91 protein-coding genes are annotated in these 105,328 nt (G+C 73.6%); 31 read left to right on the top strand and 60 right to left on the bottom strand.

Going from position 1 to position 105,328, the window contains the following annotated elements:
• Positions 1-612: 612 nt before the first annotated feature.
• From ACFT5B_RS06280 to ACFT5B_RS06270, 3 genes are read right to left on the bottom strand one after another with little or no spacing between them, the layout of a single operon-like run.
• Positions 613-1,500, bottom strand: a complete 888-nt coding sequence (locus ACFT5B_RS06280; protein WP_386797126.1) for a biotin-dependent carboxyltransferase family protein — start codon at positions 1,498-1,500, stop codon at positions 613-615.
• Positions 1,497-2,168 (bottom strand): allophanate hydrolase subunit 1, encoded by a 672-nt coding sequence (locus ACFT5B_RS06275; protein ID WP_386797125.1) that lies wholly within the window; start codon positions 2,166-2,168, stop codon positions 1,497-1,499. The genes ACFT5B_RS06280 and ACFT5B_RS06275 overlap by 4 nt, the downstream gene beginning before the upstream one ends.
• Before the next feature lie 2 nt (positions 2,169-2,170).
• Positions 2,171-2,935 carry a LamB/YcsF family protein gene (locus ACFT5B_RS06270; protein ID WP_386797124.1) on the bottom strand — a complete coding sequence of 255 codons (765 nt, stop codon included), beginning with the start codon at positions 2,933-2,935 and terminating at the stop codon, positions 2,171-2,173.
• 40 nt (positions 2,936-2,975) lie between these two features.
• Between ACFT5B_RS06270 and ACFT5B_RS06265 the strand changes: the two genes are divergently transcribed.
• Complete coding sequence (locus ACFT5B_RS06265; protein ID WP_386797123.1) at positions 2,976-3,584, top strand: GNAT family N-acetyltransferase; 609 nt, start codon at positions 2,976-2,978, stop codon at positions 3,582-3,584.
• A gap of 21 nt (positions 3,585-3,605) precedes the next feature.
• On the opposite strand, the gene ACFT5B_RS06260 is transcribed toward ACFT5B_RS06265, so the two are convergent.
• From ACFT5B_RS06260 to ACFT5B_RS06240, 5 genes are all read right to left on the bottom strand, one after another.
• Entirely contained in the window at positions 3,606-4,610 is a 1,005-nt protein-coding gene (locus ACFT5B_RS06260; RefSeq protein WP_386797122.1) for a sugar phosphate isomerase/epimerase family protein, read from the bottom strand.
• A gap of 26 nt (positions 4,611-4,636) precedes the next feature.
• The gene (locus tag ACFT5B_RS06255) at positions 4,637-5,842 is read right to left on the bottom strand and encodes a Gfo/Idh/MocA family protein (RefSeq protein WP_386797121.1); all 1,206 of its coding nucleotides are present in this window, start codon (positions 5,840-5,842) and stop codon (positions 4,637-4,639) included.
• A 64-nt stretch (positions 5,843-5,906) separates the two neighbouring features.
• Positions 5,907-6,953 (bottom strand): substrate-binding domain-containing protein, encoded by a 1,047-nt coding sequence (locus ACFT5B_RS06250; RefSeq protein ID WP_386797120.1) that lies wholly within the window; start codon positions 6,951-6,953, stop codon positions 5,907-5,909.
• Between the two features lie 79 nt (positions 6,954-7,032).
• Positions 7,033-8,109: an ABC transporter permease gene (locus ACFT5B_RS06245; protein WP_386797119.1), complete on the bottom strand. Its 1,077-nt coding sequence runs from the start codon at positions 8,107-8,109 to the stop codon at positions 7,033-7,035.
• Positions 8,106-9,590, bottom strand: coding sequence for a sugar ABC transporter ATP-binding protein (locus ACFT5B_RS06240; RefSeq protein WP_386797134.1), 1,485 nt, complete (start codon positions 9,588-9,590; stop codon positions 8,106-8,108). Before ACFT5B_RS06240 ends, ACFT5B_RS06245 begins: the two co-directional genes overlap by 4 nt.
• A gap of 224 nt (positions 9,591-9,814) precedes the next feature.
• Here ACFT5B_RS06240 and ACFT5B_RS06235 point away from each other — a divergent pair, with 224 nt between their 5' ends.
• The 3 genes from ACFT5B_RS06235 to ACFT5B_RS06225 are packed head-to-tail and all read left to right on the top strand — an operon-like array spanning position 9,815 to position 12,636.
• Positions 9,815-10,996 (top strand): ROK family protein, encoded by a 1,182-nt coding sequence (locus ACFT5B_RS06235; protein WP_386797118.1) that lies wholly within the window; start codon positions 9,815-9,817, stop codon positions 10,994-10,996.
• 42 nt (positions 10,997-11,038) lie between these two features.
• On the top strand, positions 11,039-11,707 hold the full coding sequence (locus tag ACFT5B_RS06230; RefSeq protein WP_386797117.1) for a ThuA domain-containing protein: 669 nt from the start codon (positions 11,039-11,041) through the stop codon (positions 11,705-11,707).
• Complete coding sequence (locus ACFT5B_RS06225) at positions 11,704-12,636, top strand: dihydrodipicolinate synthase family protein (protein WP_386797116.1); 933 nt, start codon at positions 11,704-11,706, stop codon at positions 12,634-12,636. Before ACFT5B_RS06230 ends, ACFT5B_RS06225 begins: the two co-directional genes overlap by 4 nt.
• Positions 12,637-12,679: 43 nt before the next feature.
• Here the strand turns inward: ACFT5B_RS06225 and ligA are convergent, their stop codons facing one another.
• Both ligA and ACFT5B_RS06215 read right to left on the bottom strand, forming a co-directional pair.
• Complete coding sequence (ligA, locus tag ACFT5B_RS06220) at positions 12,680-15,118, bottom strand: NAD-dependent DNA ligase LigA (RefSeq protein WP_386797115.1); 2,439 nt, start codon at positions 15,116-15,118, stop codon at positions 12,680-12,682.
• Positions 15,115-15,345, bottom strand: coding sequence for a hypothetical protein (locus ACFT5B_RS06215; protein WP_386797114.1), 231 nt, complete (start codon positions 15,343-15,345; stop codon positions 15,115-15,117). Before ACFT5B_RS06215 ends, ligA begins: the two co-directional genes overlap by 4 nt.
• Before the next feature lie 201 nt (positions 15,346-15,546).
• Between ACFT5B_RS06215 and ACFT5B_RS06210 the strand changes: the two genes are divergently transcribed.
• On the top strand, positions 15,547-17,712 hold the full coding sequence (locus ACFT5B_RS06210) for a prolyl oligopeptidase family protein (RefSeq protein ID WP_386797113.1): 2,166 nt from the start codon (positions 15,547-15,549) through the stop codon (positions 17,710-17,712).
• Positions 17,709-18,806 (top strand): S1C family serine protease, encoded by a 1,098-nt coding sequence (locus tag ACFT5B_RS06205; RefSeq protein ID WP_386797112.1) that lies wholly within the window; start codon positions 17,709-17,711, stop codon positions 18,804-18,806. Before ACFT5B_RS06210 ends, ACFT5B_RS06205 begins: the two co-directional genes overlap by 4 nt.
• A 10-nt stretch (positions 18,807-18,816) precedes the next feature.
• On the opposite strand, the gene ACFT5B_RS06200 is transcribed toward ACFT5B_RS06205, so the two are convergent.
• From ACFT5B_RS06200 to ACFT5B_RS06185, 4 genes are read right to left on the bottom strand one after another with little or no spacing between them, the layout of a single operon-like run.
• Positions 18,817-19,347, bottom strand: a complete 531-nt coding sequence (locus ACFT5B_RS06200; RefSeq protein ID WP_386797111.1) for a hypothetical protein — start codon at positions 19,345-19,347, stop codon at positions 18,817-18,819.
• 56 nt (positions 19,348-19,403) lie between these two features.
• Positions 19,404-20,423, bottom strand: coding sequence for a hypothetical protein (locus ACFT5B_RS06195; protein WP_386797109.1), 1,020 nt, complete (start codon positions 20,421-20,423; stop codon positions 19,404-19,406).
• Positions 20,420-21,538 (bottom strand): tRNA 2-thiouridine(34) synthase MnmA, encoded by a 1,119-nt coding sequence (gene mnmA, locus ACFT5B_RS06190; protein WP_386797108.1) that lies wholly within the window; start codon positions 21,536-21,538, stop codon positions 20,420-20,422. Before mnmA ends, ACFT5B_RS06195 begins: the two co-directional genes overlap by 4 nt.
• Positions 21,535-22,761, bottom strand: coding sequence for a cysteine desulfurase family protein (locus tag ACFT5B_RS06185; RefSeq protein WP_386797106.1), 1,227 nt, complete (start codon positions 22,759-22,761; stop codon positions 21,535-21,537). Before ACFT5B_RS06185 ends, mnmA begins: the two co-directional genes overlap by 4 nt.
• 99 nt (positions 22,762-22,860) lie before the next feature.
• Between ACFT5B_RS06185 and ACFT5B_RS06180 the strand changes: the two genes are divergently transcribed.
• On the top strand, positions 22,861-23,655 hold the full coding sequence (locus ACFT5B_RS06180; protein WP_386797105.1) for an LLM class flavin-dependent oxidoreductase: 795 nt from the start codon (positions 22,861-22,863) through the stop codon (positions 23,653-23,655).
• Between the two features lie 116 nt (positions 23,656-23,771).
• Here ACFT5B_RS06180 and ACFT5B_RS06175 read toward each other — a convergent pair whose 3' ends face one another.
• The 8 genes from ACFT5B_RS06175 to ACFT5B_RS06140 form a co-directional block, all read right to left on the bottom strand.
• Positions 23,772-24,803: a phosphotransferase gene (locus tag ACFT5B_RS06175; RefSeq protein WP_386797104.1), complete on the bottom strand. Its 1,032-nt coding sequence runs from the start codon at positions 24,801-24,803 to the stop codon at positions 23,772-23,774.
• 113 nt (positions 24,804-24,916) lie between these two features.
• Positions 24,917-26,452 (bottom strand): DUF222 domain-containing protein, encoded by a 1,536-nt coding sequence (locus ACFT5B_RS06170; RefSeq protein WP_386797102.1) that lies wholly within the window; start codon positions 26,450-26,452, stop codon positions 24,917-24,919.
• A gap of 561 nt (positions 26,453-27,013) precedes the next feature.
• A complete protein-coding gene (locus tag ACFT5B_RS06165) occupies positions 27,014-28,006 on the bottom strand; it encodes a molybdenum cofactor biosynthesis protein MoaE (RefSeq protein ID WP_386797101.1) in 993 nt (330 codons plus the stop codon).
• A complete protein-coding gene (gene moaC / locus ACFT5B_RS06160; protein WP_386797100.1) occupies positions 28,003-28,548 on the bottom strand; it encodes a cyclic pyranopterin monophosphate synthase MoaC in 546 nt (181 codons plus the stop codon). The genes ACFT5B_RS06165 and moaC overlap by 4 nt, the downstream gene beginning before the upstream one ends.
• Positions 28,545-30,689: a gephyrin-like molybdotransferase Glp gene (gene glp / locus ACFT5B_RS06155; RefSeq protein ID WP_386797098.1), complete on the bottom strand. Its 2,145-nt coding sequence runs from the start codon at positions 30,687-30,689 to the stop codon at positions 28,545-28,547. Before glp ends, moaC begins: the two co-directional genes overlap by 4 nt.
• On the bottom strand, positions 30,686-31,498 hold the full coding sequence (locus ACFT5B_RS06150) for an ABC transporter permease (RefSeq protein WP_386797133.1): 813 nt from the start codon (positions 31,496-31,498) through the stop codon (positions 30,686-30,688). Before ACFT5B_RS06150 ends, glp begins: the two co-directional genes overlap by 4 nt.
• 7 nt (positions 31,499-31,505) lie before the next feature.
• A complete protein-coding gene (gene modA, locus ACFT5B_RS06145; RefSeq protein ID WP_386797097.1) occupies positions 31,506-32,321 on the bottom strand; it encodes a molybdate ABC transporter substrate-binding protein in 816 nt (271 codons plus the stop codon).
• Positions 32,318-32,716 (bottom strand): molybdopterin-binding protein, encoded by a 399-nt coding sequence (locus ACFT5B_RS06140; RefSeq protein WP_386797095.1) that lies wholly within the window; start codon positions 32,714-32,716, stop codon positions 32,318-32,320. The genes modA and ACFT5B_RS06140 overlap by 4 nt, the downstream gene beginning before the upstream one ends.
• Before the next feature lie 134 nt (positions 32,717-32,850).
• On the opposite strand from ACFT5B_RS06140, the gene moaA reads away from it, so the two are divergent.
• Positions 32,851-33,978, top strand: a complete 1,128-nt coding sequence (moaA, locus tag ACFT5B_RS06135) for a GTP 3',8-cyclase MoaA (protein WP_386797094.1) — start codon at positions 32,851-32,853, stop codon at positions 33,976-33,978.
• A gap of 22 nt (positions 33,979-34,000) precedes the next feature.
• Complete coding sequence (locus ACFT5B_RS06130; RefSeq protein ID WP_386797093.1) at positions 34,001-34,300, top strand: MoaD/ThiS family protein; 300 nt, start codon at positions 34,001-34,003, stop codon at positions 34,298-34,300.
• Between the two features lie 471 nt (positions 34,301-34,771).
• On the opposite strand, the gene ACFT5B_RS06125 is transcribed toward ACFT5B_RS06130, so the two are convergent.
• The 4 genes from ACFT5B_RS06125 to ACFT5B_RS06110 form a co-directional block, all read right to left on the bottom strand.
• Positions 34,772-36,160, bottom strand: coding sequence for a phosphotransferase family protein (locus ACFT5B_RS06125; protein WP_386797092.1), 1,389 nt, complete (start codon positions 36,158-36,160; stop codon positions 34,772-34,774).
• Entirely contained in the window at positions 36,157-37,293 is a 1,137-nt protein-coding gene (locus ACFT5B_RS06120; RefSeq protein WP_386797091.1) for a winged helix DNA-binding domain-containing protein, read from the bottom strand. The genes ACFT5B_RS06125 and ACFT5B_RS06120 overlap by 4 nt, the downstream gene beginning before the upstream one ends.
• Before the next feature lie 135 nt (positions 37,294-37,428).
• Entirely contained in the window at positions 37,429-38,439 is a 1,011-nt protein-coding gene (locus ACFT5B_RS06115; RefSeq protein ID WP_386797090.1) for an electron transfer flavoprotein subunit alpha/FixB family protein, read from the bottom strand.
• Between the two features lie 11 nt (positions 38,440-38,450).
• On the bottom strand, positions 38,451-39,287 hold the full coding sequence (locus ACFT5B_RS06110; protein WP_386797132.1) for an electron transfer flavoprotein subunit beta/FixA family protein: 837 nt from the start codon (positions 39,285-39,287) through the stop codon (positions 38,451-38,453).
• A gap of 159 nt (positions 39,288-39,446) precedes the next feature.
• Between ACFT5B_RS06110 and ACFT5B_RS06105 the strand changes: the two genes are divergently transcribed.
• The 12 genes from ACFT5B_RS06105 (at position 39,447) to ACFT5B_RS06050 (ending at position 57,452) form a co-directional block, all read left to right on the top strand.
• The gene (locus tag ACFT5B_RS06105; protein WP_386797089.1) at positions 39,447-40,574 is read left to right on the top strand and encodes a sensor histidine kinase; all 1,128 of its coding nucleotides are present in this window, start codon (positions 39,447-39,449) and stop codon (positions 40,572-40,574) included.
• Entirely contained in the window at positions 40,571-41,338 is a 768-nt protein-coding gene (locus ACFT5B_RS06100; RefSeq protein ID WP_386797088.1) for a LytR/AlgR family response regulator transcription factor, read from the top strand. Before ACFT5B_RS06105 ends, ACFT5B_RS06100 begins: the two co-directional genes overlap by 4 nt.
• Complete coding sequence (locus ACFT5B_RS06095; RefSeq protein ID WP_386797087.1) at positions 41,335-41,724, top strand: hypothetical protein; 390 nt, start codon at positions 41,335-41,337, stop codon at positions 41,722-41,724. The genes ACFT5B_RS06100 and ACFT5B_RS06095 overlap by 4 nt, the downstream gene beginning before the upstream one ends.
• The gene (locus tag ACFT5B_RS06090) at positions 41,721-43,250 is read left to right on the top strand and encodes a cation acetate symporter (RefSeq protein ID WP_386797086.1); all 1,530 of its coding nucleotides are present in this window, start codon (positions 41,721-41,723) and stop codon (positions 43,248-43,250) included. Before ACFT5B_RS06095 ends, ACFT5B_RS06090 begins: the two co-directional genes overlap by 4 nt.
• Positions 43,251-43,483: 233 nt before the next feature.
• A complete protein-coding gene (locus ACFT5B_RS06085; protein WP_386797085.1) occupies positions 43,484-44,110 on the top strand; it encodes an acetate uptake transporter in 627 nt (208 codons plus the stop codon).
• A 26-nt stretch (positions 44,111-44,136) separates the two neighbouring features.
• On the top strand, positions 44,137-46,110 hold the full coding sequence (gene acs, locus ACFT5B_RS06080; RefSeq protein WP_386797084.1) for an acetate--CoA ligase: 1,974 nt from the start codon (positions 44,137-44,139) through the stop codon (positions 46,108-46,110).
• 441 nt (positions 46,111-46,551) lie between these two features.
• On the top strand, positions 46,552-48,759 hold the full coding sequence (glgX, locus tag ACFT5B_RS06075; RefSeq protein ID WP_386797083.1) for a glycogen debranching protein GlgX: 2,208 nt from the start codon (positions 46,552-46,554) through the stop codon (positions 48,757-48,759).
• A gap of 46 nt (positions 48,760-48,805) precedes the next feature.
• A complete protein-coding gene (locus tag ACFT5B_RS06070) occupies positions 48,806-50,530 on the top strand; it encodes an FAD-binding dehydrogenase (RefSeq protein ID WP_386797082.1) in 1,725 nt (574 codons plus the stop codon).
• Between the two features lie 180 nt (positions 50,531-50,710).
• Positions 50,711-51,709 (top strand): hypothetical protein, encoded by a 999-nt coding sequence (locus tag ACFT5B_RS06065; RefSeq protein ID WP_386797081.1) that lies wholly within the window; start codon positions 50,711-50,713, stop codon positions 51,707-51,709.
• A gap of 465 nt (positions 51,710-52,174) precedes the next feature.
• Positions 52,175-54,181, top strand: a complete 2,007-nt coding sequence (locus ACFT5B_RS06060) for a maltotransferase domain-containing protein (protein WP_386797131.1) — start codon at positions 52,175-52,177, stop codon at positions 54,179-54,181.
• Positions 54,178-55,974 (top strand): maltose alpha-D-glucosyltransferase, encoded by a 1,797-nt coding sequence (treS, locus tag ACFT5B_RS06055; protein WP_386797080.1) that lies wholly within the window; start codon positions 54,178-54,180, stop codon positions 55,972-55,974. Before ACFT5B_RS06060 ends, treS begins: the two co-directional genes overlap by 4 nt.
• A complete protein-coding gene (locus ACFT5B_RS06050; protein WP_386797130.1) occupies positions 55,974-57,452 on the top strand; it encodes an aminoglycoside phosphotransferase in 1,479 nt (492 codons plus the stop codon). The genes treS and ACFT5B_RS06050 overlap by 1 nt, the downstream gene beginning before the upstream one ends.
• An 18-nt stretch (positions 57,453-57,470) precedes the next feature.
• Here the strand turns inward: ACFT5B_RS06050 and ACFT5B_RS06045 are convergent, their stop codons facing one another.
• The 7 genes from ACFT5B_RS06045 to ACFT5B_RS06015 all read right to left on the bottom strand — a co-directional run bounded on the left by ACFT5B_RS06045 (position 57,471) and on the right by ACFT5B_RS06015 (position 66,751).
• On the bottom strand, positions 57,471-58,715 hold the full coding sequence (locus ACFT5B_RS06045) for an ROK family transcriptional regulator (protein ID WP_386797129.1): 1,245 nt from the start codon (positions 58,713-58,715) through the stop codon (positions 57,471-57,473).
• A 31-nt stretch (positions 58,716-58,746) separates the two neighbouring features.
• Positions 58,747-59,550, bottom strand: a complete 804-nt coding sequence (locus tag ACFT5B_RS06040; RefSeq protein WP_386797079.1) for an ABC transporter ATP-binding protein — start codon at positions 59,548-59,550, stop codon at positions 58,747-58,749.
• Complete coding sequence (locus tag ACFT5B_RS06035; RefSeq protein WP_386797078.1) at positions 59,547-60,521, bottom strand: ABC transporter ATP-binding protein; 975 nt, start codon at positions 60,519-60,521, stop codon at positions 59,547-59,549. The genes ACFT5B_RS06040 and ACFT5B_RS06035 overlap by 4 nt, the downstream gene beginning before the upstream one ends.
• Entirely contained in the window at positions 60,518-61,495 is a 978-nt protein-coding gene (locus tag ACFT5B_RS06030) for an ABC transporter permease (protein WP_386797077.1), read from the bottom strand. The genes ACFT5B_RS06035 and ACFT5B_RS06030 overlap by 4 nt, the downstream gene beginning before the upstream one ends.
• 10 nt (positions 61,496-61,505) lie before the next feature.
• A complete protein-coding gene (locus tag ACFT5B_RS06025; protein WP_386797076.1) occupies positions 61,506-62,495 on the bottom strand; it encodes an ABC transporter permease in 990 nt (329 codons plus the stop codon).
• 31 nt (positions 62,496-62,526) lie between these two features.
• Positions 62,527-64,254, bottom strand: coding sequence for an ABC transporter substrate-binding protein (locus tag ACFT5B_RS06020; RefSeq protein ID WP_386797075.1), 1,728 nt, complete (start codon positions 64,252-64,254; stop codon positions 62,527-62,529).
• A gap of 202 nt (positions 64,255-64,456) precedes the next feature.
• Complete coding sequence (locus tag ACFT5B_RS06015) at positions 64,457-66,751, bottom strand: alpha-galactosidase (protein ID WP_386797074.1); 2,295 nt, start codon at positions 66,749-66,751, stop codon at positions 64,457-64,459.
• Positions 66,752-66,908: 157 nt separating this feature from the next.
• Between ACFT5B_RS06015 and ACFT5B_RS06010 the strand changes: the two genes are divergently transcribed.
• From ACFT5B_RS06010 to ACFT5B_RS05995, 4 genes are all read left to right on the top strand, one after another.
• Positions 66,909-69,443 (top strand): glycoside hydrolase family 2 protein, encoded by a 2,535-nt coding sequence (locus ACFT5B_RS06010; RefSeq protein WP_386797073.1) that lies wholly within the window; start codon positions 66,909-66,911, stop codon positions 69,441-69,443.
• A gap of 20 nt (positions 69,444-69,463) precedes the next feature.
• The gene (locus ACFT5B_RS06005) at positions 69,464-70,303 is read left to right on the top strand and encodes a LacI family DNA-binding transcriptional regulator (protein WP_386797072.1); all 840 of its coding nucleotides are present in this window, start codon (positions 69,464-69,466) and stop codon (positions 70,301-70,303) included.
• Positions 70,304-70,371: 68 nt separating this feature from the next.
• Positions 70,372-72,609 carry a 1,4-alpha-glucan branching protein GlgB gene (gene glgB, locus ACFT5B_RS06000; RefSeq protein WP_386797071.1) on the top strand — a complete coding sequence of 746 codons (2,238 nt, stop codon included), beginning with the start codon at positions 70,372-70,374 and terminating at the stop codon, positions 72,607-72,609.
• A 226-nt stretch (positions 72,610-72,835) separates the two neighbouring features.
• Positions 72,836-73,240 (top strand): hypothetical protein, encoded by a 405-nt coding sequence (locus tag ACFT5B_RS05995; RefSeq protein ID WP_386797070.1) that lies wholly within the window; start codon positions 72,836-72,838, stop codon positions 73,238-73,240.
• A 222-nt stretch (positions 73,241-73,462) separates the two neighbouring features.
• On the opposite strand, the gene ACFT5B_RS05990 is transcribed toward ACFT5B_RS05995, so the two are convergent.
• Genes ACFT5B_RS05990 through ACFT5B_RS05980 form a run of 3 tightly spaced genes read right to left on the bottom strand, consistent with a single transcriptional unit; the run spans position 73,463 to position 76,677 of the window.
• Positions 73,463-74,401 carry a co-chaperone YbbN gene (locus ACFT5B_RS05990; protein ID WP_386797069.1) on the bottom strand — a complete coding sequence of 313 codons (939 nt, stop codon included), beginning with the start codon at positions 74,399-74,401 and terminating at the stop codon, positions 73,463-73,465.
• Positions 74,402-74,443: 42 nt separating this feature from the next.
• Positions 74,444-75,547 (bottom strand): hypothetical protein, encoded by a 1,104-nt coding sequence (locus ACFT5B_RS05985; protein WP_386797068.1) that lies wholly within the window; start codon positions 75,545-75,547, stop codon positions 74,444-74,446.
• Positions 75,544-76,677: a hypothetical protein gene (locus tag ACFT5B_RS05980; protein ID WP_386797067.1), complete on the bottom strand. Its 1,134-nt coding sequence runs from the start codon at positions 76,675-76,677 to the stop codon at positions 75,544-75,546. Before ACFT5B_RS05980 ends, ACFT5B_RS05985 begins: the two co-directional genes overlap by 4 nt.
• Before the next feature lie 314 nt (positions 76,678-76,991).
• On the opposite strand from ACFT5B_RS05980, the gene ACFT5B_RS05975 reads away from it, so the two are divergent.
• Together ACFT5B_RS05975 and ACFT5B_RS05970 are read left to right on the top strand one after the other, a co-directional pair.
• A complete protein-coding gene (locus ACFT5B_RS05975; RefSeq protein ID WP_386797066.1) occupies positions 76,992-78,374 on the top strand; it encodes a hypothetical protein in 1,383 nt (460 codons plus the stop codon).
• A 106-nt stretch (positions 78,375-78,480) separates the two neighbouring features.
• Entirely contained in the window at positions 78,481-78,816 is a 336-nt protein-coding gene (locus tag ACFT5B_RS05970; protein WP_386797065.1) for a hypothetical protein, read from the top strand.
• Between the two features lie 28 nt (positions 78,817-78,844).
• On the opposite strand, the gene ACFT5B_RS05965 is transcribed toward ACFT5B_RS05970, so the two are convergent.
• Genes ACFT5B_RS05965 through ACFT5B_RS05955 form a run of 3 tightly spaced genes read right to left on the bottom strand, consistent with a single transcriptional unit; the run spans position 78,845 to position 80,720 of the window.
• Positions 78,845-79,663 carry an alpha/beta fold hydrolase gene (locus ACFT5B_RS05965; protein ID WP_386797064.1) on the bottom strand — a complete coding sequence of 273 codons (819 nt, stop codon included), beginning with the start codon at positions 79,661-79,663 and terminating at the stop codon, positions 78,845-78,847.
• Complete coding sequence (locus ACFT5B_RS05960; protein ID WP_386797063.1) at positions 79,660-80,397, bottom strand: alpha/beta hydrolase; 738 nt, start codon at positions 80,395-80,397, stop codon at positions 79,660-79,662. The genes ACFT5B_RS05965 and ACFT5B_RS05960 overlap by 4 nt, the downstream gene beginning before the upstream one ends.
• Positions 80,398-80,426: 29 nt before the next feature.
• Entirely contained in the window at positions 80,427-80,720 is a 294-nt protein-coding gene (locus ACFT5B_RS05955) for a hypothetical protein (RefSeq protein WP_386797062.1), read from the bottom strand.
• Positions 80,721-80,845: 125 nt separating this feature from the next.
• On the opposite strand from ACFT5B_RS05955, the gene ACFT5B_RS05950 reads away from it, so the two are divergent.
• The 3 genes from ACFT5B_RS05950 to ACFT5B_RS05940 all read left to right on the top strand — a co-directional run bounded on the left by ACFT5B_RS05950 (position 80,846) and on the right by ACFT5B_RS05940 (position 83,515).
• On the top strand, positions 80,846-81,835 hold the full coding sequence (locus tag ACFT5B_RS05950; protein WP_386797061.1) for an FKBP-type peptidyl-prolyl cis-trans isomerase: 990 nt from the start codon (positions 80,846-80,848) through the stop codon (positions 81,833-81,835).
• A 174-nt stretch (positions 81,836-82,009) separates the two neighbouring features.
• Positions 82,010-82,939, top strand: coding sequence for a phosphotransferase (locus tag ACFT5B_RS05945; protein WP_386797060.1), 930 nt, complete (start codon positions 82,010-82,012; stop codon positions 82,937-82,939).
• An 81-nt stretch (positions 82,940-83,020) separates the two neighbouring features.
• Entirely contained in the window at positions 83,021-83,515 is a 495-nt protein-coding gene (locus ACFT5B_RS05940) for a phosphoribosyltransferase (protein WP_386797059.1), read from the top strand.
• A 97-nt stretch (positions 83,516-83,612) separates the two neighbouring features.
• Here ACFT5B_RS05940 and nrdF read toward each other — a convergent pair whose 3' ends face one another.
• The 21 genes from nrdF to rpmE form a co-directional block, all read right to left on the bottom strand.
• Entirely contained in the window at positions 83,613-84,593 is a 981-nt protein-coding gene (gene nrdF, locus ACFT5B_RS05935; protein ID WP_386797058.1) for a class 1b ribonucleoside-diphosphate reductase subunit beta, read from the bottom strand.
• Between the two features lie 224 nt (positions 84,594-84,817).
• Positions 84,818-86,980: a class 1b ribonucleoside-diphosphate reductase subunit alpha gene (gene nrdE / locus ACFT5B_RS05930; RefSeq protein ID WP_386797057.1), complete on the bottom strand. Its 2,163-nt coding sequence runs from the start codon at positions 86,978-86,980 to the stop codon at positions 84,818-84,820.
• Complete coding sequence (gene nrdI, locus ACFT5B_RS05925) at positions 86,977-87,408, bottom strand: class Ib ribonucleoside-diphosphate reductase assembly flavoprotein NrdI (RefSeq protein WP_386797056.1); 432 nt, start codon at positions 87,406-87,408, stop codon at positions 86,977-86,979. The genes nrdE and nrdI overlap by 4 nt, the downstream gene beginning before the upstream one ends.
• Before the next feature lie 63 nt (positions 87,409-87,471).
• Entirely contained in the window at positions 87,472-87,714 is a 243-nt protein-coding gene (gene nrdH / locus ACFT5B_RS05920; RefSeq protein ID WP_386797055.1) for a glutaredoxin-like protein NrdH, read from the bottom strand.
• A gap of 598 nt (positions 87,715-88,312) precedes the next feature.
• Positions 88,313-89,590, bottom strand: a complete 1,278-nt coding sequence (locus tag ACFT5B_RS05915; protein WP_386797054.1) for an N-acetylglucosamine-6-phosphate deacetylase — start codon at positions 89,588-89,590, stop codon at positions 88,313-88,315.
• A 402-nt stretch (positions 89,591-89,992) separates the two neighbouring features.
• Complete coding sequence (gene nucS / locus ACFT5B_RS05910) at positions 89,993-90,688, bottom strand: endonuclease NucS (protein WP_386797053.1); 696 nt, start codon at positions 90,686-90,688, stop codon at positions 89,993-89,995.
• A 69-nt stretch (positions 90,689-90,757) separates the two neighbouring features.
• Positions 90,758-91,177, bottom strand: coding sequence for a DUF2550 domain-containing protein (locus ACFT5B_RS05905; RefSeq protein WP_386797052.1), 420 nt, complete (start codon positions 91,175-91,177; stop codon positions 90,758-90,760).
• Between the two features lie 12 nt (positions 91,178-91,189).
• Positions 91,190-91,474, bottom strand: a complete 285-nt coding sequence (locus ACFT5B_RS05900) for a F0F1 ATP synthase subunit epsilon (RefSeq protein WP_036946527.1) — start codon at positions 91,472-91,474, stop codon at positions 91,190-91,192.
• Between the two features lie 36 nt (positions 91,475-91,510).
• On the bottom strand, positions 91,511-92,992 hold the full coding sequence (gene atpD / locus ACFT5B_RS05895) for a F0F1 ATP synthase subunit beta (RefSeq protein WP_386797051.1): 1,482 nt from the start codon (positions 92,990-92,992) through the stop codon (positions 91,511-91,513).
• A 13-nt stretch (positions 92,993-93,005) separates the two neighbouring features.
• Complete coding sequence (locus ACFT5B_RS05890; protein ID WP_386797050.1) at positions 93,006-93,902, bottom strand: F0F1 ATP synthase subunit gamma; 897 nt, start codon at positions 93,900-93,902, stop codon at positions 93,006-93,008.
• 3 nt (positions 93,903-93,905) lie between these two features.
• Entirely contained in the window at positions 93,906-95,534 is a 1,629-nt protein-coding gene (gene atpA / locus ACFT5B_RS05885) for a F0F1 ATP synthase subunit alpha (RefSeq protein ID WP_386797049.1), read from the bottom strand.
• Between the two features lie 79 nt (positions 95,535-95,613).
• Complete coding sequence (locus ACFT5B_RS05880; RefSeq protein WP_386797048.1) at positions 95,614-96,462, bottom strand: F0F1 ATP synthase subunit delta; 849 nt, start codon at positions 96,460-96,462, stop codon at positions 95,614-95,616.
• Positions 96,459-97,067, bottom strand: a complete 609-nt coding sequence (locus ACFT5B_RS05875) for a F0F1 ATP synthase subunit B (RefSeq protein WP_386797128.1) — start codon at positions 97,065-97,067, stop codon at positions 96,459-96,461. Before ACFT5B_RS05875 ends, ACFT5B_RS05880 begins: the two co-directional genes overlap by 4 nt.
• Positions 97,067-97,297 (bottom strand): ATP synthase F0 subunit C, encoded by a 231-nt coding sequence (atpE, locus tag ACFT5B_RS05870; protein ID WP_036946540.1) that lies wholly within the window; start codon positions 97,295-97,297, stop codon positions 97,067-97,069. Before atpE ends, ACFT5B_RS05875 begins: the two co-directional genes overlap by 1 nt.
• A 92-nt stretch (positions 97,298-97,389) precedes the next feature.
• Entirely contained in the window at positions 97,390-98,193 is an 804-nt protein-coding gene (atpB, locus tag ACFT5B_RS05865) for a F0F1 ATP synthase subunit A (protein WP_386797047.1), read from the bottom strand.
• 258 nt (positions 98,194-98,451) lie between these two features.
• Positions 98,452-98,910 carry a hypothetical protein gene (locus ACFT5B_RS05860; protein WP_386797046.1) on the bottom strand — a complete coding sequence of 153 codons (459 nt, stop codon included), beginning with the start codon at positions 98,908-98,910 and terminating at the stop codon, positions 98,452-98,454.
• Positions 98,907-100,034 (bottom strand): MraY family glycosyltransferase, encoded by a 1,128-nt coding sequence (locus ACFT5B_RS05855; protein WP_386797045.1) that lies wholly within the window; start codon positions 100,032-100,034, stop codon positions 98,907-98,909. The genes ACFT5B_RS05860 and ACFT5B_RS05855 overlap by 4 nt, the downstream gene beginning before the upstream one ends.
• Positions 100,031-100,717: an L-threonylcarbamoyladenylate synthase gene (locus tag ACFT5B_RS05850; protein WP_386797127.1), complete on the bottom strand. Its 687-nt coding sequence runs from the start codon at positions 100,715-100,717 to the stop codon at positions 100,031-100,033. The genes ACFT5B_RS05855 and ACFT5B_RS05850 overlap by 4 nt, the downstream gene beginning before the upstream one ends.
• A 23-nt stretch (positions 100,718-100,740) precedes the next feature.
• The gene (locus tag ACFT5B_RS05845) at positions 100,741-101,730 is read right to left on the bottom strand and encodes a N5-glutamine methyltransferase family protein (RefSeq protein WP_386797044.1); all 990 of its coding nucleotides are present in this window, start codon (positions 101,728-101,730) and stop codon (positions 100,741-100,743) included.
• Positions 101,723-102,832: a peptide chain release factor 1 gene (gene prfA / locus ACFT5B_RS05840; RefSeq protein WP_386797043.1), complete on the bottom strand. Its 1,110-nt coding sequence runs from the start codon at positions 102,830-102,832 to the stop codon at positions 101,723-101,725. The genes ACFT5B_RS05845 and prfA overlap by 8 nt, the downstream gene beginning before the upstream one ends.
• Before the next feature lie 143 nt (positions 102,833-102,975).
• Entirely contained in the window at positions 102,976-103,194 is a 219-nt protein-coding gene (rpmE, locus tag ACFT5B_RS05835) for a 50S ribosomal protein L31 (protein ID WP_386797042.1), read from the bottom strand.
• Between the two features lie 753 nt (positions 103,195-103,947).
• Here rpmE and ACFT5B_RS05830 point away from each other — a divergent pair.
• Positions 103,948-105,213 (top strand): glycosyltransferase family 4 protein, encoded by a 1,266-nt coding sequence (locus ACFT5B_RS05830; RefSeq protein WP_386797041.1) that lies wholly within the window; start codon positions 103,948-103,950, stop codon positions 105,211-105,213.
• The last annotated feature ends 115 nt before the right edge of the window (positions 105,214-105,328 follow it).

Here is a 105,328-nt window from a genome sequence, read left to right as displayed (position 1 = left end):
AGGATCAAACTCTCCGTAAATGTTTCAACGCCAACCAACCCCACCACCAAAGCAGCAGAACCAGTCAACAAACCATACGAAGAACACCCTCAAAAGGGTGATCAATCAAACTGGCCAGAACCGAACCAACTGGTTCGATCCTTGTCCAAAGGAATCCTCTAAGCCACCAACACCAACCGGTGCCAGCAACCACGAGGGATAAAATTTGGCATTGACTATCAAGCACACTGTTGAGTTCTCAAGAAACGGACGCTCACCCGCTCAAACCCTCCCGGGCTCTCACTGGGGCAACTTCTCCATCTTACCCGACCCCCACCCCACCGTCAAAACCCGCCCCAGTGCACCATCCGAAGACGACACACCACGACCAGACCAAGACGATCACGGTGAAAGAGACCCCCAGAACTAACCCGTGGGCGCACTGCGACCACCGGAACAACCTCAGGGGATCCACCCAGGGGACCAGCCACGCTGACCTGAGCCAGCCTGTCCGTTCCTCCCTGCCGGGCGACGTCGAGAACATTACGGGGCGTGGGCCGCTCCGTGCAACTCCCCTCGAGGTGACCGTCGTCACCCCGAGAGGATCCGGCCGTCCCGTGGGCCGGGAGCGGGTCAGCGTGGGCGCCCCGGACCTGTTCCGGCACCCCGGAATCGGAGGGCGTCGCCGGGGCGGAGCTGCGCGAGCCGGTCCACCCCTGCCGCTGTCACGACGCCGACCACCGGGTACCCGCCCGTGACCGGGTGGTCGGCGAGGAAGACCACCGGCTTGCCGGACGGCGGCACCTGCACGGCGCCGCGGACCAGGCCCTCTGACGCGAGCTCGCCGCGGTCCGCGCGGGCCACGACGACACCGTCGAGCCGCAGCGCGACCCGGTTGCTGTCGGGCGTGACCCGGTACGGCCCGCCCACGAGGGTCTCCCACGCACCGGGGGCGAACCACTCCGCGCGGACACCGGGCTCGACGTCGACCTCGACATGGCCCGGAGCTCTCGCACCGGTGCCGGCGGGGGGCCGCGAGTGCTCGGCGACCGGTCCCGGTCCCGACGGGCGCCCGACCGCAAGCATCTCGCCGCCCACGAGCGGGGCGGGGCCGAGCTCGGCGAGGACGTCCCACGACCGCGAACCCAGCACCGGCGGGACCGCGAGCCCGCCCCGGACCGCCAGGTAGGTGCGCAGTCCCGCGGTGGCGACGCCTAGCACCAGGACGTCGCCGGGCCTCGCGCGAAGCAGCGTGTCGCCGGCGACGGGGACGCCCGCCAGTGTCGCCGGCACCCGCGCGCCGGTCAGGACGACGACGTGGTCGTCGTGGAAGCGGACCTGCAGACCGCCGAGCGTCACCTCGACCGCTGCGGCGTCGTCGGGGTTGCCGAGCAGCCGGTTCGCGCGGACCAGCGCCCCGCGGTCGGCGGCGCCCGAGCGTCCCACGCCCAGAGAAGCGAGGCCGGGTCGTCCGAGATCCTCGACGTAGGCCGCCGGCCCGGGCTGCAGCACCTCGATCACGGCGCGCCCTCGGGCACGAACCGCACGCGTGCGCCCGGCTCGACGAGGCCGGGCGGGGTGCGTGCGACGTCGAACATGCGCGTCGACGTGCGGCCGATCAGCCGCCAGCCGCCCGGGCTCGCGGCGGGGTAGACCGCGGTGAACTCCCCTGCCACCGCGACGGCTCCCGCGGCGACGTGGGGCCGCGGGTCGGCGAGGCGCGGGACCTGCAACGTCGGATCGAGCCCGACGAGATAGGCGAAGCCCGGCGCGAAGCCGACGAACGCCGCCGTGTAGAGGCCCGCGGCGTGCCGCTCGGCGACCTCGGTGGTCGTCAGCCCGGCGAGCCGCGCCACGTCGTCCAGGTCCGGCCCGTCGTAGACCACGGGGATCTCGACGACTGGTCCCTCGACGTCCTCGGGTGCGACCGCGGCCAGGTGCGGCGCCAGGGAACGCACGGTGTCCGCGAGCCGCGCCTGCGCACCCGGGTGCGCTGCGCCGTCGGGCATCTCGCGAAGGAGGACGAGGACCGTCCGGGCCCCGGGGACCAGGTCCACCACCTCGGGGTCGGCGAGGCCGCGCAGGGCGCGGGTCAGCGCCACGACGGTCGGGAGCGGGTCGTCGCCGGCCACGTCGACCATGACGGCCGCGCGCCCGTACGGGCGAGCCGAGAGCGGGCTGCGCGGCACGGTCAGACCGCCGGGGACACGGCGACGCCCGCGGCGTCGAGCGCCGCGCGGACCGCGACCACCACCTCAAGGGCACCCGGGGTGTCGGAGTGGACGCACACGCTCCGTGCGGGCGACTCGACAACCGTCCCGTCCGTCGCGACGACGGTGCCGTGCTGCGCCAGCCGCACGACGCGGGCAGCGACCTCGGCAGGATCCGTGACGAGCGCACCCGGCTCACGGCGCGGGACGAGGGTCCCGTCGGCCCGGTAGCCGCGGTCGGCGAAGGCCTCGGGGACCGTCGGCACGCCTGCCTCGGCCGCGAGCGCCAGCACGACGGAACCAGGCAGCCCGACGAGCGCGAGCCCCGCCTCGGCTGTCGCGTCGACGACGGCGCGCGCCTGCTCCTCGTGGCGGACGACCGTGTTGTAGAGGGCGCCGTGGGGCTTCACGTAGGTGACGCGCGTCCCCGCGGCCCGAGCGAACGCCTGGAGGGCGCCGACCTGGTAGAGGACGTCGTCGCGGAGCTCGGAATAGCCGGCGTCGACGAACCGGCGGCCGAACCCGGCGAGGTCCCGGTACGCCACGTGGGCGCCCACCCGGACACCGCGCTCCGCGGCCGCCCGGCACGTGCGCCGCATGATCGACGGGTCGCCGGCGTGGAAGCCGCACGCCACGTTCGCGCTGCTCACGAGGTCGAGGAGCGCGTCGTCGTCGGCGAGGGCCCAGCGGCCGAAGCCCTCCCCCAGGTCGACGTTGAGGTCGATCGCCGTGGTCGTGTCCGTCACGCGTCCATCATGGCCGACGGGCGGGCGATAGGTTCGGTGCGTGTCCGAACCGACGCCCCCTGCCCCCGACCGTCTCGTCGTCCGGCTCGCGCGGCCGAGCGACGTCGAGCGGCTCGTCGCCCTCGCCGCCGAGACGTTCCCGGACGCGTGCCCACCCGGCCTGGCGCCCGAGGCGATCGCGGAGCACGTCGCCCGCGAGCTCGACGCGGCTCACTTCGCCTCGTGGGTGGCCGGACGCTACGGGGACCCGGCGGCGCCGGCGGTCGTCCTCGTCGCGGAGGTCGGGGACGGCCTCGTCGGGTACGCGCTGCTCGTCCGGGCGCGGCCCGCTGAGGCCGCGCAGCTCGACGCGCTCCTCGGGCCGGAGTACCCGCACGCGGCCGCCGTCGAGCTGTCGAAGATCTACGCCCTCGCCTCGGCGCGCGGCACGGGTGCCGCCGGCACGCTCATGACGGCGGCCCTCGAGGCCGCCGCGGAGCTGCTCGACGGCCACGCCGTCTGGCTCGGTACCAACGCCCAGAACGTCCGTGCCCAAGCCTTCTACCGCAAGCACGGGTTCGCCGAGGTCGGCCGGCGGGGCTACGTCGTCGGTGGGGAGCCGCAGGACGACGTCGTCATGGCGCGGGCGGTCGGGGCCCGCCAGGCGTAGCCCGCGGACCCCGGCCCCAGCTCACGAGCGCGTCGAGAACGCCGCGTCGAACGCCGCGTCGGGGGCGTCGAACGCGAGCGACCGCACGAACTCGAGCGCCTCGGGCGCGCCCAGCAGGCGGTCCATCCCCGCGTCCTCCCACTCGACCGAGATCGGACCGTCGTAGCCGATCTGGTTGAGCATCCGGAACGCCGACTCCCACGGCACGTCGCCGTGGCCCGTCGAGATGAAGTCCCACCCGCGGCGGCCGTCGGCCCACGGCAGGTGCGACGACAGCCGCCCGTTGCGCCCGTTCGTCATGCGCAGCTTGGTGTCCTTGCAGTCCACGTGGAAGATGCGGTCGCGGAAGTCCCAGAGGAAGGCCACCGGGTCGACGCCCTGCCACACCATGTGGCTCGGGTCCCAGTTGAGCCCGAACGACTCTCGGTGGCCGATCGCCTCGAGCGTGCGGACGGTCGTCCAGTAGTCGTACGCGATCTCGCTCGGGTGCACCTCGTGCGCGAACCGCACCCCGACCTCGTCGAACACGTCGAGGATCGGGTTCCAGCGGGCGGCGAAGTCGTCGTAGCCCGCATCCACCATCGCCTCGGACGCCGGCGGGAACATCGCGACGTACTTCCAGATCGACGAGCCCGTGAACCCGATGACCGTCTTCACGCCGAGCTTCGCGGCGAGCCGTGCGGTGTTCTTCATCTCCTCGGCCGCGCGCTGCCGGACGCCCTCCGGGTCGCCGTCGCCCCACACGACGTCCGGCAGGATGTCGCGGTGCCGCTGGTCGATGGGGTCGTCGCACACGGCCTGGCCCTTGAGGTGGTTCGAGATGGCGAAGACCTTCAGGTCGTACTTCGCGAGCAGGTCCAGCCGGCCCTGGACGTAGGCGTCGTCGTCCCAGCGCCACGGGTCGAGGTGGTCGCCCCAGCACGCGAGCTCGAGTCCGTCGTAGCCCCAGCCCGACGCGAGCCGCGCGACCTCCTCGAGCGGCAGGTCGGCCCACTGGCCGGTGAACAGGGTGATCGGTCGGGTCATGGTCGTCTCCCGGATGTCGTCGGTGGTCAGGACTGCGCGGCGGCAGCGGGCTCGGGCTCGGGGACGGACGCCCAGGCGCTCGCGGCCGCCGCGCTCCGCTCGACCGCGTCGAGGACTCGCTGGATCGCCAGCCCGTCAGCGAACGACGGCGCCGGCTGCTCGCCCGCCGCGAGCGCCTCCACGAGGTCCACGACCTGGTGCGTGAACGCGTGCTCGTACCCCAGCCCGTGACCGGCCGGCCACCAGTGGCCGCCGTAGGGGTGCTCGGGCTCGGTCACGACGATCCGCCGGAACCCCGCGGTGCGCGGGTCGTCGGTCGCGTCGTAGAAGTGCAGGAGGTTCATGTCCTCGAAGTCGAAGGCCAGCGAGCCCTTCGAGCCGTTGACCTCGAGCCGGATCGCGTTCTTGCGGCCCCAGGCGAAGCGCGTCGCCTCGAACACGCCCATCCCGCCGCCGGACAGCCGCGCCAGGAAGGCCGCGGCGTCGTCGACGGTGACCGGGCCGCGCTCCTCGCCGCCGCGGCCGCCGAGCGCCGTCGACGCGACGGCCACCGGACGCTCGCGGACGAACGTCTCGAGGAGCCCCGAGACGCCGGTGATCCGCTCGCCCGTGACGAACTGCGCCATGTCGACGACGTGGGCCGCGATGTCGCCGAGCGCGCCCGAGCCGGCGCGCTCGCGGTCGAGGCGCCAGCTCAGGGGCGCCTCGGGGTCGGCGATCCAGTCCTGGAGATACTGGGCGCGCACGTGCCGGATCTCGCCCAGCCGACCCTCGGCCACGAGCTCGCGGGCCAGCCGGATCGCCGGGACGCGGCGGTAGGTGAACCCGACGGTCGCCGTCACGCCCGACGACGCAGCCCGCCGGGCGGCCTCGACCATCCGCTCGGCCTCCTCGACCGAGTTCGCGAGCGGCTTCTCGCACAGGACGTGCTTGCCCGCGTCGAGCGCCGCGATCGCGATCTCGGCGTGCGTGTCGCCGGGGGTGCACACGTCGACCAGGTCGACGTCGTCGCGGCCGACCAGCGCGCGCCAGTCCGTCTCGGTGTGCTCCCAGCCGAGCCGCTCCCCCGCCGCCCGGACGGCGTCGGGGTCGCGGCCCGCGAGCGCCACCATGCGGGGGCGCAGGGGCAGGTCGAAGAAGCGGGGTGCGGTACGCCACGCCTGGGAGTGCGCGGCCCCCATGAACGCGTACCCCACCATGCCCACGCCCAGCGCGGGTCGGTCGTCGGCCATCGGGTCTCCTCGAGGTCTCGGCCGGCCCGCTGCGGGGCCGGGTCGGCTGGTTCGCCGGTTCCGGTCAGGACTCGAACGCGGTCGCCATGTACTGGTCGACGTTGTCCTTGGTCACCACGGGCGCGTAGAGCTGCACCTTGCGGGGCACCTCCACCTCGACCAGGTCGCTGAGCGCCTTGCCCTGGACGAGCATGCGGGCCAGGTCGACGCCGTCGGCGGCCTGCGTCGACGGGTAGACGACGGTCGCCTTGAGGACCGTGTCGTCCTTCTTGATGTCGCGCATGACGTTCGCCGAACCCGCGCCGCCGACCATGAAGAACTCGTCGCGGCCCGCGTCCTTGATCGCGGCCATGACGCCGACGCCCTGGTCGTCGTCGTGGTTCCAGATCGCGTCGATGTGCGGCGCGGCCTGGAGGAGGTTCGCGGCCGCCTGCTCGCCGCCCTGGACCGTGAAGTCCGCCGCGACGCGGTTGCTCACCTTGAGCCCGCACTTCGCGAGCGCGTCGGAGAAGCCCTTGCTGCGGTCCTGGGTGAGCGGGAGCGAGTCGATGCCCGCGATCTCCGCGACGACGGCGTCCTTCTTGCCGTCGAGCTTGCCGCAGATGTACGCGCCGGCGCTCACGCCCATGCCGTAGTTGTCGCCGAGGACGGTGACGCGCGCGGCGTTCGGGTCGGAGAACTCGCGGTCCACGTTGATCACGGGGATGCCGGCGTCCATCGCCTTGCGTGCCACTTCGGTCAGGGCGGCGCCGTCGAACGGGAGGACGACGATCGCGTCGACCTTGTCGTTGATGAAGCCTTCGATCTGGCTGATCTGCAGGTTGACGTCGTTGGTGCCCTCGGCCTGGACGAGCTTCACGTCCGAGTGCTTCTTGGCCTCGGCGACGGCGGCCTTGGTGATCGCGCCCATCCAGCCGTGGTCGGCGGCGGGGGCGGAGAACCCGATGGTGACGGTCTTGCCGGCGGCGTCGTTGTCGGACGTCGCGGCGGGGCCGGCGGCGGCCGTCTCGTCGTCGGACGGGGTGTTGGACGTGCACGCGGACAACGCGAGCGTCGCTGCGGCGGCGACGCCGAGCAGGGCGACCCCGCGGCGTCGGAGCGGTGCGGACATGGCGATCCTCCTTGATCGTGGTGCTTTCTGTGGACGCCCGGCCGCCTCGACGACACGGCGCGCGGGGCGAGACGCGGCGCTACGCGCTGCCGGAGCTGCGGGACCGGTCGGCGAAGCGCTGCTGGAGGAGCACGGCGAGGACGATGATGACGCCCTTGGCGACGGCCTGAGCCGAGCTCGAGAGGTTGTTCTGGGTGAAGACGTTGGTCAGGGTCGAGAAGATGAGGACCCCGAGGACGGTGCCCACGATGGTGCCGCGCCCGCCGACGAGCAGCGTGCCGCCGACGACGACCGCCGCGATGGCGTCGAGCTCGTAGTACTGGCCGTTGGTGGACGAGCCGGCCGTCGTGCGGGCCAGCATCATGAGGCCGCCGATCCCCGCGGCGAGGCCCGACAGCGCGTAGAGGTAGAGGGTGTGGCGGCGGATCTTGATGCCCGCGAGCCGCGCGGCCTCGGGGTTCCCGCCGACGGCGACCGTGCGCCGTCCGAAGGTGGTCCGGTTGAGCAGGAACCAGCCGACGACGGCGACCACCGCGAAGATCCACACGAGCAGCGAGACGCCCAGCGGCTCCGACTGGAAGACGTCGAGGAAGCTCTGGACGCGGACGATCTGGGTCTGCCGGTTGGCGATGATCTCCGCGAGCCCGCGCGCCGACACCATCATCGCGAGGGTCGCGATGAACGCGACGACGCGCCCGTAGGCCACCAGGACGCCGTTGAGCACGCCCGCGCCGAGACCGACGGCGAGCGCGCAGCCGACCATGACCAGCCAGCTCGTGTCCTCCGCAAGGGTCTGGGTGGCGAGCGTGGTGGCCCAGACCGACGAGAGCCCGACCACGGAGCCGACCGACAGGTCGATGCCGCCCGCCGTCACGACGAAGGTCATGCCGATACTGAGGACGCCCAGCACCGCCGCCAGGCGGAGGATCGTCATCGCGTTGTCGACGCTCGCGAAGCGGTCCCCTGCCGTCGCGACGCCCACGACGCACAGCGCGACGAGCGCGATCACGAGACCGAGGTTGCGCCCCGCCGCGCCGTGCAGGAGGGAGCGTGGGCCGCGCTGCGCGACGGTCCGGGCTGCGTCGTCCGGGGTACCGGCCGGGGCGGTGGTGCCCTGGCCGCCGGCCGGGGCGGTGGTCACGTCGTGGTCGCTCACGCGGCACTTCCTTCCATGACGAGGTCGAGCACCTGGTGCTCGTCGATCCGGTCGGCGGGCGCCTCGTGGACGACCCGCCCCTCCGACACCACGAGCACACGGTCGGCGAGACCGATGACCTCGCCGATCTCGCTCGACACGACGACGACGGCGGTGCCCTGCGCGGCGAGGCGCCCCACGAGGGCGTAGATCTCGGACCGGGCGCCCACGTCGACGCCGCGGGTCGGCTCGTCGAGGAGCAGGACGCGGCAGCCGTGGACGAGCCAGCGGGCGAGGACGAGCTTCTGCTGGTTGCCGCCCGAGAGCGTGCGGGCCGGGCGGTCGGGGGCGGACGGACGCAGCTCGAGCGCCTCGATCTGCTCGCGCGCGACCTCGCGCTCCTCGCGCTCGTCGAGCAGGCCCCCGCGCGCGGTCCGGCCGAACGTCGAGAGCGTGATGTTGCGGTAGACGGGCTGGTCGAGGATCAGTCCCTGGCTCTTGCGCTCCTCGGGGCACAGCCCGACGCCCGCCGCGACCGCGGAGGACACGGAGCCGGGACGCAGCGCGCGGCCGCCGACGCGGACGGCCCCGCGCGTGGGCCGCCGCGCGCCGAAGACGGACTCGAGGATCTCCGAGCGGCCCGAGCCGACCAGGCCCGCGAGCCCGACGACCTCGCCGGCCCGCACGCTGAACGAGACGTCGCGGAAGGATCCTGCGAGCTCGAGCCCCTCGACGTCGAGCACGACCGGGGCGTCGTCCGCGGGGGCGGGGCGACGCGGGATCGCGTACTCGACGGCCCGGCCCGTCATGAGACGGATGAGCTCGGCGCGGTCGGTCGACGCGACCGGCAGGCCCGTCGCGACGGTGCGGCCGTCCTTGAGGACCGTGAGCCGGTCGCCGACACGACGGATCTCCTCGAGGCGGTGCGAGATGTACACGACGGCGATGCCGGCGGCCGTGAGCTCCGCGACCACGCGGAACAGGTTCTCGACCTCCTCGGAGTCGAGGACCGCGGTCGGCTCGTCCATGACGATGACCCGCGCGTCGTGGGACAGCGCGCGCGCCATCGAGACGATCTGCTTGCCCGCGGCCGAGAGCGCGCCGACCTCGGTGCGCGGCCGGATCTCCGGGTGGCCCAGCCGCGCCATGAGCTCGCGCGTCCGCCGCGCTGCGACCCGCCGCTGGGTGAAGCCTGCGGTCGCGAGCTCGTGCCCGAGGAAGACGTTCTCGGCGACGGTCAGGCCGTCGACGACGTCGAGCTCCTGGTACATCGTCGCGACGCCGTGCCGCAGCGCGTCCGTGGGCCGCGCGAGGGCGACGGGCTCGCCGTCGACCAGGACGGTGCCCTCGTCCGGCTGGTGCGCGCCCGCGAGGACCTTGATGAGGGTCGACTTGCCCGCGCCGTTCTGCCCGAGCAGGCAGTGCACCTCGCCGCGGCGAACCTCGAGGTCCACGCCGTCGAGGGCTCGGGCGCCGGGGAACGTCTTGACGATGCCGCGCATCTCGAGGACCGGAGCGGCGGTCGAGCCGTCGGCGCGGACGTCTGCTCGAGGGCCGCCAGGAGGTACGCCGTCGTTGGCGTGAGGGTCGTCGCTGACCATGCGACGAAAGTAGCCAGACTTCTATCGACTGTCAATCAAAAGTTGAGACGCTCGTGTACCGTTACCGTCTTGTGACCGATGGAAGCCCCGAACGCCCGTCCGACGACGCGTGGTTCACTGTCCGCATGGAGGAGCTGCTCAAGTTCGCGCCCCGGCCGACGGGGGCCGGAGAGATGTTCCAGCTCCTCCGCGACGGGCGTCCCCGGACGCGCGCCGAGCTCGCGACCGTCACCGGCCAGGCGCGCTCGACCATCGCCGCCCGGATCGACTCCCTGGTCTCGCTCGGGCTCGTCACGCCGTCCGGGGAGGCGACCTCCACCGGCGGGCGGCCGCCGTCGACGTTCGCCTTCAACCCGGCCGCGCGCGTCGTCCTCGCCGTCGACCTCGGCGCGACGCACGCCCGGCTCGCCGTGACCGACCTCGCGTCGCGGGTGCTCGCGGAGCACGAGGAGCCGCTCGCGATCGCGGACGGGCCCGCCCAGGTCCTCGCGCGCGTCGTCGAGCTCGGCTCCGAGCTCCTCGACAAGGCCGGCGCCACGCACCGCGACCTCGCGGGCGTCGGGGTCGGGCTCCCCGGGCCCGTCGACCACGCCACGGGCCGGCCGATGAACCCACCGATCATGCCCGGCTGGGACGGCGCCGACGTGCCCGGCACCCTGCAGCGCGCGCTCGGCACGACCGTGCTCGTCGACAACGACGTCAACGTCATGGCCCTCGGCGAGCACCGGACCGCGTGGCGCGAGGCGACCGACCTCGTGTTCGTGAAGGTCGCGACGGGCATCGGCGCCGGGATCATCATGGACGGCAACCTGAGGCGCGGGGCCCAGGGCGCCGCGGGCGACCTCGGGCACATCCGCGTCCCCGGTGCGGGCGACGTCCCCTGCCGGTGCGGGAACGTCGGCTGCCTCGAGGCCGTCGCCAGCGGCCAGGCCGTCGCCAACGCGCTGCGCGCGGCAGGCGCCCCCGTGGCCTCGAGCGCCGACGTCGTGGCGCTCGTCCGGGCCGGCGACCTCGACGCGAGCCACGCGGTCCGGCAGGCCGGACGCGACATCGGCGCCGTCCTCGCCGCGACCGTGAGCCTCCTCAACCCGTCCGTGGTCGTCGTCGGCGGGATCCTCGCCGACGCCGGCGAGAACCTCCTCGCCGGGATCCGCGAGGTCGTCTACCAGCGCTCGCTCCCCCTCGCGACCCAGCACCTGCGGATCGCCACCGCGCACACCGGGGCCGAGGCGGGCGTCCTCGGGGCCAGCGCGATGGCCGTCGACGCCGTCCTGTCCGCACCGGCCGTGGAGGCCCTCGTCTCATGACCACCGAGCTCTCATGACCACCGAACGCGTCGAGGAGGACCAATGACCGCCAAGGACCGCCGGGCGCTCGTCGTGCGCGGCGGCTGGCCCGGGCACGCGCCGGTCGAGGCCAGCGACCTGTTCCTGCCCTTCCTCGAGGACCACGGCTTCACCGTGGACGTCGACGACAGCCTCGAGGTCTACGCCGAGGTCGACTACATGGCCACCGTGGACCTCGTGGTCCAGTGCTGGACGATGGGCGAGATCCTGCCCGACGAGATGCGCGGCCTGCGCCGGGCCGTCGCCTCCGGGACCGGGTTCGCCGGGTGGCACGGCGGCGTCATCGACTCCTTCCGGATGGCCACCGACTACCTCCAGATGGTGGGCGGCCAGTTCGCCGCGCACCCCCGCGACATCGTGCGCCACACGGTCAATGTCGTGCCGCAGCGAGCGGACCACCCCGTCGTCGCCGGGCTCGACGACTTCTCGCTGTCCTCCGAGCAGTACTGGATGCTGACCGACGCGCTGAGCGACGTGCTCGCCACCACGACCATCGCCCCCGGGCCGGACGTGGACTGGCGCGAGCCCGTCGTCTCCCCCGCGGTGTGGACGCGGCAGTGGGGCGACGGGCGCGTCTTCGTGTCGACCCCCGGGCACCACCTCGCCGACCTCGAGCACCCGTCGCTGCGCGCGATCATCGAGCGCGGGCTGCTGTGGGCGGCCCGCGCGTGACCGCTCCGGCGCCCGGCCGGCCCGTGCCGGGCGACCCGTTCACCGGCCTCCTCGCCTACCCGATCACCCCCCTCGACGACGACGGCCAGCCCGACCTCGCGGCCCTCGGCCGGCTCGTGGACGCAGCGGTCCGGGCCGGCGTCGACGGTGTCGTCGTGCTCGCGTCGAGCGGCGACGGGCGGGCGTTCGACGCCCCCGAGCGCGACCGCGTGGTGCGGGCGGCACGAGAGGCGAGCGGGTCCGTACCGCTGCACGTCGCGGTGAGCGCGCCGGCGACCCACCAGGTCGTGGAGCACGCCCGGGCCGCCGAGCGCGCCGGCGCCGACGGGCTGCTGCTCGCGCCCTTCTCCTACGCACCCCTCGTCGACGACGAGGTCGCCGGGCTCGTGCGAGCCGTCGGCCGGGCGAGCGCGCTGCCCCTGTGCTTCTACAACAAGCCCGTCCAGACCGGCTACCACCTCACGCCCGAGCTCCTCGTCGAGCTCGCCGGTGCCACGACCGTCCGGGCCGTCAAGGACCCCGCCGCCCTCTCCACTCGACGCGGCACGCGCGTCGAGGTGCTGCGGGACGCGCTCGGCGCAGCGGGGCCGCGGGTGGCCCAGCGCGTCTCGGTCGGGCTGAGCGGCGACGTCGCCCTCACGTCGGACGCGCCGCTCGCCGACGCGTGGCACACCGGGCTCGCCGCGCTCGCTCCCACGGAGTACGTGGCGCTGCGGCGTGCGCGGGCGTCGGGCGAGGCCGGCCCGACGCCGCAGGGCACCTGGCTGCACGACCTCGCGGCCGCCCTCGCGACCGTGCGCCCGGTCGCCGGGCTGCACGCGCTCGCGGCCCTGCTCGGTGTCCGGACCGGGCCGCCCCGCGGCCCGTGGCTGCCCGTCCCGCCCGACGGCGTCGCGCGCCTCCGGGAGGTCGTCGACCGTCGGCCCTGAGCGCGGCCCTCCGGCCGCGGGTGCCCGCGGGCGGCGGGTCGGGCTACTCCTCGTCGGCCTCGAGCTCGAGGCCAGGCGCTGCAGCGTCGACGGCGGCGTCGTCCGCATCGCCGTCGGCCTGCTCGCCGCCCGCGGACACCGCCGCCGGGCCGCCCTCGAGCAGCGCGACGAAACCTGCCTCGTCGAGGATCGGGCGGCCGAGCTCGCGCGCCTTCGTCTCCTTGGTCCCGGCGTTCTCGCCCACGACGACGAAGTCCGTCTTCTTGGAGACCGAGCCCGAGGCCTTGCCGCCGCGCGTCAGGATCGCCTCCTTGGCGCCGTCGCGCGTGAAGCCCTCGAGCGAGCCCGTGACCACGACGGTGAGCCCCTCGAGCGTCCGGGCGACCGACTCGTCGCGCTCGTCGGCGGTGCGCACGCCCGCCGCGCGCCAGCGGTCGACGATCTCGCGGCGCCAGTTGTCCGGGTCGTCCGCGTCGCCGAACCAGTCGCGGACCGCCACGGCGATGGTCGGGCCGACACCCTCGACGGCCGCGAGCTCGGCCGGCGGGACGACCGCGCCCTCGGGTGACTCCGCAGGCCCGCGCGTCGCCGCCTCCTCGATCGCGTCGAGCGAGCCGAAGTGCTGGGCGAGGGCGCGGGCCGCCGTCGGGCCGACGTGGCGGATCGAGAGCGCGACCAGGACGCGCCAGAGCGGCTGGTCCTTGGCCTTCTCGAGCTCGGCGAACAGACGGGTCGTGTTGGCGTGCGGGACGGACGGCTTGGTGGCCGTGGGCTTGGTCCAGAAGTAGAGCCGGTCCTCCCACAGGCCCGTGCCCACGCCCTTCTTCTTGATCTCGCGCCACACCCGGACCTCGCGCAGGTCCTCCGGCGTGAGGTCGAACAGGCCGGCCTCCGTCGCGAGGACCGGGCGCTGCGGCGCGGGCAGCGCGTCGGGGACGGGCCCGTCGACGTCGCCGCCCGGCCGGTACGCGGCCGGGTCGGTCGGGCGGTCGGACTCGGGGTCGACGAGGGCGATCGCGGCCTCCCAGCCGAGCGCCTCGATGTCGAACGCGCCGCGGCCCGCGGCGTGGAAGAGCCGCTCGCGCAGCTGCGACGGGCACGAGCGCTGGTTGGGGCAGCGGATGTCGACGTCACCCTCCTTGGCAGGGGCGAGCGGCGTCCCGCACGACGGGCACGCTGTCGGCATCTCGAACGCTCGCTCGGTGCCGTCGCGGAGCGCAACGACCGGCCCCACGATCTCCGGGATCACGTCGCCCGCCTTGCGCAGCACGACCGTGTCGCCGATGAGCACACCCTTGCGCTCGACCTCGCTCGCGTTGTGCAGCGTCGCCATCTCGACCGTGGAGCCCGCGACCTTCACGGGCTCCATCACGCCGTAGGGCGTGACCCGCCCGGTCCGCCCGACGTTGACCCGGATGTCGAGGAGCTTCGTGTTGACCTCCTCGGGCGGGTACTTGTACGCGATCGCCCAGCGCGGCGCGCGGCTCGTCGCGCCCAGGCGCCTCTGGAGCGTGAGCTCGTCGACCTTCACGACGAGCCCGTCGAGCTCGTGCTCGATGTCGTGCCGGTGCGTGCCGTAGTGGTCGATCATCTCGAGGACCGCCGGGATGCCGGTCACCACGCGGTTGTGGCTCGAGACGGGCACCCCCCAGGACTCGAAGAGCTCGTAGGCCTGAGACTGGCGGTCGAGCTGCGCGTGCGCGCCCTCCTCCCACTGCAGCGCCCCGACGCCGTGCGCGTACATGCGCAGCGGCCGCGACGCCGTCACGCGCGGGTCCTTCTGGCGCAGCGATCCCGCCGCCGCGTTGCGCGGGTTCGCGAACGGGGCCTTGCCCGCCTCGACCTGTGCCGCGTTGAGCGCCTCGAAGTCCGCGACCGGGAAGAAGACCTCGCCCCGGATCTCGATGAGGTGCGGGCGGGTGGCCGGGTCGCCGCCGAGCGTCTGCGGGATGGTCGTGATGGTGCGGACGTTGAGGGTGACGTCCTCGCCCGTGCGCCCGTCGCCGCGCGTCGCGGCCCGCACGAGCCGCCCGCGCTCGTAGAGCAGGGCGATCGCGAGCCCGTCGATCTTCACCTCGCACAGGTAGTGGAGGTCGCGCGCGCCGTCCTCCCCCAGCTCCTTGTGGACCCGGTCGGCCCAGGACTGGATGTCGTCCGCGTTGAACGCGTTGTCGAGGCTGAGCATGCGCTCGACGTGCTCGACCGCCGCGAACTCTGTCGAGAACGTGCCGCCGACGCGCTGGGTCGGCGAGTCGGGCGTCCGGAGCTCGGGGTACGCGTCCTCGAGCGCCTGCAGCTCGCGCATGCGCGTGTCGTAGTCCGCGTCCGAGCTGACGGGCTCGTCCTTGACGTAGTACGCGAACTGGTCCGCCTCGATGGCCTCGGCGAGCTCGGCCCAGCGGCGGTGGGCGTCCGCCAGGTCGGGGCTCGCCTGGGTGGCGGGCGCGGACGTGGTGGGGGCCTCGGGCAGCTCGTCGCTCACGCGCCCATCATGCCGTGCGGTGCCGACACGGGCCGCTCCACGACCGCGGTCGAGGTGACGCTCGTGAGGCCGTGGCCGGCGACCGCCCGGCCGACCCAGGAACCGACGAGGACCAGCGCGAGGACGAGCGCAACCAGGGCCAGCACGGCCATGGCTGCGGCGACGACGCCGTCGAGCAGGTCGCGGGCTCCGCTTCCGCGGCGGGGGTGGTGCTGGAGGAGTGCCATGGCTCGAGCGTGCCGCCGCCGGGGTGTCTGCCGCGTCGGGCCGCGGTCGCGACCTGACCCGTCCTCGGTCCTCCTCCGGGTGGGGGACGTCGGCACACGGGTACGACGAGAGTCGGATGCCGTCGCACTCGGCGAACCCCGGCGTCGCACTCGGCGTCGTGGGCCGGGCCGGGCGGGCGGGTCCGCTCTAGTGTTCTTGCTATGACGCCGCGCGACGCCGACCAGGCCGCACTCCTCCCCGCCGACTCCCCCGCGACCGATCCCTACCTCTGGCTCGAGGACGTCGAGGGCGAGCGCGCGCTCGCCTGGGTCCGCGCCCGCAACGCGGAGGCGGAGGACCGCCTGGGCACCGCGTCGCCGGTCGCGCCCTCGCTCGCCGAGCTCGAGGCGGACGTCCTCGAGGTGCTCGACAGCCACGACAAGATCCCCGACGTCTCTGCCCTGGGCGACCACCTCTACAACTTCTGGCGCGACGACGTGCACGTGCGCGGCGTCTGGCGACGCACGACGCTCGACTCCTACCGCACCGACACCCCCGTCTGGGAGACCGTCCTCGACCTCGACGCGCTCGCCGAGGAGGAGGGCGAGAGCTGGGTCTGGCACGGCGCGAGCGTCCTGCGCCCCACCGACCCGCGGGCTCCCTGGCGGCGCGCGATCGTCGACCTCTCGCGCGGCGGGTCGGACGCCGACGTCAGCCGCGAGGTTGACCTCGTCGAGAAGCGGATCGTGCCGCCCTCCGACGGCGGGTTCCACCGCGACGAGGCCAAGGGCGGGCTCGCGTGGATCGACGACGACGCGGTCTACGTCTTCACCGACTTCGGCCCGGGCGCCCACGGCGAGCCGACGACGACCACGTCGGGCTACCCGCGCGTCGTGAAACGGTGGCGGCGCGGGACACCGCTCGCCGCCGCCGAGACGGTCTACGAGGGCCGCACCGACGACCTGTACATCTCGGCGCACCGGGCCCGGGACACGGGCTACGAGCGCGACCTCGTGAGCCGCTCGATCGCGTTCTACGAGGACGAGCTCTACTGGCTCGACCCGGCGGCCGAGCTGCGGCTCGTCGACGTCCCGCGGTCGGCCGAGGCGGCACCCCGCCGGGAGTGGCTCCTCGTCGAGCTGCGCGAGCCGTGGACGGTGCAGGCCACGTCGGGCGAGGTCACGCACCCCGCCGGTGCCCTGCTCGCGGCCCGCTTCGACGACTTCATGGCCGGCTCACGCGACCTCACCGTGCTGTTCGAGCCCACCCCCACCACGTCCCTCGCGGGTGCGACGTGGACCGAGCACCACCTCGTCGTCAACGTGCTCGACGACGTCAAGAACCGGCTGCACGTCCTCACCCCGCCCGCCCCCGACGCCGCCCCGGGGACGCCGTGGACCCGCAGCCCGCTGCCGGGCGCCCCGGCGATCGGCACCACGGGAGTGCGCGCCGTCGACTCGCACACCAGCGACGACGTGTGGCTCGTGACCACCGACTACCTGACGCCCACGACGCTCTCGCTCGCCCACGTCGTCGGGCCGGAGGACCCCGCTCCCGCCGCACCCGAGCGGCTCAAGTCCATGCCGGCGTTCTTCGACGCGACCGGGCTCGCCGTCTCGCAGCACTTCGCGACGTCCGACGACGGCACGCGCGTCCCGTACTTCCAGATCGGCCCGGCCGACGCGCCGCCCGGCCCGCGGCCCACCCTCCAGTACGGGTACGGCGGCTTCGAGATCTCGCTGACGCCCGGCTACTCGGGCGGCCTCGGGCGGGCCTGGCTCGCGCGGGGCGGGACGTACGTCGTCGCGAACATCCGGGGCGGCGGCGAGTACGGCCCGGCCTGGCACCAGGCGGCGCTCAAGAAGCACCGCCACCGCGCGTACGAGGACTTCGCGGCGGTGGCACGCGACCTCGTCTCCCGCGGCGTGACGACGCCCTCCCACCTCGGCGCCCAGGGCGGCAGCAACGGCGGCCTGCTCATGGGCAACATGCTCACGCAGTACCCGGAGCTGTTCGGGGCGATCGTCTGCCAGGTGCCGCTGCTCGACATGCGCCGGTACACGAAGCTGCTCGCGGGCGCGTCGTGGGCGGCCGAGTACGGCGACCCCGACGACCCGGAGCAGTGGGAGTTCATCCGCACGTTCTCCCCGTACCACCTCGCCGACCCCGGCCGGCCCTACCCGCCGGTCCTGTTCACCACCTCGACCCGCGACGACCGCGTCCACCCCGGGCACGCCCGCAAGATGGCGGCGCTCCTGCTCGACGGCGCCCGCGACGTCACCTACTACGAGAACGTCGAGGGCGGCCACGGCGGGGCGGCCGACAACAAGCAGGCCGCGCACATGGCGGCGCTCGCGTACCGGTTCCTGTGGGAGCGGCTGGGATGAGCGACGACAGGGGGACGACGGTGGCCACGGGCGCGGGTCGGCGCTGGACGGCGTGGGCGGTCGCGGGCGGCGTCGTGGCCGCCGGCGCGCTCGGGTTCGCGGGCGGCGTCTGGGGCGGGCACGCCGGCGCGTCCGGCGACGGCGCGTGCGACGCCGTGCACGTCGCGTCCAGCACCCTGCCGACCATCGTGACGATCGCCGCGCACGGCTCCGAGGGCAGCGGCACGGGCAGCGGCGAGATCGTGCGGTCGGACGGTGTCGTCGTCACGAACGACCACGTCATCACGCCCGCGATGAAGGGCGGGCGGATCGAGGTCCTCCTCTCGGACGGGCGCGCGCACCAGGCCGAGCTCGTCGGGCGCGACCCGCAGACCGACCTCGCGGTGCTCCGGATCGACGCGGGAGAGAACCTCCCGACCATCCCCTTCTCGCAGTCCGACGACGTCGAGGTCGGCGAGCCCGTCGTCGCGCTCGGCGCCCCGCTCGGGCTCTCCGGGACGGTCACCACCGGCATCGTCAGCGCGCTCGGGCGCGAGGTCCCCGTGCCCACCGGCGCGGGCGGGACGACCGTCCTGACCGGCGTCGTGCAGACCGACGCGTCGATCAACCCCGGCAACTCGGGCGGGGCGCTCGTCGACTGCGACGGGCGGCTGGTCGGCGTCAACACGGCCATCGCGACCGTGCCCGGCGAGAACGGCCAGGCCGGCGGCGGCTCGGTCGGCATCGGCTTCGCGGTCCCCGTCGACACCGTGCGTGCCATCACCGACGAGCTCCTCGAGCACGGCACGGTCGCGCACCCGAGCTTCGGGATGACCGCGTCGACGGTCACCGAGGACACGGCGGCCGCGTTCGACGTCGCGCCCGGGCTCTACGTGGAGGCGGTCGTCCGCGGGGGCTCCGCGGACAAGGCCGGCCTGAAGCCCGGCGACCTCATCACGCGGCTCGGCGACGTGACGGCCCCGACGTCCGCGACGCTCGCCAGGCTGACGGTGACCTCGCGGACCGGGGACGACGTCGACGCCGTCTATCTGCGCGACGGCAAGGAGCACACCACGACGATCACGCTCGAGCCGCTCCCGGCGCACCGAGGCTGACGGCGGCCGCTCAGCGCCAGGGGTTGAGCGGCCGCGGCGGGGGCGCCAGGACACGCAGCGGCACGGCGAGCCAGGCGGCGAGCACGAAGCACAGCGGCAGGTCGAGGGTCACGACGGACAGCAGCAGCGCGACGAGCCCGTAGGTGAACGGCGACCCGACGCCGTGCACGAAACCGTCCCCGAACGCCATGAGCAGCACGACTGCGGCGACGAGCACGGTCACCGCGAGCGCCAGCGCCCACCGGCTGCGCTGCGGCACGAGGACGACCCACCCCGCGACGAGGGTCGCCGCCACGAACGGCAGGACGTAGGACGAGGCGATGAACCAGTCGTTCGCGTACTCGAGCCAGCGGTCGGCGTCGACGCCCGCGAACGAGCCGCCCCCGACCGGGAAGCCCTTCTGCGCCCGTGTGATCGCGGCCCACGCGCCGCCGAGCGCCCACGGCACGAACGAGCACAGCACGGCGAACAGGACCACCCGCCAGAGCCGCGGACCGTGCGCGGCGGAGGCCCCCGAGCGAGCCGGCACACTCGAGCCCATGCGAACAGGGTGACCCGGGCGAGCGTCCGGCGCGCGTCGAGGCGGCCGGGCGAGGCTCACGCGTCGGACCGCTCGGCCACGACCTCGGCGACCCGCACGAGGGTCCCGAGCACGTCGCGGGCGGCCTGGACGCCGGTCGCGAGCGGCGCCGCGGGGGTCGTCACGACGACGTCGGCGAGGCGGGCGAGCGGCAGCCCGACGCGCTTCCACGGCACCGTGAGCGCGTCGGCGACGGTCCCGACCTCCGGGCCGGCGCACTGCGAGACCCGTGCCCGCGGGAGGCCGGCCCAGAACGTCAGGCCCCGCTCGACGGCGCGCGCGACCGTCTCCCACGTGCGCTCGTCCCACGCTCCGACGTCGAGCCCGACGCCCTGGGCACCGGCGAGGACCGCGGGCGCGACCCCCACCCACGCCGGGCCGACGTGCACGGTGCTCGACGCACCCGCGCCGTGAACGGCGTCGAGCACGGGCTGGAGCCCTTCCACGAGCTCCGGTCCCGAGACCGCGGGGATGCGGGAATAGCCCGAGAAGGTGGGGAGGACGCCGGCGGCGACCTGGCCGAGCAGCGGCTCGTCGAGCTGCACGACGACGTCCCCCAGGCCCGGCACCTGCGTGCGGAGCTCGGCGAGGTGCTGCGCGAGCCCGGACGCGAGCGATGCGGCGACGTCGCGGACAGCCCCTGGGTCGGTGAGGACACGGTCCCCGCGCGCGAGGTAGAGCTGGGCGGCGAGCGACCACGGTCCCAGCACGCCGACCGTGAGGCGGCCCGTGTAGCCGTGCGCCGCGATCGACAGCGCGGTCAGGTCGTCGCGGAGCGCCACGGCGGCGCGGCGCTGGTCGGCGCCCGGCCGGTCGGCGAGCTTCCACCCGTGCGGGCCGAGCTCGGTCGCGAGCTCGTCGAGGAGGCACGCCGTGCGCCCGACCGGGTCGCTGCCCGCGCCGCGCTGCGGGAGCTGGACGAGGAACGGGAGTCCGTCGACGCCGTACGGCACGTCGACGAGGTGGTCGAGGACCGCCTGCTGGGCGGCGAGCGGCTCCACACCCGGGAACGGCCCGGGCCCCGAGACCGTCGTCACCGGACGGCCGCCGCCGGACGCGACGCCCCGGTGCGGGACGCGGACGCCACCGTCGCCTGGCCCACGACGCGCGTCCCGTCGTAGACGACGACCGACTGCCCGGGCGCGACGCCGCGCAGGCGCTCGCCGGGCAGCGTCAGCTCGAGGCCGTCGCCCGTCGCGCGGACGCGGGCGGCGACGGGCTCGCCGTGCGCGCGAACCTGGACCTCGGCGTCGAACCACGCGCCCGAGGTGTCGGCGCCGTCGAACCAGACGGGACCGGTGCCCGTGATCGTGTCGACCGTGAGGAGCTCGGCCGGGCCCACGACGACGCGGTTGCTGCCCGGCTGGACGTCGAGGACGTAGCGGGGGCGGCCGTCGTCGGCGGGGCGGTCGATGCGCAGGCCCTTGCGCTGCCCGACCGTGAACGCGTACGCGCCGTCGTGCTCGCCGAGCACCTGGCCCTCGGTGTCCACGATCTCGCCGGGGCGCGCGCCGAGGCGGTCGCGCAGGAAGCCGCGGGTGTCGCCGTCGGCGACGAAGCAGATGTCGTAGGAGTCGGGCTTGGCGCTCACCGACAGGCCGCGCCGCTCGGCCTCGGCCCGGACCTCCGCCTTGGACGCGTAGCCGCCGAGCGGGAACATGGCCCGCGCGAGCCGCTCGGGCCCCATCACGGCGAGGACGTACGACTGGTCCTTCTCGGTGTTCGGCGAGCGGTGCAGCTCGCGGCGACCACCCGCATCGGCGACGCGCGCGTAGTGACCCGTCGCGACCGCGTCGAAGCCGAGCGCCGTGGCCCGGTCGAGCAGCGCCTCGAACTTGATGTGCTCGTTGCAGCGCACGCACGGGTTCGGCGTCCGGCCGGCCTCGTACTCGGACAGGAAGTCGGCGACGACCGTCTCCTCGAACCGCTCCGACAGGTCCCACACGTAGTACGGGATGCCGAGGACGTCGGCCGCGCGCCGCGCGTCACCCGCGTCCTCGATCGAGCAGCAGCCGCGCGAGCCCGTGCGGAACTGGTCGCGCGTGCGCGACAGCGCCATGTGCACGCCCACCACCTCGTGGCCGGCCTCGACCGCGAGCGCCGCCGCCACCGCCGAGTCGACTCCCCCGGACATCGCTGCCAAGACCCTCATCGCGCACCCCCCGCACCCAACGACACGAGTCCCGCCGCCCGCGCGCGCTCGACGACGCCCGGCAGGACCTCGAGGACCCGGTCCACGTCGGCGTCGGCGCTCGTCGCGCCCAGGGAGAACCGGAGCGCGCCGCGCGCCTCGACCTCGGGGACGCCCATCGCGAGGAGCACGTGCGACGGGCGCGGGACGCCCGCCTGGCACGCCGACCCCGTCGAGACCTCGACGCCCGCCGAGTCCAGCAGGTACAGCAGCGAGTCGCCCTCGCAGCCCGGGAAGGTCAGGTGCGCGTTGGCGGGGAGGCGCGCCGCGTTGCCCGCGCCTTCGGCGGGAAGGGCGAGGTCCGCGGGGCCGCGGAGGACGGCGTCGGGCACGCGCTCGAGGACGCCGGCGACGAGCCGGTCCCGGAGCGCGGCGAGGCGCGCGGCACGCTCGGGCAGCGCGCTCACCGCCTCCGCCGCCGCGACCGCGAACGCCCGGATCCCCGCGACGTCGAGCGTCCCGGACCGGACGCCGCGCTCCTGGCCGCCGCCGTGCAGCACGGGCGTGAGGGGCAGGTCCTTGCGGGCGACGAGCGCGCCCGTGCCGACGGGCCCCCCGAGCTTGTGGGCGGTGATCGTCATGGCATCGAGGCCGCTCGCCGCGAAGTCGACGGGCACCTGCCCGAGCGCCTGGACGGCGTCGCTGTGCACCGGGACGCCGTGCTGGTGCGCGAGCTGGACGACCTCCCGCACCGGCTGCACCGTCCCGACCTCGTTGTTCGCCCACATCACCGAGACGAGCGCCGTCTGGGGACCGTTCGCGGCCAGCTCCTCGCGCAGCGCCGCCAGGTCGACCCGGCCCTCGCCGTCGACGGGCAGCAGGACGATCTCCGCGCCCGAGTGCTCCGCCATCCAGAACGCCGGGTCGAGGACCGCGTGGTGCTCGACCGCCGACACGAGGATGCGGCGCCGCTCGGGACGCCCCGTGCGACGGCCCCAGAAGATCCCCTTGATCGCGAGGTTGTCGGCCTCCGTGCCGCCGCCCGTCAGGACGACCTCGCTGGGGCGCGCACCGACCGCCGCGGCGAGCGACTCGCGCGCCTCCTCCACGGTCCGCCGGGCGGCACGGCCCGCGGTGTGCAAGGACGACGGATTGCCCGTCTTCGCGAGCTCCGCCGTCATCGCCTCGAGCGCCGCCGACGACATCGGGGTCGTCGCGGCGTGGTCGAGGTAGGCGCGGGTCACCGGTCAAGTCTACGAACGCCGGGGCCCTGACGACGCCGAGCCCGTGCACCGTGGGCGCCGAGCCGGTGCGCTGTGGGTGGCGGACGGCGAGAATGGAGCATGACCACCCTCGGCGCCGTCTTCCCGCCCAGCTGTCCCCCCGAGCTCCTCGTGACCGCCGCCCGCACCGCCGAAGGCGCGGGTCTCGACGAGCTGTGGCTCTGGGAGGACTGCTTCAAGGAGAGCGGCATCGCGTCCGCCGCGATCGCGCTCACCGCGACCGAACGGATCCGCGTCGGGGTCGGTGTCATGCCGACCCCGCTGCGGAACGTCGCCCTCACCGCGATGGAGGTCGCGACTCTCGACCGCGCCTTCCCCGGCCGCTTCCTGCCCGGCATCGGGCACGGCGTCCAGGACTGGATGGGCCAGGTCGGCAACCGCGCCGAGTCGCCGCTCACGCTGCTGCGCGAGTACGCGACCGCGCTGCGGGCCCTGCTCGCCGGGGAGCGCGTCACCACCGAGGGGCGCTACGTCCGGCTGCGTGACGTCGCGCTCGACTGGCCGCCGCTCACCGCTCCCCCGGTCCTGTCCGCGGCGACCGGGCCCCGGACCGTCCGGCTCACCGGCGAGGTCGCCGACGGCACCATCCTCGAGGCGATCTCCACGCCCGACGACGCCCGCGTGGCTCGCGCCGTCGTCGACGAGGCCAGGGTCGCGTCCGGCCGGGCCGACGGGCACCTGCTCGTCGTCAACCTCGCCACGACGGGCGACCCGCGGGCCGACGCGGACGCCGTCCGGGCCCACGCCGAGGCCGGTGCCGACACGGTGGTCGTCCAGCCCGCCGAGTACGACACCGCCCCCGACGTCGACGCGTTCCTCCGGTACGTCGGGACCCAGGTGCGCCCGCTCGTCTGACCCCCGGCGCCGCCCGGTCGCCGGACATGCCGCCCGGTCGCCGGACATGCCGTCGCTCCGCGCCCTGCGACCCGGCGGTCGTCGCCGTCGCCGTCGTTCGGGATCGCTGAGTAGCGCTACGCCTCGGCGCGGCCGATCAGCACCTCCAACCACGCGGCTGCGGCGGCACCCTGCGCTCGTTGGAAGGCGCGGAGCCGCGGGATCGCAAGGACCGGCGGCCGTCGGCCGGAGTCGAGGAAGTACGCGGTGATTCCCGCGAGGACGGGCAGCACCTGCGCATCGTCGGCGCCCGCGGCGGACGGGCTGGACCGGAAGAGCGCGTCGAGCTCGGCTCCGACGGCGTGGCGGTGCGCGAGGTCGGCCGGGCCGGTCAGTGGGTCGGTGCGGCCGCGGATGCCCTGCATCCCGACGCTCGGGAGGAACGCGGCGACGTCGAAGAACGGCGCCCCGCGGACCGCGTGCGGCCAGTCGACCACGACGACGCCGCCGTCGGTGACGAGGAGGTTGTCGGCCCGCAGATCACCGTGGACGACGGCGTCTCCCTCGCACGCGGCGGCTGCGCCCGCGGCGAGGTCGACGAGCTCGTCGATCCGCCCGACGGCCCACGGCGCGAGGTCCGCGACGATCGGGTCGGGATCCTCCCAGAGGTTCTGCCAGCCGACGAACAAGCCGGGGAGCGCCGTCGCTGCGTCGGGGAGACCGAGCCCGGCGGCGCTCGTGGTACCGATCCGGCCGACCGCCGCGAGCACGGCGGCCAGCTCGTCTGGCTCCCACGGGGTGGACGGCGTCCGTCCCTCCACCGCTTCGTAGGCGGCGACGACCCAGTCCCCGTCGTCGAGCACCCAGAGGAGGCGCGGCACGGGGAGGTGCTCAGGAAGGCGCCCGGCCACCCGAGCCTCGGTCCGGTGGAGGCGGGCGGCATCAGAGCCGTCGTCGGACGGCGCAGCCTTGACGAACGCGCACGTGCCGCCGGTGGTGACGAGGACCGACGCGAGCCCCGGGCTAAACCCCGTCTCCGCGATGTGCTCGCGCACGACCTCACCACCGAGCCGGTCCTCGACGGCGGCCTGCAGCGACGCGGGCAGGTCACGCCAACGCAGACGGCGGCCGCCCGACGGATGGGGGACCACGTGAGACCGGGACGTCATCGCCGCACCGTACGACATCGGCGTGCGCGCGCTCGCACCCTTTGTCCGACCCACGAGGCCGGGCTTAGCACGGACGACCGCCGACGTCGACGCCACCTTCCGACTTCGGGACGTCAGAAAGGAGGTGGGCCCTCCGGCGCCTCGGGGCCGCTGATCGCCGTCCCGGAACCGCGCCGCGTCACCACGCCGTGCGGCGTGAGGGCGCGCGCTCCACGGGAAGCACGGTTACCAGCGGTGGCGCGGGGCCGCGATTCCTCCTGCGCTGCCCGCCGCGACGCGCCGACGCTGATCCACGGGAGCTCGACGTCAGCAACGAGGTCCGCGTCAGCCAAAGCCGCCGCGTCACCCACCAGGTCCGCGTCAAGGAGCGAGGGCTCGACGACGTGGGCTCCGACGTCGTGCACATGCCCGGTGGGCGCCGTCCACGAGACGCGCCCGGTCACCGGTTCGCGGGTCGTCGACCAGCCGTGATGCGTCTTGAGGTTGTGATGGCGCCGGCACACGGGGTGGAGGTTGTCGGCGCGAGTCTGACCGGGCGGCGGGGACGACGCTTCGGTGCGGCGATCGGCACGTTCGGGATGGACGAAGGGTTCGACGTGGTCCAAGTCGCACCGCACCGCCGGAACTCGGCAGCCCGGGAAGGTGCAGGTGGCGTCCCGCGCGCGCACGAACTCGCCCAGCACGACGCCCGGTCGGTACGTCCGGCGCGACAGGTCCGTCGCGATGCCGGTCGCCGGGTCGGTGAGGATGCGCTGCCAGGTCACGCCCTCGCCGGCCGCCAGCTCCCGGGCGAGCGCCGCGGGGATCGGGCCGAAGCCACGCAGGTCACCAGGAGCGTCGTCCAGCCCGAGGAGCGTCGACGCCGCGATCGTTACGTGCACGACCGTCCGCACCGTCGGCGAGGTCCAGGCCATCGGCTCGGTGACCTGACCTGCGGACGATCCGCGCGCCGTCCCCGCGAGCCCGGGTCCGGTGATCGGACGTGCACCCGTGAGCAGCGCGACCAGGGTGTCGGCGCGCAGCTGGTCGAGGGTCCGGGCCTCGTCCGCCGCGCCCTGCTGCGACACGGCGAGCCGGTCGAGGTGCGCTCGAACCTTCGCTGCGTGGTCCGCGGGGATCAGCGCGGTGACGTAAGCCATCGCGTCGGGGGCAGGATCGAAGGTCACGCACCGACCGTCGCGCGCCCGGTCGCGACGGCGCTCCGCCCCCGCCGGGTCGTGGGCCGCGACGACACGTCGGACACGCTCGCGCACGTGAGGAGCGGTCAGGCGGCATGCCGGGCCCGGCTCCGCCCACGTCCCGACCAGAGGTCCGACCAGAGCGCGGCGATCCTCGCGGGGCACGTCGACGACCCCGTCGACGAGCGCCCGCGCCCGTCGTTCGTCGATCCGACCGTCGTTGAGCGCCTCGGCCACCTCCGGCAGCTCGTCCAGACCCGCCGACAGACCGAGCAGCAGATCGGCCGCACGGCTCGTGAGACAGAGCCGCGCGGCCACAACCGCGGATGCTCCGTCGAGCGCGAGGCTCGACCCACCGGCCCGGACCGCAAGCTCCGTGACCGCGCGCGACTGCACCGCGAGCGCCCACGAACGGAGCCGTTCGGCCGCGGCGGCGACCTCGACGAGCGCGTCGTCGCGCAGGTCTGCCACGTCGAGACCCTCGAGGGTGAGCGCAAGAGCGGCCCCCGGGCGCCACGTCCTCGAGCCCCGCCAAGTCGTCGAGCCGCGCCACGTCGTCGAGCCGCGCGGGCGCATCGATCGGCACGAGGACGTGGAACCGCACGGAGGTGTCCCGCCGCGCCGAGGTCTCGAGACCCCGTGGACCACCGAGCGCCGCCGGGTCGCTGCCACCATGCTGACCGGCTCCCGCGCGCTCGGCGCGCGCACCGGGAACCGCATCGGGCCGAGCATCTGGAGGCGGTTCGTAGCCCGCGACGGCGTCGAGGAAGGCCGCCAGCGGATCACTCGGGAGGTCGAGGCACGCCAGGTCGTCGAGGGCAGGCGCGCGCGACGGAACGACCTGGGTCGTCAGCGCCGCTGGCGATCTCGACTCGAACATGTGTTCGATCATGCCACGAGCCACCGACAACGTCCGGACACGTCCACAGCGGGCGCAACGGCGTCGCGCGACGCACGCTGGAGCACCCGGGCCCCGAGGAGCGCACCGCCCGACCACGACGCGTCGGGCGCGCCACCAGCGCCCGACCCGCCTCAGCCCAGGGAGCCGACCCACTCCTGCGTGCCGTCGGTGAAGCCTTGCTCCTTCCAGATCGGCACGTGCGCCTTGAGCTCGTCGACGAGCTCCGCGACCGCCGTGAACGCCTCCGCGCGGTGCGCAGACGCGACGGCCGCGACGACGGCGACGTCCCCGACCTGAAGACTCCCGAGCCGGTGGACCACCGCGACCCGCACCCCGTGCCTCTCGGCGACACCGCCCGCGACGCGTGCGAGCACCGCCGCCGCCTCCGGGTGCCCCTCGTAGTGCAGGTGCACGACCCCGCGCCCCTCGTCGTGGTTGCGCACGTACCCCGTGAAGGTCGCGACCGCCCCCGAGGTGTCGTCCCGCACGAGCGCGGAGAGCTCTCCGAGCAGAACGTTCGCCTCGTGCCCGCTGAGCTCTCCGACCTCGGCGCGCAGAACCGCCCCGGCGCCAGCTGCGCGCGAGGGAGCAGGGGCGTCCGGGGTGTCCTCGGAGCCGACCGAGGTGTCGGTTGCGACGTCGCCGTCTGCCGGGCGCACATGGTCGCCGCCCGCGAGCTGGTCGACCGCGTGCAGCAGCACGCCGTCCAGCGCGGCGAGCCCGTCACGCACCCCGCCCGGCGAGCCCGGGAGGTTGACGACGAGCGTGCGCGCTGCGACCCCCGCGATCCCCCGGCTCAGCGCGGCGGTGGGGACCCGGTCCTGCCCGGCGAGCCGCACCCGCTCCGCGATGCCGGGCAGCTCGCGGTCGAGGAGCGCAGCCGTCTGCTCGGGCGTGACGTCCGTGGGCGCGATGCCGGTGCCGCCCGTGCTCAGCACGACCGCCGCGCCCTCCGCGACCCACGCCCGCAAGGCCGAGCCCACGGCGTCGCCGTCGGGCACGACGTCGACGCGCGGGACCGCGAACCCGCGCTCCGTGAGCCAGTCGCGGATGACCGGACCGGTGGTGTCGGTCGCGGTGCCGAGCGCGCCCCGGGTCGAGGCGACGACCACGCCCGCGATCATGCCGCGTCCCCACGCTCGGTCGCCCCGTCGGCTCCGGCGTCCGCCTCACGCGCCCACGTGCCCGACGCGCCGCCCGACTTCGCGACGACCTGGACGTCCGTGAGCACGGCGGCCCGGTCGACGGCCTTGATCATGTCGTAGACGGTCAGCCCGGCCACGGTGACGGCGGTGAGCGCCTCCATCTCGACGCCCGTGCGGGACGTCGTGCGGACGGTCGCGCGCAGCTCGACGCGGTCCCCGGTGGGCACCACGTCGACGTCGACGCCGCTGATCGGCAGCGGGTGGCAGAGCGGGACGAGCTCGTGCGTGCGCTTCGCGGCCAGGATCCCGGCGACGCGCGCGACCGCGACCGCCTCGCCCTTGGGCAGGTCGCCCGACGCGATCCGCTCGACGACGTCCGGCCGGGTCAGCAGGACGCCCGTCGCGGTGGCCTCGCGTGCCGTCACGTCCTTGGCCGAGACGTCGACCATGACGGCGGCGCCGTCCTCCCGGTAGTGCGTCAGCCCGTGCCGACCCGTGCCGCCCGTCGCTGCGTCCGTCATCCGATCTCCTCGTACTCGACCTCGTCCCCCGCGTCGAGGTGCGCGACGCCGAGCGGGACGTGTACGAGAACGGTAGCCGCCGCGTAGCGGGCGAGCAGGTGCGAGCCGGGGCCGCCGACGAGCACGACCCGCCCGGCGTCGTCGAGCACGCCGCGGCGGACCTGGTGGACCGCGGGCGGGGAGTCGACGGCGTCGGCGATCGGCGCCCGGCCGGTGCCGCGCCGCGCCGGCCGCAGCCCCGTGGCCCGCGCGAGCAGGGGCCGCAGGAAGAGCTCGAACGACACGAGCGCGCTCACGGGGTTCCCGGGGAACGCGACGAGCGGGACACGACGCGCCCCGTCTGCGCCCTCCGGCCCGACGACGACCGACGCCAGTCCCTGCGGGCCACCCGGCTGCATCGCGACGTGCCCGAACCACGCGTCCGCGAGCCCGTCCTCGGCCATCGCTCCGAGCGCGAGCCGCACCACCTCGTACGCCCCCGCGGACACCCCGCCCGTGGTGACGACGACGTCGGGCGCCCAGCCGTCGTCCCCGAGCGCGGCGAGCGCGGCGCGGAACACCGCGACGTCGTCGGCGACGGTGCGCGCCCGGACCTCGGCGCCGACGGTGCGCAGGGCGGCAGCCAGGGAGGCGCCGTTCGCGTCGTGCACCTGCCCGGGGCCGAGGGCATCGCCCGCCGCCACGACCTCGCTCCCGGTGCTCACGAGCAGGACGCGCGGCGCCGCGGCGACCCGCACGGCCCCGACCCCGGACGCGACGAGCGCGCCGAGCTGAGCCGGCCCGAGCGGCGAGCCGGCGGCCAGCACGACGTCGCCCGCGGCCGAGTCGCTGCCTGCCGGACGGACGAACGTCCCCGGCTCGACGGGCGCCGTGAACGACACGCGGTCGCCCGTCGTCTGGCCGAAGCGCGGCGGCAGGGCGTCCTCGATCCGCACGACCGCGTCCGCACCCTCGGGCACGGGGGCGCCGGTCATGATGGGCGCCGCCGCCCCGGCCGCCAGAGCGCCGCCGACGTGCCCCGCGGGGATCGGCTCGGCGACCACGAGGCCCACGGGCGACGTCGCCGCCGCCCGCACGAGGTCGGCAGACCGCACGGCGTACCCGTCCATCTGCGCGTTGTCGAAGCCCGGGGTCGCGACGCTCGCGACGGCGTCGGCCGCGAGCAGGCGCGGGCGCGGGTCGGTGACGGCGTCCGCGACGGCGACCTCGGCCGCCCGGGAGGGCGTGGCGAGCACGGCCAGCGCCGGTCCGAGGGCAGCCGCCACCCACCCGGCGTGCTCCTCGACCGTGCGTCGGGCGTGCTCGGCGCCCTCGGCGTCGCGTTCGCCGGCGTGCGTCGTCGGGTCCTGGGGTCGCGGGGCGGTGCTCACGGGCCCGAGTCTGCCCGCTCCCGCGGACGGCGTCCCCGGGAGCTGGCGCAGGAACGCGCTGCGCGGGTCGTCGAGGACCTCTGCGGCGGGCCCGTGCTCGACGATGCGGCCGCGGTCGAGGACGACGACGTCGTCGGCGAGAGCGAGCGCGTCGGCGACGTCGTGGGTGACGACGAGCGCGGTCGCGTCGGCGAGCGCGCGGCGCAGGACGTCGCGCAGGTGCGGCACGGACGGCGCGTCGACGGCCGCGAGGGGCTCGTCGAGCAGGACGACGCTCGGCTCGGCGGCGAAGGCCCGCGCGATCGCGACGCGCTGCGCCTGGCCGCCCGACAAGGCGCGGGCGCGGCGCCTCGCGAGCTCGCGCGCCCCGACGGCGTCGAGCCAGCGTGCGGCCACGTTCCGCGCGTCGGCGCGCCGCAACCCGGCGGAACGCGGACCGAAGGCCACGTTCGCGCGCACGCTCAGGTGCCCGAAGAGCTCGGGGCGCTGGCCGAGCAGGACGACGCCCCGCCGCTCGGGCGGCACGCGCGTCCCGGCCGCGGTGTCCGTGAGGACCCGGTCCGGGGCGCCCGCCGGCGCGTCGGTGAGGACGACCCGCGCCGACGTCGGCACGTACAGCCCGGCGACGACGCTCAGGAGCGTGGACTTGCCGGCGCCGTTCGGTCCGACCACGGCGAGCGTGCGCCCCGGAGCGACGGCGACGTCGAGGTGGACGTCGCGGACGTCGTCGTGCACGGTGACGCGGAGCCCGCGCGGCTGCAGGGCGCTCACGCGGCCACCCCTCCCGCGAAGCCCCTCCGGAAGCTGCGCGTGCCGCCCGCCGAGTGCACGAGCGCCACGACGAGCACCGCGACCACGACCAGCAGCATCGACAGCGCGACCGCCGCGTCGGGGTCGGTCTCGCGCTGGAGGTAGATCTCGAGCGGCAGGGTCCGGGTCACGCCCTGGAGCGAGCCCGCGAACGTGAGCGTCGCGCCGAACTCGCCGAGCGAGCGCGCGAAGGCGAGGAGCGTGCCGCCCGCGAGCGCCGGCGCCACGGACGGCAGCGTGACCAGCCAGAACGTGCGGCTCGGCCCCGCGCCGAGCGACGCCGCGGTGAGCTCGGGGCCGGTGCCGCGGACCCGGAGCGCCCCCTCGAGCGTGAGGACGAGGAACGGCAGGGCGACGTAGACGTGCGAGATGACGACGGCGGTCGTCGTGAAGGCGATGGAGACGCCGGCGTCGTCGAGGAGGTGCCCGATGGGGCCGCGCCGGCCGAACGCGTACAGGAGCGCGAGCCCGCACACGACCGGCGGGAGCACGAGCGGGAGCAGCACGAGCGCGCGCACGACGGACCGCCCCGGGAAGCGGGTCCGGGCGAGGACGACGGCGACCGGGACGCCCACCACCACGCAGACCGCCGTGCTCACGGTCGACGTGACCAGGCTGAGGCGCAGGGCGTCGAGCGACTCGGCGGAGGTGACGAGCGACCAGAAGTGCGCCCAGTCGCCGCGCGTCGCCATGACGACGACGGGCGCGACGACGAACGCGACCCCCACCGCGGCCACGGCGACGAGCCACCACGGCAGGCGGGGCGACACGAGCCGCTCAGGGCGCACCGAAGCCCGCATCCTTCAGGACCTTCTGCCCCGCGGCGGAGGTGACGGCGGCCACGAACTCGCTCGCGAGCTCCGCGTGCTCGCTGTCCTTGACCGCGACGATCGGGTACGTGTTGACGGCCTTCGACGCCTCGGGGAACTCGATCTGCTTGAGGGAGCTCGAGTCCTTCGCGAGCGCGCCCTGCGCGTCGGTGACGTAGACGAGCCCGGCGTCCGCCTCGCCCGACGTCACCTTGGCGAGCACGTCGGTGACCTGGGACTCCTCGCTCACGGGCTTGATCGTGACGCCCGTGGCGGCCTCGACCTCCTTGGTCGCGTTGCCGCAGGGGACCTGCGGCGCGCACACCACGACCTTCGCGTCCGGCTTCGCGAGGTCCTGGAACGACGTGATGCCGGCCGGGTCGTCGGGCGGCGTCACGATCGTCAGAACGTTCGTCGCGAAGGGCACGGGGTCGCCCGCCGCGAGGCCCGCGTCGGTGAGCTTGGTCATGTTGGGCTCGTCCGCGGACGCGAACACGTCCGCCGGCGCGCCCTCCTGGAGCTGCGCCACGAGGTCCGACGAGCCCGCGAACGACAGCTTGACCGTCACGCCGGCGTGGTCCTGCTCGAACCGGTGGGCGATCGTCGTGAACGTGTCGGTGAGCGACGCCGCCGCGAACACGACGAGCGTCCGGTCGCCGCCGCCCGTGCCGCTCCCCTGGCCGCTCGCCCCGCCGTCGCCCGACGAGCACCCGGCGAGCGCGAGCGCCCCGACGACCGTGCAGCCCGCCACGACCGCGCCCAGCGCGGACCTCAGCCGCCTCATCGAATCCCCTTCGGCGTGTCGATCATCACGGACGTCGCCTTGACGACCGCGGTGGCCACGTCGCCGACCTTGAGGTCGAGCTCGTGGACCGCCTCGGCGCTGATCAGCGACACGACGCGGTGCGGGCCGGCCTGGACCTCGACCTGCGCCATCACCTCGTCGACCTTGAGCGCGGTCACGAGCCCGACGAAGCGGTTGCGCGCGGAGCCTCCCGCGCCGTCGTCGGGCGCGTGCGCGTGCTCGCGGACGAACCGGGCGAGGTCGACGCCGTCGACGACCCGGTGCCCGGCGTCGTCGGTGCCGGCCTCGAGGAGCCCCGCGGCGATGTGGCGGCGGACGGTGTCGGTGCTCACACCCAGGAGGCGTGCCGCGTCGCTCACTCGCAGGTGCGTCATGAGTCCGACCCTAGTGCCGCATCTGCGACTCCGCCGACCGGCACGCGTTGCGGTTGCGTCACGTCCTTCTCGCACGGTCCGGGCGGTCGGGGTGAGAACGTGAATCGTCGGCGCGGACGAGGCAGAATCGAGCGATGGCCGTCGTCTCGCTCGGGCTCCCCACCGTCGCGCTCCACGCGCGACCCGGGCTGCCCACGCTGCCCGCCGACCGCCCCGACAGCCCCGGGCTCGTCGACCGGTTCGGCCGCACGGCCACCGACCTGCGCGTCTCGCTCACCGACCGCTGCAACCTGCGCTGCACGTACTGCATGCCGGCCGAGGGCCTGCCGACCCTCCCCCGTGACGCCGTCATGACGCGTGAGGAGATCGTCCGGCTCGTCGGGATCGCGACCCGCGACCTCGGGGTCCGTCAGGTCCGGTTCACGGGCGGCGAGCCGCTGCTGCGCGGCGACCTCGTCGAGATCGTCCGGGACTGCGCCGCGCTCCCGGGTCGCCCCGAGCTCTCCCTCACCACCAACGCCGTCGGGCTCGACCACCGCGCCCGCGCCCTGCGCGACGCCGGGCTCGACCGCGTCAACGTCTCCCTCGACACGCTCGACCCCGACACGTTCGCGACCCTGGCCCGCCGGCCGTTCCTCGAGCGCACGCTCGCCGGGCTCGCCGCGGCCGCCGAGGTCTTCGACGTCGTCAAGGTCAACGCGGTCCTCGTGCACGGCCTCAACGCCGACCACGCCGCCGACCTCCTCGCCTGGTGCCTCGAACGCGGCTTCGAGCTGCGGTTCATCGAGCAGATGCCCCTCGACGCCGACCACCGCTGGTCCCGCGACGGCATGGTCACGGCCGCGGACGTCCGCGCCCTGCTCGCCGAGCGCTTCACGCTCGTGCCCGACGACGCCCCGCGCGACGGTGCACCGGCCGAGCGTTTCGCGGTGCTCAACCCGGGATCCGGTGGCGAGCCGCAGCAGGGGTCGCACCGGGGCGACGAAACCGACCGCCTCGGGACCGTCGGGATCATCGCGTCGGTCACCGAGCCGTTCTGCGCCGACTGCCGCCGCACCCGGTTGACCGCCGAGGGCGCCGTCCGCAGCTGCCTGTTCGCGCACTCCGAGACCGACCTCCTCGGGCCCCTGCGGGCCGGGGCGACCGATCACGAGCTCGCCGACGTGTGGCGCGCCGCGATGTGGGACAAGCACGCCGGGCACGGCATGAGCGGCCCCGGCTTCACGCAGCCCGAGCGCACCATGAGCGCCATCGGCGGCTAGGACCACGAGACCAGGAGCACGAGTGACCACGACCGACGAACGGGCGACCGTCCCGACCACCGCCCCCGCGACGGCAGCAACCGTGCGGGTGCGGGCGTTCGCGGCGGCCCGCGCCGCGCTCGGCTGGTCCGAGCGCGACCACGAGACCGGGCCGGCGACGACAGTCGGCACCCTGGTCGCCGACCTGCTCGCTGAGACACCGGCCGCCGCCGACGTCGTCGCACGGTGCTCGGTGCTCGTCGACGGGGTGCGGACCGACCTTGACGCGCCCGTCCCGGCGGGCGCCGTCGTCGACCTGCTCCCGCCCTTCGCGGGCGGCTGACTCGTCGACGGTGACGTCCGGTTCGCCGACGGTGACGTCCGGTTCGCCGACGGTGACGTCCGGTTCGCCGACGGTGACGTCCGGTTCGCCGACGGTGACGAGCGCAGCGCACTACCGGGCAGCCGCCCGTGCACTCGCAGCCATCGGCGCGCCGACCGTCGCCTCGGCAAACGCAGCGTCACCCTCGGCGAACACAGCGTCACCCTCGGCGAACACAGCGTCACCCTCGGCGAACACAGCGTCACCCTCGGCGAACACAGCGTCACCCTCGGCGAACGCAGCGTCGCCGTCGGCGGATCGGACGTCACCGTCGGTGATCGGGGAGGCGCGGCGACGAGCGGGTGGGCGCGGGGAGGTGGTGAAGGGCGTCAAGGAGTGGGCACGGCCCCCAGGGCCGAAGCACGACAGCCCGAACCAGCTCGCCGCGCTCACCCGACCACGCGGGCGTCGCACTCGGCGAACGAGCGTCGGTCAGGACGAGAGCGCCTCTCGCGCCGCGACGAGCAGGTCGTACCGCTCGAGGAGACGCCGCGCCCAGAACGACATGCCCCCGCCGAACCCGGGCCACTCGTCCTCCTCGAGAGCCCGCAGCAGACGCTGCGACGTCACGACCTGGTACGCCGCGCACAGGACGTCGGCGCGTAGCAGCGCGGTCTCGCCGTCGGTGACCTCGGGCCATTCCGCGAGGTAGGCGGCACGCAGCGGGCCCCGCTCGTCGTCGGCGACGTGGCTCAGCCACACGTCGACGTCCACGAACGGGTGCCCGACGGCGCCGTCGGACCAGTCGAGGATGCAGACGCTGCCGTCCTCGCGGATCCCGACGTTGCCGGGGTGGCAGTCGCCGTGCAGGAGCGTGAGCGGGAGCCCGTCGTCCTCGGCCTCGCGGCACAGCTCCGCGAACGCGGGCAGGAGGCCGCGGAGCCGGGCACGCTCGGCCTCGTCGAGCCCTCGCGTGGGCGCGAGCTGGTACGCGAGCTCGAGGTCCTCGAGGGACGCTTCGAGGTCGGCGGCGAGGGTCGCGGGGCCGCGGTCGGGGCACCCGACGGCGCGCAGCTCGTCGGTGCGTCCGACCCAGGCGCGCTGCATGCGCGCGAGAGCGCGCAGGCCGTCTGCGGCCTCGGCTCCCGCGATGGGGCGGATGCGGGCGTCGTCGAGGAGCACCCAGGCGCGGTCGGCGTCGAGCGCGAGCACGCCCGGCACCGAACCGGGGGCGTCGTCCGCGAGGAGCCGGGTGATGGCGGGCTCGGCCGCGAAGACCGCGCCGACGGCCTTGCCGAAGAGCGGGCCGCGGTCGGTCCGCTGCCGCACGACGAGCGAGATCCCCCACTGCTGGAGGACCTCGGGTTCGCCCTCCGGCGTGGCGCCCGTGGCGCGCACCGCAGCATCGACCCAGGCGAGGAACGGCGCGATCCCGCCGGGGTTCGCCCACGCGGGGCGGTTCGCGGGAGCCGGCGCGCCGTGGAGCTCGTCGACCCACCGGTCGTAGGGGCCGCTCAGCGCGTCCGGCACGGGCGGGAGCGTCACCGCGACGTCGTCGAGCCGGCACCATGCCCACCGCGCGGGGCCTGGGAGCGTCTCGAGCGGGGCGTCGAGCGCGTCGTGCACGAGGAACGCCGTGCGGGCGGTCTTGCCCGGCTCCTCGAGGGGCGCTTCGGCCCGACCCGCGGTCCGCAGGAAGACCGGAGCGGGACCGACCAGCCGAACGACGTCCGCAAGGATCTCGTCGAGCTCGCGGGCCCGCCCGCCGCGCACCGTGGGCCAGCTCTGCTCCCCCGCTTCGTCGACCTGCACGAGCAGCGCGTCGCCGCCCGGCGAGGGGATGAGGAGCAGGTGGTCGTCGTAGGAGGCAGACGCGCTCACGCGGCCGCCTCCTCGTCCGCGGGGACCGCGAGGAGCGCCTCGACGCGCGCCGCCTCGGCGTCGAGGTCCGACCGCTGCGCCCTGCTCACCCGGTCGAACAGCTCGACCTCGACCTCGCCTCCCGCCGTCGTCGACCACAGCCCTGCCATCACGCCGTCCACGAGCACCACGCTCCCGACGCCTCCGTTCGACCCCATCCAGCGACGGCGCGCGTCGGGCGGGGTGACCCGGTCGCGGCCCGCGTGGGAGAGCCACACGTTGTCATAGCGTCCCAGGAACCGGACGGGCGCGGGGACGTCGGCGTCGGTCAAGGGCGCGCCGGCGAGGTCCCATACGGTCCGGCCGTCGTCGGTGCGGAGCGGGACGAGCTCGTCGCCGAGCGCGTCGAAGACGGCCCGGACACCCGTGATCCCGGACCACGTGGTGACGTCCGCGGGCGTCGCCGGCCCGAACGCCGCCAGGTACCGCCGGACGACGCGCGCGAGCCCCTCGGCCTGGGCCTCCGTCTCGGCCGCCGGGTCCGCGCCCAGGTCGAACGCGCCGTCGGGCTCGCCGAGCCACGACTCGAGCGTCACGTACGCGACGCCGCCGGGCCGTCCCCACAGGCCGCGCGGCGGCACCTGGACGAGCGCCGCCCCCTCCCGCAGCCGGTTCACCAGCGCCGACGGCGGCGCGTCCGTGAAGCGCTCGGCGAGAGCCGCCCCCAGCGCCCTCACGGGGACCGGGCCGTCGCTCATCAGGGCGCGCCCCTCCGCGAGGAGGTCGGCGAGGGGGACGTGCGCCGCCGGGCGGCTCGCCCCGCTGTTGCGCGAGACCTTGTCGAGGAACGGCTGCACGAGGGGCCGCAGCAACCGGGCGTCGTCGGCGGTGACCGTGTGGATGGTGCCGCGCATGGGCAGGACGCGGAGCACGCTCCGCTCGGCGAGCGCCCGGGAGAGGTGCCGCGGGTCCGCGTCGGCACGGGCCGCGACCGACAGGTACGGCGGCATCGGCTCCTGAGCCTGGAGCCCGAGCAGGTGCGCGGTCAGCGCGACCGGGTCGGCGCGGGGGTCATCCGCGGGGAGCCGTTCGAGCAGGTGCTGGCGCGCGAGCAGCGTCCGGTTGAGGACCCGCGGGGTGACGTCGTCGGCCATGACCACGACCCTACGGACCGCGTGCGACACCGCCGCACGCTCGCCGCCCCCGCTCTCGCCGAGCAAGCGGGTCCGGCGTCGAGCAAGCGGTCCTCAGCCGCTTGCTGGGCGCGGAACCCGCTTGCTCGACGGACGTCAGGCCTGGGCCTTGTGCTCCCGGATCCGCTCGGCCGCCTGCGGCAGCACCTCGTGCAGGTCGCCGACGACGGCGAGGTCCGCGATCTCGAACAGAGGGCAATCCGGGTCGTTGTTCACCGCCACGATCACCTGCGACGCCTGCATGCCGCCGCGGTGGTGCGGCGCGCCGGAGATCCCGGCCCCGACGTAGACGCGCGGCGCGACGGTCACGCCCGTCTGGCCGATCTGCGCGTCGTGGCCGATCCAGCCCTCGTCCACGCAGTCGCGGGTCGCGCCGACGGCGGCGCCGAGCGCGTCGGCGAGGTCCTCGACGGGCGTGAAGTCGCCGAACGTGCCCCGGCCGCCCGCGACGACGAACGCCGCCTCGGCGAGCGCCGGACGGGCCGGGCCGTCGCCGTGCTCGGCCGCGTGCACCTCGCGCGACGTCGGGACGCCGGCCTTCGCGAGCGCCGACGGGACGACGGCGTAGCCCTCGACCGTCGTCTCCACCGCGGCCTCGGCGGGCTCCGGGACGACGGCGTTCGCGCGGACCGTGAGGACCGCGAGGTCGGTGAGGATCTCGCACGACGTGTCCCACGAGCCCGCGAGGACGCGCTTGGACCCGACGACGTGGCCTTCCTCGGAGACCGAGACGCCGGCGGCGTCGATGACGAGCCCCGCCCCGGTGAGGAACGCGAGGCGGGCCGCGGACTCCTTGTTGGGGAACGTCGACGCGAGCAGCACGACGGCCGCGCCCGACGCGTCGGCGGCGCGGGCGAGCGCCTCGGCGACGAGCGCCGTCGAGTGCGCGGCGTCGGGGCCGAGGTCGTCGCTCACCTCGGCCTGCCGGACGAGCTCGACGCCGTACGCGCCGAGCTGCGCGAGGGTCTCCAGGGACGGCGACTCGAGGGCGACGGCCTCGACCCGGCCGAGGGTGCGGCCGAGCGTGAGGAGCTCGAGCGCGGAGCTGCTGAGCTCGGTCGCGGGCGTGTCGAGGTGGACGAGGACGGTGCGGCGGGAGCTGGTCATGTCCGGGCCTCTCAGACGAGCTCGTTGCGGATGAGGAACTCGGCGAGCGCGATGCCGCCCTCGCCCTTGTCGGTCACGACCTCGGTCTCCGGGCGCGGCGGGCGCGGCTCGGCGCTCGTCGTGCGGGCGCGTGCGCCCTCTCCCCCGACGCCGGGCAGCGGGAGGCCTGCGGCCTCCGAGAGCCGCTCGAGCGGCTCCTCGAGGTCGGCGAGCGACCACGCCTCCACGGGCTTGCTGCGGGCGGCCATGATGAGCTTGAAGTTGGGGAACCGGGGGTCGTTCGCGTGGTCCGTGACGGACACGACCGCGGGGCGCGGGACGGTGACCGTCTCGGTGACGCCGTCGAGCTCGCGGGTCGCGGAGAGGTCCGCGTCGCCCAGCGTGAAAGCCGTCACCAGCCCGACCGCCGGCCAGCCGAGCCACGACGCCGCGAGCGTCGGGACGACCGAGCCCAGCCCGTCGAGCGCGGCCATGCCCGTGAGCACCAGGTCGACGGGGCGCTCGTCGTGCAGGCGCCTGATCGCGGCCGCGAGCGCCACGGCGGTGCCGTGGTAGTCGGACCCGGCCAGCGCGTCGTCGACGACGTGGACCGCGCGGTCCGCGCCGAGCTGGTACGCCTTGCGCAGCGCCGCCTCGGCGTCCGCGGGGCCGACCGTCACGACGACGACCTCGCTGCCCTCGCGCGCGTCCTCCGGGAGGGCCTCGACGAGCCGGAGCGCGGCCTCGACCGCGTTCTCGTCGAGCTCGTTGAGGGTGCCGTCGTCGCTGGTCCGCACGAGGCGACGGTCCTCGAACGCGCGGGGGGACTGGATGTCCGGGACGTACTTGACGGCGACGACGACGCGCAGCGCGGCAGCCATGCGGCAGCTCCTTCTCCGGTTCGGGAGGCGGTGGTGGCCGGGCGGCGGGTGCGCCGGCCGGTCCCGTCCGAGACTACCGGCGCAGGTCACCGGCAGGGCGGGCGCCCGAGGGTCGGACACCTCACAGCGGGTCGTACCCTGTTCCGCATGACACGGCGGTCATGGCTGCGGACACAGCCCCTCGGCAGCGACGCCGACCGTGCCACGTTCGCGACGCTGCACACCGCCTCCCTCATGGCGACGGCGTTCCGCGACGGCCTGACGCGCGAGTCGGCGGAGAAGTCGGTCCGCCACCTGCGCACGCTCGTCGGGGCGCACGCCGTCGCGCTGACCGACACGGAGAACCTGCTCGCCTGGGACGGCGACGACACCCACCGCGGTGACGCCCGACGCCTCGCGCCGGCGGGGGTCGCACACGGCCGCACGAACGTCGTCGGGCACGGGGAGCTGGGGTGCGGCGCGCCGTGCCCGGTGCGGGACGTGGTGGTCTCGCCGCTCACGGTGGACGACGTCGTCGTGGGGACCCTGCAGGTGTACGCGCCGAACGCGCAGGCCGCGCTGGTGCGCGCGACGACGGAGCTCGCGGACTGGGTGTCGACGCAGCTCGAGCGCGGCGAGCTCGAGCTGTCGCGGTCGAGGCTCATCGAGGCGGAGCTGCGGGCGCTGCGGGCGCAGATCTCGCCGCACTTCGTGTGCAACGCGCTCACGGCGATCGCGTCGTTCGTGCGCACCGACCCGGACCGCGCCCGTGAGCTGCTGCTCGACTTCGCCGACTTCACGCGCTACTCGCTGCGGCGCCTCGGCGACTTCACGACGCTCGAGGAGGAGCTCGAGTCGGTGCAGCGCTACCTCGTGCTCGAGCAGGCGCGGTTCGGCGGCCGGATCGGCGTCGACGTGCGGATCGCCCCCGAGGTCCTACCGATCGCCCTGCCCGTGCTGTGCCTGCAGCCGCTGGTGGAGAACGCCGTCCGGCACGGGCTCGCACCCAAGCCCGAGGGCGGGTCCGTGACCATCCGGGCCCGCGACCTCGACCGCGAGGCCGTCATCACCGTCGAGGACGACGGCGTCGGCGAGGACCCGGAGCGGATCCGCCGTGTCCTCGCGGGCGACACGACGCTCGACTCGCTCGGCCTGCACAACGTCGACGAGCGGCTGCGGTCGGTGTTCGGGGACGAGTACGGGGTGGTCGTCGAGACGGCGCCGGGGGCAGGCACCAAGGTGAGCGTCCGGATCCCCAAGTTCGCGCCCGGCGTGGCGCCGGGGGTCGCGGTATGACGGCGCCGCTCCGCGTGCTCGTCGTCGACGACGAGGCCCCCGCACGCGACGAGCTCGCCTACCTGCTCGGCCGCGACGCCCGGGTGGGCCCGATCCTTGCGGCCGGGTCGGTCCCCGACGCGCTGCGCGTCCTGCGGGACGCCGAGGTCGACGCCGTGTTCCTCGACGTCGCGATGCCCGGGCTCGACGGGCTCGACCTCGCCGCGACCCTGGCCCGGTTCCGCGACCCGCCCGCCGTCACGTTCGTCACCGCCCACGCCGAGCACGCGGTCACCGCGTTCGAGCTGTCGGCCGTGGACTACCTGCTCAAGCCCGTGCGCGAGTCCCGGCTCCGCGAAGCGATCCGCCGGATCCAGGCGGAGCGCGCCGCCCCGTCCTCCGCACCGGCCGACCCCGTCGTCGAGCCCACCTCACCGCCCCCGCCCGACGACGCCATCGCCGTCGAGCTCGGCGGCGTCACCCGGCTCGTTGCCCGGTCGCAGGTGCGGTACGTCGAGGCGCACGGCGACTACAGCCGCCTGCACACCGACGACGGGAGCCACCTCGTGCGGCTCACCGTCACGAGCCTCGAGGCGCGCTGGCGTCCGGCCGGGTTCGTGCGCGTGCACCGGTCGGTGCTCGTCTCGCTCGCCCACGTCGAGGAGGTGCGCGAGTCCGGGGGGCGCGTGGCCGTCGTCGTCGAGGGGCGGGAGCTGCCCGTGAGCCGCCGGCACGCCCCGGCGCTCCGCGAGGCCCTGCGCCGGACGCGGCGGGCGCCCGGGTGAGCGGCGAGCCGCCCCGCCGGGTCGTCGTCACCGCGCCGCCCGCGCGCCGCCGACGACGCACGACCATCACGTCCGAGATCGACGCCCAGACCCAGCTCGGCGAGGTGTACGTCCGCTCGCTCGTGCGCGCGCAGCTGCGGCTCGCGCTCGTCGTGTGCGGGGTCCTCGCCGTCACGGTCGGGCTGCTGCCCGTGCTGTTCGTCGTCGTGCCCGCGCTCGGGGACGTGCGCGTGCTCGGCGTGACGCTCCCCTGGGTCGTGCTGGGCGCGTGCTGCTACCCCGTGCTGATCGGGCTCGCCGCTTGGTACGTCCGACGCGCGGAGCGCAACGAGCGCGCGTTCGTCGAGCTCCTCGGCGCGCACCAGGCACCCGGACGGCAGCCATGAGCACGCGCGCCCTCGCGACCGTCGTCGCGGTCGTCCTCGTCGTCGCGCTCACGCTCGGCGCCGGCGCCTTCAGCCTGCGCCGCGCCCGCACCCCGAGCGAGTACTACGTCGCGTCGCGCGCCGTCTCCCCCGCGACCAACGCGGCGGCCGTGAGCGGCGAGTACCTGTCCGCGGCGTCGTTCCTCGGCATCGCGGGCCTCGTGCTCTCCCGCGGCGCGACGAGCCTCTGGTACCCCGTCGGCTGGACCGCCGGGTACCTCCTGCTCCTGCTGTTCGTCGCGGCGCCGCTGCGCCGCTCGCGCGCCTACACGCTGCCCGACTTCGCCGAGCTCCGCCTCGGCTCGCAGCCCGCGCGCGCCACCGCGAGCGCCATGGTCGTCGTCGTTGCCCTGCTCTACCTCGTCCCGCAGTTCCGCGAGGCCGGGCTCACGCTGCGGATCCTCACGGGTGCGCCGTCGTGGGTCGGCGCCGCCGTCGTGGCCGCGGTCGTGCTCGTCAACGTGACGGTCGGCGGGATGCGCAGCATCACGCTCGCGCAGGCGCTCCAGTACTGGCTCAAGCTCGCTGCCCTGTGCCTACCGCTCGCGTTCCTGCTGGTGCACCGGACGGGCGGCGGCGACGTCGTCCTCGCGCGGCTGCGCGACCCCGAGTGGCTCGCTCCCGTGCACGGCGGCCAAGGCCTCTACGCCACGTACTCGCTCGTCGTCGCGCTGTTCCTCGGGACCATGGGGCTGCCTCACGTCGCCGTCCGCTTCTACACCAACCGCGACGGCCGGGCCGCCCGCCGCACCACCGTCGTCGTGCTCGTGCTGCTCAGCGTGTTCTACGTGCTGCCGCCCGTCTACGGGGCGCTCGCGCGCGCCTACCTGCCCGAGATCCCCACGCCCGGGACCGGCCAGGCCGACGCCGCGATCCTCACGCTGCCCGCGCACGTCGTCGGGGCGACGCTCGGCGACGTCCTGGTCGCGGTGCTCGCCGCCGGGGCGTTCGCGGCGTTCCTGTCGACGTCGTCGGGGCTCGTGCTGTCCATCGCGGGCGTCGTCGGGCAGGACGTGCTCGGCCGACGGCTCCGCGCCGTGCCCGCGTTCCAGCTCGCGGGCGTCCTCGTGGCCGCCGGGGCGCTCGCCCTGACCCTCCTGACGAGCGGGCTCGCGGTCGCGCAGGCCGTCGAGCTCGCGTTCGCCGTCGCCGCGTCGACCCTCTGCCCGCTGCTGCTGCTCGGGATCTGGTGGCGGGGGCTGACGTCGCCCGGCGCGATCGCCGGGATGGTGGTGGGAGGCGTGCTGTCCACCGCGGCGGTGCTGACGGTCTCGACGGGCGCCGTGCCCCGCGGCGGGCTGGGGGTCGTCGTCGCGCAGCCCGCGCTCGTCACCGTGCCCGTCGCGTTCGCGACCATGGTCGTCGTCTCGCTGCTCACGCGCGGCGCACCGCCCGCCCACGTCGCCCGGATCATGGTGCGCCTGCACACCCCCGAGGCCGTCGCCCTCGACCGCGCCGGGTTCCGCGCCCGCGGCGCCGACGACTGACACGCCTCGGCGAGTTGTCAGAAGCTCACGGCAGCAGAGTGCCGCCAGGTTCTGACAGCTCGCGGGCGGTCGTTCGTCGCAGCAGAAGCACCGCTCGTCGCACGCCCGACGACGCTCGTCGCAGCGGGCGGACCGCTCACCGATCCGACGCCCGAGGTCGTACCGGACGCGCGACGGCGTCACTAGCGTCGGTGGCGCCTCGAAGCCGAGGCCACGCTCAAGGAGGAGTGTTCATGTCTGCTGCCAATCCCGCCCGCGACGTCGAGACGAACGCGGAGGCCGGACCGCTCCCCCGGGGCGCCGCCGCCTTCGCCGACCCGGCACCGCTCGGGCTCGCCGCCTTCGCCCTGACCACGTTCGTGCTGAGCTTCACGAACACCGGCCTGTTCAAGGCGGAGCCGGTCGTGTTCGGCCTGGCGCTGGCCTACGGCGGCATCGCCCAGATGCTCGCGGGCATGTGGGAGTTCGCGAAGGGCAACACGTTCGGCGCCACCGCGTTCACGTCGTACGGCGCGTTCTGGATCGCCTTCTGGTACCTGACGGGCCACACCGACCTCAGCGGCGTCGACCCCAAGGACGCGGGCCACGGCGTCGGGCTGTTCCTGCTGGCCTGGGCGATCTTCACCGCGTACATGTTCATCGCCTCGCTGCGGACCACCGGCGCGCTGGTCGGCGTCTTCGGGCTGCTGACGGTCACGTTCCTGCTGCTCGCGCTCGGCGACCTCACCGACACGTCGGGCCTCGCGAAGGCGGGCGGCTGGTTCGGCGTCGCGACCGCGCTCGTCGCCTGGTACGCCTCGTTCGCGGGGGTGCTCGCCTTCACGAACAAGCGGGCCGTCCTGCCCGTCGGCCCCCGCTGAGCCGGCCCGGACGGGAGTGATCCACCGTGACTGACGAGACCCTCTCCAACCTGCTCCACGAGAACCGGCGGTTCGCGCCGCCGCCCGAGCTCGCGGCGCACGCCAACGTCACCGCCGACGCGTACGCCGAGGCGTCCGCCGACCCCGAGGGCTTCTGGGAGCGCGCCGCCGAGCGCCTGACCTGGGAGCGCCGCTGGGACCGCGTCCTCGACTGGGACGACCCGCCGTTCGCCAAGTGGTTCCTGGGCGGGACGCTCAACGCCGCGTACAACTGCGTCGACCGGCACGTCGAGAACGGGCTCGGCGACCGGGTCGCGATCCACTGGGTCGGCGAGCCCTACGGCGACACCCGCGACCTCACCTACGCCGACCTCAAGGACGACGTCTCCCGCGCCGCGAACGCCCTGGAGGCGCTCGGGGTCGGTGACGGCGACCGGGTCGCGATCTACCTGCCGATGATCCCGGAGGCCGTCGTCGCGATGCTGGCCTGCGCGCGCATCGGCGCGATCCACACGGTCGTGTTCGGCGGGTTCTCCGCGGAGGCCCTGGCGAGCCGGATCGAGGACTGCCAGGCCAAGCTCGTGATCACGGCGGACGGCGGCTACCGGCGCGGTGCGCCGTCGTCGCTCAAACCCGCCGTCGACGACGCCGTCGAGATCGCGGCCCGCGCGGGCCACGACGTGCCGACCGTCCTCGTGGTGCGCCGAACCGGGCAGGACGTCGCCTGGCACGACCGTGACGTGTGGTGGCACGAGACCGTCGAGACGGCGTCGGCCGAGCACACGCCGCAGGCGTTCGACGCCGAGCACCCGCTGTTCGTCATGTACACGTCGGGGACGACCGGCAAGCCGAAGGGCATCCTGCACACCACGGGCGGGTACCTCACGCAGACCGCGTGGACGCACTGGGCGGTCTTCGACCTCAAGGCCGACACCGACGTGTACTGGTGCAGCGCCGACATCGGCTGGATCACCGGGCACTCGTACATCGTCTACGGGCCGCTCGCGAACGGCGTCACCCAGGTCATGTACGAGGGCACGCCCGACTTCCCCGAGCGCGGGCGGTGGTGGCAGATCATCGCCGACCACGGGGTGACGATCTTCTACACCGCGCCCACGGCCATCCGGTCGTTCATGAAGCAGGGCCGCGAGGTGCCCGACCGGCACGACCTGTCGTCCGTGCGGCTCCTCGGCTCGGTGGGCGAGCCCATCAACCCCGAGGCGTACATCTGGTACCGGGACGTCATCGGCGGCGGCAAGGTCCCCGTCGTCGACACGTGGTGGCAGACCGAGACCGGCTCGATCCTCATCAGCCCGCTCCCCGGTGTGACCGCCGGCAAGCCCGGGTCCGCGATGACCGCGCTCCCCGGGATCGGTGCGGACGTCGTCGACGACGCCGGGACGCCCGTGCCGAACGGGTCCGGCGGGTACCTGGTGCTCACCCGGCCCTGGCCGTCGATGCTCCGGACCATCTGGGGCGACGACCAGCGGTACGTCGACACGTACTGGTCGCGCTTCAAGGACCAGGGCTACTACTTCGCGGGCGACGGCGCGAAGAAGGACGAGGACGGCGACGTCTGGCTGCTGGGCCGCGTCGACGACGTCATGAACGTCTCCGGCCACCGGCTGTCCACCACGGAGATCGAGTCGGCGCTCGTCTCGCACCCCAAGGTCGCCGAGGCGGCCGTCGTCGGGGCGAGCGACGAGACCACCGGGCAGGCCGTCGTCGCGTACGTCATCCTCCGCGAGGAGGCCGGCGACGGCGGACCCGAGGTCGTGCAGGAGCTGTCGGGCCACGTCCGCACGCAGATCGGCCCGATCGCGAAACCCCGGCAGATCATGATCGTCCCCGAGCTGCCCAAGACGCGGTCCGGGAAGATCATGCGGCGCCTGCTGCGCGACGTCGCCGAGAAGCGGCCGGTCGGCGACGTCACGACCCTCGCGGACTCGTCGATCATGGAGCTCATCTCGGCCGGCAAGGCGGAGTCGACCGAGGACTGACCGCCTCCCACCCCGGCACCGAACACGCGGGGCGCAGATCCCGTCCTCGCGAAGTACCCCGGCATCCGGTCTACCTCGCGAAGTACCCCGGCATCCGGTCTACCTCGCGAAGTACCCCGGCATCCGGTCTACCTCGCGAAGTACCCCGGCATCCGGTCTACCTCGGCGTCAGGGCGCGCCCGACGGCGCAGCGCACCTTCCGGGCACGCGGACGACGGCGCAGCGAGTGTGCGGCGACGGCGCGGAGCTGAAGGCAGACGACAGCAGAGCGGGTGGGTGCGGGGAGGTGGCGAAGGGCGTCAGAGAGTGCGCACGGCCCCCAGGGCCGAAGCACGACAGCCCGAACCACCTCGCCGCACCCACCCGCGAACCCGACCGCACACGCGGTGCCGACCGCGCTCCGTTTGGTCCCACGGCACCGTCGTCGTCAGACTGAGACGCGTGCCACCGTCCCCCCGCCACGTCGCGACGCCGCCGCTCGGCGTCCACGTGACCCCTGACGGCGTGAGCGTCGCCGTCCTCGCGGCGCACGCCACCGCCGTCGACCTCTGCCTGCTCGACCCCGCGCCCGACGGGAGCCTCCACGAGCGCCGCGTGCCGCTCGAGGGTCCGAGCTTCGGCGTCTGGCACGCGTACGTGCCCGGGGTCGAGCCGGGGCAGCGCTACGGCTTCCGCACGCACGGCGCGTGGGACCCGGCTGCCGGCCTGCGCCACAACCCCGCCAAGCTGCTCGTCGACCCGTACGCGCGCGGCGTCGTCGGGCGGGTCGACCTCGACGAGGCGGTCGAGGGGTTCGCGCCGGGCGACGCCTTCGGCCCCGCCGACCCGCGCGACTCCGCGCCGCACGTGCCGCACTCGGTCGTCGTCGACGTCGAGGGGCTGCGCGCCCGCACGCCGGACCCGCACGCGAACCGGCCGTACGTGCCGTGGCGCGACACCGTCGTCTACGAGGCGCACGTGCGCGGCCTCACGATGCTCCATCCCGACCTGCCCGAGGAGCTGCGCGGCACGTACGCGGCGCTGGGGCACCCGGTCGTCGTCGAGCACCTGACCAGGCTCGGCATCACCGCGATCGAGCTCCTGCCCGTGCACGCCAAGTCGGACGAGCCGCACCTCGTCGCCAAGGGCCTCACGAACTACTGGGGCTACAACACGCTGGGCTTCTTCGCGCCCGAACCGTCGTACGCGACACGGGCCGCGCAGGACGCCGGGTCGGGCGCCGTCCTCGACGAGGTCCGCACCGCGGTGCACGCGCTCCACGAGGCGGGCATCGAGGTCCTCCTCGACGTCGTCTACAACCACACGTGCGAGGGCGGCGTCGACGGGCCGCACCTGTCGTGGCGCGGCCTCGACAACACCGGCTACTACCTGCACGACGGCAACGTCCCCGCCCAGCTCGTCGACACGACGGGCACGGGCAACACGCTCGACTTCCGTCGTCCCCGGGTCGTCCAGCTCGCTCTGGACTCGCTGCGGTACTGGGCGGACGTCGTCGGGGTGGACGGCTTCCGCTTCGACCTCGCCGTGACGCTGGGCCGGTCCTTCGCCGGGTACCAGCCCGACCACCCGTTCCTCGTCGCGCTGCAGAACGACCCGTCGTTCGCGAACCTCAAGCTCGTCGCGGAACCGTGGGACGTCGGGCCGGGCGGCTGGCGCACCGGGCAGTTCCCGCCGCCGATGGCCGAGTGGAACGACCGGTTCCGCGACGCCGCGCGCCAGTTCTGGCTGGCCGACGTCGCACGGCTGCGGCGCGGCGAACCGGGTCCCGGGCACGACGGCGTCCGCGACCTCGCGACCCGGCTCGCCGGGTCCGCGGACCTGTTCGGGATCAGCGACCCGCCGCTCGCCCGCGGACCCGTCGCGTCGGTGAACTTCGTGACCGCGCACGACGGCTTCACCCTGCGCGACCTCGTCACCTACGACCGCAAGCACAACGAGGCGAACGGCGAGGACGGGCGCGACGGCTCGGGCGACAACCGTTCCTGGAACCACGGGATCGAGGGCGCGGGCGACCCGCGCGACCCCGAGACCGCTCGGGTCGCCTCGCTGCGCGCCCGCAGCATGCGGAACCTGCTCGCCACGCTCCTGCTCTCGGCCGGAACCCCGATGCTCACGGCCGGCGACGAGCTCGGCCGCACCCAGGGCGGCAACAACAACGCGTACTGCCAGGACGACGCGACGTCGTGGGTGGACTGGGACCTCGCGCCCTGGCAGCGCGAGCTGCTCGACTCGACGCGCGCGCTCCTGGCGCTGCGACGCGAGCACCCCGCGCTGCGCGTCGACGCGTTCTACCGCGGCACCCCGCTGCCCGGCGACGCACCGTCCCAGCCCGACCTCGCCTGGTACGACGCCGCGGGCGAGCCGTTCACGCACGACGACTGGCACGACCCCGAGGCCCGGACGCTGCAGATGATGCGCCGCACCCCCGTCGTGGGGTCCTCGCACGTGCTCGTCGTGCTCAACGGTGCCCTGTCCCCGATGGAGGTCGCGCTCGCCGGGCGCGGCAACACCGACCGCCGGTGGCGGCGGGCGTGGGGATCGACGTCCGCGACGCGGGCCATGACGACCCACCCCGACCGGGAGCCCGGCGACCGGGTGCTGCTGGACGCCCTCGCCGTCGTCGTGTACCTGGCGGAGCCGCGCGGCTGAACCCCACCCGGCGGAACGCCCCGTCGGACCAGGTACGCTCCGCGCCATGGACGACACCGACGTCACCTCCGCCACCGCCTCCCCGACGACCGGCGCGACCGGCGGCGCACGCCTGAAGGCGGACGTCGTCGTCGTGGGCGCCGGGCTCTCCGGGCTCGTCACGGCGAGCGAGCTCACGGCTGCCGGGAAGCGCGTGCTGCTGCTCGACCAGGAGCCCCGTGCGAGCCTCGGCGGGCAGGCGTGGTGGTCGTTCGGCGGGCTGTTCCTCGTCGACTCCCCGGAGCAGCGACGCCTGGGCGTGCACGACAGCGCCGACCTCGCGTTCTCCGACTGGCTGGGCTCCGCGCAGTTCGAGCCCGGCGCCGAGCGAGGCGAGGGCCCCGACCGGCACGGCTACGCGTGGGCGCGAGGGTTCGTCGACTTCGCCGCCGGCGGGATGCGGCCCTGGCTGCACGGCAAGGGCGTGCGCTGGTTCCCGCTCGTCCAGTGGGCCGAGCGCGGTGGCTACCTCGCCGACGGGCACGGCAACTCCGTGCCCCGCTTCCACGTCACGTGGGGCACCGGGCCGGGGATCGTCGAGCCGTTCGTCGCCGCGGCGCTCGACGCCGCGCGCGGCGGCCTCCTCGACGTGCGGTTCCGGCACCGGGTCACCGAGCTCGTCGTGACGGACGGGCGCGTCACCGGGGTGCGGGCGGAGGTCCTCGCCGCCGACGACGGCGAGCGCGGCGTGCCGTCGTCGCGGGCCGTCGTCGGGGAGGTCGAGGTCGAGGCGGGGGCCGTGGTCGTCGCGTCGGGCGGGATCGGCGCCAACCACGACCTCGTCCGCGCACGGTGGCCCCGCGAGGCGGGGACTCTCCCGCCGCGGATGCTCCAAGGCGTGCCGGACTCGACCGACGGGCTCCTGCTCGAGGTCGCCCGCGACGCCGGCGCCGCGATGGTCCACGAGGACCGCATGTGGCACTACCCCGAGGGCATCGCCAACCACTCCCCCGTCTGGACGGACCACGGCATCCGGATCCTGCCCGGCCCGTCGTCGCTGTGGCTCGACGCCGACGGGCGCCGCTTCCCGCAGCCGCTCTACCCCGGCTTCGACGCCCTCGGCTCGCTCCAGCACGTCACCCGGCAGGGCGACACCCACTCCTGGTTCGTCCTCAACCGCCGGATCATGGAGTCCGAGTTCGCCCTCTCCGGGAGCGAGCAGAACCCCGACCTCACCGGCAAGGACCTCCGGCTGCTCACCAAGCGGGTGCTGCCGGGCGCCGTCGGGCCTGTCGCGGCGTTCGCCGAGAAGTCGCCCGAGTTCGTGTTCGCGTCCACGCCCGCCGACCTCGCCGCCGGCATGAACGCGCTCGTCGGCGAGCGGCGCATCGACGCGGGCCAGCTCGCCAGCACCATCGCCCTGCGCGACGCCCAGGTCACGAGCGGGCTCGGCAAGGACCACCAGGTCGTCGCGACCGCGATGGCCCGGCGGTTCAAGGTCGACCGGCTGATCCGCGTCGCGCCGCCGCGGCCCCTCACGGACCCCAAGGACGGTCCGCTGCTCGCCGTCCGGCTCTCCGTGCTGACCCGCAAGACGCTCGGCGGGCTCCACACCGACGCCGTCGGGCGAGTCCTGCACGACGACGGGTCGGTGTTCGAGGGGCTGTGGGCCGTCGGTGAGGCGTCCGGGTTCGGGGGTGGCGGCGCCCACGGGAACCGCGCGCTCGAGGGGACGTTCCTCGGGGGCTGCCTGTTCACCGGCCGGACCGTGGGCCGGGCGCTCGCCCGCTGACCGCGCCGCGCCCGCCCCCCGAGATCGAGGGTTTCGCGCCGAGATCGATCACGATGCACTCGGTCTCGGCGCGAAACCCTCGACTTCGGTAGCGGCGAGCCCTACCCCCAGGTCGCCGGGGCCTCCACAGCGATGACCAGGTTCCGTCCGACCACGCGACCCTCCGACAACCTCGTCCCCATGACGACGACCTCGACCCTGGCCCCGAGCCGGTCCACGGCCCCTCACCGCCTCGCCCGGACCCGCTCGCTCCCGCCGCCGCGACGCCCGGTCCTCCCCCAGCTCGCCCGGTCCGACGACGTCACGCCAGCCGACCTGCGTGCCGGCCTCACGGAAGGCCGCCTCGTCCGCGTGGCGCCCGGTCTCGTCGGCGTCGCACCACCGGCTGAGCCAGCGTGGCGCCGCAACGAGGCCCTCCACCTGCTGCGGGTACGTGCCACGCTCGCCCGCGTCACGACGGACTTCTGGTTCAGCCACGAGACCGCGGCCCTGCTGTGGGGGTGCTGGGTGTGGGGGCTCGGGGTGGACGTCCACCTGACCCAGCTCTCGACGCCACCGTCGCCCGTCCGTGGGCTCCTGCCTCTGCGGCGCCACACCGGGGCGCTCCCGGAGGAGGACCGGTCCGCCGTCGACGGCCTCCCGGTGACGTCGCCGACCCGGACGGCTCTCGACTGCGCCTGTGCGATGGCGCCCGAGCGGGCGCTGGGTGTGGTCGACTCTGCCCTGCGAGCCGGTGCGGACCTCCCGGCGCTGACCGCTCGGGCCGACGAGGAAGCCGGCCGACGCGGGATCAGGCTCGCCCGACGTGTCATCGCGTTGGCGGACCCCCGCTCCGACTCCGTGGGCGAGTCGCGAACGCGTTGGCACCTGGCGTCCGCCGGCCTGCCTTCCCCGGAGCTCGACATCGCTGTCGAGACGTTCCTCGGTACCCGCTGGATCGACCTCGGGTGGCCCGACATCAAGGTCGGCATCGAGTTCGACGGGGCGATCAAGTACAGCGGGGGTGAGTACGGCGACCCGCGTCGACGACTCCTCGAGGAGAAACGGCGCCACGATGCGCTGGTCGAGGCCGGCTGGATCCTCGTTCGCGTCACCTGGGCGGATCTCGCGCACCCGGAACGACTCGTGGCCCGGGTTCGGGCGGCGCTCGCGGCCGGATGCCGTCGGCAGCGGGCCTGATCGCCGAGATCGAGGGTGTCGCGCCCAAGTCGAGCGGATCACCCTCGACCTGGCCGCAGGAGCCTCGATCTCGGCGAGAGTGGCCGCCGGTGCGTGGCTCGGGGGGAGCCCTCCGGCTCACGGTTGTAGGTTCGAACAGTGACCACGCCCCGCCGCGCCACGCCCCGGCCGTCAGCCGCCGCGACCCGCGACACCGACGCCGCCGCGAGCGCCTCCCCCACGAACCCCGTCGACCCGCCGACCCCTTCGACCTATCCCGCGGCACCAGCCACGACCCGCCGCACCCGCTCGGCCTCCGCCCCGGCCACGCGCACCCGCGCCGCCCGGTCCAGCTCGGCGCGCACGGCTGCGGCCCGCTCGACGACTCCCGAGCCCTCGACGACGGCGACCGTCCCCACGGCGCCGGTCGGATTCCCGCAGGGCACGACCGTCACGGGAGCCCCGGGCGTCGGGCGGATCCCCGTCGTGGAGGTCTCCCCAACGATCGCCGAGGGCCGCTGGCCGGCGAAGGCCGCGGTCGGCGAGCTCGTCCCGGTCGAGGCGACGGTCTTCCGCGAGGGGCACGACGCGGTCGCCGCCACGGCCGTCCTCGTCGGCCCCGACGGGCAGGACCGGTTCACCTCGCCGATGGTCGACGTCGCCCCCGGGCTGGACCGGTTCCGCGGCTTCGTGTCGCCGGACGAGACGGGCACGTGGGGGCTGCGCGTCGAGGGCTGGTCGGACCCGTACGCGACGTGGCGCCACGACGCGGGCATCAAGATCCCCGCGGGCATCGACGTCCAGCTCATGCTCGCGGAGGGCGCCGCCCTGTTCGAGCGCGTCCTGGCCGTCCCGGGGCGCCCCGGCGCGGAGCAGGAGGTGCTGCGGGCCGCGGCCTCCGCGCTGGCCGACGCCGGACTGCCGCCCGAGGTCCGCTTCGCGGCCGCCACCAGCGACCAGGTCCTGGCCGCGCTCGCGCACCACCCGCTGCGCGACCTGGTCTCGCCGTCGGACACGTACCCGCTCGTCGTGGACCGCCCGCTGGCGCTCGCGGGCTCCTGGTACGAGCTCTTCCCCCGCTCGGAGGGCGCGAAGCAGGCGCGCGACGGCTCGTGGCGCTCGGGGACGTTCGCGACGGCGTCGAAGCGGCTCCCCGCGATCGCCGCGATGGGCTTCGACGTCGTCTACCTGACGCCGGTGCACCCGATCGGTACGACGTTCCGCAAGGGCCGCAACAACTCGCTCACCCCCCAGCCGGGCGACCCGGGCTCGCCGTACGCGATCGGCTCCCCCGACGGCGGCCACGACGCGATCCACCCGGACCTCGGCACCTTCGACGACTTCCGCGCGCTCGTCCGCAAGGCGCGCGACCTGGGGCTCGAGGTGGCGCTCGACGTCGCCCTGCAGTGCTCGCCGGACCACCCGTGGGTCACGGAGCACCCCGAGTGGTTCACGCGCCGCGTGGACGGCAGCATCGCGTACGCGGAGAACCCGCCCAAGAAGTACCAGGACATCTACCCCCTGAACTTCGACAACGACCCGGAGGGGATCTACGAGGAGATCCTGCGGGTGCTGCGGGTGTGGGTCGACGCGGGCGTCACGGCGTTCCGCGTGGACAACCCGCACACGAAGCCGCTGCCGTTCTGGGAGCGCCTGCTCGCCGAGTTCCGCCGCACGAACCCGGAGGTCCTGTTCCTGTCCGAGGCGTTCACCAAGCCGGCGATGATGCGGACCCTCGCGACGGTCGGCTTCCACCAGTCGTACACGTACTTCACGTGGCGCAACACGCGCGACGAGCTCGCGGAGTACCTCGAGGAGGTGTCGGGGCCGCTGGGCTCCGTGATGCGGCCGTCGTTCTGGCCGACGACGCACGACATCCTCCCCCCGTACCTGCAGCAGGGCGGAGTGGCGGGCTTCGCGGTGCGGGCGGTCCTCGCGGCGACGGGGTCGCCGACGTGGGGCGTCTACTCGGGCTACGAGCTCGTCGAGAACGTGCCGCGGCCGGGCGTCGAGGAGCAGATCGACAACGAGAAGTACGAGTACAAGCCGCGCGACTGGTCGCGCAGCGACGACCTGGGCATCGCGCTGCTGCTCGGCCGGCTCAACGAGGTGCGCCGCGAGCACCCGGCGCTCCGCCAGCTCCGCAACCTCACCGTCCACCCGACGGCGAACGACCAGGTCCTCGCGTTCTCGCGCCGCCTGCCGCCGTCGTCGGAGTCGGGGGCGAGCACGGGCACGCGCGCGGACGCCGTCGGCGATACGGTGCTCGTCGTCGTGAACCTCGATCCGCACCACGTCCAGGAGACGACGGTGTTCCTCGACCTCGACGCCCTGGGCGTCCCCGAGGACAGACGCCGCGACGATCCGTGGTTCCCCGTCCTCGAGGCCCACGACGAGCTGTCGGGGGCGACGTTCGCGTGGGGCAAGAACGCTTACGTCCGGCTCGACCCGACCGTCCAGGTGGCGCACGTCGTGCACGTGAGGGCCTCATGACCCCGGACGGCACGACGGGCATGACGCCCCAGCACCTCGTCTCGGCGCCGCCGACGGCGCCCATCCCGACGTGGGCGCTCCCGCCGGCGCAGCAGCCCCACCCGCCGGGCCTCGAGCGGCACGGCCTGTCCGAGGACCCCGAGTGGTACAAGACGGCGGTCTTCTACGAGGTCATCACGCGCGCGTTCTCGGACGCCGACGGCGACGGCACGGGCGACCTGCGCGGGCTGATCGAGCGACTCGACTACCTCCAGTGGATCGGCATCGACTGCCTCTGGCTGCCGCCGTTCTACCCGTCGCCCCTGCGCGACGGCGGCTACGACATCTCCGACTACACGGCGATCGCGCCGCAGTTCGGCACGATGGCGGACTTCCTGGAGCTCGTCGAGAAGTCGCACGAGCGGGGCATCCGCATCGTCATCGACCTCGTGATGAACCACACGAGCGACGCGCACCCGTGGTTCCAGGCGTCCCGCAACGACCCGGACGGGCCGTACGGCGACTTCTACGTGTGGAGCGACGACAACACCCGCTACCCGGACGCCCGGATCATCTTCACGGACACCGAGACGAGCAACTGGACCTTCGACCCGGTGCGCCGCCAGTACTTCTGGCACCGGTTCTTCTCCCACCAGCCCGACCTCAACTTCGACAACCCGCACGTGCAGGACGCGATGATCGACGTCGCCCGGTACTGGCTGCAGGTGGGCGTCGACGGGTTCCGGCTGGACGCGGTGCCGTACCTGTTCGAGCGCGAGGGCACGAACTGCGAGAACCTGCCCGAGACGCACGCCTTCCTGCGCCGCGTCCGGAAGATGGTGGACACGGAGTTCCCGGGCCGCATCCTGCTGGCCGAGGCGAACCAGTGGCCGAACGAGGTGGTCGAGTACTTCGGCACGGAGGAGGAGCCGGAGTGCCACATGTGCTTCCACTTCCCCGTGATGCCGCGGATCTTCTACGCCATCAAGGACCAGCGGCAGGCCCAGCTCGTCGACATCCTCGCGGACACCCCCGAGGTCCCGTCGGGCAGCGGCCAGTGGAGCACGTTCCTGCGCAACCACGACGAGCTCACGCTCGAGATGGTCTCGACGGAGGAGCGTGCCGCCATGTACGGCTGGTACGCGAAGGACCCGCGCATGCGCGCGAACGTCGGGATCCGACGGCGCCTCGCCCCCCTGCTCGACAACTCCCGCAAGGAGATCGAGCTCGCGCACGCGCTGCTCCTCAGCCTGCCCGGGAGCCCGTGCCTGTACTACGGCGACGAGATCGGGATGGGCGACAACATCTGGCTGCCGGACCGCGACGCCGTCCGCACGCCCATGCAGTGGACGCCCGACCGCAACGCCGGCTTCTCGACGGCCGACCCGGGCAAGGTCTACCTGCCGCTCGTCCAGTCGCTCGTGCACCACTACGCGCACACCAACGTCGAGGCGCAGCTCGCGCAGCCCACGTCGCTGCTGCACTGGCTGCACGGCATGCTCAAGGTCCGGCGGCAGCACCGCGCGTTCGGCGTGGGGTCCTACACCCAGGTCCCGACGACGCGCGAGTCGGTCCTCGCGTACCTCCGCTCCAGCGGGGACGAGACGATCCTGTGCGTGGCGAACCTGTCGTCGACGGCGTCGGCCGCGACGCTGCGGCTGCCGGGGCACGCCGGCGCGCTCCTCGCCGACGTGTTCGGCGGGGCCGCCTTCCCGGCGGTCGGCGAGGACGGGCGCGTCGACGTGACCCTCGGCTCGCGCGACTTCTACTGGCTCGTGCTCACCGACCCGCGACAGGAGGCGCCGCTGCCGTGATGCACCAGCAGCCCGGGCCGCAGGGCCCGACCGCACCGTCGGCGTCGCCGACCGGGCCCGACGACACCGTCCTGGGCCCGGTCGGGGCCACGGCCGTCGTCGGCGTGCTCGCACCGTGGCTCCCCGCCCAGCGCTGGTACCCGGTCAAGGGCGTGGCCACGCGCGTCCGGCTGGTGCGCACGGTGCCGCTTGGCCCGGGGGTCGTGTCCCTCCTCGTCGCGGTCGAGCGTGCCGACGACGACGGCGCACCGGTCCCGTCGGCGGCCTCGCCGGACGCCCCGCTCCTGCACGTGCCGGTGGTCGTCGAGCCGGCGCCCCCGGACGGTCGGACGCCGCCCGGGAGCGCCGTCGGCTCGCTCGTCCGCGAGGGCCTGCGCTACCTCGTGCACGACGGCGCACGACACCGGGCGTTCTGGGCGGCTGTCCTCCGGGGCGCGCGCTGGGAGGACGGCGCAGGCTGGTCGCCGCGGCCCGGTCCCGGGGGTGCGGACGGCCCGGACCTCACGGGGGCCCGCGTGGTGGCGGGTGAGCAGTCGAACACGTCGGTCGTCATGCCGCAGGTGGCGGGCGGCGCGATCCTCAAGGTCCTGCGGACGGTCGCGCCGGGGCCCAATCCCGACCTCGACGTGCCGCGCGCGCTGGCCCGGGCGGGCTGGCACGGCGTCCCGCGCCCGCTCGCGTGGTGGTCGGTCGACGCCCCGGCGTCGGCCGCCCAGGCCGCCGAGCTGCACCTCGCGATCCTGTCGGAGCTCGTGCCGCGCGCCGACGACGGGTTCGAGCTCGCGTGCGCGTTCGCGGGCCGGGCGGAGTCGTTCGCGGGCCACGCGGCCGCGCTCGGCACGCTCGTCGCGCAGCTGCACGCGGCGCTCCGCCGGGCGTACGGCACGGGACCGGCCGTCGACGGGGCGTGGTTGGTCGACGACCTGCGGGCCCGCGCGGTGCGGGCCGTCGGCGAGGCCCCGACTCTGGCGCGACGCGAGGCGGGGATCGCGGTCGTGCACGCGCGCGCCGAGGCGGCGCTCGCGGCGTCGGGCGACCGGCACGCGCTGCCGCGCCTCCAGCGGATCCACGGCGACCTGCACCTCGGGCAGGTGCTGCACGGCGCGGACGGCTGGCGGGTGCTCGACTTCGAGGGCGAGCCGCTGCGCCCGGTCGCGGAGCGCACCCGGCCGGACCTGGCGCTGCGCGACGCCGCAGGGATGCTGCGGTCGTTCGACTACGCCGCCGCCGTCGGGCGGGCGCACACGTCGCGCTGGGCGGCCGAGGCGCGCGACGCGTTCTGGGCCGCGTACCGGGCCGGGCGGGGCGACGACCCGGCCTCCCCGCCCCCGGGCGCGGGTGCGCAGGACGACCTGCTGGCCGCGCTCGAGCTGGACAAGGCGCTCTACGAGGTCGTCTACGAGGTGCGGAACCGGCCCGACTGGGTCGGTATCCCGCTCGCCGGCGTGGACCGGATCCTCGAGCGCGCGGCCGGCTGAGCGGCCCGGCCCCAGCCGTCAGCGGCGCGCGGCCGCCCGCGTCTCGGGCGCGGACGCCGGGAGCACGACGCTCGACTGCCGCGGGACGAGCTCCGACTGCAGGACCATCGCGGCGGCGCCCACGGCGGCGGCCTCGTACGCGTGCGGCGAGATCGTCACGCCGACGGGGTGGTTCCCACGTGCGAAGTAGCGGTTCTCCAGCTCGCGCCGCACGACCGGCAGGTACACCGACCCGGCGACGCCGAACGACGGCCCCGTGAGCACGACGTGGTCGGTGTCCATGATGGTGGCGACCGTGTGCGCGGCGACCGCGACGTAGCGCGCGGAGTCCTCGAGCAGCGCGAGCGCGGCGTCGTCGCCCTGGAGCGCGAGCCGCGCCACGGCCGCGAAGTCGCCCGTCACCGAGGCGCCCGTGCCGGGGGCGTCGAGCAGGCCGCGCTCGCGCGCGGTGGCGACGACGGTCGCCGGGCCGGCGAGGATCTCGACGCACCCGCGGTTGCCGCACCAGCACTCGGGGCCGTCGAGGTCGACGCAGATGTGCCCGAGCTCGACGGTGTTGCCGCTCGCGCCGCGGTACGGCATCCCGCCCACCACCACGCCTCCCCCGATGCCTGTGCCCATGTAGACCGCGGCGAGGCACACCGACCCGGGGACGGCGCGAGCCCAGTGCTCCCCGAGCGCGCCGGCGGTCGCGTCGTTGTCCATGAGCGTCGGCAGGCCGATGGACCGCTCGAGCGCCTGGGCGAGCGGGAAGTCGGACCAGTCCGCGAGCGTGGGCGGCGTGAACGCCCCCGCACCCTGGAACACGGGCCCGGGCATCCCGACGCCGACGCCCAGCACGCGGTCCCGGGCGACGCCGGCCGCCGAGATCACGGCCCCGATCTCGCCCGTCATCCGGGCCACGACCTCGACGGGCCCCGCCGAGCCGATGCCGGCCCGGCGGGTCCGCGCCACGATGTCGCCCCCGAGGTCGGTCACGACGTACGTGACGCTGCCGTGGTCCAGGTGGACCCCGACGGCGTAGCGCGCGGTCGGGTCGAGGCGCAGCATCGTGCGCGGCTTGCCGCCCGTCGACTCCGCGGTCCCCACCTCGGTGACCAGCCCGTCGTCGATGAGCCGACGGACCACCGTGGACACGGTGGCCCCGGTCAGCCCCGTCCCGCGGACGAGCTCGACCCTGCTGATCGTCCCGGCCGCGCGGACGGCGTCCAGGATCACGGAGCGGCTGTTCGCGTGGGTCGAGACCGACCCCGCCGCCGGCATCGACACGGGAGCTCCCTTCGTCCCCGGCGGCTCAGGCGAGCTCCGCGAGCCGGCGCTCCGGGTTGGGCGCCGCCGCGGCGAGCAGGCGGGTGTACTCGTGCTGTGGGTTCAGGATGACGTCGTCGGCCGGTCCGCGCTCGACGATGACCCCCTTGTACATCACGAGGATCTCGTCGGAGAAGTGCCGTGCCGTGGCGAGGTCGTGCGTGATGTACAGGGCCCCGAGGTTCTCCTGCCGCTGCAGGTCGCCCAGCAGGTTGAGCACGCCGAGGCGGATGGAGACGTCGAGCATGGACACCGGCTCGTCCGCGACGAGGATACCGGGAGACGGCGCAAGGGCCCGGGCAATGGCGGCGCGCTGCCGCTGCCCGCCCGACAGCTCGTGCGGCCGCCGGGCCGCGAACGTCTCGGCGGGGTCGAGCCGTACCCGGTGGAGGAGGTCGTGGACGCGCGCCTCGACCTCCGCCCGCCCGAGCCCCGGCTGGTGGAGCTGGACCGGCCGGGCGATGTGGTGCCCGATCGAGTGGTACGGGTTGAGCGACGCGAACGGGTCCTGGAAGACCATCTGCACCTGGCCGCGGTAGGCGTGGCGCCCGCGCCGGCTGCGCGGCACGGGCTTGCCGTCGACGAGGATCTGGCCCGAGGTGGGCCGTTCGAGCTGGAGGAGCATCTTCGCGATCGTGGACTTGCCCGACCCGGACTGCCCGACGAGGGCGATGGTGCGCCCGGGCTCCAGGACCAGGGACACGTCGTCGACGGCCCGCAGCGTCTTGCTCCCCCCGCCCCCGCGCACGTGGTAGTCCTTCGTGACTCCGCGGAGCTCGAGGGTGGTCATGCGTCCGCCTCCTCGGCGTCGTCGGTCGGGGCCGTGCCGGCGCCCGGGGTCGGTTCGTCCGCGTCGGACGAGGCTGCTGCGGCGCGCACGGTGGTGTCGACACCCGTCCGCACGAACCCGCCCCGCTCCCCCGTCAGGCTGGGGAACGAGCTCAGCAGGGTGCGCGTGTACTCGTGCTGCGGCTGGGTGTACAGGGTGCGGGCGTCCGCGAGCTCGACGATCCGCCCCTCCTTCATCACGGCGATCCGGTCGCTGATCTCGAGGAGCAGCGGCAGGTCGTGCGTGATGAAGACGACCGCGAACCCGAGCTCGTCGCGCAGCCGGGAGATCTCGTCGAGGATCTCGCGCTGCACGACGACGTCCAGCGCCGTCGTGGGCTCGTCCATGATGAGGACCTGCGGCTCGAGCGCGAGCGCCATCGCGATCATGACGCGCTGGCGCATGCCGCCCGACAGCTCGTGCGGGAACGCCTTGAGGCGGGCCGGGTCCACCCCGACGCGCTCGAGGAGCTCGCCCGCGCGGCGGCGTCGCTCGGCCTTCTTCATCTCGGGGCGGTGCGTCGTGAAGACGTCCTCGAGCTGGGCCCGGACGTTGATGACGGGGTTGAGCGAGTTCATCGCGCCCTGGAACACCATCGCGACCTTGTCCCAGCGGAACTGGCGCAGGTCCTCGCCGTGCATGGCGGTGAGGTCGACGGCGAACCCCTCCCGCGAGTGGAACTCGATGCTCCCGGAGGTGATGACGGCGGGCGGCTTGAGCAGGCGCGTCACCGCGTAGGCGAGCGTGCTCTTGCCGCAGCCCGACTCGCCCGCGAGGCCGAGCACCTCCCCGCGTGCGAGCTGGAGCGAGACGTTCCGGACGGCGTGGACCGGGTCGTCGACGAGGTAGTCGACGCTCACGTCGTCGATGGTGAGCACGACGGGGCCGGTGGGTGCGGCACCGCGCGCGCGGTCCAGCGTGGGGGCGCTCACAGCGAGTCCTCCTTGACGTCCTCGAGCTGCTCGTCGGTCAGGCGCCAGCGCTTGCGCTGCGAGCGCGTCTGGCTGCGGAGCTTGGGGTTGATGGCCTCGTCGATCGAGAAGTTGATGAGCGAGAGCGCGGCGCCGAACAGGGCGAGCAGGAGGCCCGGCGGGATGAACCACCACCATGCCCCGAGCCGGAGCGCGAGGCCGTTCTGCGCGTAGTAGAGCATCGTGCCCCACGTGAACGAGTTGCTCGCCCCGAGCCCCAGGAACGACAGCCCGGCCTCGCCGAGGATCGCGAAGATGATCGCGAACATGAACTGGGAGGCGAGCAGCGGGATGAGGTTGGGCAGGATCTCCACGAGGATGACGCGCCACGTCCGCTCGCCCGCGACCTTCGACGCGAGCACGTAGTCGCGGCCGCGGAGCGACAGCGTGAAGCCGCGGATCACGCGGGCCGACCCGGCCCAGCCGGTGATGGCGAGCACGACCGCGATGAGCCAGATGCTCTTGTTGGGGACGTAGCTCGAGATGATGATGACGAGCGGAAGGCCGGGGATCACGAGCGCGATGTTCGTGATCAGGTTGAAGACCTCGTCGGTGACGCCGCCGGCGTAGGCGCCGATGATCCCGAACAGCGACGACAGGATCACCGTGAGGACCCCGACCACGACGCCGATCGTGAGCGACCCGCGCGACGCGTGGGCGAGCTGCGCGAACACGTCCTGCCCGGTCTGCGTGGTGCCGAGCAGGTGCCCGTCGCCGGGCGGCTGCAGGCCCACGTCGGAGATCGCCGACGGGTTCTGGGTGACGAACGGCCCGATGATCGCGAACAGGGCGATCGCGGCGACGATCGAGGAACCGACGACGAGCTTCGCCGTCAGGCGGGGACGCGCGCGCTTCCGCTTCGGTCGCGGGCCGGGGAGGTGCTCGCGCGACTCGACGGCGCCTGGTTCGAGGGACTCGGAGAGGGTGACGGACACGGTGGGCCTCCTAGCCGCGCTGGCGGGTGCGCGGGTCGATGACGGCGTACAGGAGGTCGACGAGCAGGTTCGCGCCGAGGACCGAGAGCGTGATGACCAGGAAGATGCCCTGCATCAGCGCGTAGTCGTTCGAGTTCACCGCCTGCAGGAGCGCCGACCCGATGCCCGGGTAGGAGAAGACGGCCTCGGTGACGATCGAGCCGGCGACCACGAACCCGAGCGAGATCGCGAAGCCGGCGACCGACGGCAGCACCGCGTTGCGCGCCGCGTAGGTCCGCATGATCCGGGCCGAGCGCAGGCCCTTGGCCTCCGCGGTGACGATGTAGTCCTCGGCGAGCGTCGAGACCATCATGTTGCGCATCCCGAGCATCCAGCCGCCGATCGACGAGACGACGATGGTCGCCGCGGGCAGGATCCCGTGGGAGATCACCGAACCGATGAAGGCGGGGTCCCAGCCCGGGGTCGTGGTGTACGGGTCGTAGCCGCCGTTGAGCGGCGAGATCATCCACACGCTGCCGAACAGGTACAGCAGGATCAGCGCGAGCCAGAAGTACGGGATCGACTGGAACATCGTCGTGACGGGGATGAGGCTGTCGAGCCACGACCCGCGCTTCCAGCCCGCGAACGTGCCGAGGCCGACGCCGAGCACGAACGAGATCACGGTCGCGATCCCGATCAGCCCGACCGTCCACGGCAGGGTCTGGCCGATCACCGTCGACACGGGGGTCGGGTACATGGAGACCGACACCCCGAGGTCGCCGTGGACCAGCTGGCCCAGATAGCTGACGTACTGCGACCACAGCGACTGGCTGGAGTCGGCGCCGAGGAGCAGCTCGATCGAGTGGCGCGTCGCGGGCGTCACGGGCCCGTGCTGCGCCAGCTTCGACAACATGATGTCCACCGGGTTCCCCGGCATCAGCCGGGGGATCAGGAAGTTCAGGCTGACGGCCGCCCAGAGGGCGATGACGTAGAACCCGATCCTTCGGGCAAGCGTTTTCATGCGTGCGCTCCGCTCCTCGGCACCGACCCGGTCACTTGGCCGGCGTGAGGTTCTTCAGGACGATGCCGTTGTCCCAGGCCTTCCACGTCGCCGCGAACGCGTACTTGTCGTCGTTCGTCGGCCACCCCGTCGCCCGCGAGTTGTTGAACTCGGTGAGCGTCGAGTTGAGGTAGATCGGCACGTACGGCATGTCCTTGACGATCTCGGTCTGGATCTTGGCGTACTCGGCCTTCTGGACGGCCTCGTCGTTGGTCGCACCGGCGGCCGCGAGGGCCGCGTCGACCGTCGCGTTCTTGTAGCGGGCGAAGTTGCCGGCGGACGCGGAGTCGCCCACCTTGGCGGTGTTCGCCGAGTTGTACTTGCCCTGGTAGGTGAAGTACGGGTTGCTCGAGGCGCCGAGACCGATCGAGTCGAGCGAGAGCTCGTACTTGCCCTGCGTCTCGTTCGCGTTCCACTCGTTCCACGCGAGCTGCGACGGCTTGAGGTCGATGCCGACCGCCTTGAACTGCTGCTTGAGCGTGTCGTTGATCGAGATGTAGTCGCTCCAGCCGGTCACGGTCTGGATGGTCATCGACAGCTTCTGGCCGTCCTTCTCACGGATGCCGTCGGAGCCCTTCGTCCAGCCGGCCGCGTCGAGGAGCTCGTTCGCCTTGGCCGTGTCCGCGGTCTGCGGCGCGGTGACGTTCGCCTGGTCGGCGATCCAGTCCTGGTCGCGGTCCGGGAGCAGGAGGGTCGGCGACGCCTCGCCCGCGAACCCGCCGCCGGCGAGCTTGTTGAGCTGCGTGCGGTCCATCGCGTAGTACATGGCCTGACGCACGGCGGGGTCGGTCTGCGGGCCCTTGCAGCCGAGCTCGGTGCTCGAGCAGGTGAAGATCGACGTCGTCAGCGCGGGGGTGTTGACGTAGCTGAGCTCCTTGTGACCCTTGAGGAGCTGGTCGAGACCCGGCAGGTACGAGCTCATCCAGTCGACCTGGCCCGCGGTGAGCGCGGCGGACGCGGCGTCGGCGGTGTCGAGCGCGATGTACCGGATCTCCTGGATCTGCGGCTTGCCGGACTCCCAGTAGCTCGGGTTCTTCTCGAGCGAGTAGCTCTGCGCCGCGAACGACTTGAGCATGTACGGGCCCGTGCCGACCGGCTTGACGTTGGGGTCCTTGGTCGGGTCTGCGATGTCCTTCCAGATGTGCTCGGGAACGATCGCCTGGTTGCCGAGGACGCTCGGCTCCTGGGTGAAGGAGTTCTCCTTGAAGGTCAGCACGACGGTCGTGTCGTTCGTGGCCTTCGCCGTCGCGGCGAGCCCCGTCGTGTTGAGGGCCGGGGTCTTGTTGATGAGGTTGAACGTGAACGCGACGTCCTTCGCGGTGAAGGGCTGGCCGTCGGACCACTTCACGCCCTCACGCGTGGTGATCGTGAGCTCGGTGCCCTTGTCGTTCCACTTGTAACCGGTGGCGAGCAGCGGCTGCGGGTCGGCCTTGGTCGCGAGGTTGTAGTAGTACAGCGGCTCGTAGATCACGCCGAGCGTCGGCTGGAGCGCCGTCCCGGACATGAACGGGTTGAAGTTCTCGGTGATCGTCCCGGTCGACCCGTTGAAGATCGTGATGGACGAGTTCTTGGCGTTGCCGGCGCCGCCGCCCCCGGTGCTGTTCTGCGTCGAGGAGCCGCCCGAGGAGCAGGCGGCGAGCACGAGGGCGGTGGAGCAGGCGATCGCCGCGAGCGCGACGGTGCGGCGCCGTGCGCGGCGCCCTGGACGGAGGACCTTCATCGTGTCTCCTGTTCTCGGGCCACAGCCGTGTGGCTCTTTCGGGCGTCCTCCCGGGCAGCATCCACGTCGAGCTGCCGGTGCGTTGGTTCGGACGTCCGGACTTTTGTAACTGATCGAAGTTATCCCTGGCAAGACCCCTGGCGATCGTTACCGGACCGTGACCCACGCCTGCGAGCGGCGCGGGCCACGGTCCGCGAGGCCCTCAGCCGACGTCGACCCGCGTCGCGCGGAGCAGCACCGAGCGTTCGGGGAACAGCACCGGGAGGGCCGCGCCGACGCTCGTGAGGACCGCCCCCGGTACCACGACGCCCTCGCGCGCGCGCCCCGACCCGGCCTTGCCCCACCACGGCACGTCGATCCCCCAGCGGCTCGCGACGCCCTCGACCGGGGCGTCCGGCAGCAGCGCGCGGAGCCGGTAGGCGGCCGCCGGGTCGAGGCCCGGGAGCGGGACCGCGGGCATCGTCGCCTGCGTCGACGACGCCGTCGCGACCCACGCGAACACCGCGTCCGAGCCGTCCGGCGCGACGACCCCGTGGAGCGCGTACGCGGGATCCTCGAGGTCGGCGTGGACGACCGCGCCGGTGTGGAGCAGCGGCCGCAGCTCGCGATAGAGGGAGACCCAGCCCGCGAGCGCCTCGAGCTCGTCCTCGGAGGCAGCGGTGACGTCCCACTCGATCCCGAGGTGTCCGAACAGCGCGGTCGCCCCCCGGAACGACAGCGGCAGCGTCCGCTCGGTCGTGTGCGCCTCGGGCGCCCCGACGTGGGCGCCCATGAGCTCGTAGGGCACGAGCAGGTTGGTCCAGCCCTGGATCTGCTGCCGTTCGACGGCGTCGATGCAGTCCGAGACCCAGATCCGGTCGGCGCGGGCGAGGATCTCGAGGTCGACGCGGCCGCCGCCCGAGGAGCAGGACTCGATCTCGAGCCCGGGGTGGCGCCGGCGGAGCTCGTCGAGCAGCGCGTAGACGGCGACCGTCTGGTCGCGCACCCCCGGGACCCCCGTCAGGCCGTGGCCGGCCTCGACCAGGTCGCGGTTGTGGTCCCACTTGAGGTAGGCGATCGGGTAGCGGGTGAGCAGCGCGTCGAGACGCTCGAGGATCCACGCGGACGCCTCGGGGTTGCCGAGGTCGAGGACCTGCTGGTTGCGGGCGCGGCCGGGCAGCCGGGTGCCTGGGGCCATGATCCAGTCGGGGTGGGCGCGCGCGAGGTCGGAGTCCTCGTTGACCATCTCGGGCTCGACCCAGAGGCCGAACTCCATCCCGAGGCCGTGCACCACCTCGACGAGCGGGTCCAGCCCGTCCGGCCAGACCTCGTCGGAGACGAACCAGTCCCCGAGCGCCCGGCGGTCGTCGCGGCGCCCGCCGAACCAGCCGTCGTCGAGCACGAAGCGCTCGGCGCCGACGCGCGCCGCGGCCTGCGCGAGCGCCGTGAGGCGCCCGAGGTCGTGGTCGAAGTAGACCGCCTCCCACGTGTTGGCGACGACCTTGCGCGGGGTGCGCGGGTGGCTCGGGCGGGCGCGCACCATCGCGTGGAAGCGCGCGGAGACCGCGTCGAGCCCGACGCCGTACGCGCCGTAGACCCACGGGCCCCGATACTCCTCGTCCGCGCCGAGCACGACCTCGCCCGGCAGGAGCAGCTCGCCGCCCGCGACCAGCCCGACGCTGTGATAGTTCCGCTCCGCGAGCGTCACGTGGTTGCCCGACCAGGCCGTGTGGACGGCCCAGACCTCGCCCGACCGGTGGGCGAAGCCCGGCGTGCCCGCCGCGAGGACGAACGCCGCGTCGTAGCCGGTGCGCCCTCGCCGGCTCTCGCGCAGGTGCGTGCCGTGGGTGAACGCCGTGCGCTGGGGGCTGCGCTCGCGCAGGTGGTGGCCCGTGAAGTCGAGCAGCTCGGCCGCCCTGCCGGGCACCGCGTAGGCGACGAGGAGGCGTTCGAGGCCGTAGTCCGCGGCCGCGGCGTCACCCGGGGTGCTGCGCACGGTCGCGCGCTGGCGCACCACGCCCGACGCCGCCTGCTCGACCTCGAGGACCAGCGTCAGGCCCGCGTCGGAGTCCGCGGCCTCGACGACGACGCGGTGCACCCACCCGGCGGGGGCCTCCTCGAGCCGGACGTCGCCCACCTCGAACCGCGACGAGAAGGCCGCGCCGCGCCGGCTGCCCGCGAGCCCGGGTGTCCCGAGCCAGCCCGACGACTGCTCGGGCACGACGGACACGAGCATCTCGCCGTCGACGGGGTTCCCGATCGGCTGCAGGCGCGTCACCTCGGCGAGCGCGTCGAGCCCGGCCTCGTCGAGCGGGCCGAGGTCCGCGCCCCAGTGCGCCATGCGCGGGAGGCGAGTGCCGTCGTCGAGCGCGAGCACGAGCGAGACCCCGCCCGCGCGCAGGTGGACGGCGCGCTCGCCGCGGTACGCGTCCGCCGGCGCGAGTTCGGGGTCGGGCGCGCTGGTCGGCGTGTGCGTGCCACCGCCCGCGCGTACGGTCGTGCGTGGGGCGTTCTCCATCGAAACCTCCATGTCCCCGGCGGCAGCGGTGCCGCCGGTGTTGCTTTCTTCACCGATCTAAGTATCCTGCCATTGCCGCAGGTCCTGGCCGTTCCCCGACGGCCCGTTCCCGCGGCGACCCTTTTTGCGAAGCTCTCCGAGAAAGCCTTGGTCACCGATGATCGACACTCTCGCCCGCACCGACCTCTCCTCGTGGACCCTGCGCGCCACCGGTGGGCCGGTCCCCGACGCGCTCACCGCCCCGCTCCGCGACGGCGTCCCCGCGGTGGTCCCCGGGACCTCCCACACGATCCTGCTCGACGCAGGCCTGATCGAGGACCCCTACCTCGGCGCGGCGGAGGAACGGCTCGCCTGGATGCGTCACGTCGCGTGGCGCCTGAGCACCCCGCTCACCCTGGCACCCGCCGCCGACGACGAGCGCGTCGACCTGCTGTTCGAGGGCGTCGACACTGTCGCGGAGATCCGGCTGGGCGACACGGTCCTGGGGCGCACCGCGAACATGCACCGCAGCCACCGGTACGACGCGCGCGCGCTCGCCGACGGCACCGAGCGCGAGCTCGTCGTGGACCTGGCGTCGGCGCTCGAGGCCGGCGAGGCCGAGGCCGCCCGGGTGGGCGCGCGCCCGGCCGCGTACCCGCGCCCGATCAACATGGTCCGCAAGATGGCGTGCTCGTTCGGCTGGGACTGGGGGCCCGACCTCGAGACCGCGGGGCTCTGGAAGCCCGTGCGCGTCGAGCGCTGGCGCGCCGCCCGCCTCGCGCAGGTGCGCCCCGTCGTCACGCTGGGAGACGACCACAGCTGGGCGACCGTCGTCGTGCACGTCGACGTCGAGCGCTCGGGCCTCGGCGCCGACGACGACGCGCCCCTCGCCCTCGCGGCGACGCTCGCCGGCCCGTCGGGGACCGTCACGGCGACCGGGACGATCGCACCGCACGCCACGAGCGCGACCCTGACCCTCGAGGTCACGGACCCCGTCCTGTGGTGGCCCGTCGGGTACGGCGAGCCGACGCTGCACGACCTCGACGTGCGGCTCGCGGACGCCCACGACGGTGCGCTCGACGGCTGGGCGCACCGGGTCGGCCTGCGCTCCGTCGTCGTCGACCAGACGCCCGACGAGCACGGCACCCCGTTCACGTTCGTCGTCAACGGGCGGCCCGTGTTCGTCAAGGGGGCCAACTGGATCCCCGACGACCACCTGCTCACCCGGATCACGCGCGACCGGCTCGCACGCCGCGTCGACCAGGCGCTCGGCGCGAACCTCAACCTCCTGCGCGTGTGGGGCGGCGGGATCTACGAGACCGACGACTTCTACGACGTCTGCGACGAGCGCGGTGTCCTCGTCTGGCAGGACTTCCTCCTCGCGTGCGCCGCCTACCCCGAGGAGGAGCCGCACCGCTCCGAGCTCGAGGCCGAGGCCCGGGAGAACGTCGTCCGGCTCATGCCGCACCCCTCGCTCGTGCTGTGGAACGGCGGCAACGAGAACCTGTGGGGTTTCATGGACTGGGACTGGCAGGGCGAGCTCGACGGTGCCACCTGGGGCTACGGGTACTACGCCGAGCTGTTCCCCGCCGTCGTGCACGACCTCGACCCGTCCCGGCCCTACTCGGCCGGGAGCCCGTTCTCCCCCGGTGCCGCCCCCTGGGAGCGTCACCCGAACGACCCCGACCACGGCACGCACCACGAGTGGGAGGTGTGGAACCGGGTCGACTACACCGCGTACCGCGCCGACGTCCCGCGGTTCTGCTCCGAGTTCGGGTTCCAAGGGCCGCCCGCGTGGGCGACGCTGCAGCGCGCGGTGCGGCCCGCCGACGGCGTCTGGCGCCAGGACGACCCCGTCTGGCTGCTGCACCAGAAGGCCGACCACGGCAACGACAAGCTCTCTAGCGGCATGGCGCCGCACCTCGGGGTCCCCGCCGACTTCGACACCTGGGCCTGGGCCGCCCAGCTCAACCAGGCGCGCGCCGTCCAGTACGCGGTCGACCACTACCGCTCGTGGTGGCCGCGCACGGCCGGGGCGATCGTCTGGCAGCTCAACGACTGCTGGCCCGTCACGTCCTGGGCGGCCGTCGACGGCGACGAGCGGCTCAAGCCGCTCTGGTACGCCCTGCGGCACGCGTTCGCGGACCGGGTGGTGTCCGTGCACGAGCGCGACGGCCGCCTCGTCGCCGCGCTCGTCAACGACACCGACGACGCCTGGTCGGGGACGCTCGCGGCCTCGCGGACCATGCTCGCCGGGACCGCGCTCGCCTCCGCGGCCGTCCCCGTCGAGGTCGCCCCACGGTCCGTCGCGCTCGTCCCGCTCGGCGCCGACCTCGCGTCCCCCGGCGACGCCGCGCGCGAGGTGCTCGTGCTGGCGTGCGGCGACCAGCGTGTCGTGCACCCGTTCGTCGAGGACGTCGAGCTCGACCTCGACCCGTCCCCGCTCGTCGCGTCCGTCCGCGCCGTGGGGGACGTCCTCGAGGTCCCCGTCGCCGCGACGAGCCTCGCGCGCGGCGTGAGCGTGCTCGCCGACCGGGTGTTCCCCGACGCGGTGGTCGACGACGGCGTCGTCGACCTGCCGGCCGGCGCCCGCCACACGTTCCGGGTCCGGGGCGGGGACCCCGCCCGCGCCGCGGAGCTGCTGGCACCGACGGTCCTGCGGACGGCGAACGAGGTGGTCGCCGCCGACCGGAGCGTCGCACCGGTGCGATGACCGCCTCCTATCCTGGGGCCATGGACACCCGCCCGGCCGGCCTCGTGCTGGCGAGGACGCCGCGCCTCTTCGGCATCGAGCCCTTCTACATGGAGCTGCTGGGCGGCATCGAAGGCGCGCTCGCCGAGGTGGACCGCGCCGTCATGCTCCAGGTCGTGCCGGACTCCGCAGCCGAGCTGGCCACGTACCGGCGGTGGGCGGCCGACCAGGCGGTCGCGGCCGTCGTCGTCGTCAACCTCGTGCAGGACGACGCGCGCATCGACCTCCTCGCGTCCCTGGGCCTGCCCGCCGCGGCCCTCGCCCCGGCCTCGGTGCCGCTGTCGGTCGCGCGCGTGACCGTGGACGGCGCGTCGGCGATGCGCGAGGCCGTCCGCGAGCTCGTCGCGCTGGGGCACCGGCGGATCGCGCGCGTCAGCGGTCCCTCGGCGCTCGTGCACACGCTCGAGCGGGACGAGGCGTTCGCGCGGGCCTGTGCCGAGGCGGGCGTCGAGCCCGTGGTCGCGGTCGCCGACTACACCGAGGAGACCGGTGCCCAGGCCGCCGCGGAGCTCCTCGCGCGCGAGCCGCGGCCGACCGCCCTCGTCTTCGACAACGACGTGATGGCCGTCGCCGGCGCGCAGGTCGCCAAGGAGCGGGGCCTCGACGTGCCCGGCGACGTGTCCGTCCTCGCGTGGGACGACTCGGCCCTGTGCCGGCTCGCGTCCCCGCCCTTGTCGGCCATGAGCTTCGACGTCGACGCGCTGGGCCGCCAGGTCGGCGCCGTCGTGCTCGAGCTCCTCGAGCACGGCCACGCCGCCGACCGTGCTGCCGTCGAGCACCGGTTCCTCGCGCGCGGCTCCACGGGACCCGCGCCCGCGTGACGGGACGCGGTCCGGTTGGCCCGGCCCGCCCGCTTTCGAGAGCCGGGGAGGCGTGGGAAGGTGTGGGCATGTCCGGCGCCGCACCGCAAGGTTCCCCCGAGGTCCCCGAGTCCGTCCCGCTCCCCGCGGACGACGGCGCCCTCGACGCCCTCGCCGAGGGGCGCCACCACGACCCGCACGCCGTGCTCGGGCCGCACCCGCACGGCTCCGGGGACCGGGCGACGGTCCGCGTGCTGCGTCCGCTCGCCGACGACGTGACCGTCCTGGTCACGGGCCCCGACGCGCAGACCACCGAGCACCCAGCCCGGCACGAGCGCGCGGGCGTGTGGGTCGCCGTCGTGCCGACGGTCGAGGGGCACGCCCCCGACTACCGCGTCCGGGCCCGCTACGGAGACGTCGAGACCACCGAGGACGACCCGTACCGCTTCCTCCCCACGCTCGGCGAGGTCGACCTCCACCTCGTCGGAGAGGGGCGGCACGAGGAGCTCTGGCGCGTGCTGGGAGCGAACCCGCACCGCTACCCGTCCGTGCACGGCGACATCCACGGGACGGCGTTCGCCGTCTGGGCGCCGAACGCGCAGGCCGTGCGCGTCGTCGGCGACTTCAACGCGTGGGACGGCCGGCGCCACGCGATGCGCGCCCTCGGCTCGTCGGGCGTGTGGGAGCTGTTCGTCCCCGGCCTCTCCGCCGGCGCGCTCTACAAGTTCGAGCTGCTCACCGCGGACGGCTCGTGGCGGCAGAAGGCCGACCCGCTCGCCAAGGGCGCCCAGGTGCCGCCCGCCACGGCGAGCGTCGTCGTCGAGTCGGCGTACGAGTGGGGCGACGCCGCGTGGCTCGAGGCCCGCGCCGGACGCGACCCCCACAATGGCCCCATGAGCGTCTACGAGGTCCACCTCGGCTCGTGGCGCCAGGGCCTCACGTACCGGCAGCTCGCCGACGAGCTCACCGCCTACGTCACCGACACGGGCTTCACGCACGTCGAGCTCATGCCCGTCGCCGAGCACCCGTTCGGCGGGTCCTGGGGCTACCAGGTCACGGGCTACTACGCGCCGACCTCGCGATTCGGCCACCCGGACGACTTCCGGTATCTCGTGGACCGGCTCCACCAGGCCGGGGTCGGCGTCATCCTCGACTGGGTGCCCGCGCACTTCCCGCGCGACGAGTGGGCCCTCGCCCGGTTCGACGGCACTCCCCTGTACGAGGACCCCGACCCGCTGCGCGGCGAGCAGCCCGACTGGGGCACCTACGTCTTCAACTTCGGCCGCAACGAGGTCCGCAACTTCCTCGTCGCGAACGCCACCTACTGGCTCGAGGAGTTCCACGTCGACGGCCTGCGTGTCGACGCCGTCGCCTCGATGCTCTACCTCGACTACTCGCGTCAGCCCGGCCAGTGGCGGCCCAACGTCCACGGCGGGCGCGAGAACCTCGAGGCCATCGCATTCCTCCAGGAGGCCAACGCGACCGCGTACCGGCGGACCCCCGGCGTCGTCATGATCGCCGAGGAGTCCACCGCCTGGCCGGGCGTCACCAAGCCCACGGACGCGGGCGGCGTCGGGTTCGGGCTCAAGTGGAACATGGGCTGGATGAACGACACCCTCCGCTACGTGGAGGAGGAGCCGATCAACCGGCGGTACCACCACAACCTCCTGACGTTCTCGCTCGTGTACGCCTACTCCGAGCAGTTCGTCCTGCCGATCAGCCACGACGAGGTCGTCCACGGCAAGGGCTCGCTCGTCCGCAAGATGCCCGGCGACCTGTGGCAGAAGCTCGCGAACGTCCGTGCCTACCTGGCCTACCAGTGGTCCCACCCCGGCAAGCAGCTCCTCTTCATGGGGTGCGAGATCGCCCAGTGGGACGAGTGGTCCGAGGCCCGCAGCCTCGACTGGGCGACCCTCGGGGACGCCGGGCACGCCGGCGTCCTGCAGACCGTCCGCGACCTCAACGCGTTCTACCGCGCGACCCCTGCGCTGTGGGAGCTCGACCACGACCCCGCCGGGTTCCAGTGGCTCGTCGCCGACGACGCCGGGCACGACGTCGTGGCGTACGTGCGCCGCGACCGTCGCGGCGGCGAGGTCGTGGTCGCGGTCAACTTCGCGGGCGTCCCGCAGGAGGGCTACCGGCTCCCGCTCCCCCGGCCGGGCGTCTGGCGCGAGGCGCTCAACACCGACGCCCAGACCTACGGCGGCTCCGGCGTGGGGAACCTGGGGTCCGTGACCGCCGAGGAGGTCGACGCGAGCGGGTTCACGCACTCCGCGTCGGTCCGCCTGCCTCCGCTGGGCGCGCTGTTCCTCGTCCCGGAGGAGTGACGGCTGCCCCGCCGGCGCCGCCCGAGCGGTAGGGTGTCGCCGCGCCGACCTCGGCGCGCACCCGCCCACGTCGGAGCCGTCGATGTCTCAGCAGTCCGCGCTTCCCCCCTCGTCCGCGCCGACGCCCTCGCCGACCGCGGCTCCCGGCCCCCTCGCGCTGACCTATCGGTTCGTCGCCGACGCGGGGACGCCTGCGCGCGTGGCCCGGGCACTCGCGCGAGGAACCATGCGGTCGCGTCGGATGCTCGTCTTCTGGGCCGTGCTGCTCGTCGTCGCGATCGGCCTGTGCGCGGTCGACGTCGGCCTGGGCATCGCCCTGATCGCCTACATGGCCGTGGTGATCCTCGGGCTGCCGTTGCTGCTGAGGATTCGGCTCACCAGGCTCCTCCGGCGCACCCTCACGCCGGGCACGGAACTGTGGTCGGGTTTCGGCGCTGACGCGTTCGCGACGCGGGGTCCCCTCGGGGCGAACGAGTACTCCTATGCCTCGCTCCGGTCGATACGCAGGGCCGACGGGGCCGTCCTGGTGCGCCCGCGCCACGGCACGATGCTGTACGGATTCCCGACGGAGCTCTTTCCCGAGCACGAGCTGGCTCGCGTGCAGGCTGCCGTCGCGCGCGGGCCGCGCTGACACCACGTCCACGGGGCCGTGTCGCGGCTCCGGTCCGCACCCGGCAGGCGCACACCATGCGGTCATCCACGCCGCCGTGTGCCGAACATGGGGTCATCCACCCCGCGGTGTGCCGAACATGCGGATATGCACCGTCTCCGGGATTAAAATGTGGATATCCGCATGGTCGAGGAGCCGACGGCGTCCGTCACCGCATGGCCGAGCCCGCCCGCGGCCTCGCGTTCAGTACAGCGCGTTCGCCAGCGCCCGGCGGGCGGTCGCGACCCGCGGGTCCTGCGTCCCCACGATCTCGAAGTAGTCGACGAGGCGCTTGCGCAGGCGCTCACGGTCGTCGCCGGACGTCGTGCGGACCAGGTCGATGAGGCGCCCGAACGCGTCGTCGACCTTGCCGCCGGAGAGGTCGAGGTCGGCGACGTCGAGGGCGGCGTCGATGTCCGCCGGGTCGGCCGCGGCCGCGTCGCGGGCGGCCTGGAGCTGGAGGTCCCGGGTGCGCTGCAGCAGCTCGACCTGCGCGAGGCCAGCCTTCGCGAGGGCGTCCGACGGGTCCTGCTTCATCGCCTTGGTGTAGGCGGCGACGGCGGCGTCGAGGTCGTCGCGCTCGATCGCGTCGTAGGCCTCCTGGTGCAGCGGGGGCAGCGGCTCCTCGACGGGCTCCGGCTCGCGGTCGGGCTGCGCGTCGTCGCCCGCGGGCACCGTGCCGGTGACGCCGTTCTGCTCGGCGGCGGCGAGGACCTGGTCGAGGACGCCCTGGATCTGCTCGACGGACGCGTTGCCCTGGAACAGCGGGAGCGGCTGCCCCTGCAGCACCGCGACCACGGTCGGCACGCCCTGCACCTGGAACGCCTGGGCGACCGCCGGGTAGGCCTGCACGTCGACGCGGGCGAGGAGGAACCGGCCCCGGTACTGCGCCGCCAGGGTGCCGAGCGTCTGGGCGAGCGTCGCGTTCGCCTCGTCGGTCGGCAGCCACAGGAGGACCACGACCGGGTAGCGGGTCGAGTCCTCGACGACGCTCTGGAACGTCTCGTCGGTGATGTCGACGACGTAGCCGTCGGCCACCGGAGCGCCACCGGGCTCACCGGGAGGCGGGACGGTGGGCCGCTGGAGCGCGGACAGGTCCACTGCTCCGCGCACGTCGAACGAAGGTCCGGTCGGCTGGCTCATGACGACCATCTTAGAGACCGCGCCGGCCTGTGCTGCCCGCGCTCAGGAGTGCGTCTGGACCTTCACCGGGACGTGCTCGACGCCCAGGACCTTGACCTTCGCGTCCGACGCGCCCGACGGCGGGACGTACAGCGCGAGGACGTCGCGGTACTTGACGACGAGGGTGTTCGTGGGCTTCGTGTCCCCGAACAGTGCCTTGGTCGCTGCGGTCGACGGCGCGATCTTCGCCTTCGACTCGGCGGACGTCTTCTCGACCGCCGACGCGTCCGCCATCACGAGCGCGCCGCCGTCAGCGGTGCGGATCGCGACCGGTTCGCCCTTGGCCGCCGTGAACGTCTCGCTGTACTTGCCCTTGGCGGACTTGAAGTCCTTGTTCTTGTCGAGGGCTGCAGCCTTCGACGCGAGGCCCGTCCGGAAGGCGTCCTTCGCGAAGCTCTTCGCGTGCTTGGACTTGCTGCCCTTGTTGAGGACGTCGACGTAGCTCGCGACCGCCGTCTTCGGGGTGACGACGAGAGTCGTGTCGTCCGACGTCACCGCGGCGCTCCCCGTGCCGGGCGCGGCGAACGTCGGCATCGTGATCCCGGGGAACAGGCGTGCCCAGCCCCACAGCGCGTAGTCGTCGCGGGCCGAGCTCTGCTTGAGCGCCATCAGACGCGGCGGCTCGGTGCCCGACGGCTGCGCCGAGACCGCGAACGCGGCGCGCGGCCACGTCGTGGACGTCGGCACGACGACCGTCTGCACCTTGGTGGGCAGGGCGGTCACGTCGTCGTCGGACTTGACCTTCTTGGCGACCGTGAGCTCCGCGGTCCGCATCGCGAGCGCGGGCCCCGAGAGGCGCTGCGAGAGCGCCTTCGCGTCGCGCTTCTTGTCGGCGACGGCGAGCACGTCGCCGACCTTGCCGAGGATCGCGGTGTCCTGGTCGAGGCTCAGCGCCGGCTGCGTGACGGTGGCCTCGGGCGTGGGCTGCGGGACCGGCGTCGAGCACGCGGTCGTGACGAGACCGACCGCGACGGCGACGGACGTCGGGAGAGCGAGGCGGCCGAGGCGGCGTGCGCGGTGGGCGGGGGCAGGGTGACGGTTCGCTGCGTCAGGGTGCATCGAGTTCACGGGCTCCTGGGTCGGTGCGGGGGTCAGGTCGGCGGTCACTTGCGCGCCCTCCGTCCCTGGCCAGCTCCGAAGATGTCGTCCCAGCCGGGTGCCGCCGGGGTGCCGCCCTGCTCGGGCGCGGGTGCTGCGGCGGGCGCGGTGGCGCTGGGCGCAGCAGGGGGCGCGGCGGCGCCGGGCGCGCCGGCGGACGGGGCCGGGGGCGCCGCGGGCTGCTGCTCGATCGGGGGGATCCGGGCGGGCACGTTCCACCGGCGGCGCCAGGCGTCGGCAGCGCCCTTCGCGGTCTCGTCGACCGGGATGGCGACGGTGGACGTCTCCGGTTCGTCGGACGGCGCGGCGGGGCCGGCCCAGGCCTCGGCGTCCTCGGTCTCCTTCGCGCCGCGCTGACGGCTGCGACGGCGCGGGGCGTTCTGGGCCTCGCGGAGCGCCTGCTCGCGCAGCTCGCGACGGGTGAGCGTCGTCGTCGTGCTGACCGCGGGCTCGTCGCCCACGGCGCGGGCGGCGGGCGGTGCGGGGACCGACGTCCGGGCCACGGCGAGCACGGCCTCCTGTCGACGGTTGCGGGTGCTGCGGCGCCCGACCGACACGAGGACGAGCCCCACGACGACGAGGACGACGCCGATGCCGACGAGCGGCCAGAGCCACGGGGTCGTGACCTCGCGGTCCCACGTGAGCGAGAGCGCGGGCGCCTGGGCGTCGTCACCGGTCGCCGCGACGAGCACGGACCACTGGCCCGGGCGTGCGGCCCACGGGAGCGTGACCTTGCCGGTGCCGGACGTCGACGAGACCCACATGTCGGACGTCGACGGGTCGGGCGCGGTCTTCGGGGTGTCTCCGGTGGTGGTCCGGGTGGCGAGGGTCGACCAGTCGCTCATCCCGGTCACCCGGGCGGCGGGGTCGTCGCCGACCCAGCCGGTCACGTCGTCGGCGCGGCCGACCGCGATGACGACGTCGCCGCCGTCGGGCGCGCTGGCCGTGATGTTCACGCGGTCGTCGACGAGGCCGAGCACGCCGGGCCCGGTCGTGACGAGGGTGGGGCCGTCGGACGGGAGCTGGGTGGTGGCGGTGACGGTCGAGTCGGCGCGCCACACGGTCGCGGAGGCGACGCCGAGCGCCGCGGACACCACGCCGAGGACGGCGAGGACGAGTCCGATGATGCGGTACGGCACTCGATTCCTTCCGGTCGAGGGGTCTCGAGAAGCTCGAGGATCAGGGCGGGACACCTCAGGATAGGGGCGGCCCCTGGAGATTCGTCCCGCATGCCCGATACCCGGAAACGCGCGCACACCCTTCGGCGCGCACGTTCACGCCCCCTCCACAGGCGCAGGCTCGCCATGTATCCTTCCGATTCGGGCCACACGATCAAGACCGCGCCGGCAGACGGCGACCATCGCCGCGCGTTCGCGCAGGCGGGCGCACCACGTCGCACGCGGTCACCGGGGGGACGTTCCCCGTGCGGCCGAACACATCCGTGGAGGTCTTCGTGTCCGACGAGCAGTCCCTGTTCCCGATCGTCATGCGCGGCTACGACCGCGGCCTGGTCGACAACCGCATCGCCAACCTCGAGAAGTCGCTCGACGAGGCCCACGGGCAGGTCGAGTCCCTCGACGTCCGGGTGCAGCAGCTCAGCGCAGAGGTCGCCGACGCGCAGCGCCAGGCCCGCGAGGTCGAGCGGCCGTCGTACTCGGGCCTGGGCTCGCGGATCGAGCAGCTCCTGCGCACCGCGGAGGAGCAGTCCTCGGACATCCTCGCGCAGGCGAACCAGCAGGCGTCCGACATCATGGCCCGCGCGAACCTCGCGGCCGGCCAGATCCGCAACCGCGCCGAGACCGAGGTCGCGGAGCTCGTGGCGGACGCGCGACGCGAGTCCGACGAGATCCGCTCGGCCGCCGGCAGCGAGGCCGAGACGACGCTCGTGAACGCGCAGCGGCGCGCGGAGGAGCTCGTCGGTTCGGCGGAGCGCGAGGCGTCGCGCATCCAGAGCGCTCTCGCCACGGAGGAGCACGAGCGCCGGACCACCCTCGAGCGCGAGCTCGCCCAGGCCAAGGCCGTGACGGAGCGCGAGACGACCGAGCTGCGCGTCAAGACGGAGAACGAGGCCGCAGCCCTGCGCGCCGAGGTCGCCGCGGAGACGACGGCGCTGCGCGAGGCCGCCGAGCGCGAGACCAGCGAGCTGCGCGAGCGCACGCGCGTCGAGGTCGAGCGTCAGCTCGCCGACGCGAAGCGCGCCGGTCAGGAGGCCGCCGCTGCGGTCACGGCCGAGATGGAGGAGCTCCGCGAGAAGGCGCGCGTCTCCCTCGCCGAGGCGGAGATGGACATCGCGGCCCGCCGCGAGGACGTCGAGCGCGAGGCCGCCGAGCGCCACGCGAGCGCACAGAAGGAGACGGCGGCGCTCGTCGCGGCCGCCGAGTCGCAGGCCGCCGAGGCCGAGGAGCGCGTCGCCGCGGCCCTCGAGCACGCCGAGAAGGTCCGCCAGGAGTCCGACGAGTACGCCAAGGACCTCCTGGCCACGGCCCGCGGCAACGCGGACCGCATCCTCGCCGACGCCCGCGCGTTCGCCGACCAGACCGTCGCGGACGCGACGCTCGAGGCGGAGCAGCACCGGCTCGCGGCCACGCGCCAGCTCCAGGACCTGAGCCGTCAGCACGAGTCGATCACCACGTACCTCGACGAGCTGCGGGCCCTGCTCGCCGAGCGTGTCGAGACTCCCGAGCTCTCCATGCTCAACCCGCCGCTGCCCCCCAAGCCCCCGGCGTCGTCCGGCACCCGCGCTCAGCGCGCCCGCGCCGCGGCGACCGTTGTGACGGACGAGCCGGAGGCCGCGGCCGAGGTGGCCGACGAGGCCGAGGAGCAGGCCCACGCCTGACGCCGACGGCGCCGAGGACGAGCGCGCCCGTCGCGCGCGCACGGCGCACGAGCTCGCGGCGCGTCTCGACGCACGCCGGGACGCGGAGTCGGCCCGGGCGCGGCGGATGCTGGCGGAGTTCGTCGAGCGCGCGCTTGCGCACGGGCCCGCTCCCGTCCCGCTGCGCGTACGCGCGTACGGCGGTGGGAGCTCGTACCGGACCCCGCTGCGCGGCTGGTACCTGCGCACCGACCGGACGGCCGCCGTCGGCGAGGACGGCAGCTTCTACGTGCTGACCGCACCCCGGAGCCTCCGGGCCCGCCTCACGGGCACCACCCCGACGCCGAGCGACCCTCCGCTCGTCCTGGGCGCGGGCGGTCGGGACGGCGAGTCGGTCGACCTCGACGTCGCGCTCGAGCGTGCGCTCCGTGCCGCCCCGGACGGCGGTACCCGCGACGCGTGACGGCGGGTACCGTCACGCGTCGGGCGCCTCAGCCCTCGAGCGCCCGGGCCCGCAGCCGGTCGAGGGCGCCCGCGACGTGCTCCGGCGCCTCCAGCGTGGCGAGGTGCCCCGCGTCGGGCGCGAGGACGAGCGCCCCGTCGCTCGCGGCGCTCGTGTGCGCGAGGGTGTGCTCGGAGTCCTCGACGGGCGTGAGCTCGTCCTCCGTCCCGACGACGACCGTCACCGGCCCCTCGTACGCCTCGAGGATGGCGGTCCGGTCCGGGCGACCGGCCATCGCCCGCTGCGCCCAGGCGATCGACGCCGGACGCTGCTCACCGATCCAGCCGCCCACGGTCCGGACGAGGTCCGGCCGGGTGCGCCTCGACGTCTCCCCGAGCATCGTCTCGCTCATGCCGCGCACCGCGTCGACGGTGCCGCTCGCCTCGGCCTCGGCGGCGATCCGTAGCCGGTTGTCCCTCGCGGCCGGAGCGTCGGCGACCGTCTTGGTGTCGACGAGCGCGAGACCCGCGACGAGCGCCGGGTGCCGCTCGGCGAGCGCGAGTGCGACGTACCCACCCATCGACATCCCCGCCACGACCGCACGGCGCACGCCCCGCGCGTCGAGGGCCGCGGCGACGGCGTCGGCGAACGCGTCGACGGACGGCTCGCCCGCCGCGTCGGGGGCCTCGCCGAACCCGGGCAGGTCGACGGCGAGCGCCGGGCCGGCGAGGTGGCCGGCGGTCTCGTCCCACATCCGGTGGTCCACGGGGAACCCGTGGAGCAGGACGATCGGCAACGGGGCGGCCTCGTCGCCGCTCGCGTGGAGCACCGCCGTGAGCGGGCCGTGGTCGGGGTGCTGGTCGGTCATCGGTCTCCTCCGTCCGGGTCGTACTCGGTGGGCAGCGGCACGGGGCACGCCGGGTTCACGTGCCGGACGATCTCGTCCAGGACGCGTCGCACCTGGCCCTCCCCCACCCACAGGTGCTTGCCGCCGTCGACGGGGATCACCTCCGCCTGCGGGACGCGCGCGAACCGGCGGCGGGCCTCGTCCGGGCGCAGGTAGTCGTCGTGCTCCGGCACGAGCACCACGAGAGGCCGCCCGAACGCCGCCCAGGCGTCGAGGTCGGCGTCGGTCGCGCGGTGGAGCGGCGGCGAGAGCAGGACCGCTCCCTCGACCGCCGGGTCCGCACCGTGCTTGAGCGCGAGCTCCGTGCCGAACGACCAGCCGACGAGCCACGGGTGCGGCAGGTCGTTGAACTCGACGTAGTCGACGGCCGCGCCCACGTCGAACCGCTCGGCGTCGCCGCCGTCGAACGCCCCCTCGCTCGTGCCTCGCGGCGAGGACGTGCCGCGCGTGTTGAAGCGCAGGACGGCGAGGTCGGCGAGCGCGGGCAGGCGCCACGCGGCCTTCCGGAAGACGTGGGAGTCCATGAAGCCCCCGTGCGTCGGCAGGGGGTGCAGCGTCACGAGGGTCGCCGCCGGCTCACGGGTCGCCGGGAGGGCGAGCTCGCCGACCAGCGTCAGGCCGTCGGCGGTGTGCAGCTCGACGTCCTCGCGCCGCGCGGGCAGGACCGTCATGGAGCGGATCGGTTCGGTGGTCATCGCCCCCGAGCCTACCGACGGGCGCACGCTCAACGTCGGCGCAGCCGCGCCTCCCAGCAGGACGCGTGCCAGTGCCGTCGCGCGTCGAGCGCGGCGTCGGCGCCGAACATCCCGTCGTTCGCCCACGCGACGACGTGCTCGACGCCCGGCGGGATCGTCTGGCGACAGCCCGGGCACGTGTAGCTCTTGTCAGCGGACCGGACGGTCCGTACCGTCCACTCGCCGTCGGCGCCGTGCTCGACGCGCGCACCCCCGCGCGCCCGCTCGAGGTCGAGGGGGCGGTGCTCGGTCTGGTGGCGGCGGGAGCGGCGGGACGTGGGCACCTCTCGATTCTGGCAGACGGGGCGACGCCCGGTTCGGAGCCAGGAGCCTCACAGAAAGGTCCACTAGGGTGGCCCGAGCCTCGCAGCCTCAACGGCCGCGTCCACGACCCGAAGGATCATCCCTCGTGAAGAACCGCACCGTGCTCCGCGCCCGGACCGCGACCGGACTCGTCGCCGTCGCGCTCACCGGGGCGCTCGCCCTCGCCGGCTGCTCGAGCGACGACAAGGACTCGCCCAAGGCGTCGGACACCTCCACCGCCGCGTCGACGTCCGCCGCCACCTCGAGCGCCGCCGACGTCGCCGCCCTCGCGAAGGTGACCGTCAAGGGCGACGTCGGCAAGAAGCCGACGCTCACCGTCCCCAAGAACTTCACTGTCACGGGCGCCGTCGCCCGCGTCGAGAAGGCCGGGACCGGGACGGAGATCAAGGAGGGCGAGATGCTCTCGATCGACAGCGTCGCCGTCCAGGGCTCCGACGGCACCGCGCTGGGCGACACCTACTCGAGCAGCCCGCAGTCGATGTACTTCAGCGAGTCGAGCATCGTCCCGCAGCTCGCCGCGGCCCTCAAGGGCCAGAAGGTCGGCACCCGCATCGTCTACGCGGCCCCGTCGCAGGACTCCGAGGGCAAGGCCGTCACCTACGTCTACAGCCTCGACGTCGAGTCGGCGAAGTCGATCCCGCTCCGCGCCGAGGGCACGGCCGTGACCCCGAAGTCGGGCCTCCCGGCCGTGAAGCTCAACGGCACCACCGGCGAGCCCAGCATCACGATCCCCAAGGGCTACAAGGCCTCCAAGAGCCTCGTCGTACAGCCGCTCATCAAGGGCAAGGGCGCCAAGGTCAAGTCGACCGACAGCGTGACCGTCCAGTACTCCGGCTGGCTGACCAACGGCACCGCGTTCGACTCGAGCTGGAAGCGGGGCGCCCCCGCGACGTTCAGCCTGAGCCAGGTCGTCCAGGGCTGGGGCAAGGGCCTCGCCGGCCAGACCGTCGGCTCCCAGGTGCTCCTGGTGATCCCGCCGTCGCTGGGCTACGGCGACCAGGCCTCCGGCTCGATCCCGGCGAACTCGACGCTGATCTTCGTCGTCGACATCCTCGACGCCCAGTCGGCCTCCTGATCCCAGGCCCACGCCTGACGGCGCCGCTCCCCGGACGGGGGCGGCGCCGTCGTCGTTCCGGCACCGGTCTCCCCCGGCGGCGCCGAGGACACGCTTGCGCAGGCGGCGACGACTGACGGAAGATCCGGCGACGAGACGGCACAGCCGCCCCTGGCCCTGACGATCGGGAGAGCGATGAGCCTGACGACCGCACCGGACGGCGCCCGACCGGAAGATCCGGTGACGGCCGTCCGACGGCTCCTCGCCGATGTCGGCCTGCCCACCGCGACGGTGGTCCCGCTGGACGGTGGCTACTCCAACGACACCTATCTCGTCAGCGGACCCGCCGACGCCGTCCTGCGGGTCGACGGCCACCAGAACGACACGCTCGGCTTGAGCCGCGCCGACGAGGTGTCCGCGATCCGAGCCGCCGCGGCGCGTGGGATCGCGCCGGAGGTCGTCCGCGCCGGCGACGGCTATCTCGTGACGGCCCTCGTCCCGGGCGTCCTGCTCACTCCGGAGCGCTCGCACGACCCCGCGTACATCCGTGAGCTGGCTCGCGTCCTCAGGCAGGTGCACGCCATCGAGGGCGTGGCCCGGGTCTGCGACCCGTTCTGGCTCGTGCGCACCTACCTGGACGGGGCGCGTGGGCTGGGCGTCACCATGCCCGAGGGGTTGGCGGACGTGCTCGAGGAGGTCGACGCGATCGAGGCGCGTGCCCGGGAGCGCGGCGACCGCACCGCGTACTGCCACAACGACTTCTACCGGTTCAACGTCATGGACGACGGCGGCCGGCTGATGGTCCTCGACTGGGAGCTGTCAGGCGTCGGAAACGTCTACTTCGACCTGGCGACCCCGGCGTTCCACGAGTCGTACACGCCCGCTGAGGAGCGCCTCCTGCTCGAGACCTACTTCGGGGAGGACGACGACCGGCACGTGGCGGCCCTGCACGACTTCAAGTACCTCAACATGGTCCGCGAGGTCGGGTGGGGGCTGCTCCACGCGGGGCTCGACGCGGGACGGCCGGGCACGGCGCACGTCAACCACACCCTCGACTATCACGCCACGGCACTGCACTTCCTGGGACGCCTCCGCGCAGGCTTCGTCACTGCCTACGACTCGTGAGGATTCGACCCTGCCGTCTCGAGGCGACAGGCCAGGGCTCGGCGGCGGAGCGTCACAGCCGCGCCCGTTAGGGTCGGTGCCATGACGGTGTCTTTCGAGCGCGAGGTCCTCACCTGGGACATGTTCGGTCGCGCATCCCGCGAGCTCGCCCTGCAGGTGACGGACAGCGGCTGGCTCCCCGACGTCGTCGTCGCGGTCGCCCGCGGCGGGCTCGTGCCCGGCGGCGCGATCGCCTACGCCCTCGGCTCGAAGGGCGTGGGGACGCTCAACGTCGAGTTCTACACGGACATCGGCCGCACCCTCGACGACCCGCGCGTGCTCCCGCCCCTCATGGACACCGCCGACCTCGGCGGGAAGCGGGTGCTCGTGGTCGACGACGTCGCCGACTCCGGGCGGACCCTGCGGCTCGTCCTCGACATGCTCGCGGGCCACGGCGCGGACGTGCGGTCGGCGGTGCTCTACACGAAGCCCCGGTCGATCGTGAAGCCCGAGTACTCGTGGCGCGACACCGACCTGTGGATCACGTTCCCGTGGTCAGCGCTGCCCCCGGTGACGGAGGACCGCGCGGTCTTCTGACGGGACGTCGTCCTGCCTGGTTCCGGGCTCTGGAACGAGCCCGCCGGAAGGGCGGGCGGCCGCGCGCGCCGCCCTTCCGGGGAGAACGGGGGTGGTGTCAGAACTCCCAGTCCTCGTCCTCGGTCGCCACGGCCTTGCCGATGACGTACGAGGAGCCGGAGCCGGAGAAGAAGTCGTGGTTCTCGTCGGCGTTCGGGCTGAGCGCGGCGAGGATCGCCGGGTTGACGTCGGTCTCGTCCTTGGGGAACAGCGCCTCGTAGCCCAGGTTCATGAGCGCCTTGTTGGCGTTGTACCGCAGGAACTTCTTGACGTCCTCGGTGAGCCCGACGCCGTCGTAGAGGTCGGCGGTGTACTGGACCTCGTTCTCGTAGAGCTCGAACAGCAGCTCGTACGTGTAGGCCTTGAGGTCGTCGCGCTCGGCCTCGGTGAGGCGCTCGAGGCCCTTCTGGTACTTGTAGCCGATGTAGTACCCGTGCACCGCCTCGTCGCGGATGATGAGGCGGATCAGGTCGGCCGTGTTGGTGAGTTTCGCGCGGCTCGACCAGTGCATCGGCAGGTAGAAGCCCGAGTAGAACAGGAACGACTCCAGCAGCGTGGAGGCGACCTTGCGCTTGAGCGGCGAGTCGCCCCGGTAGTACTCGAGGACGATCTCGGCCTTGCGCTGCAGGTTGGGGTTCTCCTCCGACCAGCGGAACGCCTCGTCGATCTCCTGCGTCGAGATGAGCGTCGAGAAGATCGAGGAGTACGACTTCGCGTGCACCGACTCCATGAACGCGATGTTCGTGTAGACGGCCTCCTCGTGGGGCGTCAGCGCGTCGGGGATGAGGCTGACTGCCCCCACGGTCCCCTGGATCGTGTCGAGCAGCGTCAGGCCGGTGAACACGCGCGTGGTGAGCTCCTGCTCCTGCGGCGTGAGCGTGTGCCAGCTCTGGATGTCGTTCGACACCGGCACCTTCTCGGGCAGCCAGAAGTTCCCGGTCAACCGCTCCCAGACCTCGAGGTCCTTGTCGTCCTCGAGCCGGTTCCAGTTGATTGCGCTGACGCGGTCGATGAGCTTGAGCTTCCCGGAGGGTGACATCAGCTTCTTCTCTCTCTGTACCCCGGGAAGACCGAGGTGGGCGGATCTACGAACGTGGCGCCGTCGGGCAGGAAGGCGACCTGACAGCCGAGCGGTGCCGCGGGGGACGGTGCGCCGGGTCGTGGCGGGTCTGGCGGGAGGCCGCGAGGAACGAGCGGCCGGATGGAAGACCCGGCGCACCGTCCCCCGCGGCATCGCGGGCCGGGCGGACCCGATTCAGTTGCTCAGAGCATGCACGAGACGCAACCATCCACCTCGGTCCCCTCCAACGCCATCTGGCGGACCCGGATGTAGTAGAGCGTCTTGATGCCCTTCTTCCAGGCGTAGATCTGCGCGCGGTTGACGTCGCGCGTGGTGGCGGTGTCCTTGAAGAACAGCGTCAGCGACAGACCCTGGTCGACGTGCTGCGTGGCGGCCGCGTAGGTGTCGATGATCTTCTCGTAGCCGATCTCGTACGCGTCCTCGTAGTACTCGAGGTTGTCGTTCGTGAGGTACGGCGCCGGGTAGTAGACGCGCCCGAGCTTGCCTTCCTTGCGGATCTCGATCTTCGAGGGCACCGGGTGGATCGACGACGTCGAGTTGTTGATGTACGAGATCGAGCCGGTGGGCGGGACCGCCTGGAGGTTCTGGTTGTAGAGACCGTGCTCCATGACGGACGCCTTGAGGGCGCGCCAGTCGTCCTGGGTGGGGATCCGGACGCCGGCCTCGGTGAAGAGCTCGGCGACGCGCGGCGTCGCAGGCTCCCACACCCGGTCGGTGTACTTGTCGAAGTACGCGCCGCTGGCGTAGGTGGACTTCTCGAAGTTGTAGTACTTCTGGCCGCGCTCGATGGCGAGCTTGTTCGAGGCGGCGATCGCGTGGAACGCGACCGTGTAGAAGTAGATGTTCGTGAAGTCGACGCCTTCCTCGGACCCGTAGTGCACGCGCTCGCGGGCGAGGTAGCCGTGGAGGTTCATCTGCCCGAGGCCGATCGCGTGGCCGAGGTCGTTGGCGCGGCGCACGGACGGCACCGAGTCGATCGCAGTCTGGTCGGCGACGGCGGTGAGGGCACGGATCGCAGTCTCGACGGTCTTCGCGAGGTCCGGCGAGTCCATCGTCTTCGCGATGTTCAGCGACCCGAGGTTGCACGAGATGTCGCGGCCGGTGTGCGCGTAGGAGAGGTCGTCGTTGAACGTCGACGGCGTCGAGACCTGGAGGATCTCCGAGCACAGGTTCGAGTGGGTGACCTTGCCCTCGTTGGGGTTGGCCTTGTTCACCGTGTCCTCGAACATGATGTACGGGTACCCGGACTCGAACTGGAGCTCCGCGAGCGTCTGGAAGAACTGGCGCGCGTTGATCTTGGTCTTCTTGATGCGCGAGTCGTCGACCATCTCGTCGTACTTCTCGGTGACCGAGATGTCGGCGAACGGCTTGCCGTAGATGCGCTCGACGTCGTACGGCGAGAAGAGGTACATGTCCTCGTTCTTGCGCGCGAGCTCGAACGTGATGTCCGGGATGACGACGCCGAGCGAGAGGGTCTTGATGCGGATCTTCTCGTCCGCGTTCTCCCGCTTGGTGTCGAGGAACCGCATGATGTCGGGGTGGTGCGCGTTGAGGTACACCGCGCCCGCGCCCTGGCGCGCGCCGAGCTGGTTCGCGTACGAGAAGGAGTCCTCGAGGAGCTTCATCACGGGGATGACGCCCGACGACTGGTTCTCGATCTTCTTGATGGGCGCACCGTGCTCGCGGATGTTGCTGAGCAGGAGCGCCACGCCGCCGCCGCGCTTGGAGAGCTGCAGCGCGGAGTTGATGCCGCGCGCGATGGACTCCATGTTGTCCTCGATGCGGAGCAGGAAGCACGACACGGGCTCGCCGCGCTGCTTCTTGCCGGCGTTGAGGAACGTCGGGGTCGCGGGCTGGAACCGGCCCGAGATGACCTCCTCGACGATCTCCGTCGCGAGCTGCTCGTCGCCGGCGGCGAGGCTGAGCGCCACCATGCAGACGCGGTCCTCGAAGCGCTCGAGGTAGCGCTTCCCGTCGAACGTCTTGAGCGTGTAGCTCGTGTAGTACTTGAACGCACCGAGGAACGTGTCGAAGCGGAACTTCTTCGAGTACGCGAGCTCGAAGAGCTGCTTCACGAACTCCCGCGAGTACTGCTCGAGGACGTCGGACTCGTAGTAGTCGTTGTCGACCAGGTAGTCGAGCTTCTCGTCCAGGTCGTGGAAGAACACCGTGTTCTGGTTCACGTGCTGCAGGAAGTACTGCCGCGCGGCCTGCCGGTCACGGTCGAACTGGATCTTCCCGTCCGCGCCGTAGAGGTTCAGCATCGCGTTGAGCGCGTGGTAGTCGAGCTCCACGAGCCCAGGTGCCGAGACCTCGCCGGGGGCGGTGGCGAGGCTGGTGCTCACGCCGGGATCTGCTGCTGTCGTTGCCAAAATCGCCCCAATCCGTCGCGGACGCGCATGACGTCCTCGGCTGTCCCAAGCAGTTCGAAGGCATACAGGTACGGGACCTGGCACTTCGTGGAGATGATGTCGCCGGCGATGCAGTAGGCCTCGCCGAAGTTGGTGTTCCCTGCCGCCACGACGCCGCGGATCAGGGAACGGTTGTGCGGGTCGTTGAGGAACTTCACGACCTGCCGCGGCACCGCGCCGCCCTCGTTCCCACCCCCGTAGGTCGGGACCAGGAGCACGTACGGCTCGTCGACCCGCAGGAAGCCCTCGGTGGGCCGCAGCGGGATCCTCCGCACACCCATCCCCAGCTCGGTGAGCCGCAGCTTCTCGACGAAGCGGTGCGTGTTCTCCGAGACGCTGGAGAAGTAGACGAGGTCACCCATGGTGTCCCCCCTGCGACGGCGGTGGATCGGTTGGTGCGGTGCCGCCCGGCGAGCGGCTGCTCGTCAGGCGAGCGTGGCGACCTTCGCGGCGAGCGCGGTGATCTGGTCGGGACGGAAGCCCGACCAGTGCGTGTCGTCGGCCACCACGACGGGCGCCTGGAGGTAGCCGAGCTCACGGACCAGCGCCAGCGCCTCGGGGTCCTCGGTGACGTCGACGACGTCGTACTCGAGGCCCTTCTTGTCGAGCGCGCGCTTGGTCGCCTCGCACTGGACGCACGCCGGCTTGCTGTAGACCGTGATGCTCATCGCTGTCCCCTTCGTGTCTTGGTGGTGCCCGACTGCTGTGGCGAGGTCGGCCGGCGGTTCGCGGTGGGTCGCGTCCCGGCCCCTCGTGGGGTGGCCGGGAGGCCCTCTGACCTCGAACGACGTCGGTGGAACTACGTCTGTGTCATTCGCCGGGGAGTAGGTCTCTCCCTCGGTTCAGAACACTATACCTAGTGGCCGGACGCCGCGCGGGCACTAGATGTCGTGGTCGAACTTCACCCATCGACCGCCGTCACCACCTCTCGACGCCGACCCTGGGGGCCTTCTGACGCCCTCTCTCCAGGGTCCCAGGGGCCACCCACACACCGGGTTGTCCACCGCCCGATCGGCGCGTCTCCGCCCTCGCGACGACGCGTCCACAGGCTGTGCAGGACGACGTTCCACAGGCTGTGAAGGGTCGGCCCGGCGTCCGGTTCGCCCCGGTTGCGCGCCTCGCCCTCGACCTCCTCCCGCCCGGACATAACGGACGAAAGGCCGCTGCGGCGGGCTCGAGAAAGTTGTCACCGACCGGCGTGTCGCGCACGCCCGGCGTGTCGCCGTCCGTGCCGCGGGTGACACGGTCGGGCGCGGACGAGCGCCGTCAGGCGACGGGCTCCCCCGCCCGCACGACGGACTGCACGCCGAGCGCGGCGTCGGTGACCACGAGGTCCGCGCGGCGTCCGGCCTCGAGTGCACCGACGTCCGACCGCCCGAGGACCCCCGCCGGCGTCAGCGACGCGGCACGCACCGCGTCCGCGAGCGGGACACCCGCCGCGACGGTGTGCCTCACGACGTCGAGCAGGTGCGCGGTGCCGCCCGCGATCGCTCCACCCTCGGCGGACCCGTCCGCGAGGCGTGCCACGCCGTCCGCCACGACCACCGCCATGGGACCCAGCTGGTAGGCGCCGTCCGCCATGCCCGCGGCCGCCATGGCGTCCGTGACGAGGGCGACGGCGTCAGCGCCGACCAGCTCGAAGACCGTCGCGACGGTGCCCGGGTCGAGGTGCGTCCCGTCCCCCACGAGCTCGACGACGATCTTGCCGCGCTTCGCCGCCTCCAGGCAGGCGGCGATGGGACCGGGGTCGCGATGGTGCAGAGGCCGCATGCCGTTGAACAGGTGCGTCGCCGTGAGCCGCGGTGACCGGGCGCGTGCGCCGGCGCGCTCGAGGGCGGCAGAGCCGACGGCGATGGCCCCCTCGGTCACGCTCCAGTGCGCGTCGGTGTGCCCGACCGACGGGATCGCGCCGACCTCCACGAGCGTCTCGATCACGCCGCCCGGGTCCTGGACGCCCTCGATCTCGGGCGCGACCGTCATGGTGACGAGGTGGCCGCGCGCCGCCTCGGCGACCGCCCGCACGAGCTTCGGGTCGCCTGCGAGCATGTCGGCGGGGTTCTGGGCGCCGCACCGGTCGGGCGACAGGAACGGGCCCTCGAGGTGGATCCCGGCGAGCTCTCCCGCGTCGGCGAGGTCGGCGAGCATCGCGGTCCGCGCCAGCAGGACGTCGCGCGGGGCCGTCACGAGCGACGCCACGAGGCTGGTCGTGCCGTGCGCCAGGTGCTCGCGCACGGCCACGCGGGCGGTGTCGGCGTCGCCCGCGTCGGGGAAGCTCGCGCCGCCGCCGCCGTGGTCGTGCAGGTCCACGAGCCCGGGCAGCACCGTCGCGCCCGGCACCGGCTCCCCCGCGGCAGCGACGACGGCGCCGTAGCCCGCGGCAGCGGCCTCGGACGCGCGCCCCACCCACGCGATGGTGGTGCCGTCGACGACGACAGCACCGTCGTCGAGGACCTCGCGCGGGAGCACCACCCGGCCGCGGTACGCGCGGGTCGGCGACTGCGGGGCGGTCGAGGCGGGCACGGACGAGGCGGCGTCGGACGTCATGGTCCGATTCTCGCGCATTCGGCAGGACTCCTCACAACTGACCCTGGGCCGGCCGGACCGAGCCCGGGTCGCAGACCGCGCCCCCTCGGGCGTGCGCGGCGAACCTCGCGAAGGAGCCCGCCCGGCGGGGAACCTCGAAAGAGCCGGCCCGGCGGCGAACCTTGCAGAGAAGGCGTCCGGGAGCGGTACCCCGCGAAGCAAGCCGTACGGGGGGCCCACTTCAGCGAGCCCGAAGAGGATCGACGGCGAGACGACAGTCGACGGGTGGGTGCGGGGAGGTGGTGAAGGGCGTCAAGGAGTGCGCACGGCCCCCCGGGCCGAAGCACGACAGCCCGAACCAGCTCGCCGCGCCCACCCGCGCACCCGACCACGCGGGGGGGGTCGCGCTCGGCGAACAGGCTCTCAGAAGAGCCGCGACTCCACGTCGTCGACACCGCGCATCGCGTCGTAGTCCAGGACCAGGCACCGGATGCCCCGGTCGGTCGCGAGCACGCGCGCCTGCGGCTTGATCTCCTGGGCGGCGAACACGCCCTGGACGGGCGCGAGCAGTGGGTCACGGTTGAGCAGCTCGAGGTAGCGGGTCAGCTGTTCGACGCCGTCGATGTCGCCACGGCGCTTGAGCTCGACGGCGACCGAGGCACCCCGCGGGTCCCGGGCGAGGATGTCGACCGGGCCGATCGCCGTCGGGTACTCGCGGCGCACGAGCGTGTGCCCCGCGCCGAGCAGCTCGATCTGCGCCGCCAGGAGCTCCTGGAGGTGTGCCTCGACACCGTCCTTGATCAGCCCGGGGTCGACCCCGAGCTCGTGCGCCGAGTCGTGGTGCACCGCGTGCAGCTCGATCTCCAGGCGGTCGTCGGACTTGTGGTGCTGGACCGTCCACACCTGGGTGACGCCCTGCGCCGCCTGCTCCTCGGACGGCTCGTGGACGAGCAGCGTGCACGGCGGGCTCATCCAGTTGAGCGGCTTGTAGGAGCCGCCGTCCGAGTGGAGCAGCACGCTGCCGTCGGCCTTCACCACCAGCAGGCGGGTCGCGAACGGGAGCTGCGCGGCGAGCCGGCCGCTGTAGCGTGCCGAGCAGTCGGCGACGACGAGACGCACGGAGAGTCCTTCCGGAGGGTTCGACGGCACGGGCGAGGCGCCGCGCGGGACGGGCCGCAGCCGTCGAGCCTAGACGACCACGCCGTAGAAGGTGGGGGGCGCGGCCTCGAGCCACGCCGCGAGGCCGGCGTAGGCGCCGGGGGCCATCGTCAGCTCGAAGGTCACGCCCTCGTGCTCGCAGCGGACGACGACGACGTCGCCCCGCGGGCCGCCCGTGACGAGCGCGCGCGAGACGACGCGCAGGCGGTCGCGCCGCCACGACCGCTTGGGGCGCGGGAAGAGCGACCAGCAGCGCCACCAGTCGACCCGCTCGGCCCGGAACTGGGCGAAGCCCAGCGACACGTGGCTCCCCCGCCGCGTGGTCGTGCGGAACCCGCACTCGAAGGTGCCGGTGCGGCCCGCGAGGGTACGCAGACGAGACGCCCCCAGTCCGATCACTGCGAACGCTGCGACGAGCAGCGCGAGCAGGATCCAGACCAGGGGCGTCACGTCAGGCGGTCCTCAGTGCGCCTCGGCTACCGAGCCGGTGCGCAGGGTGGCGCCGTCGACGACCGCGGTGAGGCGGTTGGAGTCGACCGAGATGAAGCCACCCTCGATGTCGGCCTCGACCGAGCCACCCTCGGCGAGGCGCACCCGGATGGTGCCCGGCTTGAGCACCGACAGGAGCGGCGTGTGCCCTGCGAGCACGCCGATCTCGCCGTCGGCCGCGGGCGCGACCACGAGCCGGGCCTTGCCGGCCCAGATCGTGCGGTCCGTGGTCACGAGGTCCACGTCAAGCTCTGCCACTGCTGCTCCTCAGTCGATGCGATCCGGACGACGTCGTCAGACGCCGTACTCCTTCTGGATGCGGGCCCAGTTGCGCTCGAGGTCCTCGAGGCCACCGATGTTGAAGAAGGCCTGCTCGGCGATGTGGTCGAACTCGCCGGCCGCGATCTTCTGGAACGCCTCGACGGTCTCCGAGAGCGGCACCGTGGAGCCGGGCACGTTCGTGAACTGCTCCGCCATGTACGTGTTCTGGGAGAGGAACTGCTGGATGCGGCGCGCACGCGCGACGATCGTCTTGTCCTCCTCCGAGAGCTCGTCCACACCGAGGATCGCGATGATGTCCTGGAGCTCCTTGTTGCGCTGCAGGATCGACTTGACCTGCGTCGCGACCTCGTAGTGGTCCTTGCCCACGTAGCGCGGGTCGAGGATGCGGCTGGTCGAGGCCAGCGGGTCCACCGCGGGGTACAGGCCGCGCGAGGCGATCTCACGGCTGAGCTCGGTCGTCGCGTCGAGGTGCGCGAACGTCGTCGCCGGCGCCGGGTCGGTGTAGTCGTCGGCCGGCACGTAGATCGCCTGCAGCGAGGTGATCGAGTGACCGCGCGTCGAGGTGATGCGCTCCTGGAGCACACCCATCTCGTCGGCGAGGTTCGGCTGGTAGCCCACCGCGGACGGCATGCGGCCGAGCAGCGTCGACACCTCGGAGCCCGCCTGCGTGAAGCGGAAGATGTTGTCGATGAACAGCAGCACGTCCTGCTTCTGCACGTCGCGGAAGTACTCCGCCATCGTCAGGGCGGACAGCGCGACGCGGAGACGCGTGCCCGGCGGCTCGTCCATCTGGCCGAACACGAGGGCCGTCTGCTTGATGACGCCCGAGTCGGTCATCTCCTCGATGAGGTCGTTGCCCTCACGCGTGCGCTCGCCGACGCCCGCGAACACCGACACACCGTTGTGGTTGTTGGCGACGCGGTAGATCATCTCCTGGATCAGGACGGTCTTGCCGACGCCCGCACCACCGAAGAGGCCGATCTTCCCACCCTGCACGTACGGGGTCAGCAGGTCGATGACCTTGATGCCCGTCTCGAACATGGTGGTCTTCGACTCGAGCTGGTCGAAGGCCGGGGGCTTGCGGTGGATCGGCCAGCGCTCGGTGACCTCGATCTTCTCGCCCGGCTCGGCGTTCAGCACCTCGCCGGTCACGTCGAAGACGTGGCCCTTGGTGACGTCGCCGACGGGCACCGAGATCGGCGCACCCGTGTCGGTGACGACGGCGCCGCGGACGAGGCCGTCGGTCGGCTTGAGCGCGATGGCACGCACGAGCGAGTCGCCGAGGTGCTGCGCGACCTCGAGCTTGAGCGTGAACGACTTCTCGCCCTCGCCCTGCGAGGAGAGGTCGATCTCGACCGTCAGCGCGTTGTAGATGTCGGGGATGGCGTCGACGGGGAACTCGATGTCGACGACGGGGCCGATCACACGCGCGACGCGACCCGTGGCGGGTCCGCTGGCGTGCTCGGCCGTGGCTTCCACGGTGGTGGCGGTCATGATGTCCTCTTCCTCACGACGCAGCGAGTGCGTCGGCGCCCGACACGATCTCGCTGATCTCCTGGGTGATGTCTGCCTGGCGGGCCTGGTTCGCGAGCCGCGTGTACATGCGGATCAGGTCCTCGGCGTTCTCGGTCGCGGTGTGCATCGCCCGCTGACGTGCGGCGAGCTCGGACGCCGCCGCCTGCAGCAGGCAGTTGAAGATCCGGGTGCGCACGTAGCGCGGCAGGATCGCGTCGAGCACCGCCTCGGCGGACGGCGCGAAGTCGTACACCGGCAGGAGCTCGCCTTCCTGGGCCGGCACGACCTCCTCGACGACCTCGAGCGGCAGCAGCCGGATCACGCGCGGCGTCTGCGTGACCATGTTGACGAACTGCGTGTAGACGACGTGCAGCTCGCTGACGCCGCCCTCGTCGGCCGGCGCACGGAACGCGCGCAGGAGCTCGGTCGAGATCTCCTCCGCCGTCTCCGGCGTCGGGGCGTCCGAGCCACCCGTCCACTCGCCCGCGAGCTCGCGGCCGCGGAACGCGTAGTACGACACGGCACGGCGACCCGCGACGTACAGCCGCACGGTCTTGCCCTCGGACTGCAGGTGCTCGATCAGGCGCTCCGTCTCGCGGATCGCGGACGCCGCGTAGGCGCCCGCCATGCCGCGGTCCGACGTCACGATCAGCACGGCCACCGCGTCGGTGTCCGTGCGCGGCGTCGTCAGCGGGTGCGCGACGTGCGCGTGGGTCGCGACCGCGGACACCGCGCGCGTGATCGCGCGGGCGTACGGGGTCGAGTCAGCGACACGGTCGCGCGCCTTGCCGATGCGCGAGGCCGCGATCAGCTCCATCGCCCGGAAGATCTTCTTGAGCGACTGCGTCGACTTGATGCGCGCCTTGTAGACGCGCTGGGAACCTGCCACGGGTCACGCCCTCTTCTGGCGGACGATCTGCTCCTGCTCGACCTCGGGCACCTCGTCCTCGGTGGCCTCGCCGACGAGCGGCGTGCCGTCACCCTTGAGGAACGTCTCGCGGAACGCGTCGACGCCCGCCGCGAGAGACTCCTCGGTGTCCGACTCGAGCTTGCCCGTCCCACCGATGATGCTCAGCACCTCGGTGTGGCGGCGCAGGTAGTCCAGCAGCTCGGACTCGAACCGACGCACGTCCTCGAGCGGGACGTCGTCGAGCTTGCCCTTGGTGCCGGCCCAGATCGACGCGACCTGGTCCTCGACCGGGTACGGCGAGTACTGGCCCTGCTTGAGCAGCTCGGTGAGGCGGGCGCCCCGGGTGAGCTGCGCGCGGGAGGCCGCGTCGAGGTCGGACGCGAACATCGCGAACGCCTCGAGCGAGCGGTACTGCGCCAGGTCGAGCTTCAGCGTGCCGGAGACCTTCTTCATGGCCTTGACCTGGGCCGAGCCACCGACGCGCGACACCGAGATGCCGACGTCGACCGCGGGGCGCTGGTCGGCGTTGAAGAGGTCCGACTGCAGGAAGATCTGGCCGTCGGTGATGGAGATGACGTTGGTCGGGATGTACGCCGACACGTCGTTCGCCTTCGTCTCGATGACCGGGAGACCCGTCATCGAGCCCGCGCCCAGCTCGTCCGACAGCTTCGCGCAACGCTCGAGCAGACGGGAGTGCAGGTAGAAGACGTCGCCCGGGTAGGCCTCGCGGCCCGGCGGACGGCGCAGGAGCAGCGACACGGCACGGTAGGCCTCGGCCTGCTTCGACAGGTCGTCGAAGATGATGAGGACGTGCTTGCCGCCGTACATCCAGTGCTGGCCGATGGCCGAGCCGGTGTAGGGCGCCAGGTACTTGAAGCCGGCCGGGTCGGACGCGGGTGCCGCGACGATGGTCGTGTACTCGAGCGCGCCGGCCTCCTCGAGGGCGCCGCGCACGCCGGCGATCGTCGAGCCCTTCTGGCCGATCGCGACGTAGATGCAGCGGACCTGCTTCTCGGGGTCGCCCGAGTCCCAGTTCGCCTTCTGGTTGATGATCGTGTCGATCGCGATCGCGGTCTTGCCGGTCTGGCGGTCGCCGATGATCAGCTGGCGCTGGCCGCGCCCGATCGGGATCATCGCGTCGATCGCCTTGAGGCCGGTCTGGAGCGGCTCGTGGACGCTCTTGCGGTCCATGACGCCCGGCGCCTGGAGCTCGAGCGCGCGGCGCCCCTCCGTGGCGATCTCACCGAGGCCGTCGATCGGCTGGCCCAGCGGGTCGACCACGCGGCCGAGGTACCCGTCGCCGACGGCGACCGAGAGCACCTCGCCGGTCCGGCGGACCTCCTGGCCCTCCTCGATACCGGTGAACTCGCCGAGGACGACCACGCCGATCTCGCGCACGTCGAGGTTCAGCGCGAGACCGAGGGTCCCGTCCTCGAAGCGCAGGAGCTCGTTCGCCATGGCGCCGGGCAGGCCCTCGACCTGCGCGATGCCGTCCGCGGCGAGGGTCACACGGCCGACCTCTTCGGCGACCGCGTTCTCGGGCTCGTAGGACTTCACGAAGCTGTCCAGCGCGGCCCGGATCTCGTCGGGCCGGATCGTCAGCTCAGCCATGGGTTCTTCTCCTGTCGTGACCGCACGGGCTGTGCGGCCTGAGTTCTGTCGGGGCGCCGTGAGGCGGTGGGCACCCGGGTCAGCTCACGAGCCGCCGACGGGCGTCGGCGAGGCGCGAGAGCATGGTCGAGTCGATGACGTCGGCGCCGACCTGGACCCGCAGCCCCCCGAGGACCGCGGTGTCGACCGTGACGTTGAGCTGGACGGGGCGGCCGTACGCGCGCTCGAGGATCCCGGCGAGCCGGTCGAGCTGAGCGGGCGTGAGGTCGACGGCCGACGTCACGCCTGCGACGAGACGACGGCGACGCTCGGCCGCGATGTCCGAGTAGGCCAGCAGGTTGGGCACGAACCGGCGGTGCCGCAGGTTCGTCGTGGCCCGGCGCGCGAGCAGCAGGGTCACGTCGTCGACCTTGCCCGCGAAGAGCGAGTCGACGAGCGTGATCCGGTTCTCCACGGTCGCCTGCGGGTCGGACAGCGCGGTCCGCAGCTCGCGCTGGCCGGAGAGCAGCCGCGTGATGCGGAACAGCTCGTCCTCGACCGTCACGAGCGCCTCGCGGGCCTGGGCCGACGCGAGCACCGCCTCGAGGGCGATGTGCTCGACCGCGTGGCCGAGGTCGAGCTCCTGCGTCCAGCGCGCCGCCACGAGGGTCTCCGCGAGGTCGCGGACCCGCTCGTCGAACGCACCGAGGAGCTGGCGCACCACGGTGGCCTTCGCCTGGGCCGGGAGCGACGGGTCGGTGAGCGTGCGGCGCAGGCTCCCCGATCCGTCGAGCGCGTCGGACAGCGCGAAGAGCTGCTCACCGAGCGTCCTCGCGTCCGCGCCAGCGGCCACGAGCACGGGCTCGAAGCTCTCCTGGGCGCTCGCGAGCGAGGCGCCCGACTCGCCGCGCATGACGGCGTTCGTGGTGCTCGTCGCGTCCGTGGTCATCGCGCTTCCCCACCTGTCGTCGTCGCCTCGGCCTCGACCGCGGCGGCGCCGTTCTCGAGGTCGTCGAGGAAGCGGTCGACCACGCGGGACTGGCGCGCGCTGTCGGCGAGCGACTCGCCCACGATGCGCGACGCGAGCTCGGTGGCGAGCTGACCGACGTCGTTGCGCAGCGACACCGACGCGGCCTGACGCTCCGCCTCGATCTGCCGCTGGGCGGCGTCGACGATGCGCTCAGCGTCGGTCGACGCCTTGCGGCGCAGGTCGTCCACGATGGCGGAACCCTCGGCGCGCGCCTCCTCGCGGATGGTCGCGGCCTCGGTACGGGCCTCCTGCAGCTGCTGGTGGTACTGCGCCAGCAGGGCGTCGGCCTCTTCCTGGGACTTCTCGGCCTTCTCGAGGCCGCCCTGGATCTTCTCCGCACGCTCGTCGAGCACGGCCTGGAACTTGGGCAGGACGTACTTGATGAAGACGAACCCGATCACCAGGACGATGACCAACGACCAGATGATGTCGTAGGTCTCGGGCAGGAGCGGGTTCTGGTCGGAACCGGTGTCCTCGGCGGCGAGCGCGAGGCCGCTGGCGGCGGAGGACAGCTGCGCGCCGATCACTTCAAGAAGAACGGCGTCACGATGCCGAGGAGCGCGAGCACCTCGATGAACGCCAGGCCGATGAAGGTGAACGAACGCAGCTGGCCGGCCATCTCGGGCTGGCGCGCCATGCCCTCGATCGTCTTGCCGAACAGGATGCCGAGGCCGATGCCCGGGCCGATCGCGGCGAGGCCGTACCCGACCGTCGAGAGGCTACCGGTGACGTCGGCGAGAGTCGTCGTGTCCACTGGTTCTGGTTCCTTTCGTCAGCGCGCCAGGCGGCGCGTCGAGTGGTGCGCGACGGCCCGTCCGTCGGCCCGTCGTTGTGTCTGGCGAGCCGTCAGTGCTCGGACTCGATCGACATGTTGATGTACACGGCGGCGAGGATCGCGAAGACGTACGCCTGCAGGCAGGCGACGAAGACCTCGAGGAGGAAGGCCGCGAAGCCGCCGACGAACGTCACGAGTCCGAACGCCTTGAGCGCAGGGGTCGCTGAGAACAGCAGGTACTGCGTCGCCGCGAAGCAGAGAGCGATCAGCAGGTGCCCCGAGATCATGTTCGCGAGGAGTCGGATGACCAGCGTCGCGGGACGGATCAGGAAGACCTGGAGGAACTCGAGCGGCGTCAGCAGGATGTAGATGGGCCACGGGGTGCCGGGCGGGAACAGGTTGTTCTTGAGGAACCCGCCCACGCCGAACTTCTTGACGCCCGCGCCGATGTACATGCCGTAGACCCAGAGGGCGAAGACGAGCGGCAGACCGATGACGCCCGTGCCGGCGATGTTGAGGAAGGGGATGACGCCCGTGAGGTTGAAGAAGAGGATCCCGCAGAAGATCGTCGTGATGACGGGGACGTACTTCTTGCCCTCCTTCTCGCCGAGGATCTCGTAGACGATCTGGCGGCGGGCGAAGTCGAGGACGAACTCGACACCGGCCTGGAAGCGGCTCGGGACCAGCTTGGCGCGCTTGGCGGCGATCACGAAGACCAGGAGGAGCGCGGCGAGCGCCACGAACCGGACCAGCATGATCCGGTTGATCTCGAACGCGGTCCCGTCGAAGAGGAAGCCGTTCGGGAAGAAGTCGTCCAGGCTCGGGGCATGGAAGTCGTCCGCGGCGAGGGTAGGCGTCGTCGCAAGGAAGGACAAAGCATGCTCCCGGTTGGTCGTGCGGTCCGGACATGAGTGCGGCCGACCCCGGTACGCCCGCCTCCGATGGAGGGATCAGCGCTCACGGGATGGCACGACGTCGGACCTAGGCCGTCATGGATTCGGGCATCATCCTAACCCATGCTGTGCCCCGGTCATGACGGGAACCTCACCAATTCCGGCCGTCCGCGGAGGGGTGTGAGCCACCCCACAAGGCCTCTCCGCGGAGCCTGCCGAACCCTTTGCCGGAAGGCAAACTCACTGCGGTTCGACGTACGGGATCCGGGCCCGCTGGTAGTTGATCGTGTCGAGCGCGACCGAGCCGAAGACGCCCACCAGGACCACCACGAGGAAGACCGGCTTGGAGTAGAAGTCCTGCCCCTGGAGCGCCACCAGCGCGACCACGAGGACGACCATCTTCGCGAGCCACGAGCCCGCCACGATGCCCAGCATCGCCGCCGGCGAGCTGTGCGACGACCGCCACATCGACCACACGGTCGTCCCCGAGAAGACCAGCGCCACGGCGGCGCCCAGGAGCGCTCCCCAGACCCCCTTCGTGCCGGCGAAGATCGCGCCGACGACGACGCCGACCACGGTCACCGCCGCCAGGAAGACCAGGACGTCGCGGAGCGCGCGCCGGAACAGCGCCGTCGCCGCCTCCGAGCTCACGACCTTGCGCACGGGCTTCGGTGCGGGGGTCTCGTCGGGACGGCTCATCGGATACCTCCGGGGGTGGTGCGGCGTGCACGGGCGCGCCCGCGCAGCGGGCCGAGGGTCAGGACCAGGGCGAGGGCGACGGCGACGACCAGGCCGACGGCGACCTCGCGTGCGGGCCACACCGCGAGCGCGGCGGCGCCGAACGCGAAGACCGCGGTCCACAGGTACATGATGACGACCGCGCGCTGGTGCGAGTGGCCCAGCGCGAGGAGCCGGTGGTGCATGTGCAGACGGTCGGGGTGGAACGGCGACTTGCCGGCTGCGAGACGGCGGACCACCGCCATCGTCATGTCGAGCAGCGGCAGCAGGATCACCGCGAGCGGCAGGAGGATCGGGATGAAGGCGGGGAGCTGCTGGCCCACCGAGACCTTCTCCGGGTCGATCTGCCCGGTCACGATGATCGCCGCCGACGCGAGCACGAGCCCGAGCAGCATCGACCCCGAGTCGCCCATGAAGATCCGGGCCGGATGCATGTTGTACGGCAGGAAGCCCAGACAGACACCGACCAGTCCCGCGAGCACGACGGTCGCACGGTTGGAGTAGTCGCCGGGGTTCTGGGCCTGCGTGAGCAGGTACGTGTAGAGGAAGAACGCGGTCCCGCCGATCGCGATCATCCCCGCGGCCAGCCCGTCGAGCCCGTCGACGAAGTTCACGGCGTTCATCGCGACGACGATGACGATGACCGTCGCGAAGAGACTGAGGCGCGCCGACGCGATCGTCACGCCGCCGATCGGCACCGTGATGAGCTGGACGCCCCGCCAGGCGACGAAGCCGGCGGCGAGCACCTGCCCCACCAGCTTCGTGAGCCAGTCGAGGTCCCAGATGTCGTCCGCCATGCCGAGCGCGCAGACCATGCCCGCGGCGATGACGATGGCCCAGAGCTCCTGGCCGCCCGGCCCTGCGAACGTCGACCGCAGGAACGGGGTGCCCGACGCGAACGTCACGGCGACCGCGAGCCCGCACCACATCGCCAGGCCGCCGAGACGCGGCGTCGGGATGGTGTGGACGTCCCGGTCGCGGACCGCGGTGATCGCGCCGGTGCGCAGGGCGACCCAGTGCGCGAGCGGGACCGTCAGGAGCGTGACCGCGAGGGCGACGAGCAGGACGAGCAGGTAGACCCTCACGCGCCCGGGGCCTCCACCCCGCCCGCATCGCCGTCCGCGTCGGCGGGCTCGTCGACGCCGAGCACGCCCGGCACGACGGCGCGCAGCGCCTCGAGCGTGAGCGCGCCCTGGCGCACGACGCGCGGCCGGGGCCCGGTCGCGTCGACGATCGTCGACGCGACGCCGCCGGGCGCGCGGCCTCCGTCGAGGTAGAGCGCGACGGAGTCGCCGAGCTGGTCGCGGGCCTCCTGCGCCGTCATCGCCGCGGGGTTGCCCGTCCGGTTGGCGCTCGAGACCGCGAGCGGCCCGGTGCGCCGCAGCAGCGCGAGCGCCGCGGGGTGGTCGGGCATGCGGAGCGCGACGGTGCCGTGCGTCTCCCCCAGGTCCCACATGAGCGACGGCTGCGCCGCGAGGATGATCGTGAAGCCGCCGGGCCAGAACGCCTCGACGAGCGCGCGCGCGTCGTCGGACACGTCCGTCGCCAGGCCGTCGAGAGTGCGCACGTCGGGCACGAGGACCGGCGGGGGCATCTGTCGGCCGCGGCCCTTGGCGGCGAGCAGCGCGGCGACGGCCTCGGGGCTGAACGCGTCGGCGCCGATCCCGTAGACGGTGTCGGTCGGCAGGACGAGCAGGCTGCCCCTGCCCACGACGTTGACCGCCTCGTCGATCCCGGGGCCCCGCGAGGCCTCGTCGCTGACGTCCATGAGGGTGCTCGAGGTCACGGTGCTCAGTCTCCCACGTCGACGACGGTGGCCGTGCGCAGGTTCGCCGGATTCGTCCCGGTCCCCCGGCGCGCGACGACGGCCCGCGGGCGCCCGGTCAGGTCGTCCACGGTACGCACGTCCACGAGCACGCCCGTCGCCTCGGCGAGAGCGCGCACGGCCGCCGACTGGACCTCGGCGTGCTCCATCACGAACAGGCCGCCCGGGGCCAGCAGGCGTGCCGCCGCGCGCACGACGGCCCCCGGGACGGCCAGCCCGTCGGCCCCTCCCCCGTACAGCGCGAGGTCGGGATCGTGGTCGCGCACCTCGGGCTCGCGCGGGACGGCGTCGGGCGGGATGTACGGCGGGTTCGAGACGAGCACGTCGACCGTGCCGTCGAGCTCGGCGAGGAGCGCCGGGTCCTGGACGTCGCCGAGGATCGTGCGCTGCGTCCCGGAGCCGACCGCCGCCGCGTTGGCCGCGGTCGCGCGGACCGCGGCCTCGGACGCGTCGACCGCGACGACCCGCGACCCGGGCACCTCGACGTCGACGCTGATCGCGATGACGCCCGAGCCGCAGCACAGGTCGACGACGAGCGGGCCGGGCACGTCCGCCCCCGCGCGCTCGGCGACCAGATGGGCCGCCTCGTCGACCGCGAGCTGAGCCACGACCTCGGTCTCGGGGCGCGGCACGAACACGTCGTCGACGACCCGCACCGTGACGTGCCGGAACACCGCGTGCTCGACGATGCGCTGCAGGGGCTCGCGCGACCTTCGCCGCTCGACGACCTCGGCCAGCTCCGCGAGGAAGCGCGGGGCGTCGTCGTCAGGCACGACCGGGCCGGTGGCCGGCAGCCGCACCCACTCCAGGCGCGGGAGGCCCAGGCACCACGCGACGAGCGCCTCGGCGTCGTACCGCGGCGACGGCACTCCCGCGTCCTCGAGCAGGCCCGCGACCTGCGTGACGAGCCGGCGCAGCCCCGCCGCCGACAGGTCGACCGCGCCCTGCTCAGGCATCCGACGCCCCACCGGCCGCGGCGAGGCGCGCGGCCTCGTCGGCGTCGACCGCCGACCGCACCACCGGGTCCAGGTCGCCGTCGAGCACGTGGTCCAGGTTGTACGCCTTGTAGCCGGTCCGGTGGTCCGCGATCCGGTTCTCCGGGAAGTTGTACGTCCGGATCCGCTCCGAACGGTCCACGGTGCGCACCTGCGACCGGCGGATGTCCGCGGCCGCCGCAGCCGCCTCCTCCTGCTGCGCCGCCAGCAGGCGCGCCCGCAGCACGCGCATCGCCTGCTCGCGGTTCTGCAGCTGCGACTTCTCGTTCTGCATCGACACCACGATGCCCGTCGGCAGGTGCGTGATCCGCACCGCCGAGTCGGTCGTGTTGACGGACTGGCCGCCCGGACCCGACGACCGGAACACGTCGATCCGCAGGTCGTTCGCGTCGATCTCGACCTCGCCCGGGTCGTCGACCTCCGGGAACACGAGCACGCCCGCCGCGGACGTGTGGATCCTGCCCTGCGACTCCGTCACCGGCACGCGCTGGACGCGGTGCACACCGCCCTCGTACTTGAGGCTCGCCCAGACGCCGTCCGCGGGGTCCGACGGGACGCCGCGCGACTTCACGGCGACCTGCACGTCCTTGTAGCCGCCCAGGTCCGACGGCGTCGCCTCCAGGACCTCCGTCTTCCAGCCCCGGCGCTCGGCGAACCGCAGGTACATGCGCAGCAGGTCCCCCGCGAACAGGGCCGACTCCTCGCCGCCCTCGCCCGCCTTGACCTCGAGGATCACGTCGCGGGCGTCGTCCGGGTCGCGCGGGACCAGGACGCGCCGCAGCCGCTCCGACGCGGCGTCCTCCGCCTCGCGGAGTGCCGGCAGCTCGGCCGCCAGCTCCTCGTCGTCGGCCGCCAGCTCGGCCGCCGCGGCGGCGTCCTCCGACGCCGCCCGCCACGCCCGGTACGCGCCCACCACCTGGTTCAGCTCCGCGTACCGGCGGCCCAGCCGGCGCGCCCGCGACGCGTCGGCGTGCACCGACGGGTCCGCGAGCTGTCGCTCGATCTCCGCGTGCTCCGAGAGCAACGGTTCGACGGCCTCGAACGGACCGGTCGGATCAGGCACGGCGTGCTCCTCGCTCGGACGGTGGACCTCCGGCGCGGACGCCCGCCGGAAGGGTGCGGACAAAGCAACAGCGCCGGCGGCGCAGGCGCCCGACTGTCCCTGGAGAGATTGTCGGACGCCGCGCCGCCGGCGCTGCGAAGTCGCTACTTGCCGGCGTTGCGCTTGCCGTAGCGGGCCTCGAACCGGGCCACGCGGCCACCGGTGTCGAGGATCTTCTGCTTGCCCGTGTAGAACGGGTGGCACGCGTTGCAGACGTCGGCGTGGATCTCGCCGGACTCCGACGTGCTGCGGGTGGTGAACGTGTTGCCGCAGGTGCAGGTCACCTGGGTCACGACGTACTCGGGGTGGATCTCAGCCTTCACGATTCTCCTTGGTCGTCTTCCCCCGGGTCGGAGCGCGAGGTGTCGCGCGACCGTGAACCGGAGGCCAGCCAACGGATCATTCTGCCAGATCGTCTCACTCGGGCCCAAACCCGCGCGTCGCCTGCGACGTCGCCGACTACGCCGACTACGCCGACTACGCCGACGGTGACGCTGCGTCCGCCGACGGTGACGCCGAGCACGGGCAGATGCGCCGACCCGCCCTTCGGCGCGCGCGATCCCGTGCTCCGCACGAGCGGAGCGCACAACCTCGTGCTCGACGCAGTCCCCCGCCGAACATGCGCTCCGCCACCGTTCGACGGCTGAGCGTGTGCGCCAACACATGGTCGGCCCGGTGCTGGGTGCGCAACCTCATGGTCGGCGGCGCGAGTGGTGCGCGTCGTGACGATCCCACGGCTCCGGTGCTCGACGACGCCACGGCCCCGCGGCCTGAGGCGTGCGGACGGCGAGCCCCCGGCTGAGTGGGCGGGGGCGGGGAGGTGTCGAAGGACGTCAAAGAGTGCGCACGGCCCCCAGGGCCGAAGCACGACAGTCCGAGACACCTCACCGCACCCACCCGCGAACCCGACCACCGCCCACGTCACCACCGGCGAACCCAACGTCACCACCGGCGAACCCAACGTCACCACCGGCGAACCCAACGTCACCGTCGGCGAACCCAACGTCACCGTCGGCGAACGGAACGTCACCGTCGGCGCACGCAACGTCACCCTCGGCGTTCGTAGGATGGGAGCGATGAGCACCACGCCCCGCACCCGCGCCCACGACGACGCCCGCCAGCCCGGGACCGACCACGTCACCGACCCGGGGCGCACGGCCGGCGAGGGGGTTCCCTCCCTGGCCGTCGGGCTGCTCATCGACGACTCGCTCGACCGCCCCGACGGCGTGCAGCAGTACGTCCTGACGCTCGGCGCGTGGCTCACCGCGCGCGGGCATACCGTGCACTACCTCACGGCGTCGAGCGAGCGCACCGACCTGGAGAACCTCCACGTCGTCGGGCGCACGGTGAACGTCCGGTTCAACGGCAACCGGCTCGGGACGCCGCGACCGGTCCCGCGGGCCGAGGCCCGGGACCTGGTCGAACGGCTCGACCTCGACGTGCTGCACGTGCAGATGCCGTACAGCCCCTTCCTCGCCGGCCGCGTGATCGACGCGGCCACCCGGAGCGCCGTCCGCCGGACCGCCGTCGTCGGGACGTTCCATATCTACCCGCAGTCGCGGCTCGTCTCCGCGGGCACGCGCGTGCTCGGGGCCCTCGAGCGCAAGCGGCTCGCCCGCTTCGACGCGGTGCTCGCGGTGTCGGAGGCGGCGCAGGAGTTCGCGCACGACGCGTTCGGCCTCGACCCCCGGGTCGTCGGCAACCCCGTCGACACCGCGCGGTTCGTGCCCCCGCCGGACGCGCCGCTCGTGCCGCACCGCCCGGCCGACGCCGTCCCGCACGTCGCGTTCCTCGGCCGGCTGGTCGACCGCAAGGGGCCGCGCGAGCTGGTCCAGGCGCTGGTCCGCCTGCACGACGACGTCCCAGGCCTCGCGTGGCGCGCGACCGTCGCGGGCCGCGGGCCGTTGCTCGAGGACCTGCGCGCCATCGCCCGCCGTGCCGGGATCGCCGACCGGGTCGCGTTCCCGGGCTTCCTCGCCGAGGAGGACAAGGCCACGTTCCTGCAGGACGCCGACGTCATCGCCCTCCCGTCGACCGGTGGCGAGAGCTTCGGCATCTCGGTCGTCGAGGCGCTCGCCGCGTCGCGCGGCGTCGTCCTCGCGGGCGACAACCCCGGCTACCGGACGGTCATGCGCGGCCTCGAGGACCAGCTCGTGGTCCCCCACGACACCGCCGAGCTCGCCGGGACCCTGGCCACCTGGCTCACGGACCTCGACGACGACGTCACCCGCGAGCAGACCGTCGCCCGCCAGCGCGCCGCGGCCGCGCGGTTCGACGTCGCGGTCATCGGGGCGCAGGTCGAGGAGACCTACCGCGCCGCGGTCGACGCGGCCACCCGCTGACCCGGGCGCCTCGCCCCACCGGCCGGCCCGGCGCACCGGCCTCACGGACGACGACCGCCCCCCCCCGCGGGCCCCGGGGGGGCCGCGGCGGGGGCGGGGGCGGCCCGTGGTGGGG

The sequence above is a fragment of the Luteimicrobium sp. NPDC057192 genome, assembly GCF_042670205.1.
Classification (GTDB): Bacteria; Actinomycetota; Actinomycetes; order Actinomycetales; family Cellulomonadaceae; genus Luteimicrobium.
This window is presented reverse-complemented; position numbering and strand designations above follow the sequence as displayed.

Excerpts from the sequence above, each read along its gene's own strand:
- atpA (WP_386797049.1), bottom strand. The coding sequence starts at position 95,534 with ATGGCTGAGCTGACGATCCGGCCCGACGAGATCCGGGCCGCGCTGGAC.
- ACFT5B_RS06025 (WP_386797076.1), bottom strand. The coding sequence starts at position 62,495 with ATGAAAACGCTTGCCCGAAGGATCGGGTTCTACGTCATCGCCCTCTGG.
- ACFT5B_RS06040 (WP_386797079.1), bottom strand. The coding sequence starts at position 59,550 with ATGACCACCCTCGAGCTCCGCGGAGTCACGAAGGACTACCACGTGCGC.
- ACFT5B_RS06065 (WP_386797081.1), top strand. The coding sequence starts at position 50,711 with ATGACGACGACCTCGACCCTGGCCCCGAGCCGGTCCACGGCCCCTCAC.
- ACFT5B_RS06120 (WP_386797091.1), bottom strand. The coding sequence starts at position 37,293 with ATGGCCGACGACGTCACCCCGCGGGTCCTCAACCGGACGCTGCTCGCG.
- ACFT5B_RS06240 (WP_386797134.1), bottom strand. The coding sequence starts at position 9,590 with ATGCGCGGCATCGTCAAGACGTTCCCCGGCGCCCGAGCCCTCGACGGC.
- ACFT5B_RS06005 (WP_386797072.1), top strand. The coding sequence starts at position 69,464 with ATGGACACCCGCCCGGCCGGCCTCGTGCTGGCGAGGACGCCGCGCCTC.
- ACFT5B_RS05940 (WP_386797059.1), top strand. The coding sequence starts at position 83,021 with ATGACGGTGTCTTTCGAGCGCGAGGTCCTCACCTGGGACATGTTCGGT.
- ACFT5B_RS06230 (WP_386797117.1), top strand. The coding sequence starts at position 11,039 with ATGACCGCCAAGGACCGCCGGGCGCTCGTCGTGCGCGGCGGCTGGCCC.
- ACFT5B_RS06090 (WP_386797086.1), top strand. The coding sequence starts at position 41,721 with ATGAGCACGCGCGCCCTCGCGACCGTCGTCGCGGTCGTCCTCGTCGTC.
- treS (WP_386797080.1), top strand. The coding sequence starts at position 54,178 with ATGACCCCGGACGGCACGACGGGCATGACGCCCCAGCACCTCGTCTCG.
- ACFT5B_RS06210 (WP_386797113.1), top strand. The coding sequence starts at position 15,547 with ATGACGCCGCGCGACGCCGACCAGGCCGCACTCCTCCCCGCCGACTCC.
- ACFT5B_RS05960 (WP_386797063.1), bottom strand. The coding sequence starts at position 80,397 with ATGACCACCGAACCGATCCGCTCCATGACGGTCCTGCCCGCGCGGCGC.
- ACFT5B_RS06010 (WP_386797073.1), top strand. The coding sequence starts at position 66,909 with ATGATCGACACTCTCGCCCGCACCGACCTCTCCTCGTGGACCCTGCGC.
- modA (WP_386797097.1), bottom strand. The coding sequence starts at position 32,321 with ATGAGGCGGCTGAGGTCCGCGCTGGGCGCGGTCGTGGCGGGCTGCACG.
- ACFT5B_RS05845 (WP_386797044.1), bottom strand. The coding sequence starts at position 101,730 with ATGCCTGAGCAGGGCGCGGTCGACCTGTCGGCGGCGGGGCTGCGCCGG.
- ACFT5B_RS05990 (WP_386797069.1), bottom strand. The coding sequence starts at position 74,401 with ATGAGCCAGCCGACCGGACCTTCGTTCGACGTGCGCGGAGCAGTGGAC.
- ACFT5B_RS06045 (WP_386797129.1), bottom strand. The coding sequence starts at position 58,715 with ATGCCGGCGGCGGGGTCGGTCTCGACCCACGCGAACAGCCGCTCCGTG.
- glgB (WP_386797071.1), top strand. The coding sequence starts at position 70,372 with ATGTCCGGCGCCGCACCGCAAGGTTCCCCCGAGGTCCCCGAGTCCGTC.
- ACFT5B_RS06050 (WP_386797130.1), top strand. The coding sequence starts at position 55,974 with ATGCACCAGCAGCCCGGGCCGCAGGGCCCGACCGCACCGTCGGCGTCG.
- ACFT5B_RS06015 (WP_386797074.1), bottom strand. The coding sequence starts at position 66,751 with ATGGAGAACGCCCCACGCACGACCGTACGCGCGGGCGGTGGCACGCAC.
- ACFT5B_RS06100 (WP_386797088.1), top strand. The coding sequence starts at position 40,571 with ATGACGGCGCCGCTCCGCGTGCTCGTCGTCGACGACGAGGCCCCCGCA.
- ACFT5B_RS06255 (WP_386797121.1), bottom strand. The coding sequence starts at position 5,842 with ATGGCCGACGACCGACCCGCGCTGGGCGTGGGCATGGTGGGGTACGCG.
- moaC (WP_386797100.1), bottom strand. The coding sequence starts at position 28,548 with ATGACGGACGCAGCGACGGGCGGCACGGGTCGGCACGGGCTGACGCAC.
- ACFT5B_RS06085 (WP_386797085.1), top strand. The coding sequence starts at position 43,484 with ATGTCTGCTGCCAATCCCGCCCGCGACGTCGAGACGAACGCGGAGGCC.
- ACFT5B_RS06180 (WP_386797105.1), top strand. The coding sequence starts at position 22,861 with ATGACCACCCTCGGCGCCGTCTTCCCGCCCAGCTGTCCCCCCGAGCTC.
- ACFT5B_RS05860 (WP_386797046.1), bottom strand. The coding sequence starts at position 98,910 with ATGAGCCGTCCCGACGAGACCCCCGCACCGAAGCCCGTGCGCAAGGTC.
- ACFT5B_RS05945 (WP_386797060.1), top strand. The coding sequence starts at position 82,010 with ATGAGCCTGACGACCGCACCGGACGGCGCCCGACCGGAAGATCCGGTG.
- ACFT5B_RS06115 (WP_386797090.1), bottom strand. The coding sequence starts at position 38,439 with ATGACCAGCTCCCGCCGCACCGTCCTCGTCCACCTCGACACGCCCGCG.
- ACFT5B_RS06165 (WP_386797101.1), bottom strand. The coding sequence starts at position 28,006 with ATGATCGCGGGCGTGGTCGTCGCCTCGACCCGGGGCGCGCTCGGCACC.
- ACFT5B_RS06200 (WP_386797111.1), bottom strand. The coding sequence starts at position 19,347 with ATGGGCTCGAGTGTGCCGGCTCGCTCGGGGGCCTCCGCCGCGCACGGT.
- ACFT5B_RS06235 (WP_386797118.1), top strand. The coding sequence starts at position 9,815 with ATGGAGGAGCTGCTCAAGTTCGCGCCCCGGCCGACGGGGGCCGGAGAG.
- nrdF (WP_386797058.1), bottom strand. The coding sequence starts at position 84,593 with ATGTCACCCTCCGGGAAGCTCAAGCTCATCGACCGCGTCAGCGCAATC.
- moaA (WP_386797094.1), top strand. The coding sequence starts at position 32,851 with ATGGCCGTCGTCTCGCTCGGGCTCCCCACCGTCGCGCTCCACGCGCGA.
- nrdH (WP_386797055.1), bottom strand. The coding sequence starts at position 87,714 with ATGAGCATCACGGTCTACAGCAAGCCGGCGTGCGTCCAGTGCGAGGCG.
- ACFT5B_RS05970 (WP_386797065.1), top strand. The coding sequence starts at position 78,481 with ATGCTGGCGGAGTTCGTCGAGCGCGCGCTTGCGCACGGGCCCGCTCCC.
- atpD (WP_386797051.1), bottom strand. The coding sequence starts at position 92,992 with ATGACCGCCACCACCGTGGAAGCCACGGCCGAGCACGCCAGCGGACCC.
- ACFT5B_RS05965 (WP_386797064.1), bottom strand. The coding sequence starts at position 79,663 with ATGACCGACCAGCACCCCGACCACGGCCCGCTCACGGCGGTGCTCCAC.
- ACFT5B_RS05915 (WP_386797054.1), bottom strand. The coding sequence starts at position 89,590 with ATGACGTCCGACGCCGCCTCGTCCGTGCCCGCCTCGACCGCCCCGCAG.
- ACFT5B_RS06070 (WP_386797082.1), top strand. The coding sequence starts at position 48,806 with ATGGACGACACCGACGTCACCTCCGCCACCGCCTCCCCGACGACCGGC.
- ACFT5B_RS05880 (WP_386797048.1), bottom strand. The coding sequence starts at position 96,462 with ATGACCACGGACGCGACGAGCACCACGAACGCCGTCATGCGCGGCGAG.
- ACFT5B_RS05850 (WP_386797127.1), bottom strand. The coding sequence starts at position 100,717 with ATGGACGTCAGCGACGAGGCCTCGCGGGGCCCCGGGATCGACGAGGCG.
- ACFT5B_RS05830 (WP_386797041.1), top strand. The coding sequence starts at position 103,948 with ATGAGCACCACGCCCCGCACCCGCGCCCACGACGACGCCCGCCAGCCC.
- ACFT5B_RS06260 (WP_386797122.1), bottom strand. The coding sequence starts at position 4,610 with ATGACCCGACCGATCACCCTGTTCACCGGCCAGTGGGCCGACCTGCCG.
- ACFT5B_RS06215 (WP_386797114.1), bottom strand. The coding sequence starts at position 15,345 with ATGGCACTCCTCCAGCACCACCCCCGCCGCGGAAGCGGAGCCCGCGAC.
- ACFT5B_RS06105 (WP_386797089.1), top strand. The coding sequence starts at position 39,447 with ATGACACGGCGGTCATGGCTGCGGACACAGCCCCTCGGCAGCGACGCC.
- ACFT5B_RS06020 (WP_386797075.1), bottom strand. The coding sequence starts at position 64,254 with ATGAAGGTCCTCCGTCCAGGGCGCCGCGCACGGCGCCGCACCGTCGCG.
- nrdI (WP_386797056.1), bottom strand. The coding sequence starts at position 87,408 with ATGGGTGACCTCGTCTACTTCTCCAGCGTCTCGGAGAACACGCACCGC.
- ACFT5B_RS06140 (WP_386797095.1), bottom strand. The coding sequence starts at position 32,716 with ATGACGCACCTGCGAGTGAGCGACGCGGCACGCCTCCTGGGTGTGAGC.
- ACFT5B_RS06205 (WP_386797112.1), top strand. The coding sequence starts at position 17,709 with ATGAGCGACGACAGGGGGACGACGGTGGCCACGGGCGCGGGTCGGCGC.
- ACFT5B_RS06250 (WP_386797120.1), bottom strand. The coding sequence starts at position 6,953 with ATGTCCGCACCGCTCCGACGCCGCGGGGTCGCCCTGCTCGGCGTCGCC.
- mnmA (WP_386797108.1), bottom strand. The coding sequence starts at position 21,538 with ATGAGGGTCTTGGCAGCGATGTCCGGGGGAGTCGACTCGGCGGTGGCG.
- ACFT5B_RS05995 (WP_386797070.1), top strand. The coding sequence starts at position 72,836 with ATGCGGTCGCGTCGGATGCTCGTCTTCTGGGCCGTGCTGCTCGTCGTC.
- ACFT5B_RS06175 (WP_386797104.1), bottom strand. The coding sequence starts at position 24,803 with ATGACGTCCCGGTCTCACGTGGTCCCCCATCCGTCGGGCGGCCGCCGT.